Raw genomic sequence first — 107,119 nt, 5'->3', positions numbered from 1 at the left:
ATGTTTCCGACGAAGGAGAACATCGATACCTCGCCGATGGCGATCATGGCGGCGAGGACCGCGTTCGCGATCAGATGAGGGCGTGCTGCCTTTGAATAGTGCAGGCAGAAGGCTATCAGCGTCCTGGGCGGCTCCTGCGGCTCCTCGGCCGGAAAGGGCTCCAAGCGTCTTTCAAACCAGTTGAACATGGTTCGTCCTCGAAATCCCAGCACTCAGCGGTGCCCTTTGCGCGGCGTCAGCGGCGCGGCAGATGTGATGTTCCTGATCCGCGGCGCACCCGGCTCTTGAGCCGGTGCTCTCTTCCCGGGACCATCCAAGGGGGCCTTTCCCCCGGGATGGCCCAATTGCGGCTTGGCGCCAAGCGCGGCGGCAAAAGCTCCTGACAGTGTAGTGGCGGGAGCCTTGCCGGTCGCGGGCGGCGGAACTGCTGTATCGGCCGAAATGGCCGGATCGGCGGGGGCATGGGGCCCCTTGGTGAAATTGGCAGGCATGGAGCGAATCCTTGAGAGCTTCCGGAGTGGGGTCCGGCGGATTCGCTCGTGCGTCTAGGAAATCGGGAGAAGCTTCGGAACGAAAACCGCCGTCAGGCCGCGCGCCCGATCCAGGGGCGCGGGGAGACCAGGGAAACCAACATCCGGCTATCCATGTCTGCCTCCAGCGGTGTACGTTAAGCGAAGCGGCCTTATATCCATGTTTGCCGCGGCTGGCCAGTGGCCGTGTAGGCGGAAGCCCGCCTTCCACGGCGACTGTGGCCTCCGCGCGACACTGAAGGACGGCATGAAGCAGAAGGGCATCCGCATCGCGCTTTTCGAACCGGACATTCCGGGCAATACCGGAGCCATCCTGCGCCTTTCTGCCTGCCTCGGCGTTACCGTCGACCTCATCGAGCCGGCTGGCTTCAACCTTTCCGACCGTGCGCTCAAGCGGGCCGGCATGGACTATCTGGAGCTTGCCGCGCTCCAGCGCCACCCTTCCTGGGAGGCGTTCGAGGACTGGCGGGGCAAGGAGCAGCGCCGGCTGATCCTCTTCTCCACCGCCGGCGCGGTACCCTACAGCGCCTTCTCCTTCCGCGACGGCGACGTCCTCCTGTTCGGTCGTGAATCGGCCGGCGTCCCCGAGCATGTCCATCGCGCCGCCGATTACCGCCTCCTCATCCCCATGAAAGAGGGCGCGCGCAGCCTGAACGTCGCCATGGCCGCGGCGATGGCGTGCGGCGAAGCGATCCGGCAGATGCGATAGGGCCCCGGGGTAGGGCGAAGTCGTGGCTTCCTTCATGAGGAAGGCCGCTACGGCCTCAAGCTAGGTTGAGGTCAATAGTGCTGGGTGTCCCGCGGATCTCGTGGGGCTATGTCTGCCTTCGCTAGTCTGCGCTCGGCAGGCGGCGCATCGTGAACTCGATCATGTCGCCGGGGCGCTCGGCCCAGCTCTCGATCTCGGTCCAGTAAGCCTGCTTGGGCCAGCGCTCCAGCCATTCGCGCGCCTTGGCGCGCGCTTCCTGCCGCGGCAGGGAGAAGGTCTCGCGCAGAAAACCGTCGCGCGGCAGGCGCTCGCCCTTGGCGCGCTTTTTCTCGAGGCTGCGCTTCAGCCCCTCCAGCGGCGGTTTGGCGGGTACACGCACGAAAGAACTCCTTGACCCGACAGACTAGGAGATTAGGGATCGAGGGGAAAAAATGCGAGTCATTTGTGTCTGCTGTTCGCCGTCCAGGGGCGCGGAAGGAATTTGATGGAACGGCCTGATATTCCCGTCGGCCTGCCGGACTGCATCGAAGAGAAGAAACAGGCGGCGAAGACCTGGTTCGAGACGTTGCGCGACCGCATCTGCGCGGCCTTCGAGGCACTCGAGGACGAGCTTTCCGGGCCACTTTCCGACTACGCGCCGGGCAGGTTCGAGCGCACGCCGTGGCAGCGCGAGGAGGGCGCGGGCGGCGGCGGGATCATGTCCATTCTGCATGGGCGGGTTTTCGAGAAAGTGGGCGTGCACACCTCCACGGTCCATGGCGAGTTCTCGCCCGATTTCCGCAAGCAGATCCCGGGCGCGGAGGAGGATCCGCGCTTCTGGGCCTCGGGAATCTCGCTCATCGCCCACCCGCAGAACCCACATGTTCCCGCCGTCCACATGAACACCCGGATGGTGGTCACCAGCCGCCAGTGGTTCGGGGGAGGGGCCGACCTCACTCCCGTGCTCGAGCGCCGGCGCAGCCAGGAAGACCCTGACTCGGTCGCCTTTCACAAGGCGATGCGCTTCGTTTGCGAGCGGCATTCCGCCGTGGCCGACTACGAGACGCTGAAGCGCTGGTGCGACGAGTATTTCTTCCTGCCGCACCGCAACGAACCGCGCGGCATTGGCGGCATTTTCTATGACTGGCTCAGAAGCCCCGAGGAAAAGGGCGGTTGGGACGCCGATTTCGCCTTCACGCAGGATCTCGGCCGCGCGTTCCTGGTGGTCTACCAGCATATAGTGCGGAGGAATTTCAACACGAACTGGACCGAAGCCGACCGCGAGGAGCAGCTCGTGCGCCGCGGACGCTATGTCGAGTTCAACCTGCTCTACGACCGCGGCACAATCTTCGGCCTCAAGACGGGCGGCAATGTGAACTCCATCCTCTCCAGCCTTCCCCCGGTTGTTAAATGGCCGTGAGGCGCTTGCCGGGCATTCCCGTCGCCACCTTGCGCAACTGGGAGCAAAGACGCACCGAGCCCGACGCCGTGGCGAAAACGCTGATCGACCTGATCTTCCAGGATCCCCAGGGTATGCGCGAGCGGCTGGGGCGGCGCAACGCAGCCTAGGGTCTCAGCGTCGCAAGCTTCAGGCCGAAGCCCACGAAGACCGCGCCGGTCGCCGCTTTCAGCCAGCGCTGCAGGCGCGGGTTCTGGCCGAGCCCCTTGAGCGAGGAGAAGAGCAGCACCAGGCTGCCGAACCAGAGGATATTGATCGCGGCATGCACGGTGACGAGCAGAAATCCCCATTTGGCCGCGTCAGTGCTGACAGGGATGAACTGGGGGAAGGCGGCGAGATAGAACATCGACACCTTCGGGTTGAGCGCATTGGTGAGAAAGCCTTCTCCCACAGCTCGCAAAAGCGTGCGGCGTCGTTTTGCCGGCGCCACCTCGGCCCGCGCGGTGACACCTTTCCAGGCCTGCCAGAGGGCCTTGATGCCGATATAGCAGAGATAGGCCGCGCCCAGCATCTTGACGATGAAGAAGAGCTCGGCCGACTGCACCAGGATGATGGAAATGCCGAGGATTGACAGCGTCCCGTGGAGATAGAAGGAGGCGAAGAAGCCTGCGATATTTGCAAATCCGGCCGCCTTCCCCGAAGTCGGCACCGTCTTGGCGATCAGCACGCCGTTCGGTCCCGGCGAAATGACGAGCAGCGCGGCAACGAGGGCGAAGGCGGCTATTTCCAGAAGCGTCATCGGGTTCGTTCCTCGCGAGTGGTCCTATTCCAGCCAATCGGTGATGAAGGTCTCGCTGGCATGGATGTCGGTCGTCTCCAGCCGGCCAGGCCCCAGGTTTTCGAATCGGTGCGGCGTGCCGGGCGGCACGACGAGAATCTGGCCTGGTTGCGCCTCGACCGTTTCCTGCCCTACCGTGAAGCGGGCGCGGCCCTGCCGCACGACGAAAGTCTCCGCATAGGGATGGGTGTGAAGGCGTGGGCCGCCGCCGAGCCTGTCGCTCGAGAAGAAAATGATGGAAATGCCCGCTCCGGCGGCGCGGCCTTCCCACTCGCCGTGCCAAAGATCGGACGCATCTGCCCAAGCATCCCGGTTGATGACATATGCCATGGCGTGCACCATATGTCGGCTTCGCATTTGCTGTCGAGATGAGTGAAAGGACGATACGATGCTGCGTCCCCCGGGGTCGGGCCATGCCCGCCTGCCGCAAACCGGAATCAGCGCCCTCGACTACGAGCTTGCCGGCGAGATGGCCGCCGCGCTCGGCTATGCGGGCCAGCGTGCGGAGGAGAGCCTCGCCCGCCTTGCGGCTCACGAGGGAGGCGAGGCGGAGCGCGGGAACCTGCTGCGCGAGGCTGCGGATGCCGTTTATGCCTATTTCATCCAGCGCGAGCTCTGCGGATTGAAGCGTCATGACGAGGTGGTACGCCAACTCGCCATACCGCGCGCCGTGCTGGCGCGGCTCGGCGCCCGTTAGCCGCCGACTTCGCCCGCCTTCCCGCCTAACGTGGCGATAATCCTCTTTAGGCTGGCGATATACGCCTCCCGCTGAGCTTGGCCGAGCTCGGAGAGTGCCTCCTCGTTGACGCTCGAGATTGCCTCCATCACGCCGGAAAGTTTCTCGCGGCCGGCTGCACTCAAGGTAACAAGGCTCGCTCGCCGGTCCCTCGGGTCCGGCCGCCGCTCGATCAGACCGTCGCGCTCCATGCGCGCGAGAGTCGCCGCCATTGTCGGCTGCTCGATCGAGGCGATCTGGGCCAACCGCTTCTGGGTCATCGCCTCACCTGCCGCCAGCGCGAAGAACACCGGCAACTGACCGGAGGAAAGGCCTAGCCGCCTCAATCTCTGATCGATGGCGCGCGCAAAGAGCCTGGCGGCCCAATTGGTTAGATACCCTGCGGATTCCTGGCGATCGAGTGGCATTATATAGCTTGCTATCTAATTACATTGCATGCTATGTATCTCACCATACGCAGCCATCCGCAAGCAGGGAGAATTTCATGCCGGCCCGTTCAACAGCGTCGCGCGCACATGCCGCGGCGGGCGTCCTAGCATTCCTCATCATCTCCATGTTCTTGATCGCCTCCGCCGCCGCTGAACTCAGCGGGGACGAGGCCCTGATCGCCGCGGTGAAGCGGGCGATCGCCTGGGCGCTTCTCCTCCTCATTCCGGCCCTGATTGCGACGGGCGCGAGCGGCTTTGCCATGGTCGGCGGCCGCCCTGCAGGCTTGGCGGGAGCAAAGCTTCGACGCATGCGCTTCATCGCCGGAAACGGCGTACTGATCCTCGTCCCCACCGCGCTCTATCTCGCCTGGAAAGCGCGGCAGGGCGCAATCGATTCCAACTTCCTGGCCGTGCAGGCGATAGAGTTTCTCGCCGGCGCCACGAACCTGTTTTTGATGGGGCTCAACATACGTGACGGGCTGGCCATGACAAAGCGCCGCCGCACCGCTTCCGCGGCCCGCGCGAGATAGCCGGCTGCCTCCGAGGCGCGCGCCCGCGACAATCTGCCCTGCCGCAATAAGGGCGTCTGGACAAGTCCTGGCCGCGAGCATAGAAACCAACGCCAATTGCCGGGGGAACGGGCCCGCTCGTCGTCGATCCGACCGGGAGGCGCGGCTCCTCCGCTCCGCCGGCAGGCATGAGGTGAAAGGATCGCAGCCCCGTGAGCGCAACCGATTCGACCGAGCATCATCCGACCGGGCACACGCGTCGTGATTTCCTCTATGTGGCCACGGGCGTGGCCGGCGCCGTCGGCGCAGCGGCCGCCGTGTGGCCCTTCATCGATCAGATGCGCCCCGACGCCTCCACCCGCGCGCTCGCCTCGATACAGGTAGATGTTTCCGCGGTCGAGCCCGGCATGTCGCTGACCGTCAAGTGGCGCGGCCGCCCAGTCTTCATCCGCAACCGGACGGAGCAGGAGATCGCCGCCGCGAACGAGGTTCCGCTCGACCAACTCAAGGACCCGATCGCCCGCAACGAGAACCTGCCCGCCGACGAGCCCGCGACCGACCTTGCCCGCTCAGCCGGCGAGGGGCGGGAGAACTGGCTGGTGATGCTCGGCGTCTGCACGCACCTGGGCTGCGTGCCCCTCGGCCAGGCGGGCGATTTCGGCGGCTGGTTCTGCCCCTGCCACGGCTCGCACTACGATACCGCCGGCCGCATCCGCAGGGGTCCTGCGCCGGAGAACATGCTTATTCCGACCTATGCATTCGTTTCCGACACGGTCATCGAGATCGGCTGAGGCGGGGAGAGACATTCGATGAGCGGTGGACATTCGACCTACACACCCAAGAGCGGCCTCGGGCGCTGGATGGACGCGCGCCTTCCCCTGCCGCGCCTCCTCTACGATTCCTTCGTCGCCTATCCGGTGCCGCGCAACCTGAACTACGCCTACACATTCGGCGGCATCCTGACCTTGATGCTGGCACTGCAGATCGTGACTGGCGTCGTTCTCGCCATGCATTACGCGCCGAACACCGAACTCGCCTTCGTCTCGGTCGAAAAGATCATGCGCGACGTGAATTCCGGATGGCTGCTGCGTTACCTGCATGCCAACGGCGCCTCCTTCTTCTTCGTCGCGGTCTATGTGCATATCTTCCGCGGCCTTTATTACGGCTCCTACAAGGCGCCCCGCGAATTGCTGTGGATCCTCGGCTGCATCATCTATCTCCTCATGATGGCCACTGCCTTCATGGGCTATGTGCTTCCCTGGGGCCAGATGAGCTTCTGGGGCGCCACGGTGATCACCGGCTTCTTCACGGCGATCCCGCTCGTCGGCGACTGGATCCAGCAACTGCTCCTCGGTGGCTTCGCGGTCGACAATCCGACGCTCAACCGCTTCTTCTCGCTGCACTACCTGCTACCCTTCATGATCGCCGGCGTTGTCGTGCTGCACATCTGGGCGCTGCATGTGACGGGTCAAACCAACCCGACCGGCATCGAGGTGAAGCAGAAGACCGACACCGTCGCGTTCACGCCCTATGCGACCATCAAGGACGGGTTCGCGATGATCCTGTTCCTGCTGGTCTTCGCCTACTTCGTCTTCTATATCCCCGGGTTCCTCGGCCATGCCGACAACTCGATCGAGGCGAACCCGCTGAAGACACCGGCCCATATCGTGCCGGAGTGGTATTTCCTGCCTTTCTACGCGATCCTGCGCGCCATCACCTTCAATATCGGCCCGATCGATTCCAAGCTCGGCGGCGTCCTCGCCATGTTCGGCTCCATCGCCGTGCTGTTCGTCGTTCCCTGGCTCGACACCTCCAAGGTGCGCTCTGCCGCCTACCGGCCCTGGTACAAGCTGTTCTTCTGGCTCTTCGTGGCGAATGCGATCTTCCTCGGCTGGCTCGGCTCGCGTCCGGCAGAAGGCGTGTATGTGGCGCTGGCGCAGGCCTCCACCTTCTATTACTTCGCCTTCTTCCTGATCCTCATGCCGCTGCTCGGCCTAATCGAGACGCCGCGGCGGCTGCCCAACTCGATTACCGAGGCGGTGCTGGAGAAGAACAAGGCCGGAGCGCCCGCCCTGGCCCAGCCGGCCGGCGAACGCTGAGCGATGCGCAAGGGGATTTTGGCAATGAAGATGGTTCTCCGTGCCCTGACGGCGTTCGGCCTCGGCCTGTCCCTGGCTGGATCGGCTGCGGCCCAGGAACATGAAGAAGGCGGCACGCCGCATTATCCGCTCAAGAAGCCGGTCGAGCAGAACTGGACCTTCGACGGTCCCCTCGGAACCTTCGACCGGGGCCAGCTGCAGCGCGGCTTCAAGGTCTATCGCGAGGTCTGCTCCTCCTGCCACTCGCTCGACCTGATCGCCTTCCGCAATCTGCAGGACCTCGGCTATTCGGAAGAGCAGGTGCGGGCGATTGCCGCCGAATACGAGGTGCAGGACGGCCCGAACGAGGCGGGCGACATGTTCACCCGCCCGGCCACGCCGTCGGACTACTTCCCGGCGCCATTCGCCAATCCGGAGCAGGCGGCCGCCTCCAACAATGGCGCCGCGCCCCCGGATCTGTCGCTGATGGCCAAGGCCCGTGCCGTGGAGCGCGGCTTCCCGACCTTCGTCTTCGACGTCTTCACGCAATATGCCGAGGGCGGAGTGGACTATGTCTATTCGCTGCTGACCGGCTATGGCGAGGAGCCTCCGCACGGTGTCGAGATCCCCGAAGGCACCTATTACAACCCCTATTTCATCAGCGGGCCGGCGCTCGCCATGGCGCCGCCTCTGTCGGACGGGCAGGTGACCTATGACGATGGCGCGCCGCAGACCGTCGACCAGTATGCCCGCGACGTCTCTGCTTTCCTGGCTTGGGCTGCCGAGCCTCATATGGAAGCGCGCAAGCAGACCGGCTTCACGGTGATGATCTTCCTGGTGCTGTTCGGCGGCCTGGTCTATCTCACCAAGCGCAAGATCTGGGCCGAGCTGCACTAGGCGGTCCAACGATCAAGTAATTTCAAGGGCGCCTCGGGCGCCCTTTTCATTGGCGCGGTGGCGGGGCAAAAGGAAGGGGAACAGGGCTTTTGCCGATGAAACAATCCGTCGAAGAAACTTTGATTGCCGCGATCCGCACAATCCCGGACTACCCCAAATCCGGCATCCTCTTTCGCGACATAACCACGCTTCTTGGCGATGCTCGCGCCTTCCGCCGTGCGGTGGACGAGCTTGTCCATCCCTATGCCGGCTCAAAGATCGACAAGATCGCCGGCATTGAAGCGCGCGGCTTCATCCTGGGCGGCGCCATCGCGCATCAGCTCTCCTCAGGATTCATTCCCATCCGCAAGAAGGGGAAGCTGCCGCATCAGACCGTGCGCGTGGCCTATAGCCTCGAATACGGGCTCGACGAGATGGAGATGCATATCGACGCTGTCGCGCCAGGCGAGAAGGTGATCCTCGTGGACGACCTCATCGCCACGGGCGGCACAGCCGAAGCGGCGGTGCGGCTCCTCAAGCAGATGGGCGCCGAGATCGTCGCCGCCTGCTTCGTGATCGACCTGCCCGATCTCGGCGGCCGGGCAAGGCTGGAGGCGCTCGGGGTTGACGTGCGCACGCTCGTGGCCTTCGAAGGGCACTGAGCTACTCCACCTTCAGCAGTACCGTGTTCTCGAATTCCAGAACGGCGTCCCCAGCACCGTTCGACGCTCCTCCCATGAGGGACAAAAGCCGCCAGCCGGGCCGCGAGGAAAGGGGGCGGTGCGAAAGCGCCCGGCGCGTGAAAGTGATGGTATCGCCGGCATAGACCGGCTTCAGCCATTTGAGGTTGGAGAAGCCGGGGGAGGGGCCGAATTGCGGCCGCGGCCCTGGTCCCTCCCAGGCAGCTTCCTTCGTGCGCGCCATGCTTTGGAGATTATACCGCATCCACATGGCGCAGGTATGCCAGCCCGAAGCGCACAGACCGCCGAAGATGCTCCGGCGCGCCGCCTCCTCGTCGAGATGAAAGGGCTGCGGGTCGTACCTTTCGGCAAAGCGCTTGATCTCATCGGCAGAAAATGTGTGGCTGCCCAGCGTGACCGTTTCGCCGATCCGCAGGAATTCATCCAGGCTCATTGCGACCCCTCCGGCTCGCGCAGGCGGAAGAAGATCGGGTTCTCGGCATCGAGCACCGTCTCTCCGCGGTCATTGGCCACGACATGGCGGAACGTGACGAGCCCCACATCGGGCTTGGATTTCAGCCGCCGCTTCGAAAGCACCGTGGAATGCCCGGACAGCGTGTCGCCTGCCAGGACTGGACGCCTCCAGCGCAGCTCGTTCAGGCCCGGCGAGCCCTGGGAGGTGGAGTCGCGCAGAAAGCCGTCGAACATCATGCGCATGAACACGGCGCAGGTGTGCCATCCGGAAGCCGCCAGTCCGCCGAGGAGGCTCGCGCGCCCGGCTTCTTCGTCCATGTGCATGGGCTGGGCGTCGAACTCGCTGGCGAATTCGATGATCTCATCGGCAGGGACGTGCCGCCTCGGCAGTTGGAAAACCTGCCCCTCCTGAAAATCTTCGAAGGCCCATCTCTTTTCCGCCATCGCCGCTCGCCTCAGACGTTGAACTTGAACAGCATGATGTCGCCGTCCTGAACGACATAGTCCTTGCCTTCGTCGCGCGCCTTGCCGGCTTCCCGTGCTGGCGTCTCGCCGCCAAGCCCGACATAGTCATCATAGGCTATGGTCTGCGCGCGGATGAAGCCGCGCTCGAAATCCGTATGGATGACGCCCGCGGCCTGCGGCGCCTTGGCACCCTTCTGCACGGTCCAGGCACGCGTCTCCTTAGGGCCGGCGGTGAAGAAGGTGATGAGCTCGAGGAGCTCGTAGCCGGCGCGGATCAGCCTGTCGAGACCGGGTTCATGCAGCCCCATCGCCTCCAGATATTCCTTGGCCTCCTCGTCCGGAAGCTGCGCCACCTCCGCCTCGATCGCAGCCGAGATGACAACGGTCTTCGCACCCTGCGTCCCCGCCATTTTCTCCACTGCTGCCGTGTGCTCATTGCCTGCCGCCGCATCGCCTTCGGCAACATTGCAGACATAGAGCACGGGTTTTGAGGTCAGCAGGTTCAGCGAGCGCAGGATGCGGTTGCCCTCCGCGTCAAGTTCGGCGGAGAGCAGCCGCACGGGCTTTCCCTCCTGCAGCAGCTGCAAGGCGCCCTCCATGACGGGAAGCGCAGCAACTGCCTCTTTGTCCTTCCCCGTGGCGCGCTTGCGCATCTGCAGGATGCGCCGCTCCAGGCTGTCGAGATCGGCCAGCATCAGCTCTGTCTCGACTGTCTCGGCATCTGCCACCGGGTCGATGCGGCCCTCGACATGGGTAATGTCCTCATCCTCGAAGCAGCGCAGCACATGCACGATCGCATCTACCTCGCGGATATTGGCCAGGAATTGGTTGCCCAGCCCTTCGCCTTTAGAGGCCCCGCGCACGAGCCCGGCTATGTCCACGAAGGAGATGCGCGTCGGGATGATCTCCTTCGACTGCGCGATGTCCGCGATCTTCCTCAGTCGCGGGTCGGGCACGGCCACCTCGCCGGTGTTCGGCTCGATGGTGCAGAAGGGGTAGTTCGCGGCCTGCGCCGCCGCCGTCCTCGTCAGCGCATTGAAGAGCGTCGACTTGCCGACATTGGGCAGGCCGACGATGCCGCATTTGAAACCCATCGATGGTATCCTGTAGAGCCGTTCAGAGGATGTTGGCAGGGCTATGGGCGAAGGGGTTGACGATCGTCAAGCCCGAACGTGCCTATCACTTGCGCCGGACGGTATAACGCGAATGCACGGCCCCGTTCTTCAGCGCCTTGGCGAAGGCGAGATCACACCAGCGGTCCGGCTGCTTGCCGCCAAAGGCGGGAATGCCGCTGCCAAGGATCACCGGGATGGTGCCGATCTCGATCGTGTCGAGGAGCCCTGCATCCATGAACTGCCGCGCGATCTCGCCGCCTCCCAGGATCCAGATGCGCCCTTTCGCGCCCCGGCGGCGCAGATTGTCCAGCATCTCCTGCGGCGATCCGGCCACGACTTCCGTATCTGCCGGCAGGTCGTCGGTCGGCCGGCGCGTCGCCACCACGCATGGATATTTCGCGTAGGGCCATTCCGCATGGCGCCTCACTATGTCGTAGGTCCCGCGTCCCATGACCACGCCGGTCACCGACGCCATGAAGGCGTCGAAATCGAAATCGGCATTTGGCGGAAACTCGTCAAGCCAGTCGATGCCGCCGTCCTCGCGCGCGATAAAGCCGTCGAGGCTCATGGCGAACATATAGATCACATCGTCCTTGCCGATCTCTGCCATCCGGAATCACTCCTTGCTGCCAAAGAGCTTTTTTAGCATGGCAGCCATAGGCCCGCTGTCAGGAAGCTTGGCAGGAGCGTGGGGCCGCGCCTGGCGGATATGGCTTTGGCCCTTCTGCGTCGGCTTCGGCGCCGCCGCGTCGCCGTCCGGTTCCTTGCCTTTCACTGCAAGGCTCACGCGGTTCATGAAGCCGGCCTGGTCACCCTCGACCAGCATTCCGATATTCTCCGCCAGCGCCTCGAGCAGCGGGTCGAGCCACTCGTTGTCAGTTTTTGCGAAATCCCCGAGCACATAGCCGGTCACGCGCGCCTTATCGCCCGGATGCCCGATACCGATGCGCACGCGGCGGTAGTCCTGCCCGCAATGGGCGTCGATAGATTTGATGCCGTTGTGGCCGCCCGATCCGCCACCGGTCTTCACGCGCACCTTGCCCGGCGCCAGATCCAGCTCGTCATAAAGCACGAGGAGGTCGGCGGGCGAGAGCTTATAGAAGCGCATGGCCTCGCCGACCGCCTGGCCGGAGAGGTTCATGAAAGTCTGCGGCTTGATCAGAAGCACCTTTTCGGTGCCGAGCCGTCCCTCCGCCACCAGGGCGCTGAACTTCTTCGACCAGGGCGAAAAGGAATGGCGGCGGTGAACAGCATCCGCCGCCATGAAGCCGACATTGTGCCGGTGATTGGCATATTGCGGGCCCGGATTGCCGAGCCCAGCGATGAGAAGCATCTCTTGCCTCCCGGGAGGAGGGGAGGATTACTCCTCGCTCCCTTCCGCCTGTGGCGCCTCAGCTTCGCCGCCCTCGGCCTCCTCGGACCTCAGCCCCGCCGGCGCGGCGATGGTGGCAACGGTGAAATCGCGGTCGGTGATGGTGGGCTTCACGCCTTCCGGCAGCTTCACGGCCGAAATATGCAGGGAGTCGCCGATATCCAGCCCCGTCAGATCGACTTCGATGAAGTCGGGGATCGCGTCGGCCGGGCAGGTGAACTCGACCTCGTGGCGCACCACGTTGAGCACGCCGCCGCGCTTGATGCCGGGCGCCTTGTCGTCGTTGACGAAATGGACCGGCACGTTCACGGTCACGACCGTGTTGCGACCGACGCGCAGGAAGTCCACATGCATGGCGAAGCCACGCACCGGATCGAGCTGGTAGTCCTTGGGCAGGACCTGGATCTTCTCGCCGGCCACATCAATGGTGGCGATGGTGGTCCTGAAACCGCCGGCATGGATGCGCTGAAACACTTCCTTGTAGGGAAGCGTGATCGACAGGGGGGGCTTCTTGTCGCCGTAGATCACGGCGGGAATCTTGCCGCTGCGCCGAAGTGCCCGGGCGGACCCCTTACCGACCCGTTCGCGCGCCTCGGCCGTCAGCTCGTAAGACTGCTGGCTCATGGCATTTCCTTTTCAAGTTTCGGAGCGTTTCCGGCGGCCGATGCCGGCCCCGAAAACGAGAAAGCCGCCGCAAGCGCCCGTGGCGCCCGGCCGGCCTCCATCCGCATTGCCTCCAAGGGTGTCTATGCGGACCGCGGGTCTATAGCCCAAGCTTCCGCGCGGCGCAAGGCGGGCGGCCCGGCCTCTATCCGGATGGAAAGGCTGAGAGCACCGAAAGGACGGCCATAATGGCGAGCAGGGAGGAAGCCGTGCGACAGATCGGTTTGTAGCGGCGCATCGCTAGGGCGCGAGCAGCCGGATGTGACAAGGCCGCTGCCACGAGTGCATACCAGCCAGCGCCGAAGACCGCGGCGATCACGGCCACCGTCAGCGCCTCGTCGATCTCCCGGATCGGCAGCATCATTCCGGTGAAGGCGACGGCAAAGAACGAGGCGCTTTGAGGCGCCAGAAAACTGATCAGGAAACCGCCCGCGAACAATCCGGCCTGCAATTTTCGTGGCTGCACGACGTCCTCGCTCGCCGGCGGTGCCGCCGTGGCGAGGCGCCATGCCAGCCACAGCAGCACCGCGGCCCCCGCCACCTTTGCTGCAGAAGAGGAAAAGACTTCAGCAAAATGCACAGCGCCGATCGCCACAAATGCGGCCAGAACCGCCGTCCCCGTCGCGATGCCGGCAATGAGCGGGATCGTCCGGCCAAATCCCTGCACGGAAGCGAGGCTGCCGGTCGTAAGCGCGATGTGGCCCGGCGTCACCACCACGATCATATAGGCCGCCAGGAACTGGAGCAGCGCTGATGGTTGCAGGAGCGAGGTGGACATGGTTTGTCTCTGGAGCACCCGGATGCGCGGCAGAACCGCTCCGCGTTGACATCCTGCAGCTTTCTATGACCTTCTATTTCCGCGCATCCTTCATTTGCAGGAGACACGGCAGGAGGAAGCCGTCCGCTTTTGCAGGCGAGGAGGCTTTTTCGATGCGCATTTGAGCCCTGGAATGGAGCACCATGGGGATGCTGCCAGCGCCCGCTCTCTCGAAGCTCATCGGCTCGATTTACGACTGCACGCTCGATCCGTCGCTATGGGAGCGGACGCTCGCCGAGATTGGCGACGCTCTGCGTGCGAAGTCGCTGATATTGTCCCTTAACGACCTGCGTGAGAATCGGCTGTTGATCAACAAGGCTGTCGGCTGGGAGAGCCCATGGCTGGAGGAGCGGGCGAAGCACCTGCCGGAGATCCATGCGGTGCTGGCCGGATGGCTTTCGTCCTGCATCTCGCTCGACGAACCCTTTGTTGCCTCGCGCGAGCTCGCGGACAGCCGCTTTAAAGCGTCGCGCTATGTAAAGGATTGCCTGACGCCCCAGGGTATTGTCGACGTCAGCCATTTCTTTCTCATGTACACGCGCGCGCATTTTTCGGAGATCGTCGTGACGCGGCATGAGCGAGACGGCGTGATGAGCGACCGAGAAATCGAGCTCGGCAAGTGTCTTCTGCCGCATCTGAGGCGTGCGGTGACGATCAGCAACGTGCTCGATGCTCGTGCCATCGAGCGGGCGCGGATGGCGGAGGCGCTGGATGCGCTGCGCTGCGGCGTTGTCTTCACCGATGATCGCGGCACCATCCTGCATCCGAACCGGTCAGCGGAGCGCATGCTGCGCGATCGTGCTGTGATTCAGGAAAGGCGCGGGATTCTCGAGGCAAAGACACCCTCCGCCGCCAAGGAGCTGCATGCGGCGATCCAGCAGGCTGCGCGGGATGAGACGGGCATGGGCAAGACCGGCCTTGCTATCCGTCTTACCGACTTTGACGCGCCGCCGCTCTTTGCTCATGTGCTACCGATGGCGGGCGGCGATCTGCGCACGAATATGCAGCCTTCGGCGGTGGCGGCCGTCTTCATCGGCAGCGATCCGGACGAACAGGGCGAGGCGGAAACCGCAGCACGCGCGTTTGGGCTCACCCCAGCCGAGACGCGTGTCTTGACGTCGCTGCTTGCGGGACAGACATTGGCGGAAACGGCGAGTGCGCTGGGCATCGCAACGACAACCGCACGCAGCCATCTCAACAAGATATTCGCGAAGACCGGCATCAGCCGCCAGGCCGATCTCATGCGGCTGGCAAAAAGGGTGATACCGCCGGTAAGTTTGGGGACGAAGGGTTCTTCAGAGTAGCGCTCGACCGTTTCGACAAGCTGCGGCCGTGTTGTATGGCCTGCCTTCACGCGGAGTTCGATCATGACCATACGCATCGTCCGCCTCGGCGCGCCTCGCCTCCCGAACGAAGGCTTGCGCATTGGCACTGTCCGCCGTCCGCCGCGGGGCGTGCGCAAGGAGCGGTATGCGGCCGAGAATTGGTACGATGTCTGGTACCCGGAACTCTCGCCCAGCCCCCAGCTCGTCACGCGCGCCCAGTCAGCCGCGACGGAAGGGGAGTGGAAAGCGTTCGTGCGCGCATTCCGCACCGAGATGAACGAGCCTGCGGCGCGCCATTCGCTGGATCTCCTAGCAGCGCTCTCGCGTCACGCCGACTTCTCCATCGGATGCTATTGCGAGGACGAAGGCCGCTGCCATCGCTCGGTGTTGCGCGAACTCCTTTCGGAGAGGGGAGCGGCCATCAGATGACCGCCAGGCGAGCCTAGTTGAACAGGCTCGAGACCGATTCTTCCGAGGCCGTGCGGGAGATCGCCTCACCGATCAGATCGGCGATGGTGATCACACGGATATTGCGCGCAGCCTCGACGGCCGAGCTCGGCTGAATGGAGTCGGTAATGACCAGCTCCTTGAGCTTTGAGGCGGTGATGCGCGCCACTGCCCCGCCGGTGAGCACGCCATGGGTGATATAGGCCGTGACGCTCGTCGCGCCATTGGCAAGCAGCGCCTCGGCGGCATTGCAGAGCGTGCCGCCGGAATCGACGATATCGTCGATCAGCAGGCAGTCGCGGCCATGCACCTCGCCGATCACATTCATCACCTCGGATTCGCCAGGCCGGTCGCGGCGCTTGTCGACGATCGCCAGCGGCGCGTCGATGCGCTTGGCGAGCGAGCGCGCCCGTACCACGCCGCCGACATCGGGCGACACGACCATGACATTGGAAAGGTTGTAGCGCGCCTTCACGTCGCGGGCCATCACAGGCACGGCGAAGAGATTGTCGGTAGGGATGTCGAAGAAGCCCTGGATCTGTCCGGCATGCAGGTCGAGCGTCAGAACGCGGTCGGCGCCGGCCCGCGTGATAAGATTGGCCACCAGCTTTGCCGAAATCGGCGTGCGGCCCGAGGTGCGGCGATCCTGCCGCGCATACCCGAAATAGGGCAGGACGGCCGTTATGCGCCGCGCCGAGGAGCGGCGGAAGGCGTCGATCATGATGAGCAGTTCCATCAGGTGATCGTTGGCCGGGTAGGATGTGGACTGCAGGACGAAGACATCCTCGCCGCGGACATTCTCCTGAATCTCCACGAAGATCTCCTGGTCCGCGAACCGGCGGACCATCGCCTTTCCGAGCGAGATGTTCAGGTAGCGGGAGACGGCCTCCGCCAGCACCCGGTTGGAATTGCCCGCAAAGAGCTTCATGGAGTGTTCCCGGCCACGCCTCGACTATAGCGGGCTTTTAGCGGTGTTGCCCGTGATTGCAAGTGCGTGTGGCCAAACCCTTGCCGCCGCGGATGTCCCGCCGGCTAGCCGCGCGATTGACTGCCCTGCAGCCAGGCCGCCAACTCTTCGATCGTGCGGTCGGCGATGGTCTCCATGGTGGCGCCGGTGACGGCGGACCAGCCCTCAGCCCCGGCGGCGGCCTTTTCCTGCCCCTGGATGCGGTGCAGGCGGTTTCCGGCGGGGTCGAGCACATCCCAGACATAGACGACTGTCGTGCCTTTCTCGTCCGTCATGGTGGAGAAATAGCCCTTGATGATATGCGTCGCTCCGTCGGAGCCGCCCGCAAGGGTGAGGCCGCGCTGACCGGCGCGCGCGGAAAGCCGGCTGGAGAGCGGCTGCGTCGCTTCGGCTGCCGCGCCGATTACCGGGGCAAACTGGAGGCGCGCGTCCTGCGTTGCCGCGGCGGTGGCCGCGCTCCCCTGCGCGCCCACCGTCGTCTGCTCTGTAAGCGTGGTGGAAGCAGTGTTCTCACCGGAAGGCGTTGCCGTATCGATGGATGCCGACGGCGACAGGTCGAGCGCGTCCGTTCCACTGCAGCCGGCAATGCCCGAGACCAGGCCGAGAAGGCAGGCGAAGCTCTTGAAGCGCGTCATTGGTTCTCCCCGGGATGAACGCCCCTTCTGTTGCCCCTTCGTTGCTATCTTACGATCAAATCGAGCCCGTGGCGAGAAAGCGATTCGGGCGCCGAGTCCGTGGTCAGATAGGTGCGGCCGAGGCACATGGCGCAGCCGGATTCGGAGTCCATGATGATCATGTGGGCGAACAGCGTCATGTCCGGCGCGATCGGCTCCGGATTGCCGGCATAGAACATATGCGGCTCCATCCAGGACGGCGAGAAGCGGGCGCCCAGCGAATAGCCGCAGGCGTTCAGGCGGTGCTTTGTCAGCCCATGCGCCTCCATCACCTTAGCATGAGCGTCAAAAACATCGCCGAAGGTGTTGCCGGGGACCATAGCCTTCTCACAGGCGAGGAGCGCGGCCCGGGCGGCCTCGAACAACTCCTGATGCCGCTTCGAAGCCCTTCCGGTCAGCACCGTCTGCATCATGGCTACGTGATAGTGGTGGAAGACGCCTGCCCATTCCAGCGTCAGCTGGTCGTTCCTGCCAAGTTTCCGCCGGCCGGCCTTGTAGCGGCACAAAAGCGCGTCCTCGCCCGAGCCGATGATGAACTCGTTCGCGGGATAGTCGCCGCCGCCGGCGAAGATCGCGCCCTGCATGGCCGCAAGGATTGCCGCCTCGTCGCCGCCATTCCTGATCAGGGGCAGGGCGGCGTCGAGCGAGGCATCGGCGAGCGCCGCCGCCTTCCTCACCTTCTCGATCTCCGCCGGGCTCTTGAGGAGGCGAAGCCGCGCCACGAGATCGGAGGCATCCTCCACCTTGGCGAAGGTCTGCAACTGCTCGTCAAGCAGCCTGCCGTTCTTCGCGGTCAGGCCGTGCGTGTCATATTCGACGCCGATGCGCATGCCCAGCAGGTCGAGGTCGTTCAGAAGGTTGCGCAGGTCAAGCGCCGGATTGGCGCCATGGCGGTCGTTCCAGAGCACGATATTGTCGATGGTGGAGGTGTGCCGCGCCTGGCGCAGATCCGCCGAGCGCGTGAGCAGCACCATCGACCCGTCCGCCTTGACCACAAGGCACTGGAAAAAGCAGAAGCCGAACGTGTCGTAGCCCGTCAGCCAGTACATGCTCTCCTGCGCGAACAGCAGCATGGCGTCGAGCTTGCGGGCGGACATCTCTATCACCAGCCGGTCGCGCCGTGCGTCGAATTCGGCCCGTTCGAAATGCAGCGCCATCAAATTTCCTCCAGGCAAATTGCTGAGATCTGGCGTCCATAGTCCGGCTCGCCACGATGCGTCGTGCGCCGGTAAGAGAAAAAGCTATCCTCCTCCGCATAGGTGCAGCGGCAGAGCCCCTCGGCTGTCACGCCTGCGCGGATCAGCCGGTCGACCGTATAGCGGTTGAGGTCGAACAACGCATGCCCCGATCGTTCTGAGGGGCTGAAATAGCTGGAATTGGCGGCTTCGGCTGCGCAAAAGCGTTCGACGAATTCAGGCCCGACCTCGTAATTTTCCTGGCTGATCGAGGGGCCGAGCGCCGCCACGATCCGCCCGCGCCTGGCGCCCAGCCCTTCCATCGCCGAAATCGTGTTCTCGACGACGCCCGTGAGCGCGCCCTTCCAGCCGGCATGGGCGGCGCCGATCACGCGGGCCTCCGGGTCGGCGAAGAGCACCGGCCCGCAATCGGCCGCCAGCACCCCGAGCGCCAGACCCGGCTGCCGCGTCACGATGGCATCGGCATTGGGACGGGCATCTTGGGGAATGGGTCCGTCCACGACCACTACATCCGGCGAATGGCACTGGTGCACGGTCACGAGATGCTCGACCGGCACGTCCATCGAAGCGGCGACCCGCCGCCGGTTCTCGCGTACCGCGTCAGGCAAATCGCTCGAGCCAAGGCCGACATTGAGGCTTTCGAAAATGCCGGCGGAAACACCTCCTCTGCGGGTGAAGAAGCCATGCTTTATGCCGCTTGCGCGGGTGCGGTCGAGTAGGAGCGACCGGAGAGGCTCCGGCCTTGTCTTGTCCAGCATGCGCTGCCTTCTGTCCTGATTATGGGCGGCGGATCGTGCGGCAGGGGAGGTTCCAAGTCAATCCGGGGCCTCTTGCCGGCCCGCTGCCGGTGAACTAAGTTCAATGGACTAAGGGAGACCCAGATGCGCACGGTCAATATCCACGAGGCAAAAACTCACTTGTCCCGGTTGGTAGAGCGGGCCGCCAAGGGAGAGCCCTTCATCATCGCGAAAGCGGGCAGGCCGCTGGTGAAGGTGACACCGCTCCAACTGAGTACTGACCGCAAACCCAGCAGGCTGGGATTTTTGGGCGGCCGTTTCAAGATTCCCGACGATTTCGACCGCATGGGGGAAGAGGAAATCGCTGAAGCCTTTGATGGGAAGCCGTGAAGTTTCTTCTCGACACGCAGTTGCTGCTTTGGGCGGCCGACCGGCCCGACCGCCTATCAAAAGCGGCGACGGACCTGCTGGAACTGCCGTTTATCGAGCTGTTCTTCAGCCCCGCAAGCCTCTGGGAGATTGTGGTTAAAACCAGCCTTGGCCGTCCGGACTTCCAGGTGGATGCGTCGGTGCTGCGCCGCGCGCTGATTGACAGCGATTATGTGGAACTGCCGATCACAAGCGCTCATGCACTTGCCGTCGGCACTTTGCCGCCTATTCACAAGGATCCGTTCGACCGGATTCTGATCGCTCAAGCTATGATCGAAGGCATCACGCTGCTGACGGCCGACTCGCGCCTGGTTCAGTATCCGGGGCCCGTGCAGCGCGTCTAGCTATCGCTTCTAAAAGGCGGCACGGAAACGCCTCGCGGCAGCAACGCTAGTACCTTGAAAAGTTCGCCCATCGCGTCCGGTCCCGCGAGGCGTTCGACCTCGCCGCGAATGCGCTCTTGTTCTTCCGCGCTTCTGCCTGCGCCCAGGCGTCCGGCACGTTCGAGCAGTCCTAGGCCCAGCAGGAATTCGCCCTGCGGCATCAGGCGGGCAGCCAAGCCATGCGCCTCGGCCGTCCGCGCGAGGGCGGAAAAATCCACATGGGCGGTCAGGTCCGCCTCGCCGGGATGGGCGAGCACGTCGTCATAGGCGTGGCGGCGGAGCGCCTGCACCGTGTCGCCGAAAGCCGGCCCTTGATAGCCATAGTCGATGAAAAGTCCCGCGCCGCCGGTCTGTGCCAGCCTCTCGGCGATGATATCAATCAGCGCCTCGCGGGCCGGGGCTGTCTCAAACACCGCACCCGCCGCAGCCTGGTCAGCCTGCGGAGGCAGGAGCGACGGGTCAGGCGCGCCCGGACCGGTTATGAAAGCGAGCGCGCCGTCTTCGGTGGCCCCCACCACGCGCTCGCGCCAGCCGGCCGGCGTCTTGATATACTGCCGTATCGGAACGGCGTCAAAAAGCTCATTGCCGATGATGAATAGCGGATTACCGGGCAGGTCCTCGACCCGAAAATACCAATCCGTCCGAGCCGGCGCGCCCGCCAGCGTTTCCCGCTGCACGGCTGCAAGGCGCGGACTCGTCTCGACCATCGCAAAGCGGTGTTTTGTCACCAGGCCTGGATCAAGCCGCGACAGGGTGCGCAGCATGTCCTTCATCAGCGTGCCGCGGCCGGGGCCTATCTCGGCAAAGAGAGCGCCCTCCGGCGCGCCGCAGGCTTTCCAGGCGGAATAGAGCCAGATGGCGAGGATCTCGCCGAACATCTGGCTTATCTCCGGCGCCGTGGTGAAGTCTCCGGCAACGCCGAAGGGCTCGCGCGTCGTGTAATATCCGTACTCGGGATCGAACAGGCACAGCGCCATGTAGTCGGCGACACTCATCGGGCCGGCCGCCTCGATGAGACGGATGATCTTTTCCTTCAGCGCGCTCATGTCTCCTGGCGGGCGGCCGCCGGCGCCCGCGCTGTCAGCATGGCCCAGAGCCCAGCGGCCACCATCGGCAGCGACAGCACCATGCCCATGGTCAGCCAGCCGCCAGCAAGATAGCCGATATGGGCGTCCGGCTCACGGAAGAACTCAACGAAGATGCGCGACAGCCCATAGCCGCACACGAATGCCCCGCCGACGAAGCCTGGCGTCTTCAGCCTCAGTCTACTGTGGGTGAGGAAGCGCAGCACGAGGAAGAGCACGAGCCCTTCGAGCGCTGCCTCATAGAGCTGGCTTGGATGGCGTGGCAGCGGCCCGCCATTGGGGAAGACCATGCCCCACGGCATGTCGGTCGGACGGCCCCAGAGCTCGGAATTGATGAAGTTCGCCAGCCGTACGAGCCCGAGGCCAACGGGCGTGCCGGCCGCCACAGCGTCGAGCATGCTCCACGGGTTGATGCCGCGCGAGAGCGCAAACAGGACCATGGCGAGGATCGTGCCCAGCATGCCGCCGTGGAAGGACATGCCGCCCTGCCATATGGCGAGGATGTCGAGCGGATCTTCCAGATAGCGCGGCAGGTCATAGAAGAGCACATAGCCCAACCGGCCGCCGAGCACGACTCCCGCTGCCGCCCAGACAACGAAATCGTCGAGGACTTCGGGCTTCATCGGCGGGGTGCCGTTCGCCCACAGATGCGTCGTGCGAACCAGCCGCTTGGCGTACCACCACGCAAAGAGAATGCCGACCACATAGCCAAGGCCGTACCAGTGGACCGCAAGCGGACCAACCTGGACGATCACCGGGTCGATATTGGGGAAGGGCAGGGCGGAAAGGGGCAGGAGAAGATAATCGGTCAAGCATGCCTCCTCGGGCGCGGCCGAGCTATGCGAAAGCTTTTCCGCGCGGTCAAGCCCGGGCAGGATCGCGGCTTGCATTCGCCGCCTCCCCGCCTTACGTCATGGATAAAGGAGTGGCAGCGAGATGACCAACGGCCCCAACCGTATCCTCGACGAGTTCGCGAAGATGGTGACCGACGCAGCCGGCGCCGCCCAGGGCGTGCGGCGCGAGTTCGAGAATCTCTTCCGCGCCCAGACAGAGCGCCTGCTCAACTCCATGGACCTCGTCCAGCGCGAGGACTTCGAGGCGGTGCGCGAGATGGCCATCAAGGCGCGCGAGGAGAACGCGGCGCTTCTCGCCCGCATCGAACTTCTCGAAGCAAGGCTCGCCTCCGCCAGCACCTTGGGCGAAAATCCGGCGAATTCCACAATCAGCGAAGAATAAATTCGCCGCCTCAGCAAGCTGTGCGCAACCCCAAAAAGCACTGGTGCGAGAGTCGCTTAGTGGGCACTGTGCGCGGGCGCTGGATGCCGGCTATCCACATCGCTCCGCCAGAGGGCGAAAAAAGGACTGGTCAGTCGTCCCGCTATCAATAGACTGAATTTGCTGCATGATTCGAAACCACATGCAGCCGGGCAAGGGGCAGGCCTGGATGTTTTAGCGTGTTTCACCTTCGCTCCGCTCAGTGTGTCGTATTTCGGTCGCGTGCAATGAAACGCATGTGCCAACCGCGAGCGCCTGCCGGCGTTCCAACAACGGGAAAGCAGTTGATGAGCCTTCTTGAACTTGACATGACGCGTGCCGCCCACCCGGTGGACGTCATCGAACATGTCGCGCATTCCAACGACTGGAGCTTCGAGCGGAACGGCGACGACGAGATTGCAATCTCCGTCGCCGGCACCTGGACGGACTACCACGTATCCTTCTCCTGGATGGAGGAGTTCGAGGCGCTGCATGTGGCCTGCGCCTTCGACCTGAAGGTGCCGGAAAGCCGCACGCTCGAGATCATGCGCCTCATCTCGCTCATCAACGAGCAGATGCTGTTCGGGCACTTCGACCTCTGGGAGCGCGAGGGCGTGATCATGTTCCGCCAGTCGCTCGTGCTGGCGGGCGGGCTGGAGCCCACCGGGCAGCAGGTCGAGGTGATGCTGAACAGTGCGCTTGAAGCCTGCGAGTGCTACTACCAGGCGTTCCAATATGTGATCTGGTCGGGCAGCAGCGCACAGGAAGCGCTCAACAGCGTGCTGTTCGAGACTTTCGGTTCCGCCTGAGGAACCCAATGGAGTCGGCGCCGCAGATCGCCTATGGCGACTTCGAGAAGGTCGATATCAGGGTGGGCACAGTCGTCGAGGCCGAGCCGTTTCCCGAGGCGCGCAAGCCGGCGATCAAGCTGAAGATCGATTTCGGGCCCGGGATCGGCGTGAAGAAGTCGTCGGCCCAGATCACCGTTCACTACACGCCGGAGCAGCTTGTCGGCAGGCAGGTGATGGCGGTGGTCAATTTCCCGCCGCGCCAGATCGGCAAGTTCATGTCCGAGGTGCTCACCCTCGGCTTCTCCGACGAGGGCGGCGCCGTGGTGCTCGCCGCGGCGGACAAGCCGGTGCCGAACGGCAGCCGCCTGCACTGAAACCGACATTCCAGGTCATTCAGACCGCCTGCGGCTTCTCCTCCGCCGCCGGGCCTTGGCGCATCAGCAGCCGCTGGTAGATCAGGCCGATGCCGATCAGGACGGCGCCGAGGCCGATGAAGGAGAGGGCGCGCCACGCGCCGTCCAGCCCCGCCATATCGAAGAGAAACACTTTCGCGACCGCAGCCAGAACGAAAATCCCGGAAGCGAGCCTGATCATCCTCGACTGCCAGCGGAACCCCACCACGAGAAGCGCCAGGCCGAACAGGAGCCAGGCCGCCGAATAGGTGTAGAGCTCGGCGGCTGAGGTAGCGAAGACGTCGAGATTCGGCCGGTGGAAGAACGCCCTGACCTCCAGCGAAATCCAGGCAAACATCATCGCGCCGGCAAGCCATCCGGCCAGTTGCCGGTACCAGTCCGGGCGCGAGGGGCCGGCCCAGCGCGCGATCGCAGCCAACAGCACCGCAGGCAGCAGATAGGCAACGAAGAGGAGGTTGAAGAGAATACCGCCGCCCACCGGCTCGCCGCTAAACAGGGGGTTAAGCGAGAAGAGATGCAGCCCCGCCGCGCTTAGGAAGCCGAGGACGCCAAAAGCAAGGCTGCCCTTGGCCAGGACCGGGCTGCCGGAAATTCCGTCCAGCCTCTGCGCCGCAAGGCTCCCCGAAAGCAGGACGAGCGTGTGCAAGCTCCACTCGCCTAGCGTATCGGCCGGGGCATAGAAGGCGCCCCCATTCATGGCGTGGTGGATCAGGACGGCCAGGGTCACAAGGGCGGAGAACATGGCGAGTGCCTCGAAGGCCTGCTGAGGCACGCCCCGCGCGTCTCGCAACTGCCACGCGCAGTAGGCGAAGGCCAGCGTCGGCACGCCATAACCATACAGCAGCGCGTTAAAGACCGGCGTCCTGCCCAGCCGGTCGGCGCCGACGATCGTCGGGTCATAGGCGATTACCAGGCAGGTCAGCACCGCCACGCCGAGCGCCACCCAGGAGAGGGCGGGAAGCGGCCATTTCTGCCGCACCCAGACCGTGCCGGCGGCGAGCAGGGCGAGTCCGACGGGCAGCCACCCGTCCTGCAGAAGGATGCTCATCCCCATCGCAATGGCGCCGACGGTTCCCACGGTATAGGCGGCGAGGGCAGCCTCGCGGCCGCTTGCGCCATCCGGCAGGCGGCGATCCAGGAAGGCGAGGGCGGCGAGGAAAGCCGCCGCCAGCACCAGCGCCAGGGCGCCGAAGAACATACTTGTTTCGAAGGGCGCCACCCGGAAATAGGCAATGCCGAGCAACGCCAGGGGCGTGGCGACACCCGCCGCCGCCAGCGCCGGGCGTCCGGTGGATCGGAGCGTGCCCCACAGGCCGATGCCGCCGCTCAGAAGGGCGAAGGCGACCCCCACCGTCGGAAAAGCCTCCGCCGAGGGATTGGAGAAGGCCAGGGAGACCCTGTCCCTCGCCGAGACGAAGGGCGCAAGGTCGGTGGGCGACAGCGGCACTTCCCAGGACAGGTAGCCGAGGATCATCAGAGCGGACCCGCCAACGGCTGCCGAGGCCACGACGGGCCACTCGGAAGCGACCACCATCAGGGTCACGGCGATGATCGCCAGCACGGCGACGGACAAGGTCCCGAATTCGCCCACCTGCAGCAGATAGTAGGCGAGCAAAGCATGCAGGAAGAGAACGAGGGCGGCAGGCCAGTCCTGCCGGTCCGCGCCTGCGCCGGGATCCCTCGGATAAAGGCTCGTCACGAAGACGAATGCGGCCATCGCGAAGATCGCCAGGTTATAGAAGGCGAGCGCTCCCGCATCCCACGGGCCGCTGCTCGCATAGGCAAGCACATGGCCCCAGAAGAAGGCGCCGCCCGCCGCCGCCAGCGCCAGCCAGCGCCACAGGCGCAGCCGCGCGACGCCATACGCCGCGAGGCTGACGAAGAGCCCGTAAATCGCCAGCGGCCAGAGCGCCGGCTGGTCGGAACTGACCAGGAAGGGAATCACATAGCTGGCAAGCAGCCCATAGGAAGCCACCGCCGGTCCGTGCAGGACGGAGGCCGCCAGTGTCAGCAGCGCCACGGCCGCAAGCAGCAGGAAGGCGAGTCCTGGCCCGACCAGGCCATAAAGCGCGTGCGCCACGAACACGGTTGCGAAGGCCGTGGTGGTGCCGGCGAGCGTCAGCACGCCGGGAATATAGGCCGGGCCGCCGGTCTCGCCGGGCATGTGCTTGCGCCGCAGCCATTCGCCGCCGCCGACAAGGGCGATGGCAAGGAGGGCTCCCGAAATCACCCGCGCCGCAGGCGTCATCAGTCCCGCCTCGATCGAATAACGCACGAGGAACACGCCGCCCAGGACGAGGGCGAGGCCGCCGACCCACACGGCCCAGCGCGTGCCGATCCGTTCCTCTAAGGAGGCGCGGGGCCGGCCCGGGACGGCCGGCGGCATCTGCGGCGCCTTCCCGCCCACCGGCTCCGGAATGGCTTGTCCGCTGTCCGCGGTTGCCGTTTCTTTTGGCGGCTCCTGCTCGTCTGCGGCCTGCTCGTCCGATTCAGCCGTGCCCCACGGCCCCTGAACGCCCCGTTCCGACGCGGCCCCGTCGGAAGGTGCAGCGCGGACCTCCGCTCTGAAGGCATTTAGATCCTGTTCCAACCTATCCAATCGCGCCTGGAGATCGCGCGCCCGCAAAAAGCCGCCAATGCCCATCGCCGCCCCAGCGAAGAGGAAGCAGAGGGCTAGAATGACCAGAAGAACCATGGGGATGAGGAGGAAAAGGCAGCGGGGAAATTATCTTGCTGGAGCTTATCTGCGCGGTCGAGGAAATCAAGCTGTTGGGGATCGGACGTCAAGGCGGGGAGGGCAGCGCGTGCTGGGCCGTGACTTGCAGGAGCCAGGAATACCAGTCGTTAGGTGAACGCCCTGCACCGGTGCATGAAGCTCCAGCGTGCTGCAGCGTCAGGGTTGCTTCTCTCGACTATGCCGCCCTTGAGGCCTCAAGCCGGCACGCGGATGACAACCCGCAGACCCCCCAGCGGACTATCCTCCAGCGTGATGTCGCCGCCATGGCCGCGCGCTATGTCGCGGGCGATGGAAAGCCCCAGCCCGGTGCCGCTTTCGTCCTGGTTGCGCGCCTCGTCGAGTCGCACGAAAGGCTTGAACACCTCCTCCCGCTTGTCCGGAGGGATACCGGGTCCGTCGTCGTCGACGGTCACAAGCAGCGTGCCGCCGCCGTGCCTTGCCTGCACCTCGACCTTCGAGGAGTAGCGGAAGGCATTGCCGATCACATTGTTGAGCAGGCGCGAAAAGGCGTTCGGCCGCACATGCACATGCGGGTCCCCGGTCAACGCGGCGGAGAAGGAACATCCGTGCAGCTTCGCCTCCTCCTCGATCTTGCCCAGCAGGGCCGCCAGATCGAGTTTGCCCGCGACCTCCTCCGCTTCCCCACGGGCGAAGGCAAGATAGCCCTCCAGCATCAGCCGCATATCCTCGATGTCCTGGTCGAGCGCCTTGATATCGGGTTTGGTGTAGGCCAGCGCCAGCTGCAGCTTGAAGCGGGTGAGGATGGTGCGCAGGTCGTGGCTGACGCCGGTCAGCATCGCCGTGCGCTGTTCGATCTGCCGCTCGATGCGCTCGCGCATCTGCAGGAAGGCCGTGCCGGCACGGCGCACCTCCTCGGCGCCGCGTGGCTGGAAGTCGGGCGTCGGCCGCCCCTTGCCGAAGCTTTCCGCCGCTTCCGCCAGCTGCAGGATCGGCCGGATCTGGTTGCGCAGGAAGGCGACGGCGATGGTCAGCAGCACGAGTGAGGTGCCCAGCATCCACAGGAGGAAGATATGCGTGTTGGACGCGTAGGCCTGGCTGCGGCGGGCAAAGACGCGCAGCACCTTGTCTTCCAGCCGTATGCGGATCTCCACCATGTTCGAATTCCCCACCGTGTCCAGCCAGAACGGATATTCGGGGATCTGCCGGGTTATCTCCTCGCTCAGCGTCCGGTCGAGCAGCGAGAAGAAGGGTTTTGGCGCCGGCGGGGGCAGCGGCTCCAGCGGTTCGATGCTGATGCGCAGTGCCAGCCGCTCCTGGGCGATGCGGATGATGTTCGCGTAGCCATCCTCGTGCGGATAGGTCTCCAGGATGTCGATGATGGCGGCGATGTCGCGCGTGACGGCCTGGGAGAGACGCTGTGTCACCGTCTGCCAGTGCCGCTCCATGAAGACGAAAGCGATTACCGACTGCAGCAGGATCACCGGAGCGATGACGATGATCAGGGAGCGCGCATAGAGCCGCTTGGGCATGTAGCGGGAGACAACACGCCAGAAGCGCCGCCATGCCCGGCGCGCGCCGAGTCCGGCACGCATGCCGCTCTTCTCCGCCCAAGACTGGTCCAACCCTGCCATCGCTCTTCCATCTTTCGCCAAGGCCGACCCTTAAGCGCCGACCCGCGGCCACTCTATCCGGCTTTGCCGACAGCGTCACGGACGCGCAAGAACCGTGGACGGCCGTGCGGGCTGCTCATCGCACCGGCCATGCCGGCTTGGCGCTGTCGCGGTGCGCCTTACCTTTGCCCGCTCAGGCAGATTTGGCTGCAGCCGGCCCAGCCAAGGCAGCTCCGGAACGGCTCGCGGCAGGCATTCGTGCCTGCCGCGCGTCTCGGAAGCTCAGCCGGTGTCCTCACCGTCCCAATAATTCCTGACGCTGGCCATGTCGAAGATCGGGTTCCGCGTACGCAGGCCGTTGACGGCGATCTTGTTGGAGTCGGGATAGACGCAGACGTCGTTCGGGTTGTTCTCGCCGATCATCAGATAGCTGCACGGCCCCGTGCCGCTGTTCATGAAGGAATGGGCGAGCTTCCGGCCGGCGGGGAAGCAGACATAGTCGCCTGGCTTCATCTCATGCCGCTCCTCCCCGAGGAGCAGCGTCACCGTGCCTTCGAGGATCAAAGCATGCTCTTCCTCGAGCATATGATAGTGGCTGGGCGCCAGGCGCTTCCCCGGTGCGGGCGATTCGATCAGCATTCCGACATGGTAGTTCGGTCCGACGGCGGCAGCATCGGTCAGATGCTTGGAGCGGCCGCCGAAACGCGTGCTTGCCGACGGACCGTCCTGGCGCCATTCCAACCCGCCGGAGGAGATGGGCGGACGCCCGGCCATGTCTTCTGGCGTGTCGAGAGCGGCGTCGGAGGGCGCGGCTATGCCCTCCGGCAGGCCGGTGTCCTCTCCGTCCCAGTAGCCGCGCAGCGCCGCCAGATCCAAGATCGCGCGCCGCCCGAGGGCGCGCACCAGGACCTTCCGCGAGTCGGTATAGACGACGACCTCGTTCGGGTTGCTCTCGCCTACGATCACATAGCGGCACGGCGCTTTGCTGTCGTTCACAAGGCAATGGCCCGCTCTCTGCCCGGCGGGGAAGCAGATATAGTCCCCCGCTGACATCCTGTGGGTCTCGTGTCCCAGGCGCACCGTGAGCGAACCCTCGAGGATAAAGACATGCTCTTCCTCGAGGAAGTGGTAGTGCGCCGGTGCGCTCTGCCGGCCCGGCTCCAGCTCCTCGATCGCCACGCCCACACGATAATCCTCGCCCATTGCCGCACGGCTCAGATGCCGATAGCGGACGCCGATGCGCGGCACCTGCGACCATTCCGTCCAAGGGACGTCCTGCGAGGAGATCGGCCGGGGCGAGGGAGTTTCCGTGGTCATTGGCGGCAAGCTCCGTTGCTGTCTGCCGGATGTTCCGGCAAATCCTGGATGCGGTCAACGCGGTCCTTCACTCCACGCGTGACCCTTCCCGGAAGATCTCCGGGCGGCCCTCAAACGGCGGCCCTGTGTCTCGAATTAGAATTTGCATTTTAGAACGTTATCTCTATAATCCACTTATGGGTCGAAAACGCGCCTTCGATACAGACGCCGTGCTCGCCGCCGCCGCAAATGCGTTCCGCCGGCACGGCTACAAGGATATCTCCGTAGCGGAGCTCGAGAAGGCCACAGGACTCGTCTCTGGCAGCATCTACAACGCGTTCGGCGACAAGGCGGGCCTCTTCAAGGCCGCTCTCCGCCACTACGTCCACGGATTCGTCGGACAGCGTATCGCCGCCCATGCCGGCGAGGATGCAACGCTGGAGGACTTGGAAGGGCTTTTTCTCTCCGTCTTCGAACCGCCGCTGGCCGATGGCTACGGATGTCTCGTCACCAACTCAATTGTCGAGTTCGGCAAGTCCGACGGGATCGCCTCGGCCGACATAAGCGATGCCCTGGCCATGCTTCGGCGGGCCATAGACGGCGTCTTGAGCCGCGAATTGGGCTGCCGGGCGGGCGACACTGCAACGCTGCGTCTCCTGGCCCTTTACCACGGTGTGCTCGCCCTTTCCCGAAGTCCCATAGCGCTTGATGCGATGGCTGAGATGGTCAGGGCCGAGTTCCGACGTCTGAAGGATTTGCGGGAAGCAGCAGGATCACCGCACCCGCCGTCCCGCCAACCTGGAGACCTGTCATGCTTACCATGATCAATCCCGCCGGCTATCCAGTCTCGCCGTTCTACAGCCAGGCTGTCGAGGCGAAAGCGCCGCGGCGGATGCTGTTTGTCTCGGGGCAAGTCGGGGTAGACGCTACGGGATACGTCGGAGCGGACATCGGGGAGCAGGCAAGGATCGCCGTCGCGAACTTGAATGCCGTCCTGGCAGAAGCAGGAATGGACAAGCAAAATCTGGCGAAAGTCACGATTTACCTCACGGACGAAAGCCTGTTGCCGGACTTCATGCAAGCGGCCGGCGAATCCTTGCCGTCGCCTCCGCCGGCGACAACACTGCTGGTCGTCAAGGCGCTCGCGGCGCCGTCGCTCCTGATCGAAATCGAAGCGATCGCCGTGGCCTGAATGGGCATCGGCCCAATGTGAGCATGCGATGAATGTCGGCCACCGGATGGAAGGCCAGCTGCAAGTGCCCCGCCTCATTCCACGCTGAGCTTGTAGCCGATGCCGCGGACGGTCTGCAGCCAAACCGGGTTGGCCGGGTCGCGCTCGATCTTGCGGCGCGTGCGGTTGATCTGCACGTCGATTGTGTGCTCGCCTAGCCCGGATCCTCGCCCACCGGCTCGCAACGGGAAATGGTCTCGTCGACGCGCTGCGCAAAGACAGCCATGATGTCGCGCTCGCGCTCGGTCAGCGATGGCGGCAACTGGGCTGTTTTTTTGACGGTCCATTGCTAGTCCACAGCTTGAAAAGCGGAGCTTCTGGCGCCCAACGTCTCCGAGTGTGCCAAATGAGTGAAAACGTGCGGTGGACCGGCTAGCCTCACTAGGCGATGGCGCCTTCGAATTCCTCTGCCCCTGTGCCGGGGAGTGCCGCGGCAGCCTCGTGGGCATAGCGTGCAGGCGACACGCCCACGTCGCGCGTGAACGCCACGCTGAAGGCGCTGGCGGAACGGTACCCCACCCGCCGGGCGATTTCGCCCACGCTCGCCTCCCGCTTGCGCAACAGGTCCTTGGCCAATGCCAGCCGCCACGCCGTCAGATATTCCATCGGGGCCATGCCCACCGCGCTTGAGAACCGCTCATGGAAACCCGATCGCGACATTGCCGACGCCCGCGCCAGTTCGGCGACAGTCCAGCCGTGGTCGGGTCTTGCATGGATGCTCCTTATCGCCACCGCCAGCCGCTCGTCCGAGAGGCCGCGCAACAATCCCGGAGAGCTGCCCGGTTCGGAGGTTGTCCGCAGCGCCTCGATCAGCAGTACTTCAAGGAGATGCTGCAACACCACCTCTCGCGCCGGCTTACTTTCCCTCACCTCCTCGCCCAGCAGCTGCATCAGCATGGCCAGGCGGTGCTCGCCCCGCACGACCACCAATTTGGGCAGCAGCGAGGACAGCAAGGTCGCATCCTCGGACTGGAAAATGCAGTAGCCGACCAGCGCCCGCATATCGACCGGACCATCCACGCTGCCGACGCGATATACGCCTCCCGGCAGGATGACGGGATTGACCACCATGTCGGTGTCTTTGCTGGGCGCCTCGCTCCACATCATGAAATCCTGAGCTGATGGAATGAGGATGAAATCGCCTGCATTGACGATGACCTCGCCGTTTTGGTGATCCCGGTAACGCAGGCTCCCCTCGAGCACGGCGACATAATAGGGGTTGGGCGACTGCGTCCGCCTGACCCGCCATGGTCCCGAGCCGGTGACGCTTTTGGAAAACGGCGCCCCCGGTTGCAGCAATCCGACAATCTGGGCGAGGGGATCAGCCATTTCTGGACTCACTCGAAATTTTTTTGGATTTTTGAATATAGAACGTCCAATTGCCCGTGACCATCTCCTGTTCGGTCAAACCAGAACAGGATTGTGCCATGACCGAAAACCCACGCATCGCACTCGTGACCGGCGCCAATCAGGGCATCGGGCTGCAGATCGCGACCGACCTCGCCGCCGGCGGGCTCACGGTGCTCCTCGCCTCCCGCAATCTCGACCGCGGCAAGGCAGCCGCCCAAACCATCGAAGGGGATGTTCATCCCATCCAGCTCGATGTCACGGATCAGGCTTCGATCCGCGCCGCCGTCGCGCAGGTCGAGCAACAGTTTGGTCGCTTGCATATTCTCATCAACAATGCCGCCATTTCCCGCGCCAATGGTCAGGAAAGCGAGACCCTGCGTGACTACATCCAGCGCTCGCGCGCGACGCTGATTTCGCTCGATGAAGTTCGCACCATATGGGAAACCAATGTCTTCGGCGTCCTCGCGGTCACCCAGGCTTTCGTTCCCCTGCTGCGCAAATCGGAGGCCGCACGCATCGTCAACGTTTCCAGCAGCCTCGGCTCGCTCACCATCAATTCCACACCCCATCCCTATCGGGCGACATTCAACCCCGGTTACGGCGCTTCCAAAACCGCGCTCAACGCCATCACGCTGGCCTTCGCCATCGATCTCGAAGCCGAAGGCATAAAGGTCAATGCGGTGACTCCGGGCTTTACCCGCACTGCGCTGAACAATTACGAAGGCACCGAGTCCGTGCAGCAGGGGGCTGCCGAAGCCGTTCGTGTCGCCCTCAGCAGCGAACAGCCAACGGGCACCTTCACGGCTTCGGTCAACGAACCCTGCCCCTGGTAGTTGAGCCAGGGCCCGCCGGCACAATGCCGGTGGGCCACGCCCTGGTGCCTGCGTTCAGATAAAGTGGACGCACAGCGTTATGCAACCACCCGGCGGATCGAGGGCCGCGAGGCGAGCGACCCAACTGGTTGGAACGGACGTTAGGTGCTTGCCGCGAAGCCCAGCAGAAAAAGCACCGTGGACGCCGCGCCCAGCGCGCTCCTCACGTTGTGTAGTCTTCCCCACTGGATGAGCATCGCACGACTTTCCGCACCAGCTTCACGCCCCTGCATTGCCATCAGGCGCTTGTTGACCGGCGCGATTGCTAACAACGTGAAGGGCCAGTTCGCCAACATCACGGCGCCCCCAGCAAGCCACCGCCAATCCCAAGAGACATACCAAGCCACGAGGCCTGCCAGCCCAGCAACGATCGCGAGGCCAGATTGTATAGGGAGTGCCCGCTTGTAGCTTGGCTGCCACTGAGCGAGCAATGCAGCATTGTCGAGATGCATGCGGGCAGGATGCTCAACCAGAGTGATGTAAAGCGCCGCTCCGGTAAAAAGGGTGGCAGCAACGAGCGCGACAAGCTGAAGCGACATCACGGCGAAATTTTCACAGATCTAGCTGAAAAGGATTGGAGGTAAGCCTACGCGCGCGCCGTCGACTTATGTCGGCTTGGTGCACGATGTCCGCAATGGGGTCGAGACCAGACGCATGAGTCTGTTCCGCGAGCCGGGCCATCGCCTTACTCCACGCTGAGCTTGTAGCCGATGCCGCGGACGGTCTGCAGCCAAACCGGGTTAGCCGGGTCGCGCTCGATCTTGCGGCGCAGGCGGTTGATCTGCACGTCAATCGTGCGCTCGCCCACCTCCGACTCTTCGCCCACCAGCTCGTGGCGCGGGATGGTCTCGCCGGCGCGCTGGGCAAAGACAGCCATGATGTCGCGTTCGCGCTCCGTCAGCTTCAGCACCTCGCCCGCGCGCTTCAGCTCACGCTTGGTGATCTGGAAGGTGTAGGGGCCGAACACCACCTGCTCCACCTTCGGAGCGGCCGGCTGGCCGCTGCGCCGCAGGATGTTGTTGACCCTCAGCACCAGTTCGCGCGGATCGAAGGGCTTTGCCAGATAGTCGTCGGCACCCGCCTCCAGCCCCGTCACACGGCTCTCAGTTTCCGAAAGCGCGGTCAGCATCAGGATCGGCACGTTGCGTTCGCCGCGCAGGCTGCGCGTGAGCGCCACGCCGTCCTCGCCGGGCATCATCACGTCGAGGACAATGAGGTCGAAGTCGAGTCCTGAAAGCTTGCGCCGTGCCTCGGCGGCGTTGCCGGCGATGCTCACGCGAAAGCCCTGCTCGCGCAGATAGCGGTGCAGGAGGGTGCGAATGCGCGTATCGTCGTCCACTATAAGCAGATGCGGCGCGTCGTCCGCCGGCGCGGCCGCAGCTTCAGCCTCCTCGCTGATCATCACGTCCCTCCTTCACGCGCCGGGCCACCTTCGGCCGGCCGCCTGTCGAGTTGCTCGCGGAGCTCGGGATCGACCATCGCCCGCAGGAACCGCTCCAGGACGGCGCGGTCCTCGACCCCCGCCTCATTCAGTGCCGAATGGATACGGCGCGACTGTGGCAGGGCCAAAGCCAGCGCCAGCGCATGCCCTTTCTTGGTCACGTAGAGCTCGCGTTGGCGCCGGTCGCGCGGCCCCTGCACCTGCACGATATACCCCATGTCGATGAGCTGCTTCAAAACCCGCGCAAGGCTCTGCTTGGTTATGCGCAAAACATCCAGGAGCTCGGCCACCGTCAGCCCGGGCCGGCGGTTGACGAAATGCAGCACCCGGTGATGCGCCCGGCCGAAACCGTAGCGCGAAAGGATTGCGTCGGGGTCGGAGGTGAAGTCCCGATAGGCGAAGAAGAGAAGCTCGATGAGCGCGAAGTCGATCTCGTCTTCGGCGGCCTGGACCTGCTCTTTCTCGGTCGGCTTCATCGGGCTCTTCATGTACTCGTTCCCCTTGGCGCAAAAATTACGTCAGCTATGTTGACATATTTTTGACGCGCTGATAATTTTCGCCAAGCTTTTCGCCTTATAGCGAACAAAATGGGCGTGTTGAGGTGGATTTTTCGGAGTTTCCGTAAACCCTCCCGCAACACGCGGTGTTCCGGTACGGTCGCGTTTTCCGCCCGCGTGCAGAGGGCGTTTTCAGGGCAATGGGCCCGGAGGAGAGATTGACATGGCGTCGGTTCCTTTCGACCAGCTTGATGGCTTTATCTGGTTCAACGGCGAATTCGTCAAATGGGCCGACGCCAAGATCCACGTACTCACTCACGGGCTCCACTATGCCAGCGCCGTCTTCGAGGGCGAGCGCGCCTATGGCGGGCAAATCTTCAAGCTGACCGAGCACACCGAGCGGCTCCACGAATCGGCCCGCTTGCTGGGATTCCGCATTCCCTATTCCGTGGCGGAGATCGACGAGGCCTGCCGGCAGTTGCTGGCCAAGCAGGGGCTACAGGACGCCTATGTCCGTCCCATCGCCTGGCGCGGCAGCGAGATGATGGGCGTGTCGGCCCAGAACAACCGCATCAATCTCGCCATCGCGATCTGGGAGTGGCCGAGCTATTTCAACCCGGAGCAGCGGATGAAGGGCATCCGCCTCGACATGGCCGAGTACCGCCGCCCGGATCCGCGCACCGCGCCCTCCAAGTCCAAGGCCGCCGGCCTCTATATGATCTGCACGCTCTCCAAACATGCGGCGGAGGCCAAGGGCTACCACGACGCCATGATGCTCGACTGGCGCGGCCAGGTCGCGGAGGCGACCGGCGCCAACATCTTCTTCGTCAAGGAGGGCAGGGTGCACACGCCCGCTCCGGACTGTTTCCTCGATGGAATCACTCGGCGCACGGTGATCGATCTGGCGCGCCGGCGCGGCATCGAAGTCGTCGAAAGGGCGATCATGCCGGAGGAACTAACAGGTTTCGAGCAGTGCTTCCTCACGGGCAGTGCCGCCGAGGTCACGCCGGTGGCCGAGATCGGGCCCTACACGTTCCAAGTTGGTGAAATTACTCGCCTTTTGATGAACGACTACAGCGAGGAAGTGCGCCCGCGCCAGCGTCTGGCGGCCGAATAGGGCAGCCTTCCGGAGCCGCGCCGCCCGAAGCCGGATTCCCCCTCGTTTGACTTTGGCCGAATTCGGCGTTTCATGGTGGCGCCGGCCACTTAGGTCGGCGTCTCGAGGAGAGGGAAGATGGAAGCTTTAGTTCCCATCATTGTGCAGGCCATCGCGGGCATTGTCGCCGGCGAGGCCGTGGGTGCGGCGTTCAAGAAGGCGGCCATGGGCCACCTGCCGGTGATCATCAGCGGCATTGTCGGCGGGGTCGGGGGTGGCGCGCTGCTTTCGAGCATGGGAGGCGACACTGGGGCGTTGAGCGGCATCCTTGGCCATGTGGTCGGTGGTGGCGTCGGCGGCGCCGTGCTCACCGGCATTGTCGGCGCGGTGATGAACTCCACGAAGAAAGCCTGAGCGCTTTCGCTGCGAAATCCGGGCGGGCGGCGCATGCCGCCCGTTCTGTTTTTTGAGGGCAGTTGGGTAACGCGGTAAGGCATTCGCGGCTGATCCCTCACTCGACATCCCGACGGTTCCTATTGCCCTACGGCATTACTGCCCTATTCCCTTACTCCCCTAAACAGCAGAGGTCTGACGATCATGACCACGCTTCGGGCCGGCATTGTCCCTGTCACCCCCTTCCAGCAGAATTGCACGATCCTCTTTGACGAGGAGGAGAAGCGGGGCGTGGTCGTCGACCCAGGCGGCGAGGTGGAACGCATCCAGGAGGCGATCGGGCGCGCGGGGATTACAATAGAGGCGATCTGGCTCACCCACGGCCATATCGACCATGCCGGCGGAGCCATGGACCTGAAGGATGCGCTGGGAGTGCAGATCCTCGGGCCCCATGAAGCGGATCGCGAGATGCTCCTCAATCTGGAGACCCAGGCGCGCATGTTCGGGCTTGGCGACCCGGTGCGCAATGTCACGTCGGACCGCTTCCTCAATGAAGGAGACACGGTCTCTTTCGCCGGCCATTCATTCTCGGTGCTTCATTGTCCCGGCCATGCGCCGGGCCATGTGGTCTTCTACAACGCGGCGGCGAAATTCGCTCACGTGGGTGACGTGCTCTTCAGCGGCTCGATCGGCCGCACGGATCTGCCGGGCGGCGATCATGCCACGCTGATCCGTTCCATAAAGGAGAAGCTGTTGCCGCTCGGCGATGATGTCGGCTTTCTCTGCGGCCACGGGCCCGGCGGCCGGTTCGGCGAGGAGCGGCGGACCAATCCGTTCCTGGTGTAGGGCACTAGGCGATAGGGCAGTAAGGCTGTAGGAGAAGGGAGTAGGAGAGTAAGAGATCGAGGCTGAGGCCGAAGAATCTGGTAGGCGCTCCCGCCAAGCTCTGCGCTCTATTCCTTTACTCCCTTTATTCCCCTACTCCCTTACATCTCACCCAATATTGCAGAAATGCCGCCGGCCGTCATAGCCGAGGAACGTGCCCGACTGCGGATCGAAGCTGCGGTAGCGGGCGCTGCAGGCGCGGTACCATTCGCGCGACCAGGGCTCCACCCCGTACTGATAGGTCACCGGGCCGCGATAGACGGGCGCGGGCGCGTAGTGGTAGCGCGGCGCAGGCCGATAGTAGGTCGGCGGGTCGATATAGACCCGGTCGTGGTAGCGCGGCTGCGACAGCGCGCTGCCGACAATGGCGCCGATCGCAAGTCCGGCAAGACCGGCGGCCAACTCGTCGCCGCGGTCGTGGTGGCGGTGATGATAGCGCCGCCAGCGGTGATCGTCGGCCTGGGCGGCGGGAAGGGCGGAAAGCGTCGTCGCCGCGACGGCGACACCAAGAATGGCACTCTTGAGGATCCGGTTCATCGAGGTCTCTCCTGTCTCGCGCGATCGCCTGATCGGCGCGCTGATGCCGAATGCTATGATCCCGTAGCTGAACGGTATCTGAATGGTTAAACGCGGCAAGATCGCGGCCGGTTGCCTCGGCCGCATCAAATGTGCCGCAGACCAGCCCAAAGCTCGTCTGGCAGGCAGCACGCACAAGACAAAACGCCGGCCAGAGGCCGGCGTTCCGCAATTCGAAGGGCGCTTGCGCTATCAGCCCACCGAGAGATTGACCGCCTTGGGGCCCTTGCCGCGCTTGTCCGGCTCGGTGTCGAAGGTCACCTTCTGGCCATCCTCGAGGCCCGGCAGGCCGGAAGCCTGCACGGCGGAGATGTGCACGAACACGTCCTTCTGGCCGTCATCCGGCGTGATGAAGCCGAAGCCTTTGGCGTGGTTGAAGAACTTAACGGTACCGCTCTGGGGCATGGGAAGGGGTCCTTTCTCCCGTAGTCATGGTCTGCGGGCCATGGCCTCAGCCATTGGGCCCAGGTGTCCTCGGTCGTTTACTGGGGGAGAAGAAACAGTCAGCGAACGCGTGCTCCTGCCGGATTCTTTGCACGCGCCTTCCCGGAGCCTTTCTCGGTGCCGGGGCATGCTATTCCAGTCTCCGGGCCGGCAAATGCCCGAACGGCGAAAAGTGTCCCTCATTTTCGCAAATCCGGCAAGCGAAAGTTTTGTGTCAAATGAGCGGCCGGAGGAGGGCGACGTATGCAAGGGGAGAGTTGCGGCCGTGGCCGAATCCGCTGCAAAAGAAAAGGCGTGCAAAAGAAAAGGCGCGACGGTTGCCCGCCGCGCCTCTTCAAAACCAATGCCGCCTGCGCGGCAAGCAGCTTATGCCGCCGAAAGGTTGACCGCCTTCGGGCCTTTGCCCATGCGGTCCGGCTCGACGTCGAAGGAAACCTTCTGGCCGTCAACGAGCGAACGCATGCCGGAGCTCTCGACCGCGGAGATATGGACGAATACGTCCTTCTGGCCGTTGTCGGGCGTGATGAAGCCGAAGCCTTTGGAGGCGTTGAAGAATTTTACGGTGCCGGTCTGGGCCATTTGGGAAACTCCTTTTCCCTTGCAAAAAAAGGCGTCTGTGCGACGTGCACAGGTTCGCCGTCGCCACGAGTCATGATTTCGGGAAAAGGTCGTCCAAGAAGCGTCCAGTTCTCCGGGTCTGCAATCCCGGGCGTCCTCCCTTGTGCCATGAAAACATGTTGGAAGCAAGGCGGGTCTGTCCGCAGGAATCAAGAAACTTGGTCTCAACAGGGACCTGCCGCTTGCCTCCGCGCGCCCGCCGAACGACGCGGACGGCTCTACTGGGTGCGCCGGAACCAGAACGCCTCGGTCAGGCGCTCCATCCCGACGCGTTCGTAGAAGCCGACCGCCTCCGGCACGGAGACGAGGAAAACCGCGACCTTCGGGCCCAGTACCCGCCGCGCCTCGTCGAGCAGCCCCTTGCCTATGCCGAGGCCCTGGGCGGAGGAGGAGACGGCGAGCTCCGAGATGTAGCAGCACCAGGAGGAGTCCGTGACGCCGCGGGCGACGCCCACCAGCCGGCCGCCGGGCTCGCCGAGCCGCGCCGTGACGATCAGGCCGGCCTCAGCAAGCATGGTCTGCAGCCGGGGCTCGTCATCCACCGGGCGCATCGTGCCGAGACCGGACTCGACCAGAACGCGGCGGAATTCCGCCGCGTCCAGCGTCTGTTCCCGTGCATAGATCACTTGAGGCCGCTCACTCATGGGGCAACAATGCCTCATCCCCCGGCGAAACCGAAGCGGTTTCTGAGATCTGCCGGCTCGCGCAAATGGCCCGCGCCGTGGCCTGAGCCTCACCGCAGCAGGGATCTGCCCGTCGGGGAGAGGCGGTTTATGGTGAGCGGGGCGTTGGCATGTCCGCCGAAGCCGTCGCCCATCGCGTCGCGCCAGGCCGGCGACTGCCGGAGCGTTCGGGCGAATGCCTGCTGCGCCGCTTCATCCGCAAAGCGCGCAATCCAGACGAAAACCCGTTCCTTCTCCCGCACCGGCAGGCGCGGGAAGGTGTTCGGGCTTTCCTCCGTCACCAGGCTGGCACCCGCCGGAGCTCCGGCGGCGGCCAGGGCGGGAAGCAGGCTGCGCGAGAAATAGGCGGGGAAGGCGTCCGCACGCCCGTGGTCCAGCGGAAAGACGAAGACAGTGAAGACGGCAGCGCTTTCCTCGGGCGCCTCCGCTGGCGGCCGCTTCTCTCCTTCCAGCGCAAATCCCGCGCCGTCTCCCGCGGGCCTGAGAAGCAGCACGTCGTCGAAGCGGTCCATGGTCGCGTTGGCAGCGTCCCTGTGCTTGGCCCAAACCGGGCCGCCATAGAACGCACCCAGCGCCTCTTTTCGGCTTTCCATATCGGCAAACCCCCGCAGCCACACGAAGTCGTCCGGCCGATCGAGATCGCGGAACTCGCCGAGCACAGTCATCCCGCAATCCTCCTGGCTTTCCACCAGATGCCGGTCGAACACGGCGATCAGGTCCTCCCGCCGACCTGGATGCAGCAGGTAGCGCCGCAACTCGAGAATGTTCTGCAGCGGTGCTGCCATCATCGCGGAAGTCCTTCTCCGGTTTCGTCCCGTGATAGCAGCGACCTCGTGCCAGCATAGTGTCAGCAGGGAAGCCGTGCGCCGCCAGGCGGGGTCGGCTATCGAGCGGCTCCGAACGCGCTATGCCTTTGTAAATGCCGGCGCAGCAAGCCGCTCGACATAGGCCTTCAAATCCTTGGGCCATTCCGCGATGCAATGCAGAAAGCGTTCCTTGTCGGCTGCATAGAGCGCCCGGGCAGCTTCCTCGTAGCCTGGGTGGTCGCCCAGCATCGCCATCATAAAGCGGTCGGCCGCCTCCTGCGCGTTCCTGATCCTGTCTGTCGGATCATCCGCCTTGCGTGCCGCATCGACCAGCCGGCGCAGCGTCGCCGAAGCGCCGCCCGGCTGCCGGTTCAGCCATTCCCAATGCCGCGGCAGAAGCGTCACCTCGCGAGCCACCACGCCGAGTTTTGGCCGGCCAAGTGGACGAGGCGAGACGGTGATCACCAGCCGCCTCGCGATCTGCTCGGGCGTGCCCGAAAGGTCGAAGTCGATCTGGCGCCCGGTCGAGTCGTCGAAGACCAGCACATTGTCCCGGCCATCGCGCTTCAGGTGCAGCGCCACCTCCAGCCGCGAGCCCGAGGCGACCCGCCGGTGTCCCTCGAAGGCGGTACATGTTTGGGCATCAGTCATTGTCGTCTCCTGTTTCGGCCGTCTTATCATCCGGGTAAAAAGTCAGTCAATAAGCCCGGATAAAAACTAGCTGCTGCGATCCGCTGCCGCCTGTGCTAGGAGCGGCCGTCCACCATTGGAGACGGGTGTGAAAGAGCTTCTTCTCCTGCGCCATGCCAAGTCCAGCTGGGATGATCCGTCGCTCGATGATTTCGACCGCCCGCTGGCGCCGCGCGGAAAAAAGGCGGCCCAACGGATGGGGCGGGAGATGGCTGCGGCCGGCTGGATTCCGGAGAGGGTCCTTGCCTCCCCGGCCATGCGCACGCGCCTCACCTGGCTGCGCGTGATGGCTGAACTGGGCGAAAGCGCGCCGATCGCCGACTACGACTATTCCCTCTACATGGCCTCTGCCGAGACGATCCTGACTGTGATCCGCACCGTTCCGGAGGAGGTGAGCCGCCTCCTCGTCCTCGGCCACAATCCGGGACTGCAGGAGGCGGCGCTCGGCCTTGCCGGGCCGGGGTCGAAGAAGGAGCCCTTGGGCCGCCTGCGCGCGAAATTTCCCACGGCGGCGGTGGCCCGTTTTACGGTGGATGGGCTGTGGTCGGAACTGGGCTTCGGCGCCGCCCGGCTCACCCATTTCGTGCGGCCGAGCGATCTCGGCCAAGGCTAGCCTGTCGGTTCCTGACAGCCTCGTGTCAGCAGCGGGTCGGCGCGCCGCCGCTGTTGCCACTCCGCCCTTTCCATTTGCCGCCCAAACCTCCATATTCGGCATCATGGCCAATTCGACGAGAAAACACCCGCGCGGCTTCGAAGAGCCGCCGCAGCCGCCGCTGTCCGGCACTCCCCTGTCCGGCTCGATCTCCGACTGGGCGGTGGAGATCACACGCGAGGCGGAGAAGCCGGCAAAGCCTAAGAAGCGCATTCCCGAGCGCTCCTCCGCCCCGAGCAGAACCGGGCGCGGAACCTCCATGGGCGGCGCCGCATCGGCAAAGGAGCGCGCTGCCGCCGGCCTGATGCCGGTTGCCGGCCTCGACGTCACGCTTGAGGAGGCCGAGGGTCTGGCTCCCGGCGGCGTGACGGCCACGGTTGCCGCGCTCTCCCGCCTCATCGAGGGCGGCGATCCCAATCTGCGCAATTCCTGGGTGCCGCACCGTCCGCCGCGGCCGGAGAAATCCGAGGGCGGCATTCCCTTCCGCATGGTCTCCGATTTCCAGCCAGCGGGCGACCAGCCGACCGCCATCCGCGACCTCGTCGAGGGCGCGCGACAGAACGAGCGCACCCAGGTCCTGCTCGGTGTCACCGGCTCCGGCAAGACATTCACCATGGCCAAGGTGATCGAGGAGACGCAGCGCCCGGCCATCGTGCTCGCCCCCAACAAGACGCTGGCGGCCCAGCTCTACGGCGAGTTCAAGAGCTTCTTCCCGGACAATGCGGTCGAGTATTTCGTCTCCTACTACGACTACTACCAGCCGGAGGCTTACGTCCCGCGCTCGGACACCTATATCGAGAAGGAATCCTCCATCAACGAGCAGATCGACCGCATGCGCCATTCGGCGACGCGCGCCCTGCTCGAACGCGACGACGTCATCATCGTCGCCTCCGTCTCCTGCATCTACGGTATCGGCTCGGTCGAGACCTATACCGCCATGACCTTCCAGATGGCGGTGGGCGACAAGCTCGACCAGCGCCAGCTCCTGGCCGACCTGGTGGAGCAGCAATACAAGCGCCGGGACGCAGACTTCACACGCGGCTCGTTCCGAGTGCGCGGTGATACGATCGAGATATTTCCGGCGCACCTTGAGGACCGCGCCTGGCGGATCTCGCTGTTCGGCGACGAGATCGAATCGATCACCGAATTCGACCCGCTCACCGGCAAGAAGACCGACGATCTGAAATCGGTGAAGATCTACGCCAACTCGCACTATGTCACCCCGCGTCCCACGCTTAACCAGGCGATCAAGGGCATAAAGGAGGAGCTGAAGCTCCGCCTGGTCGAACTCGAGCGCGCCGGCCGCCTGCTCGAGGCGCAGCGGCTGGAGCAGCGCACCCGCTTCGACCTCGAAATGCTGGAGGCCACCGGCTCCTGCGCCGGCATCGAGAACTATTCGCGTTACCTCACCGGCCGCGCCCCCGGCGAGCCGCCGCCGACCCTGTTCGAATACATCCCCGACAACGCGCTGGTCTTTGTCGACGAAAGCCACGTCACCATCCCGCAGATCGGCGCGATGTATCGCGGCGACTTCCGCCGCAAGGCAACGCTCGCCGAATACGGTTTCCGCCTGCCGTCCTGCATGGACAACCGGCCGCTGCGCTTCGAGGAGTGGGACGCGATGCGCCCCGCCACCATAGCCGTCTCCGCCACCCCGAGCCGCTGGGAGATGGAGCAGGCGGGCGGCGTCTTTGCCGAGCAGGTCATCCGCCCGACCGGCCTCATCGATCCGCCGGTGGAGGTGCGCCCTGCGAAGACCCAGGTCGACGACGTGCTCGGCGAAATCCGCGAGGCCACGAAGGCCGGCTACCGCACGCTCGTCACGGTGCTCACCAAGCGCATGGCCGAGGATTTGACCGAATACCTGCACGAGCAGGGCATTCGCGTGCGCTACATGCACTCCGACATCGACACGCTGGAGCGCATCGAGATCATCCGCGACCTCAGGCTCGGCGCCTTCGACGTGCTGATAGGCATCAACCTCCTGCGCGAGGGGCTGGACATTCCCGAATGTGGCCTCGTCGCCATCCTCGACGCGGACAAGGAAGGTTTCCTCCGCTCCGAGACTTCCCTCATCCAGACGATTGGCCGCGCGGCGCGCAATGTCGACGGCCGCGTCATCCTCTATGCCGACCAGATCACCGGCTCCATGGAGCGGGCGATGGCGGAGACAAACCGCCGCCGCGAGAAGCAGCGCGCCTATAACGAGGCCAACGGCATCACGCCGGAATCGATCAAGAAGAATATCGGCGACATCCTCAACTCCGTCTATGAGCGCGACCACGTGCGCGCGGATATCGGCGGCGCCAAGGGCGACGATCTCAACAACCTCGTCGGCAACAACCTCCAGGCCCATCTGGAATATCTGGAAAAGGCAATGCGCGACGCGGCCGCCGATCTCGATTTCGAGGAGGCCGCGCGTCTGCGCGACGAGATCAAGCGCCTGCGCGAGACGGAACTTGCGATCCTCGACGACCCGCTCTCGCGCGACGCCGGCGTGGAGAACACACAGTCGGCCCGGCGCCAGGCCGCGAAGGGCAGGGGTTCTAGCGGCCGACCGCCTGCAGGCGGCCGCGCGACGGGTGGCGCGGAAGAATCCCTCTTCCGCAAGCCGCATCTCGATGAGATGGGCACCTCCGGCGCCCACGCGGTTCCGGCCGGCGGCGAAAGATCGCTGTTCCGCAAGAACTCGCTCGACGAAATGACCGTCCGCCGCACGGAAAAGCCGCTTGGAAAGGCGCCGTCCCTGGCCGGGGACAGCGACGCCGAGCCAATCAGGCGGGGGAAGGTGGGCACCGGCTCCTACGAGGATCCGGCCGAAGAGCGCCGTCGCAAGCGCCGTCCGTCCAAGACCGGCAGACCCGGACGGTAGCGCCGTTCGGCCCTCGGTTGCCGGCCGGGCGGAGATGGCGGCCAGGCACGGCTGCATTACCCGTTTGCGGGCTTAAACCCGCGCATCCTCCACATTGATGCGCCGGTAGACTGCCTCGGTGAAGGAATAGAGCGCGAAGGCGATCAGCCCGAGTCCCACTGCAGTCAGGAGCAGCCATCCGAGCGGCAGGCCCTGGATGAATTCCAGCGCCGCCTTTGAGCTTGCCTGCTCGCCGCCTCGCACCGAACGCGTGGCCAGCAGGAAGGCCAGTACCAGGAATACCGCGCCGCGCGCGATCAGGCCCGTCTTGGCCACCGGGTGGATGACCCGCATCGCCTGCGGCCCGGCCTGAAGATAGCGCGCATATCGCTCGCGGAGGGCCTTTGCGACATGGGCGATGCCGGCGCCGGCGAGCGCCAGCGCCAATGCCGCCGCCACCCAGCGGGCGCCGACGAATCCCGCCAGCATTTCCGCCCAGCCGCCGCCACCGCCTCCGCCGCCGCCCGCCCCGCGCGAAAGCGACCAGGCATAGGAGGCCAGCGTCGCGTAGACCGCGGCGCTCACAAGAAGCCCGCCGCGGATGGCCACCCCCTTGGCATCCCTGCCATGCCCGTCCGTGTCGAAGCCCGCCTGGATCAGCCGCCATAGCGCGTAGAACACCAATCCGGCGATCAGCGCATAGGCGAGCGCGCTGCCGGCCCCGCTCGACAAAAGCACCGTGAGGGCGTCGCGCGAGCTCATCGCCTCGCCGCCTCCGACCGCCGCAAGCGCCGCGAAAAACCCGATCACGACATAGATGATGCCGCGCGCCGCATAGCCGGCACGGGCCAGCGGCCGGAACCATTTCTTCTCGGATTCGAGCATGTGCGGACCTTTGCTGAACGAGCGTCGCGGGGGAATGCGCGAGGGCAGGGGTGCGTTCCGGCCGATCTGGCGGCAGTTCCGTTGTGCCCCGCAATCGAGGCTTTGGCCGAGACGCTGAAGCGCGGTGAGACCTTCTAGCCGCGGTGGCCGCATGGCCCCGGGGAGTCTCCCCGCCCTCGGCAACCCCGCAAAGAAAAGGGCGGCTATCGCCGCCCTCTCAACCCGATCTGCCGCCGGGACTAGTCGCGGCGCTCCTGGCGAAGGTGCCTGCGTGCGTCGCGCAGCTCGCGGCGTTCTTCCCGCAGGTCGCGGCGCGCGTCGCGAACGTCGCCGCCGGTCCGCCGTTCTTCGATCACGTCCCGGCGCGCCCGGTCACGCTCCCGGCGTTCCTCGCGCACATCCTGCCTGGCGTCGCGGCGCTCCCAGCGGTCCCGATCGCGGTAGAAGGAGCGGCCCCTGTAATGGTTATCCCAGTAGCTGCCGAACGAGAAGGTGACGACGGGAGCGCGGATCGCCGAGATGGCCCTCGTGCCCGTATAGCGCTGGCCCCCATCGACAAAGGCGATATAGTTGGACGACATCCAGCCACGCTGGCCGCCATAGCTCACATCGCACCAGGACCTGGTGCTCAGGCACCCATGGACACGTACCCCGTGCCCGGCCGCCACCACATTGACCGGCGGAAACTCGGTCGACGGGCCGGCGCGAAGATTGACATTGGTGGTCGCTACAGCCGTCGACGCGGCCATGGCCGCGCCGGGGACGCAGATGCCTGCGAGAAGAGCGAGTGCACCAAGAGTTTTGTACGACATACGAACCTCGTCTGTTGTGGAGCCGGCGGGTGCTGGCCCGATAGAGCTTGTTGTAGAGCGCGGAACATGAGCCAGGCATGAACGGCGCCGTTAACTCATGCTCATGAACAGCCACGGCCCTGTGGGGTTCCCTTCTTCATCCCAGGCGAATGCTCCACGTGCGCGGCATGGCGCCCTTGACACCCGCCGTGGAGCCGCGAATAAAGACGCTATGCACGAATACGATACGCATATCGTTGCCCGGGTCGCCTGCATCCCAACAGGCGGGATGCAGGGGCCTCGATCACGCTAGCAACGGACGTATCGGAGACCCGCAGCCTCGCCGCATCAGGGCGGGGCTTTTTTATGTTGCATGTGCCCCGTCCGTCGGCATCCGATGGAGAGACAAATGGCACAGAACATCTACGACAATCCCGAATTCTTCGCTGGCTACAGCCAGCTTCCGCGCTCGATTCACGGCCTTGACGGCGCGCCGGAATGGCCGGCGGTCCGCGCCATGCTGCCCCGGCTTGCCCGCAAGCGCATTGTGGATCTCGGCTGCGGCTTCGGCTGGTTCGCCCGCTGGGCGCGAAGACAAGGCGCCGCCTCCGTGCTCGGGCTCGATATTTCCGAAAACATGATCGCCCGCGCGAAGGCGGAGACGAGCGATGCCGCCATCGAATACAGGATCTCGGATCTCGAACTGCTCGAGCTTCCCCCTGCATCATTCGATCTGGCCTATAGCGCGCTGGCCTTCCACTATATCGCCGATTTCCGGCGGCTGGCGGGGATGGTGCATCGCTCCTTGCGCCCTGGCGCCCACCTGGTCTTCACGATCGAGCACCCGATCTACATGGCCGCTGCCCATCCGCGCTGGTGGACCGACGAGGACGGCCGCAAGACCTGGCCGGTCAACCGCTATTCCGTCGAGGGAGAGCGCAGGACGGACTGGCTCGCCAACGGCGTGGTCAAATATCACCGGACGATCGGAAAGACGCTGAACACGCTGATCGGCGCCGGATTCGCGATCCGCCATGTGGAGGAATTCGCCCCCACAGAGGCGCAGATCGCCGACAATCCCGGCCTGGAGGAGGAAGTGGAAAGGCCCATGATGCTGCTGGTCTCAGCGCAGGCCTGATTGCGCAAGGGGAGGGGCGCCTAGATCAGACTCTGACCGCCGTCGATGCGAAGCGTCTCGCCCGTCGTGAACTCGCTCTCCATGAGGTAGATATAAGCGGGGGCCACGTCGGCGACCGTGGCAATCCTCCCCGCCGGCAAGCGGGCGGCCATGTCCGCGAAGAAGCCGGCCTTGGCTTCTCCGACGATATCCCACATCGGCGTGTCCACCCATCCGGGCGACACGATGTTCACGCGGGTCGGTGCCAGTTCCAGCGCCAGAGCGCGGGCGAAATAGCTGAACGAGCCGGCAATGGCGGCCACGACCGCGCCGCCCGGGACCGGCGGCCGATCCTTGTTGATCCCTGAGGTGAAGGTCATGGATCCTCCCGCCGTCAGGGCGCGCATCGCATGTTTGGCAAGCATGACGGCGCCGATCAGCTTGTTGTCGACGAAGGACCGCACGACCTCCATCTCGGCCCGGTCGATGGGCTCGTCCGGCGGCAGCAGTCCGGCGGTCGACACGAGGTGATCGAGCGCGCCGACCTCCTCGAACATCCGGGCAATGTCCCTTTCCTTTGTCATGTCGGCGGCAAGGCTTCTGGCACGGCCATCGGTGGCGAGCGCCCGTTCCGCGGCCGCCAGCTTCTCCGGCGACCGGCCGACGATCACCACTTCCGCCCCTCCTTCGAGAGCGGCTCGCGCGACGCCGAGACCGACGCCGGAGCTGCCTCCAACGACGACGACTTTCCTGCCCATAAGCGTGGCCATAAGGTTCTCCTGTGCTTTGGCTGGGTTTGAGAGCGCTAGCCGCAGACATCGCCGCGATAGGCGCGCTCGAGATCCGCGATGATGATTTTCTTCATCTTGTACATTGCCTGCAGCACCCGGCCGGCCTTTTCCCGGTCCGGATCGGCTTCCATTTGCAGCAGGATGGCCGGAATCACCTGCCAGTAGACGCCGAACTTGTCCGTCAGCCATCCGCAGGGCTGCTCCTTGCCGCCCCCGGCGGTCAGCGCGTTCCAGTAGTAGTCTGTCTCGGCCTGGTCGACGGTCTCCACCAGGAAGGAGAACGCCTCGTTGTAGGGCGTGTGCGAATGGGCGTTGAGGGCGACGATCGGCAGGCCGGCCAGTTCGAACCGGACGACCGACAACTCGGGGTCGGGCAGGTCCGTTCGTCCGAGAATCCGGGAGTCCTTGAAGACGGACATGTAGAATTCCATGGCCTCCTCGGCCTGCGATTCGAACCAGAGATGCGGATAGATTTTCATATTGTTTGTCCTTTTCGGGAAAACCGGGGCGCCCGGCTAGCGCTGCCTGCGGAGGATTGACCCGTCCCAATCGCGCTCGAAGCCGATGTCCTGCAGGCGATGATCCGAAAAGCGTGCAATGTGCTGCATCGACCGGCGATGCCGGAATCCGGCGAACACGCAGGCGGCTCGTCGCAAGACCGCGGCGCGTAGTGGTGCGATTGTGGGGATTGGCAGGCCTGCAGATGCTGGTCCCGGCCGATCCAAGCCATCGTGATAGGCATGAATGTTGCTCACAGTGATCTCCATTCGGGATGCGCCGTATCGACGAGAGCGGCTTCATTGCCCAAGGATTGCGCTGCCCGCCGCTGGACGACAACCGAATGTTTGTGCATCATATGTGACTGTCACTCACAGGTGAGCTATGCCGCGCCGCCTTCCTCCATTGACTCATCTCCCGGCCTTCGACGCAGCGGCTCGCCATCTGAGCTTCACTAAAGCGGCGGCCGAACTGAACCTGACGCACGGAGCGATCAGCCGCGCCATCCGAACCCTGGAGGAAAGACTGGGCACCCGGCTTTTCGAGCGAGGCACCCGCTTCGTGCGCCTCACGCCCGAAGGCGCCGCCTATGCGGCGGAAATCGGCGCGGCCCTCGACCGGATTGCGGCCAGTACGCTCATCGCCACGGCGCCCAGGTCGGCAGGCGTGCTCAATGTCAGCACGTCGGATGGTTTTGCCGGCCGGTGGCTCGTGCCGCGGCTCCATCGGTTCCATCGTGCGAATCCGCAGATCGATGTGCGTCTGTCCACGTCGGGCGTGCACGCGGATTTCATCAGGGACGGGATCGACATCGCGATCCGCTACGGCGCGGGCGGCTACGAGGGGGTGGTGTCGGAACTCCTGGCGGAGGAGGAAGTCTCTCCCGTCTGCAGTCCGGAACTGCTGAAAGGTAAGCATCCCCTCCGGTCGCCAGGAGACCTGAGATACCACCGGCTCATCCACGACAACTTCCGGATCGACTGGGCCATGTGGCTGCAGCATGCGGGCCTCGACGATATCGATCCCGGTAGCGGCCTGAAGTTCGACGCCGCCGCCTACGCCGTCGAGGCGGCCGTGCAGGGGGAAGGGGTGCTTTTGGGCAGGAGCGCGCTCGTCTCCGCCGATCTGGCGGCGGGGCGGCTGGTGCGTCCCTTCGAGCTGGCGCTGAAATCGAGGTGGAAATACTACGTCGTCTACCCAGATGGCGCCCTGCGGCAGAGGAAGGTGAGGGCATTCCGCGATTGGCTGTTCAGCGAAATGGCGGCCGGCTAGAACGAGGCCGGGACGTAAGCTGGCCCATGTGCAGGGCGCGGCGCTCCGGCGGGCTCGAAAAAATGTCAGCCTTTCTGTCGGAGTTCGGGAAGCTCTTTCGTCCTAGGCGCAAATCGGCAGAACGCATCAGACGAAGGAGAGAGACGATGTTCCGCACCGCCCTTGTTACCGCAGCCCTGCTCGTGGCCGGCCCCGTACTTGCCGAGTCCGAGCCTGTGGGCCAGCGCGTCGAGGTCAACGGCATGCAGATGTATTACGAGGTCTCCGGTGAGGGAGACCCGCTGATCGTGCTGCATGGCGCCTATATGAACATCCCGACCATGGGCGAAATCATCCCGAGGCTCGCCGAGAACCACAAGGTCTACGCGCTCGAACTCCAGGGGCACGGCCGCACCACCGATATCGACCGGCCCATCACCTATCCGAACCTGGCGGACGACGTCGCCGTCTTCATGGACAAGGTCGGCCTCGAGAAGGCGGACGTGTTCGGCTATTCCATGGGCGCGGCCGCCGGGCTGCAGCTCGCCATCCGCCATCCGGAAAAGGTGAACAAGCTGGTCGCTGCCTCCGTCGCCTATGACGTCGAGGGCTGGCAGCCGGATTTCAAGGCCTTCATCCCGCAGATGAATGTGGAGATGTTCCTCAACATGCCCTTCGCCGAGGACTACAAGAAGCTCGCGCCCGATCCGGACGGCTTTCCGGCCCTCGTCGAGAAGCTCATCCAGCTTGAGAAGGAGCCGATGGCCTGGGGCGAGGACGTGAAGGCGCTGAAGACGCCGGTCCTGATCATCGCCGGGGATGCCGACGTCGCGACGCTGGAGCACAATGTGGCGATGTTCCGCCTGCTCGGCGGCGGCGGAATGGGAGACATGGGCAAGCCGCTGCCCGCCTCGCGCCTTGCCGTCCTGCCGGCCACCTCGCATACGGCCGTGATCGGCCAGACCGATCTGCTCGTCGGGCTGATCGAGCCGTTCCTCAAGGGCGAGACGCCGAAGGGCATGTTCCAGTAGCCCCGCGCACAAATCCGGCCGGCGCAGCCTCCGTATCGGGAGCCGCCGGCCGGAGCGCGCATCCAGAGCGTCCGCGCTCTGCCTCAGACGCTACCAGTCGTCCCTGCCGCGGCGCCTCAGCAGCGCGACGGCCACCGCGGAGACGGCGGCCACGATGGCAACCTTGCGGACGAGGCCCAGCTTGTTGTGCCGCCACTCGGCGCGCGCCCCCATCTCGGCAGGTATGTTGGGGATGCGCCCGCGGGCGAGATCCTCGAAAATCCCCTCCACGACATTGATCCGGTCCGCGCCGAGCAGCATCAGCCAGTGCCGCCAGTCGGACTCGCTGTACCGGAAGGCGGCCCGGCGGATCATGCCACTCAGGCCCTTCGGCGGGGTGGAGGTGCCGACGACCGCCGGCAGGCGGCTATGCTCGATCGAGCGCAGCACCTCGACGCGCGGCTCCTGCAGCGGCGGGCGCTGCCAGGCCATGCCCGGGCCGTCCTCGCGCGAGCGGTCCCGAAAGGGATAGGTCGGATCGTTGCGCGGGTCGGCGTCGACGCCCCAGCCATTCACCGTGTTCGGGTCCACCGCCCGCGGCAGCCTCGTTGTGGATGTTGCCATATGCGGTCTCCCCGTCCTACTGGCCGCCATTCGGGTAGAGCACCGGCTTGATGCAGCCGTCGAGCTTGGCGGAGAAGATGTGATAGCCGTCCGATACGTCCTCAAGCGACATACGGTGGGTGATGAGCGCCTTGGGGTCGATGCGCCCGGCCTGCACATGCTCGATGAGGCGCGGCAGGAGGCGCTTCACGGAAGCCTGGTTGGCGCGGATCGTTATCCCCTTGTTCAAAACATTGCCGATGGGGATCATGTTGCCGGTCGGGCCGTAGACGCCGACGATGGAGACGATCCCGCCCTTCTTCACCGAGTTGATGGCCCAGTGGAGCGCGATCGCCGAGCCGGCCTCGAGCTTCATCGCCTTGCCGAAAAGTGTGTGCAGGGCGCTGCCGGCAGCGTCGCCGCCCACCGCGTCGATGCAGACATCGGCGCCGAGCGAATCCGTCTGCTTCTTTACGAAGACTGCCATGTCCTCGATCTCGCGGAAGTCATAGACCTCCGCCGGGCAGTAGCGCCGCGCGAAATCCAGCCGGTAGTGCAGGTGGTCGATGACGATGACGCGGCCGGCGCCGAAGAGCCAGGCGCAGCGCGCCGCCATGATGCCCACGGGACCGGCGCCGAACACCACCACCGTGTCGCCCTTCTGGATGCCGCCCATCTCTGCGGCCTGGTAGCCGGTCGGCACCACGTCGGTCAGCATCACCGCGTCGTCAAGGTCCATCCAGTCGGGGATGACGGTCGGGCCGACATCGGCATAGGGAACACGCGCATATTCCGCCTGCCCGCCATCATAGCCGCCAGCCGTGTGCGAATAGCCGAAGATGCCGCCGACGGCAGTCGCCTCGGCATTGGCCTCGTGGCAGTTGCCGAACAGTCCCTGCTTGCAGAAATGGCACTGGCCGCAGGCGATGTTGAAGGGCACCAGCACATGGTCGCCGGGCTTCAGCTTCTCCACCTCGGGCCCGACCTCCTCCACGATGCCGCAGAACTCATGGCCGAAGACCATGCCCACCCGCGTATCGGGCACCATTCCGCGATAAAGATGCAGGTCGGAACCGCAGATGCAGGAGCGCGTTACGCGCACCAGCGCGTCGCGCGGATGCTCGATCCGCGGCATTCTCTTCCGGCCCGCCCGCATCCGGTAGGGCCCTCTGTATTCGGCTGCCAGCATCGGCTCCCTCCGCTTTGTGCGAGCAGAACCGTGCAGCGGGGGACTTGTTCCACCGGCCAGCCGTAGGCTCGGGCGGCCGACATCATATCTCCAGGAGAAGCGGCCTGTGGTCGGACACTTCCGGCTCTTCGACCACGTCGAAGCCGAGCACGTCGACCGCGGCCCCGACGAGCATATAGTCGGCGAACCGTCCGGCTTTCTTGTAGTGGGAGGTGCGGGTACCCGTGAAATTGCCTGCCGTGACGAGCTCCTTGAGCCCGGCTACTCCCAGCACCTCGAAGGTTCTGCTGTCCGGCTCGACATTGAAGTCCCCGCAGGCGACAATCTGATCGCGCTCTTCGGCCGCGCCTTTGATCAGGCCGGCGAATCTGTGCGCCTGGGCCAGCCGCTCGGGCGTATCCATCTTGCCCTTCAGGTCGCGCAGGCCGTGCATATGGGCGATCAGCACCGTCCGGTTCTTCTCGAAATCAAAGATGCGCAGGATATGGGCGTTGCGCGGCCGGGGGTGATCCCCGTAGCCATCCGGCGAAAAGGTTTTGTGCACGAAAGCCTGGACTTGCCCGATGATCGGAAACCCAACGCGGACAAATGTCGCAAGCCCCCATTGCGAAGGCACGGGCTCCTCGCCGTCCCACAGGACGCCCTGCGCTGCCGGGCAGAAGGTCGCGACATGGTCGGGCAAGGCGGCCGCGACCTCGCGGAAGAAGTCGGCGCGCTGCGGCAGCACGTGGTCGCCGTCCCGATAGGTCAGCCATTCCCGGGAAGCGGCGGGCGTGTGGACCACTTCCTGAAGGCACAGGACGTCCGGGGAGGCAGCCTCGAGATAGGGGATCAGGCGGTCATGCAATCTGCCGCCCCAGCCGTTCAGACACATGATCCGCATCTCGGCGCCTCCCGCTTCCGGGCTCCCGCATATACCGACTGCTGGCGCCAAGACCAGCCCGCCCTAGTGCAGGTGCCTCAGCTTGTCGGGATTGCGCACCACATAGATCGCCGAGCCGGCCGAACGAGCGGCCCGGCACGGGCCGCTCGCCGCTGGGGATCACGAAGCCTGCCTGCCGCGAAGGCGAAGCCGCAGCAGCGCCGCGAGCGTGATCGCCGCCATGCCGGCCGAGTAGGCGATCAAGGGCCAGGCGGTGTCGCCATTCAGCGTGAGCACGCAGCCGGTGCCGACGACGCCGACGATGAGGCTCTGGATGCAGAAATGCAGGGCGACGGCGCTGCCCGCGATGTCCCCGAACTCCTGCAATGCCCCGTTGGCCGTGACGGAGACGGTGACCACGATCCCCACGGCCATCAGCCACATCGGCAGGACGAAGGACCAGAAGGACGGCGCCAGCAGGACCTCGCCGGACAGGAGCGCACAGGCGCCCAAGATCAGGAGCGCCATGCCGCGCGCCGCGCTTCCGACAATTCCCCACCGCTCCACGGCGAGCTTGGCGAACCGGGTGGTGGCGATCATGACGCAGGCGACCGTCGCAAAGGCCATGCTGAAGCTGAGTTCAGAGAACCCGGCGCCCTCCATCAGGACGCGCGGCGCCGTGGAGAAGAACACGAAGAACGTGCCCATGGCCGCCCCGAAGGCCAGTGTGTAGGTCCAGAATGCGGGGCTCTTCAATACCGGGCCGAACGGCGCCTTGCGCGGCATGTCCCTGACAGGCCGCGTCTCATGCCATGCGGGCAAGGCCCAGACGAGCATCATCAGCGCGGGAAGCCCCAGAGCGGCGAAGATGGCGCGCCAGCCCAGTGAGCCGGCGATGAGCGCTCCCGCGATGGGGCCGAGTGCCGGCACAAAGGCCAGCATCGCGTTCATGAGGCTGTAGACGACGGTGCTCTCCGGCCTTTCCGCATAGACGTCGCGTATGGTGGCGAACAGCGCGACCAGCGTCGCCGACGCCCCGACCGCCTGCAAAAGCCGCAGCATCAGGAACGGATATGCGGAGGAGGTCGCGGCGAGCGCGAAGGAAGCCAGTGCGAAAAGCAGCGCGCCGCCGATAAGGACCGGACGGCGGCCGATCCGGTCCGACAGCGGCCCGAAGACGATCTGCCCCAGTCCGAGCATGATCATGTAGAGGGTGAGGGTCAGCTGGACCACGGCCGGCGTGGTCCCCAGGACTTCCGGCATGGCGGGGACCACCGGCAGGTAGATGTCCATGCCGAGCGAGGCGAGAATGTTGAAGGGGGCCAGAAGCATCAAGGCGACCGGCAGGCTGTAGGTCCACAGCGGGGGATTCTGAGTAGGCATGACGAAGCATCCGCTCAAATGAGTGGCATTTGGCGGCGGTCTGCGCTGTCATGATTGAGATGGAGCCGGGCAGACTGCCGCAACAACGAGGCAACGGTTGTTGCGGCCTATCGGTCTGATTGCTTCGGTTCCATGGGTTCAAGCCCGGGCAACATGCGGTGAAAAGAGAGGGATCGTCCTTATCAGGCACGAACCGGCCTGGCAATCAGCCGTCCTTCCCTGAACGGATCGCTGCTCGGCCCTGGCAATGCTGCCTATAACCTCTTATCTCTCTGCAAGCGGTTACTGATGCCGTTGCTGCGCGGTTCTTGCCCATGCTTCTTGCCGAAACCCGGCATGCCGTTCCCCCATGGGAAGAGGGGCACTTCATCGGCGGCCATCCCGCGCTCGACCTGACCAACACCCTCTTCAATCGGGCCGAACCGGCGCCCGACAACGAGCTTCTCAAGACCGGCGCGGATGTGGCCGCCTGGTGCCAGTCGGTTGGCCTGGTCTCGCCCGTGCAGGCAGCCGGGCTCGCGGCCGGCGGCGAGCGCCTCGCCGCTGCCGTCCGCCGGGTCCGCGAAGATTCCTGGGCGGTGTTCAATGCCGTGGCCGAAGGCGCGGCCTTGCCGAAGAAAGCCCTTGCAGATCTCCTGCGGTCCGCCGCTGCCGGCGCGTTGGAGCACGGCCTGTCCTTCGAAGACGGCGTCCTCGAACTGTCCCCGGAGGGCCTTGGCAAGCCCGGCGCGATCCCAACCGCGCTCTCCTTGCTCGCCCTCGAGGCGCTTTTCGTCCTGCCCAAAGAGCGCATCCGGGCCTGCCCGCGCTGCGGCTGGCTGTTCGTCGACGGATCCAAGGGCGGCCGGCGCCGCTGGTGCAGCATGAGCACCTGCGGCAACCGCGAGAAGGCCCGCAGGCATCGGGCCGGTTGAGACCTCACGGGGCCTCGCGCCGGCGCGTTTCCCTGTCGGCGATGAACTCCCTCATCAGCGCGGCACATTCCGGCGCATGCGTCTCCAGCAGGAAATGTCCGCCGTCGAAGACATGCGTCTCCACGGTTTCCAGCACCCGATTATAGGCCATCACTTCCTGCAGCTCGAAGTAAGGGTCGTGCCGGCCCCAGAGGATGAGGCAGGGCGGCTGATATCGGCGATGGTACGCCCTTATCTCGGGAAAGCGCGCCACATGGTTCCTGAAGTCGCGGAAAAGTTCGAAATGGATGTCGGTCACATTCGGCCGCGAGGACCGTCCCCAGTCCAGGTGCCAGCATTCCGGCGGGACAAGCGGCGTCAGCCTGTCGGGCAGTCCGCCGACATATTCGTGGCGCGTTCCCTCGAAATTCAGCCAGTCGGGCAGCTTGGCCCTGTTCTCCGCCGAAGGCTCCGCCCAATAGGCCTTCGCGCTGTCCCATCCGGAGCCCAGACCTTCCTCATGGGCGCTTCCGTTCTGCACGATCAGGCCAAGGATCCTGTCCGGAGAGCGGGTCGCAAGATGATAGCCGACCGCCACGCCCCAATCCTGCACATAGAGGTAGCACCGCCCGACCCCCAATTCGTCAAGCAATCCCTCGGTCGTGCGCGAGATGTTCTCGAAGGTGTATTCGTATTCCTTCGCGGAGGGCACGGCGGAAAAGCCGAACGCCGGCATGTCCGGCGCCACCATATGAGCGGCATCGGAGAGCAGCGGGATGACGTTCCTGAACATATGGGATGAGCTCGGAAAACCGTGCAGGAGCACGAGCGCCGGTTTCTCGCGCGAGCCCGACTCGCGATAGGCGATATCGACGCCGCCGACGGTCTTGCGATTGTGCCTGGTCTTCTGAACGGTCAGCATTTTGAAATCTCCGCTGGGTTCGCGTCCGAGGATGCTACGGTCAAGAATAACCTGTATAACTCTTTTACCGGTTATTTGTTGCGCAATCCCGCACCCGGGGCGACCGCCGTCTGGCGCTTCTGCCGGTCGCGGCGTTTGGGGATTGCCGGACCGGAACGCGACAACGCGCCAGGGGTAACGCGTCAGCAACCAGCCCGAATGGTGTGGATCGAATCGGCCTCTCCGCCCGGATGCGCAAAAATAATCTGCAGCAAAAACAAGTGCCTGTGCGATTTTCGCATTTTTTCGCCTGAGATTTTTATCCCCACCCCCGGCAGCCCTTCTTACAATCCGTCCCATCGCTCTTGCGGGAACCGGATGCGCACCGGGTGTTCGGGAGAGCGGCGGCAACCTCCCCCTCCAGGGATCGGTACCTGGAGGCATGCTGAGGGCCCGCGACAGGCCGGCGGTGCCGGGGTGCTGGGTGACAGACAGCACTTCGGAAAAACGGATGCTGGGTGAGAGCCGGCATCGCGGAACCGCGGAGAAGCCGCTAGGGCTTTTCCTTCGGCCCGGCTAAGACCACCCCTTCATTGGGTGCAGCCGGGCAGGAGAAAAACCCGAGTGACCGGCCAATGACGGGACAGCGGCCGGCGGGGCGCGTGGAACGCGCCACGTAAACTAACAGAGAGGCACGGATCACGCGCCCCGCTTCCCACTTCCCCCGACAAGGGGAAGGTTCTTTGAAAAGGCCAGACGGCAAACGCCGGGCGTGGCAGCGATGAAACGCGCCCTTACAGGGCAGGGTGGGCCCAAGTCCCGGCCGGTCACTCCTCCGGCTCGGTGGTGAACATCAGCGGAAAGCCCATTTTCCGACCGGCGTCGGTCGCCCGTACTGCCTTCGTCTCCGCCACGTCCTTCGGGTAGATGGCAACCACGCACACGCCGCGACGGTGCGCCGTCATCATGATGCGATAGGCCTGGTCCTGGTTCACGCCGAACTCCGCCTTCAGTACCATCACGACGAATTCGCGCGGCGTGAAATCGTCGTTGAGGAGCATGACCTTGTAGAGCTTCGGCCGCTCGACCTTCGGCTTCGTCCTTGTGCGCGGTTTGAGGCCTATCTCGCTCATCTTGCGCGGTCTTCCTGTCGCTGCCGGGATGGTTTGAATCTGCCATGCCGCGGCGCGCCCGTCCATTCCGGGGAAGGAGCGGCCGCCGGTGGCGGGAATTGCCGCTCACCCAGCCCGATGGACCCGCTGGGGGCAGCCGTCACTTCAGTTTGGTGTGGCGATACCGGTCGCGGATGTGTTCGTTGAAATATCCCCCGGCGGATTCGGCCCATTTGAAGCCGTCGAACTCGTCCTGGGGCACCTCGTGGTAAAGATAAGTGCGGCCGCTCGTGAAGCGCACCTCGAGCTCCCGGCGCGGCGCAAAATAGCGGATGGCGCTCACCACCTCCGAATCCGGGAAGCGGGTTTTCTCGACGACTGCCATGGCTGCCTCGATCCGTTGCATCCCCGTCAGGAACCGCCGGACGCGGGCGAGGGTTCCCGCACCGGGTGCGTGCCGGAGCGGTCGCCGCTGGGCGGCGTTGCGGGGCAATCTGCCTTGTTGCGGCTCAGGCCGCGCCGTCGAGGCCTGCCTGCACCAGGCCGAGGGGCGTGCGGCGGCCGAGAGACCAGGAGCGCATCACGTGGCTTGCCACGCGCTCGCGGCTCACCAGGTCCGCGCGGTCGATGCCAAGCTCGGAGCAAACGGCCTCCACAGCATCGCTGATCACGGCAATTTCCTTGGCGTCGTAGACGCCCTGATCGATCGTTCCGGACGGAAGCATTTCCGTCTCCTTCCCTGTCTGGCGCGGCTTCGCCCCTTCCGCCGGCCCTTGCCGGTCCTTGCGATGCGCGCCTCGTCCCGCTCACGGGATCTCATCCAGCACAGGATGATGCATGATTGTGGCGGTCGGATGAGTTTCGATTCGCGCCGGGACCCCGTCAAGCGAAAAAAGAGCATCCCTGTGTCACTCTGCCGGATCAAATATGCTGTCGGCCGTTTTTAATCTGCGGTCTATCCGTGAACAAAGGACCTCCCGCTTTCATTTCCACGTCCCCCCGGCATAGAATTGTCGTCACAAATGAGGGATAAGCCTCTCGCCACTCGCAGAAGGGATCGATTCCATGAAGATTGCTGTTCTCGGCGGCGACGGTTTTGTCGGCTGGCCCACCTCCCTCCACCTTTCCGCGCGCGGTCACGAGATCCACATCCTCGACAATCTCTCGCGCCGCTGGATCGACACGGAGCTGGGCGTCCAGTCGCTGACGCCAATGGATTCCATCCAGGAGCGCACGCGCATCTGGCACCAGGGGACCGGCCGGCGCATCCATTTTCACCTGATCGATCTTGCCCGCGACTACGAGATCCTGAAGCGGTGGCTGTCGGAGCACAGGCCCGACGCCGTCATCCATTTCGCCGAACAGCGCGCCGCGCCCTATTCCATGAAGAGCGACCGGCACAAGAACTACACCGTCAACAACAACGTCAACGCCACGCACAACCTCTTGAATGCGCTGGTCGAGATCGAGCTTGACGCGCATCTGGTGCATCTCGGCACGATGGGCGTCTACGGCTATTCCAATGTGGGCGCGGCCATTCCCGAGGGCTATCTGCCCGTCGGCGTCGAAACGCTCGCGGGCGAGACGGTGAGCCAGGAGATCCTGTATCCGGCCAATCCAGGCTCCATCTACCACATGACAAAATGCCTGGATCAGCTGCTCTTCCAGTTCTATGCCAAGAACGACGGGCTTCGCATCACCGACCTGCACCAGGGCATCGTCTGGGGCACGCATACGCCGGAAACGAAACTCCATCCGCAGCTCGTCAACCGCTTCGACTATGACGGCGACTACGGCACGGTCCTCAACCGCTTCCTCATCCAGGCGGCGATCGGCTATCCGCTCACCGTCCACGGCACGGGCGGGCAGACGCGCGCCTTCATCCATATCCAGGACTCCGTCCGCTGCATCGAGCTGGCGCTGAAGAGCGCGCCCAAGCGGGGCGAGCGCGTAAAAATCTTCAATCAGATGACGGAGACCCACCGCGTGCGCGATCTGGCCGAGCTCGTCGCGCGCATGACCGGCGCGAAGGTCGCCTATCTGCCCAACCCGCGCAAGGAAGCGCCGGAGAACGAGCTGGTCGTCAGGAATGAGCAGTTCCTGCAGCTCGGCCTCAACCCCACCACGCTCGAAGAGGGTCTTTTGGCCGAAGTGGTCGATGTAGCGAAGAAATTCGCCTACCGGGTCGACCGCAGCCGCATTCCGTCGGTTTCCGCATGGACCAAGGACATCGCCCCCACAATCGAGCGCGATCCGGAAGGCAAGCGGCTGAAGAGCGTGGGGTGAGGAAGGCAGCGTAGAACTTGGCGTTGCTGGTTTCGCGATGACCCGGACGCGCAACGCCTACGTGACCCTCGTCACCAATGCCGACTACGCCATGGGCGCGCTGGCGCTGGTGCGCTCGCTCAAGCTCACGGGCACGCCGGCCGATATCCTCGTCATGCACACGGGCGGCGTGGATGCATCCGCGTTGGCGCCGCTGGAGCAACTCGGGGCAAAGCTTGCGAAAGCCGAACTCCTGCCCACCTCCGCCGCCTTCAACGAGCGGCACCAGCGGGCGAAGCTGCATGCGGACGCGCCCTTCACCAAGGGCAACAAGCCCACTTTCCACACGCCGCTCGACAATTTCGCCAAGCTGCGCCTGTGGCAGCTCACGCAGTACGAGCGCGTCGTCTTCATCGACGCCGATGCCATCGTGCTGCGCAATATCGACCGGCTCTTCGCCTATCCGGAATTTTCCGCCGCGCCCAATGTCTATGAAAGCCTAGCCGATTTTCACCGCATGAATTCCGGCGTCTTCGTCGCCCGGCCGTCGGAGGACACATTCCGGCGCATGCTCGCGGCCCTCGACAGGCCGGATGCCTTCTGGCGCCGCACGGACCAGACTTTCCTGCAGAGCTTCTTCCCGGACTGGCACGGCCTGCCGGTCTTCTTCAACATGCTGCAATATGTCTGGTTCAACCTGCCGGAACTGTGGGATTGGACGTCGATTTCCGTGCTGCACTACCAGTACGAAAAACCCTGGGAGGAAGATCATCCCAAAGCGGAGAGGCTGAAGCCGCTGATCGATCTCTGGCACGCCTATCATACCGGCAAAGCCATTCCCGATCCGAACAGCTTGCAGAACCCGCCAGGCAAATGAGCGCGCGGCGCAGCTTCGTGTCCGGCGGAACGGGCTTTGTGGGACGTTTCATCGTCGAGGATCTCCTGGCGGCCGGCCATGAAGTCACGGTGATGGCACGCAGCACGCCGCCGGAAGGGTTTTTCTCCGGCTCCGTGCGCTTCGTTCCCCTCGCGCTCGATGCGGAGGATGTTTCGCCCGCCATCTTCGAAAGGGCCGATTTCTTCGTACACGCGGCCTTCGATCACGTGCCGGGAAAATACCGGGGCGGGGAGGGGGATGATCCCGAAAGCTTCAGGTGGCGCAACCTTGCCGGTAGCGTCGCTCTCTTCGAGGCGGCAAGGCGCGGTGGGGTGCGGCGGCTCGTCTTCCTGTCGAGCCGCGCGGTCTACGGGACGCGTCCCCCGGGGGCATGGCTCGACGAGAAGGACGAGCCATCCCCCGATACGCTTTACGGGGAGGTGAAGCTTGCGGCCGAGCGCGCCCTTCGCCGCCTCGGCGCGGCTCGCTTCCACGGCACCAGCCTGCGCGTCACCGGCGTCTATGGACCGGCGGGGCAGGGGCGGGCGCACAAATGGACGGGCCTTTTCGCCGATTATCTCGCCGGAAAAATCATCGAGCCGCGTGTCGCGAGCGAGGTGCATGGAGAGGACGTGGCGGCGGCGGTGCGGCTGGTGCTGGAACGGGCCGAGCCGGTCGATCCTGTCCTCAACGTCTCGGACCTGCTTGTCGACCGCAGCAACATCCTGTCCATCGTCAAGCGCGAGAGCGGCTCTCCCCACGCCCTTCCGCCGGCGGCGGATGAGCGTTTGGTCAATGCCATGCGGACCGATCGGCTGAGGGCATTAGGCTGGTCCCCAGGCGGCAGGCCGTTGCTGGAGAAAACGGTCGTGGAGCTCCTCAGATCCACACAGCGGTTGGGCGGCGCTGCGAGCTCCAACACTTGAGAAACCGATTCAGGTGCTTCACACAACGATTCAGCTTCGTGACAATCCGAGTCCGCCTGCCTGCGCAAACTCCTGAAGATCATGCATTTTGAGGTGCCCGAATGCCGAACTCTCCGACTGCGCCGCAAGGCGATCTCACCCTCCGTACCCAGGCCATGCCGGGGGACGCCAATGCGGCCGGCGACATCTTCGGCGGCTGGGTTATGGCGCAGATGGATCTTGCTAGCGGCATCCGCGCCGCCGAGCGGGCGCGCGGCCGGGTGGTGACCGCAGCCGTGAAGGAAATGGCCTTCGAGAAGCCGGTCAAGATCGGCGACACGCTCTGCGTCTATACGCGGGTGGCAAGCGTGGGACGCACCTCCATGGTCCTGAAGGTGGAAGCCTGGGCGCAGCGCTACCTGTCTTCCGATGTGATGGAAATGGTGACCAGCGCTGACTTCGTCATGGTGGCCCTCGATGGCACCGGCCGGCCGACGCCTGTCCCACCGGAACAGTAAGTTCAGACCTGCTGGCCGTCGAACCGCGCCCGCGCCTCGTCGATGCGGTGGCGGTTCTCGCTCACCCATTCGGCAAGCGCCTTGATTGGCCCCAGCAGCTCGTACCCAAGATCAGTAAGGCGGTAATCGACGCGTGGCGGAATGGTCGGGTAGATCGTGCGCGTCACGAAACCGTCCCGCTCCAGATTGCGCAGGGTCGTGGTCAGCATCTTCTGCGAGATTCCCTCGATCGCGCGCCGGAGCTCGTTGAACCGCATCGTGCCGTTGCCGAGGTGCTTCACCACCTGCATCGTCCATTTGTCGCCGACGAGGCTCAGGAGCTCGTGGATCGGGCGGCAGGCATCGTTCTGCGGCCCGAAACGGGGCGGGGCTTCCACCGCTGAGACGGTCGACCCCAGGTGACCAGGTTTCAAAAAAGTGCCTCCTTGCCTGCGCTTTCCAGTTTCCAATATAGCGTAGGTATCGATTCGATACCAGACGAGGACTGATCAATGGCAAAGCTGAAAATCGGCATCATCATCGGCTCAACCCGGGAGGGTCGCTTCGCGGATTATCCCGCGGAGTGGATCATCGAGCTCGCAAGCCAGCGCAGCGAGTTCGAAGTCGAGCGGCTCGACCTGCGCGACTATCCCATGCCCTTTTTCAACGAAGCCACCTCGCCGGCATACGGCCCCAGCTCGAACGAGGTCGCACTGGCCTGGCAAAAGAAGATCGCCTCTCTGGACGGCTACATCATCACTGCTGCCGAATACAACCACGGTCCCACAGCCGTGCTGAAGAACGCGCTCGATTACGCCTACAGGGAATGGAACAACAAGCCGGTCGCATTCGTCGGCTACGGCGGCACCGGCGGCGTGCGTTCCGTAGAGCAGCTGCGGCTGCATGCTATCGAGGTGCAGATGGCGCCCATCCGCGCCGCCGTTCACATCCAGCTTCCGGACTACCTAGCGGTGACGAACGGCGAGAAAACACTTTCGCAGCTGGAGCACCTCAACACCGGCGCGGCCGCGATGCTCGACCAATTCACCTGGTGGGCAAAGGCGCTGAAAGCGGCGCGCGATGCGACCGCCGCGGAAGCAAGCGGCGCCTGACACGCGGCCGCCGGTCAATCCCAGCCGAGTTGCTCGATGCCGATCGAACGATCGGTCTTGGTGGCCAGCACGCGATCGATGCGCCGTCCGTCCATATCGACGATCTCGAAGCGCCAGCCCATTGCGTCGACGACCTTGCCGGTCGTCGGCAGCTCCTGTGTGTAGGAGAGGAGGAAGCCGGCGAGCGTGCTGTAGCCGCGTTCCTCCGGCAGCTTCAGCCCCAGCCGGTCGGCCATCTCGTCGGCCGGCATGAGCCCGGGAAGCAGCCAGGAGCCGTCCTCGCGCTGGACCACGTCAACCTCGCCCTCCTCGATGTCGGCGCGGAACACGCCGGCAATGGCGCCCAGTATGTCGGCGGGCGTTATGATACCCTCGAAACTGCCATACTCGTCGTGAACCAGAGCCATCGGCACCTCGGCCTGGCGGAGCGTCGCGAGCACGTCGAGCGCGTCGGCGAAATCGTGCACGATGGGAGCCGTCCGGACGAAAGCGCGCGGGTCGATGGTTTCCTGGGTGAGGTAAGCCGCGAGCATCTCCCGCGTGTTGACGACGCCTACCAGACTGTCCACCGACCCTTCCGCCGCCGGCAGCCGGGTATGCGGCGTCTCGCGCAGGTTCTTGGCGATCGCTTCGGGCGGGGCGGCAAGGTTCAGCCAGTCCACCTCGCCGCGCGGCGTCATGATGGCCCGGGCGTTGCGGTCGGCAAGCCGCATGACGCCGGCGATCATGTGCCGCTCTTCGGTTTCGATCGTGCCCGTATGCTCAGCCTCGGCGATCAGCGTGCGGATCTCCTCGTCGGTGACGCGGTTCGCATCATCCGGGCTGCGGCCGAGCAGCGCCAGCACCGCGCGCCCGGAGATGTCGAGCAGCCAGACGAGCGGCAGGGCGATCCTGGCCAGCATGGCCATGAACGGCGCTATCCGCGCGGCAATCGCTTCGGCGTTGCGCAACGCCACCTGCTTCGGCACGAGCTCGCCGATCACGAGCGAAACATAGGTTATCAGCGCTACGACAATGGCGACGCCGAGTGGATTGGCCAGGCGCTCGGAAAAGCCGAGAGCCGCGAGCCATTCCGACAGCCGGACTCCGATGGTGGCGCCGGAGAAGGCGCCCGACAGGACGCCCACCAGCGTGATGCCGATCTGAACGGTGGAGAGAAACCTGCCTGGATCGGCCGACAGTTCGAGCGCGCGGGTGGCGCCCCGGTCACCCTGGTCGCTGCGCGCCTTCAGCCGCGCGGCCCTGGCCGAGACCACGGCAAGCTCAGACATGGCCATGAAACCGTTGAAGAGGATGAGGATCAGCAGGATCGCGATTTCGACGAAGAGCATGATGCGGTCTGGTCAAGGGGTGGCGGCCGGCGCGGGACGTTACGCGCCGCAAGATAGGGCATCGGCAGCAGTCCTGCTACCGGCAGGCGCGGTAGCCGTTGCGCCGGGCCTTTATGTCGAAATGGAAATGGTCCTTGTGGTCCGCGTCGTAGCCGGGGCCGAGCACCGTGGTGAAATATTCGCAGCCCTCGGAGCGGACCGTGTTGAGCAGACCGCGCTGGCGGAAGGCGAAAAATCCGGGACGGCGGACGTCGATCTTTCGCCCATTCTCCAGCGTGATGCTCATGATGTCGAGCGCGTTGCCCTTGGAATGTTCGGAAGCGACGCTGGTGCCGCGGATGCGGCGGCAGGAATAGCTGGAGCCCTGACGGATGGTGTGGATGCCCGAAAAGTAGCGCCTGCGCGCAGCCGGGCCGAGCTCGTTCCTCGTCCAGAGCGCGACGGTGGCGGCCATGCGGCAGGTGAGCGTGGCGGCGGGCTTCATCACGATGCCGCCGGAAAAGCCGCTCACTTCCACGGGGTGGTCGATGCGGCATTCGCCCCCGTCGTCGATGGGCGCCAGATCGCGATACGTGACGCCCAGCCGCTTGAGCTGCCGCCGGCAATCCAACTCATCCTGCGGCATGAGTGTGGCTGAAGGGGCGTCGGGAAGCCTGACGAGCGGATAGCTCATCATCATCGGGTTCGAGGGCACGAGGTTCTGCAGCCCGCCTCCCGCCACGGCAGCCGTTTGCACGCCGAGATCGATCTCCGGCCGCAGTACGGTATCCACGGAGCAGGCTGAAGCGGCAGCGAGCGTGACGAGCGCAAGGGCGCCCCGCGCGGCCCGGGGCAGGCGGAAGAGCCGCGAAAACGGCCACTTGCACTCGTACACGCTACGCATCCACAAAAGGCTCGTCCCCACTAACGGCAAGAGCATAGACGCGATCGGTAAACGAAAGCTCAGCGGGCGCGTTGACGCTTTTGGCGAAAATGCGGCGCCGGAGCCGCTAGCGACAGTAAGGGGCGCGCCGTTTCTTGGTGTCGAAGTGAAAATGGTCGGCATGTGCGGCGTCCGTGCCGGGGCCGAGCACGGTCGAGAACGGGCCGCAAGCCGCCTCTCGGATGTCGCGCAGGAACTTCGCTTCCGGGCCTTGGCCTCGCCCGTGCTGCTGGACGGCGATCTGCCGTCCGTCCGACAGCGTGAAGCCGGAGATGTCGAGCGCCCTGCCGAAGGCGTGCTCGGAAAGGTTCCTTCCGCCGCCGATGGGCCGGCACACATAGCCGGAGGCATTGTGCACCGTCTTTATGGCCGCCCGGAAATGCTTCGGCGCGATCCTGTCCGTGCCGAAGAAGCGGGCGACGACGAGGGCCGTCTGGCAGTCGAGGACCGCCGGCGGTTCGATGCGGATATGGCGCGATGCGAAAGAAAGTTCGACCGGGTGCTGGAGCGCGCAGCCGCCCTTCTTTTCGACCGGAGCCGCCTCGGCGAAGCTGGCCTGGAGATCGCGCAAGGCAGCGCGGCAAGTCTGCTCGGCGGCCGGCAGGAGTTGTTTTGCAGCCGGCTTTCCGGGCGGGCGGGGCGACCGCCGAAGCGCCTCTTCGCGCGCTTGGGGTATGGGCGCCTGAGCGGGAAGCTCGACATCCGCTGCAAAGGCCTGGCAAGCGGCTAGAGATAGCGCGCAGGCGGTCAGGAGCGGTCGGAGAAGGCATGTCAAGTTCAGCAATGACGAGGCGCCGGTCGCTCGGGGGCCGTCAGATCCATGATCACCCCGTTCCTGTCGCCCGCCTCTCCCGATGCTACACGATCCCGATCGATGACGCATCCCGCCACAGAGAAGAGAGTGCTCAGGAGGCGGTACGCCGGCCGCGTAGCGCCGGCACGATCTCGACAAGAAGAATCGCCGAAAGGATGAGGGCGCAGCCGACCAGGCCGGCCGGAGGCAGACGCTCGCCCAGGAACATTGCGCCGAAAAGGGCAGCAAAAACAGCCTCCGTGGACAGGAAGATCGCGGCCTGCGGCGCGGTGGTGTAGCGCTGGCCGATGACCTGCAAGGTGAAGGCGATGCCGCCGGAGAAGATGCCGGCATAAAGGATTTCCGGCAGCGCGGCGCGAATGGCAGAAAGATTGATGGGTTCGACGGCAAGCGCAATCATAAGCCCGAGCAGGCCTGTGACGGCGAATTGCGCGACGGCAAGCGTGATGGGGCGGCCCGTACGTGCCGCGGCGCGGGCGATGAAGATCACCTGGAACGCCCAGCAAAGGGCGCAGAGGATGGTCAGCCAATCACCGATGCGCAGAGCCACCGCATCGCCCCCGGAAAGGAGCCAGATGCCGGCGAGTGCGCAGAGGGTGGCGGGCCACACGATGATGTGTGGCCACTGGCGGAAAAGGAGGACGCTGAGGAACGGCACCATCACCACATAGAGGCCGGTGAGAAAGCCGGAATTGGTCACGGTTGTCGTCAAAAGGCCGACCTGCTGGGCCGCCATGCCGAGAAACAGGACAATGCCGACCAGCCCGAAGGCGCGCCAGTCGGCGGCGGCGAGGGGCGTGGCGGCGCGTGCCCCCTCGCGCAGAGCGAAGGGCAGCACCGACAATCCGGCAATGGCAAAACGCAGGCCGATGAAGAGGAACGGGCCTATGGCCTCCATGGCCGTCGACTGGGCCACGAAGCCCATGCCCCACATGGCGCCGGCTATGAGCAGGAGACTGTTGGCCTGGAAACGGGTCATGCGGCGCGCCTGTCGTTGTCCTCAGGCGTCCTCATACCAGCCGGGCCCGCCGGCGCAAGCGGGGCAGAAGCGAAGAGGGCTGGGCCAGCACCGGACCGGCGTGCATTCATTCGGCGCGCGAGATGCGGATGATCTGGCCATTGCCCTCGTCGGTCAGCAGCCACACGGACCCGTCCGGCGCCACCTCGACATCGCGGATCCTGCCGAAGGCGCCTTCGAACAGGCGCTCCTCGCCGGTGATCTCCCCGGCGCTGTCACGCTCGAGCCGCGAGACGAGTTCAAAGCTCAGAGCACCGACCAGGAAGTCGCCCTCCCATTCCGGGAACATGGACCCTTGGTACACCGCCATGCCCGAGGGGGCGATGGAGGGGTCCCAGTAGTATTCCGGCTGCTCGTAACCGGGCGCTTCGGTGCCCCGTCCGATGCGCTGGCCGGAATAGTGGCGGCCATAGCCGATCACCGGCCAGCCGTAGTTCTTGCCGGCTTCCGGCCGGTTCACCTCGTCGCCGCCGCGGGCGCCGTGCTCCACCGTCCAGAGCGCGCCGGTCACAGGATCCCAGACGGCGCTCTGCGGATTGCGGTGGCCTATCGACCAAATCTGCGGCGCCGCATCTTCCCGTCCGGCGAACGGATTGTCCTGGGGTACGCTGCCGTCGGGGTTTATGCGCAGAATGGAGCCGGCGGGGTCGGAGATGTCCTGCGCGCGCTCGCTTTGCCCGCGGTCGCCAATGGTGAAGAACAAGGTGCCGTCCGGGGCCTCCACGATGCGCGAGCCGAAGTGCTGGCCACGGCCGGTCTTCGGCTCAAGCGAAAAAAGGGTGCGGACATCCTCTAGCCTTGGCGCTCCGTCCTCGCGCACGAGCCTTGCACGGGCGATGGCGGTGCCGGCTCCCCCCTCGCCGGGCTCGGCATAGGAAAAGAAGACCGTGCCGGACTGTTCGAAATCGCGGGCGGCGACGACGTCGAGGAGTCCGCCCTGGCCCATTGCGGCCACTTCGGGGACTCCCTCCAGGGGCTCGGAAAGCTCGCCATCGGCGAAGATGCGCATGCGGCCGGGCCGTTCCGTCACGATCGCTGCTCCATCGGGCAGGAAATCGATGCCCCATGGATGTTCGAGCCCGTCCGTCAGCGATTCCGCCTCGAGCCGGATCCCTTCCGCCTCGAAGGTCTGAGCCTGAGCCTGCGCTGCGAGGAGGGTTGCGAAAAGGGCGGCGACAGCAAGCCTGGGCATCTGCATCTCCGTCGATAGGGAACCTTCCTTCGCAAATAGGGTTGCCCGCCGCCTGCGCCAAGCCGGGTCGCGAGGAGCGCGCTCCATGCCGAGCATTCCGGGATTCCGCGGCAAAAAAATTCGCGTGAAAAAGCTGAGGACGTTGCTATATTTTGCCGGAGTCGAACGAACGGTTCCGTGGCCCTGGCTTTCGGACCGTTTTCTTTTTGTGTGCCGCCGCATCCCAAGACGGGGCGCATGAGTCAGGAAGGTGGTGTGAAAATGAACAAGGTCCCGATGACCCTGGCTGGATACGAGTCGCTGAAGGAAGAGCTGCGCTGGCGCCAGCAGGAAGAGCGGCCGCGCATCATCGAAGCGATCGCCGAGGCCCGCTCACATGGAGACCTTTCGGAAAACGCGGAATATCACGCGGCCAAGGAGGCCCAGAGCCTCAATGAGGGCCGCATCGGCGAGCTCGAAGACTTCATCGCGCGCGCCGAGGTGATCGACGTGAAGAAGCTCTCCGGCGATACCGTCAAGTTCGGCGCTACCGTCGTTCTCGTCGACGAGGATACGGAAGAAGAGAAAACCTACCAGATCGTCGGCGACCAGGAGGCCGACGTGAAGTCCGGCCGCATCTCCATTTCCTCGCCGATTGCCCGCGCCCTGATCGGCAAGGGCGTGGGGGACTCCATCGAGGTCAACGCGCCTGGTGGCGCGCGCGGCTATGAGGTGGTGCGCGTCCAGTACGGCTGATCGCCTGCCATGACGGCCGAAGCCGCCCCGGCCCTCGCGGCAGCCCCCCTCGATATGGCCCGGGTGGAGGTGGTGGCGCCCAATTTCAAGCGCCGCCTCTCCGGCGTCACAAGCACGATCGTCCAGCTCGTGCCGCTGCAGGCGCGAGAGCTTTCGATTGTGACGCTCGGGCCGGGCCTGCCTTCCACCCTGCCGCAAATGCGCTGGTGGCAGGTGCCTGGGCTGCTTCGGCGCCCGGCGGCAAAGCCGTTCCGCATCTGGCATGCCCGCCGCAATATTGAGATGCTCCCGGGCATCCTGCTGCGCGATGTCTTCCGGGCCCCGCTGCGCCTGGTCTTCACCTCGGCGGCGCAGCGCCATCACAAGGCTTTCACGCGCTGGCTGATCCGGCGCATGGATGCGGTGGTGGCGACAAGCGTGCGCTCGGGCTCCTTCCTGGACGTGCCGCATCGGGTCATCATGCATGGCGTCGATCCCGAGCTCTTCCACCCGCGGCGCGACCCGGAGGACGAATGGGCGGCGACGGGCTTGCCCGGCCGCTACGGGATCGGCTGCTTCGGACGCATCCGGCACCAGAAGGGCACAGACCTCTTCGTTGATGCCATGATCAAGCTTCTGCCGCGCTATCCGGACTGGACGGCGGTCGTGCTCGGCCGCACGACGGCGCAGCACCGTGTTTTCACGGACGATCTCCAGCGCCGGGTGAAGGAGGCCGGGCTCGCGGAGCGCGTTCTCTTCCTCGGCGAAGTGCCGGACGTGCGCCCCTGGTACCGGCGCATCACCGTCTATGTGGCGCCCTCGCGCAATGAAGGTTTTGGGCTGACGCCGCTCGAGGCCATGGCATCGGGCACGGCCGTGGTCGCAAGCGATGCGGGCGCCTATTCCGAGCAGATCATGCAGGGCGAAACAGGCAGGGTGGTGCCGGCCGGAGACGGCGCGGCGCTGGCGAAAGCGATCGAGCCCTATCTGGCCGATCCGGCGATGGCCGAACGGGAAGGTCGGGCGGGGAGGGCGCATGTCTGCACCCGCTTCGCGCTTGCCGGCGAGGCCGCAGCCCTGCGCGCCGTCTATGAAAGCCTCTGGGAGCGCGGCGCATGAAGGTGGAGGCGTTCATCATTCATCTTGCGCGGGCGCATGGCCGCGCGCCGCAGGTGGAGCGGTTGCGCGAAGCGCTGCTGCCGATGCCGGTCACCGTCATCGACGCTATCGACGCCGAGAGGCTTTCGGAGGACGAGATCGCGCGGGTCTACCGGCCGGGACTCCACCGGCCGCGCTACCCCTTTCCCCTGCGCAGGGCCGAGATCGCCTGCTTCCTCTCCCACCGCACGGCCTGGCAGACGATCATCGATCGGAACCTCGATGCGGGGCTGGTGGTGGAGGACGACGTGGAGCTTTTGCCGAATTTCCGCGACGTGCTGGAGCTGGCGCTCGCCAATGCCCGGCCGGGAGACTATGTGCGCTTTCCAAAGCAGGCGCGGGAAAGCGACAGCCAGGTGGTTGCTGAAGCCGGCGCAAGCCGCCTTTTCCTGCCCAAGGTTCTTGGGCTCGGGATGCAGGCGCAGCTTGTCGGGCGCGAGGCCGCAAGCGAGTTGCTCGCCTTTACACGCAAATTCGACCGGCCCGTCGACACCACCATTCAGATGCGCTGGCTGCATGGCGTGCGGGTACTCAGTTCCGCGCCCGTGGCTATCCGCGAGGTTGCAGCGAAGCTGGGCGGGACCACCGTGCAGGGCAAGGGAAAGCCCTTCGGCGAAATCTTATCACGGGAGGTGAGCCGGGCGGGTTATCGGTTTGCCGTGGCCATGCGCGATGTTCTAAACAGCCGCACGGCAAAAGATCGGGGGAATTGAAGGGTGGCAAGAAAAAAGGCGTTCATCGTCGGCAACGGCCCCATCCTCTTTGACATGTCATCGCATGTCGATGCATGCGACCATGTGGTGCGTTTCAACGAACCAAAGACCTCGTTCGGGATGAGCGGCACGAAGACCAACTGGCTCTTCGTCTGCAACACGGGCAAGCCGATGGAGCGGCGCCTGAAGAATCGGGACTATCCGACGTCCCCGATCGTGCAGGCCGCGGAACTCGTGTTCCTGGTCAATCATCCTCTCTCGGTGGAGAAATATGGGCTCAAGCCGAAGCTCCTGTCGCGCATCAAGGGTCGGCGGGCGGAATGGACCTGGCCGGCGCTGATGATGTATGGCAAAGCCGGTAGAACCGTCGCCATTCTTTCTCCCAGCTTTTATGAGGAGAGTTGCCGAGATCTCGGCCTCGAGCCAGAAGAGACCCTGGAGAAGCGAGTATTTCCCAGCACGGGTTATCTTGGCATTCGCTATACGTTGGAGAAACTTCCCCCTGAAGAGTGGGACGTCGAGATTGCGGGCTTTAGCTGGCAGGGCTGGCAGCGGCACACGTGGGACTATGAGAGGGCCTGGATCGAACGAAAGCTCGCGGGGCGCGCAATCCACATATGGCCTTCGGCGGATGATACACGGCGCCGGGATAAGCTGAAAAAGTAGAAGGAGTGGATATGGACAACAAGCTCGACATTTACATCGGCTGGGATTCCCGCGAGCCGATTGCCTATGATGTGGCGAAGAAAACCTTGGTCGAACGGGCCAGTATTCCGGTCGAGGTGCACCCTATCAAGCTTTCGGATCTGGTAGAAAAGGGCGCATATACGCGCGAGATCGATCCCCTCGCATCGACCGAGTTCACCTATTCCCGCTTCTTTACGCCCTGGCTCGCCGGGTACAAGGGCTGGGCGCTCTTCTGCGACTGCGACTTCCTTTTCCTGGACGACGTAGCGAAGCTCCTTTCCTACCAGGATCAGACCAAAGCGGTGCTTTGCGTGAAGCACGACTACACGCCGAAGGCGACGGTCAAGATGGACGGCAAGGTGCAGACCAATTATCCGCGCAAGAACTGGTCCTCCTTCATGCTGTTTAATTGCGAGCATCCCTCCACGAAGACGCTGACGCCGGAGGTGATTAACCGCGAGAGCGGCGCGTACTTGCACCGCATGCAGTGGGCGAAGGACGAGGAGATTGGCGGCCTGCCCGAAAGTTGGAACTGGCTCGAGGGCTGGAGCGAGAAGCCGGAGAGCGGCACGCCGAGCGCCGTCCACTTCACCAATGGCGGCCCCTGGTTCAAGGCCTGGCAAAACGTCGATTATGGCGATCTGTGGCGCGCCGAGGCCTCCAAGGTCGACCCGAACTGGATGCCGATCTGAGTTGGGGGGCCAGCGCGACTTAGCGCGAATGAAGCTGTTCGTTATCAATTTGGACCGCCAGCCTGAGCGCCTGCGGCGGATGGCGCGCATGCTTGAGGGCATGGGCCTGTCCTTTAGCCGCGTCAGCGCGGTGGACGGGGCGCAATTGTCGGAAGAAGCGATAGGGCGCTGGTGCGGCCACGCTTCGTTTGGCGCAATGCGGCCAGGAGCGGTCGCCTGCTTTCTAAGCCATAGGGAATGCTGGCGGCGGGTGGTGGACGAGGGACTGCCGCTCGCTGCGGTTTTCGAGGATGACCTGCATATGGCGGATGATGCGGCCTCACTTCTTGCAAACGGCGATTGGGTGCCCGAGGAGACGGATATCGTCAAACTGGAAACAATGCGGCAACCGACGCGCGTTGATAAATCGCCTTTCGCCGTGGTTGGCGCGCGCCGGCTCCACCGGCTGGCGGGCAAGCATGTGGGGGCGGGCGGCTATATCGTCACGCGAAAGGGGGCGGAAAAGCTTCTTGCGATGAGCCAGACGTTCAACTGTCCGGTCGATCACTTCATATTCAATCCGGAGCAGCCCTCCGCGTCCTCGCTCGAGACCCTTCAGCTTTGCCCGGCCATCTGCATACAGGATTTCTTCCTGAAGGACCCGGCAGCCGTCATAGGCCTCGGCAGTGATCTGCACGAAGAAAGATCTCAGGACAGGCCGCGTGGCTTGATGAAGCTGTGGCGAGAGGCAAAGCGTCCGTCCGTCCAACTCGCGAATTTGGTACAGCGGATGGCCTCGACATGGCTGACCGACAAGAAGTGGATCGTGGTGGATTTCCGGTAGTTCCCGGCTGCCCCTCCGGAAGGTCTTGGCTGCCGCGGATGAGGGTACTCAGTCGGGAGTGAACTCTATCCTGCGCCTCTCTCGATGCCCGAACGCCTCGAGGAGTTTCCCCCAAAGCCGCACGACCTTCCGGGTCAGATAGTGGGCGGTGTTTCTATAGCGTTTGTTGGCCAGTTTCGCATTTCTGTCATTGCTGCTTTTCAGGTACTCGTGATCCTGGTCCATCTCCAGCAACATGCCTTGGATACAAGGCGCCGGATCTACCTGATAAAGCGTGAGAGGCGGAAAAAGCATCGACTGCGCGTTGAACAAGACTTCGTCGACGGGGTCAGCGGGCGTTTCCGTCAGCGGGAGCAAACGCGCTGCCGTCTGGCGCGAGATGACATAGGCGCAGGCGCCCAGATGCCTGCCATAAAGGCGCAGCACCTTTCGTTGCATATAAGTGGTCGCCGGCGTGGTGCTCACCGTGGCCTTCACGAGGAAGGTTTCGAGCTTGGCCACATCGCAGCCGCCAGGAAGCCAGTCGGTACTGGACAGGAAGGCGGGCAGCGCCTGCGAGCAGACGACATCATCCTCGAAGACGGCTCCATACTCGTCGCCTGAATCGACGATCAGCCGCCAGACCTTGCGATGGCTTTCGAAGCAGGCGATGGCGCCCGCCGACATGATAAAGCCGAGCGCTCCCGGCCGCGCGCCCGCCGCCCGCTGGGCAATGGCCTCTTCGAGCTTGTCGACCGCTACCACGCGGGTCCAAGCGATGCCCAACTGCTGGCCCTGACGCTCCACATGAGCCCAGCGCTCGCGGTCGCGGTCGAGATTGATGACGTAGGCTTTGATCATGCGGTGAGCCATAGGTCTCCACGACAGGCGGTGCAAGGCGGGTCTGACGGGCGTGCGTTCAGGCTCCCAAAACGGCCTTTGCCTCACCCAATCGATACCAGCCCCTCGTCCTTCACCTGCCGGATGGTCAGCGCGGTGCGCACCGTATCGACATTGGGCGCGGAGGTCAGTTCCTCGATGACGAAGGTCTGAAACGTGCTGAGATCGGTGGCCACGCAGTGGAGCAGAAAGTCCGAATCGCCCGACACCATCCATGCCCGCCGCACGATCGGCCAGTTGCGCGCGCGCTCGGCGAAGGTCCGAAGCTCCGCCTCGGATTGATGATGCAAGCCGACGAGGCAGAAGGCGACGACGTCGAAGCCGAGCACCGGGCTATTGAGAAGGGCGCGATAGCCTTTGATGATGCCGCTTTCCTCTAGCCGCCGCACCCGGCGCAGGCACGGCGGCGCGGAGATGCCGACGCGCCGGGACAATTCGACGTTGGTGATGCGGCCGTCCTTCTGCAATTCGCGCAGGATTTTCCAGTCAATGGCGTCCAGATCGGCCTTCAACGGCATCGGCACTCTCCCTCTATCCGGCCATTCAGCACGAATCTGTCGCGGCTGCGCAATAAATGTACGCGACGGAAGGAAGTGGCAAGCAGTTGTGCGCAGCGCGCGGTTTTGCCTTTCGCCCGGCATTGGGTAATAGAGGGCCGGCAGGCGGGCAAACTGTTGGAAATTCCTTCTTAGCCTTGCGCCGTCGTATATGGAATACTTAGATCGGGAACCGGCCGGCGAGCGTCTCCGCGCCATCTCAACTTGTCGGAAAGGAAGAGTAGATGACCACCCGCCACGCGCCTGTTCTGATCATCGGGTCGGGACCGGCCGGATACACCGCTGCCATCTATGCTGCGCGTGCGATGCTGAAGCCGGTGCTCGTATCCGGGCTGGAGCAGGGCGGGCAGCTCATGATCACCACCGACGTGGAAAACTATCCGGGCTTCGCCGAGCCGATCCAGGGCCCCTGGCTGATGGAGCAGATGAGGCTGCAGGCCGAGCATGTGGGCGCGGAGATCGTCAACGACCTGATCGTGGAAGCGGATATCCGCACGCGGCCCTTCCGGCTCACCGGAGATTCCGGCGCGGTCTATACCTGCGACGCGCTGATCGTCGCCACGGGCGCCAAGGCCAAATGGCTGGGCCTGCCCTCGGAAAATGCCTTCATGGGGTTCGGCGTCTCGGCTTGCGCCACCTGCGACGGCTTCTTCTACCGCGGCAAGGATGTGGTGGTGATCGGCGGCGGCAACACCGCCGTCGAGGAGGCGCTCTACCTTTCCAATCTGGCGAGGCACGTCACCGTGATCCATCGGCGCGGCGAGTTCCGCGCCGAGCGCATCCTGCGCGAGCGGCTCGTGCAGAAGCCCAATGTCGAGGTGATGTGGGACACGGTGGTGGACGAGATCCTCGGCGAGAGGCCGAAGCCGCCGCTGCCGCCCTCGGTGACCGGTATCCGGGTGCAGAACGTGAAGACAGGCCAAGTCCGGGACCTTCCCGTCGACGGCGTCTTCGTGGCGATCGGCCACGCGCCCGCGGTCGAGCTCTTCGAAGGCAAGCTGAAGCAGAAGCCGAACGGCTATCTGTGGACCGAGCCGGGCTCGACGCGCACCGACGTGCCGGGCGTCTTCGCCGCCGGCGACGTGGCCGACGATGTCTACAGGCAGGCAGTGACCGCTGCCGGCCTTGGCTGCATGGCCGCGCTGGAAGCTGAAAAATACCTGGCGGAACTGGAGATGCATCGCGAAGCGGCAGAATAGCCGCCGTAAATTAGCCGCCAAAAAAGAGGGGAATGCGGCGTTGGACTGGGACAAGCTACGCGTTTTCCACGCGGCGGCGGCCGCAGGCTCGTTCACACATGCGGCCGAGACGCTGCATCTTTCGCAATCGGCCATCTCCCGGCAGGTGAGCGCGCTGGAGCAGGAGCTGGGCGTCACGCTTTTCCACCGGCATGCGCGCGGGCTGGTGCTGACCGAACAGGGCGAACTGCTCTATCGCACGGCCCACGACGTCCTGATGAAGCTGGAGACGGTGAAGGTGCGTCTTTCGGAGACGAAGGACCGGCCTTCAGGGGTGCTGCGCGTGTCGACCACGGTCGGCCTCGGCACCGGCTGGCTCACCGAGCGACTGCCCGAATTCGGCGAGCTCTATCCCGACATCCAGCTGCAGCTCATCCTCGACAATGAGGAGCTTGACCTCACCATGCGGCAGGCGGACTGCGCCATCCGCATGCGCCAGCCGCAGCAGCCGGACCTCATCCAGCGCAAGCTGTTCACGGTGCATTTCCACCTTTACGCGTCGCCCGCCTATATCAACCGGTACGGCAAGCCGTCATCGGTGGTCGACCTCGACCGGCATCGGATCGTCACCTTCGGCGAGACGGTCCCGCAGCATCTGAGCGACATGAACTGGCTGGAGACGGCCGGGCGGCCGGAGGGCGCCAAGCGGATTACAGCCTTGCAAATCAACAATATCCTGTCGATCAAGATCGCCGTGCAGCGCGGGGCGGGCATCGCCATGCTGCCGGATTATGTTGTGGGTAACGACAGCGGCCTGGTCCAGCTCCTGCCCGAGACAGCGGTGCCGTCCTTCGACACCTATTTCTGCTACCCCGACGCCATGAAAAACCAGGCGAAGCTGCAGGTTTTCCGCGATTTCCTCATCTCGAAATCGCGCAGCTGGACCTATTGATCGGCGCTCCTTTCATCCAGCTATGCGAAATGTGCATGGCTGGAATGCAAAATCCTGTGGTTGTTATTTGGGCATGGAGTGCTCATATCGTGGTCACTCCCGGGGCGCGTTCTCCTCCCATTAGCCCCCGCGAGTGTTCCCCTCTGGAGGTTTCGCCTTAATTGGCACTTCCATAATTGAGCCGGATCTCTGATCCGGCTCTTTTTTTGTCTGCGGCGAGGGGCTGGGACCCACAGATCAGCGTCCGCCCAGGACCACTAGCCTCAAGCGGCCTTGCCCCGTGCCGTCAGGGCATCGTCGGCGAGGCGCCCGGTAAGCTCGGCCATATGGTCGAAGCTGGCGCGGTAGCTTGCCGCTCCCGCCGTCGCGGAGCGCAGCTCGATGATAAGATTTCCCATTTCCGCTTCGGGCAGCATGGCTTCCACCACGTCCCATCCGGGCCAGCCTTCACGCGTGTCGAAGCCGAGGATCTGGCCGCGCCGCTGAGAGAGGATGGCGGTCACGCGCGCGGTCGCATCGGATGGGGTGACCACCTCCACCTTGAGGATCGGCTCCAGCAGCACCGGGCTGGCGGCCGCCAAACCCTCCTTCATTGCCAGGCGAGCGGCGAGCTGGAAGGCCATGTCCGAGGAATCGACCGTATGATAGGATCCGTCGGCGAGGTTGACGGCAATATCGACCACCGGAAAGCCGAGCGGCCCGGTCTTGAGCGAGTCCCGCACTCCAGCCTCGACCGAGGGCACATACTGCCGCGGCACCACGCCTCCGGTGATGGTCTCGGTGAATTCGAAGCCGCTGCCGCGGGGCAGGGGTTTTATGTTCAGCACCACGTCGCCGAACTGGCCATGCCCGCCCGACTGCTTCTTGTGGCGGCCGCGCTGCGTGACCGGCTTTCTGATGGTCTCCCGATAGGGAATGGTGGGCGGGCGCATCTCGACTGCCACCTGATACTTTCCCTCGAGCCGCTCGCGGGCGATGCGCAGATGCATCTCGCCCTGGCCGCCAAGGATCGTCTCGGCCGTATCCTGGCTCTGCTCCAGGACGAGCGAAGGGTCTTCCTGCAGCAGCTTCTGCAGCGCCGTCGAGAGCTTGACTTCATCCTTGCGGTCGCGCGGGCTCACCGTCACCGCAAAGACGGGGCGCGGCGGCGCAATTCTGGCGAGCTGCTGGACGCCCTTGGCCGTCGAAAGCGTATCGCCAGTATTTGCGTCCTCCAGTTTTCCGAGCGCCACGGTGTCGCCTTCGCCTACGGAAGGTAATTTCGTCTGCTCGCGGCCGACGAGCCTGTAGATACCGGAAACACGGCCGGCGCCCGGAAGCTCCGTTCCGTCGGAGATGCTGCCGGAAAGCACGCGAGCGACGGAAATCTTCCCGCCATGGCCGGTATGGATCGACTTCATCACCTGCAGCGTCGCGCCGCCGCTTTCTTCCAGGCCGAGGCGGCGCCGTGTCTGCGTCACGTCGGGGACGTCGTGCCGGATCGCCTTCAGCACGCGGAGCACGCCATTGCCATGGTCAGCCGAACCGATGAGCACGGGCGTCACCGCGCCGGCGCGAAGATCCGCCGCCAGATCATCGAAAATGGCGTCGCGAGGCGGCTCTTTTTCTTCGAGAAGCTGCTCCATCAGCTGGTCGTCATGGTCGGCCAATGTCTCCAGCATGGAGAAGCGAGCCTCGAGCTCTCGCGCCTTCTCGTCGTCCGGGATCGGAGCGATCTCGCTCTCGGCGTGATCGCGATAGATATAGGCCCGCTCCAGGGCGAGATCGATCGAGCCGACGAGGGCGCCGTTCTTGCGGAGCGGGATGTGCCGCAGGAGCAGCGGCACGCTGCTTGCCGGCTGCAGCCCCTTCAGCAGTTCGCGTACCCCAGCCTCGCACTTGTCCATTTTGTTGAGGAAGAGCATGCGCGGCACGCCGGCATCATCGAGCCGCCGCAGGATGAGCTGCAGCATGGGCAGTTTGCTGTCGTCCGCATCCACCACGACGATGGCGGCATCCGCCGCGACCAGCACCGGCTCCGCTTCGTGGGCGAATTCCACCGAGCCGGGGCAGTCCACCAAAGTGATGGTCTCGCCCATGAAGCTGGTGGTCGCAAAACTCGCCTCCACGCTCATATTGTGGGCGCGCGCCTCGCCGGCGCCCTGCGCACCGCCCGATTTGTTGGTGGTACCGGTCCGCTCCAAAATGGCTTCGAAAAGCGTTGTCTTGCCGCTGGCGAGGGGACCAAGAATGGCAATGCATTTTGGTCCCTTGTGCCTTTCTCCGGCGCGATTACCCATGCCGACCTCCTCTCACGCGTCCTCGGTGAGCGGCGGCCGGCCCCCTTTCCGGCCGCCGCACTGAAGTGCCTGTCGCAGCACCCGCGACCTATCGTCACACGCGCAGAGCCGACGGGCAAGAGGAAAGGCGGCCTATGATCCTCCTTCAAGGGGAGCTGCCGGTCAGAGGTCGAGATTCCAGGTCTGCCCCACCAGGTCCTTGCCGAAGGAGCGGTGCCGCTCCTCCTTCACCAGCTTGAATCCCGCCGCCTGGTAGATGCGGCGAGCAGAGACGAGAACATCGTTGGTCCAGAGGGTGAGGACGCGATAGTTCTTCGCCCGGGCGAAGGCGATGCACTCATCCACCAGCCGCCGGCCGATGCCAAGGCCCCGCGCAGCCGGCTCCACATAGAGGAGGCGGAGTCTTGCGATCGCCTCGGTTTCCCTGACGAGGAACACGGAGCCGACCACTTCGCCCTCGCGCTCGGCCACCCAAGAGGCCTCGCTTCGGGGATCGAACCTGTTCACGAACTCGGCCAGGATCTGCGTCACCAGCGCCTCGTAGGTCTCGTCCCAGCCATATTCCTGGTTGTAGAGCAGCCCTTGGCGATGAGCGATCCAGCCAAGATCGCCCACCCGCAGGGGGCGCAGGACGTAAGGCACTTTTGGCTCCGGCGGACTCCCCAGCAGGCGCTCCACAGTCGCCATGGCGCTGACCAGCTTCTCGCGCTCGGTCGAAGCCAGAGGCGTGAGCAGGCGCGCGACCTGGTCTCTGGAGGCCCGGTTGAGCGGCTCGAAAGCGCGCCGCCCCACCTCCGTCAGGACAAGGCGGGACTGGCGCGCGTCCTGCGCCAATGGGCGGCGCTTCAAAAATCCGCGCTGCTCGAACCTTTTCAGCATCCTGCTGAGATAGCCTGCGTCCAGACCAAGCTCGCGGCCGAGATCGGTGGCGGTCAGTGTCTCGCGATGGGCGAGCTCGAAAAGGACGCGCGCTTCGCTCAGCGAGAATTCGCTGTCCAGCAGACCTTCAGCCAGCAGTCCGAGCTGGCGCGTGTAGAAACGGTTGAAGCGCCTGACATTGGCGATCTGCTCCTCCGACGGCGAATGATTAACCTGGTCCATTACGGGTGTCCTCCCGTTGGACAACGTCAACCGAATACTTGACGAAGTCAAGTATGTAGGCTTTGCAGAGAAAAGGCCGCTTGGGAGCGGCCTTTAATCAGGCAGGCTTGAGATTTACCGGAGATTGCCGGTGAAGCGCTGGATGCGGCTGCAGGCCTCCTCCAGGAGCGCTTCCGACGTCGCGTAGGAGATGCGGAAATTGGGACCCAGACCGAAAGCCGAACCGTGCACCACGGCGACGCCTTCGGCTTCGAGGAGTTCGGAGACGAAATCCTCGTCATTTTCAATGACCTTGCCGGACGGGGCTTTCTTGCCGATCGCGCCGGCGCAGGAGGGATAGACGTAGAACGCTCCCTCCGGCACCGGGCAGTCAATCCCGTTCGCCTGGTTCAGCATGGAGACCACCAGGTCGCGCCGCGCCTCAAAAATCTTCTTGTTGCGCGCGACGAAGTCCTGGGGTCCGGTAAGCGCTTCGACGGCGGCCCACTGCGCCATCGTGGCGGCGCCAGAGGTCTGCTGCCCCTGGATCATGTCCATGGCCCTGATGAGTTCCATCGGGCCAGCCGCATAGCCGATGCGCCATCCGGTCATCGCGTAAGCCTTCGACACGCCGTTCATGGTAAGCGTGCGCTCGTAAAGGCGTGGCTCCACCTCGGCGATCGTACGGAAGGTGAAATCCCCATAGGTCAGGTGCTCGTACATGTCATCCGTCAGCACCCATACATGCGGGTGCTTCAGCAGCACCTCCGCCACCGCCTTCAGCTCCTCGCCCGTATAGGCGGCGCCTGAGGGATTGGACGGCGAGTTCATGACCAGCCATTTGGTGCGTGGCGAGATCGCCCTGTCCAGTGCATCCGGCCTGAGCTTGAAATTGTCCTCGATCCTGGTCTGCGCATAGACCGGCGTGCCGCCGCACAGCGCCACCATCTCGGGATAGCTCACCCAGTATGGCGTCGGGATCACCACCTCGTCGCCTGGATTGAGCGTTGCCATGAAGGCGTTGAACAGGATCTGCTTGCCGCCGGTGCCGACGATCGTCTGCTTCCAGTCGTAATCGAGATTGTTCTCCCGCTTGAACTTGACGGCGATCGCCTCGCGCAGGGGCTGGATGCCGCAAACCGGGGGATACTTCGTCTCGCCGCGGTTGATCGCCTCGATAGCCGCGCGCTTGATATTTTCCGGCGTGTCGAAATCGGGCTCGCCAGCGCCAAGCCCGATGACGTCGCGTCCCTGGGCTTTCAACTCCCTGGCCTTCTGGGTAACAGCGATCGTGGCTGAAGGCTTCACGCGTGAAAGGGCGTCGGCAAGAAATGCCATTTTAGGGTCTCCAAGGGATTGGCCTGTGCCGGCTCGGCCAGACACGCTTTATTGTCCGATCGCGGGGCAAATCGCAAGGGTGGCAGGCTTTCGCGCCGGGCGCAAAAAATCCGCCGCATTTTCTTAACGGGGGTTCAATCCTTCGGTGCAAGTTTCCGCGGCCTGTTGAGAGGTTCAGGGCGGATGCTGGCGCGCAGCTTTCACATGGCACGTTCGGTGGAGACGGCCGCGGGGCACGCCGCCGGCCAGCGCACCGCCGGAGGCGAGGCCAAAGAATGACCGAGGCAGCAACGCTCGCGCAGCGCATCGACCAGGCGATCCTGGTCGACGAGGTCGGCATTGAGACCGGCCGGTACGGCCCCTATCACCTGAAGACGCTCTACCAGCCGATCTATCGCAACACACGGGAAGGGCTGAAACCCTGCGGCGTGGAAGGCCTGGCCGGTCCTCAGCGGGAGGGGCAGCCCGTCGCCACGCGTGCCTTCTTCGCCGATGTGGCCGCGACCGAGGACAGGCTCTTCGTCGAAAATCTCTGCCAGACGCTGCATGTACGCAATTATCCGAACACCGGCGTGGACGGGCTGATGCTCTTCATCAAGCATTACGCCAATGCCGATCTGGGGCTGGACGCCGCACTCGCCCATGTGGACGAGATGGTGAAGTTCCTCGCAGATGTCTCCGTCGACCCCGCGCTGCTGGTCTGCGAGATCGCCGAGACGGCAGATGAAGGCCTGATGACGGAGCTCGCGGCCGAGTTGCGCAAGCACCGCATCCGCATCGCTGTCGATGATTTCGGCGTCGGGCGCTCCACCCTGTCGCGCGTGCGGCTGCTGAATCCTGAAGTGGTGAAGGTTGACGGCGGATGGTTTCGCCGGATCGCCGAGGTCGCCATGGCAGCCAAGCTCCTCAACTCACTGGTGGATGCGCTGCAGCGGGAGGGCCGGGAGGTCCTGATCCAGGGCATCGAGACGGCGGCCCAGCTGCGCGTGGCGATGGGCACCGGCGCGGACTTTCTCCAGGGCTATCTGCTCGGCCGGCCTAAGCTCGCCGGGTCCCTGTTCGATATCCGTCCCGTGCATATCGAGGGGCTCTTCGCTTCCGGCGAGAGGGTGGTGCCGCTCTCGGCCAGCCGCGGACGCCCGCGCTGACCGGCCTTCGTCAATCCCGCTGATCCTTCCGGCCAAAAGTTTTCATTCGTTGCGGACGCGGCGCTGCGTTATCCAGGCTCCGGGAAATGGGAGCGCGCGCAATGAAACTCTACGGTATGTCCGACAGCGGGAATTCCTATAAGCCGAGGCTGCTCATGGCAAAGCTCGGCATTCCCTTCGAGCATGTGGAGACCAGTTCGCGCGACGGGACGACCCGCAAGCCTGAATTCCTCGCCAGGAATCCCAATGGCAGGGTGCCGGTTCTGGAGCTCGATGACGGGCGGTTCATCTGGGAATCGAACGCCATCCTGCTCTATCTCGCCGAAGGCACGCGCTTCCTGCCGACGGACCGGTATCAGCGCGCCTTGGTGCATCAATGGCTTTTCTTCGAGCAGTACAGCCACGAACCCTATGTCGCCGTAAGGCGCGCGATCCTGCGCTATCCGGAGAGGGCGGCCCAGAGGACTCCCGAAAGGATGGCCGCCACGCTCGAAGGCGGCAACAAAGCGCTTGGCGTGATGGAGCGGCAGCTCGCCGAAACGCCCTTCCTGGTGGGGAGTGCCCTCACGGTCGCCGACATTTCGCTTTACGCCTACACCCACGATGCACATAATGGCGGCTTCGACCTTGGCGCATTTCCAGCAGTGTCTGCATGGCTCGCGCGTGTTGAGGGCGATGCCGGCCATGTGCCGATGTTGCCTGGGTGAGCTTAGCGTCAAGCTGCTGTCATCTGCGCGTAACAAAGGCCGGACAATAAGCGCTGGCAAAAGGCGCGCAGCTAGGGAGAGCAGCGGATGAACATGCGTAAATTCATGGCGGTAGCGGCGGTCGCTACCGCTCTCGTTCCGGCGATGGGTGCGGTGGCAGAGGCCCAGACCCAGATCCAATGGTGGCACGGATTTACCGGCCGCCTGGCCGAGATCCTCGACCGGCAGGTGAGCGAATTCAATTCCAGCCAGAACGAGTATCAGGTGGTCGCGACGCCGAAGGGGACCTACTCGGAAACGCTGAATGCCGGCATCGCCGCCTTCCGCGCGGGCGAGCAGCCGCATATCCTTCAGGTCTATGAGGTCGGCACCGCAACCATGATGGCTGCCAAGGGGGCGATCAAGCCGGTGCATCAGCTGATGGCGGAGGCGAAGGAGCCTTTCGATCCCGCCAACTATCTGGCAGCCGTCACCGGCTACTACACCACCGCCGACGGCGAGATGCTTTCGCTGCCCTACAACTCCTCCACGCCGGTCCTTTACATCAACAAGCAGGCGCTCGAGCAGGCGGGCCTCGACCCTGAGACGACGCCCAAGACCTGGCCGGAGGTCGAGGAAGTTCTCACCAAGCTCAAGGAAGCCGGCAACGAGTGCCCGCTCACCACCACCTGGCAATCCTGGGTCCATCTCGAGAATCTCAGCGCCTATCACAACAAGCCCTTCGCCACCCAGCAGAACGGCTTTGCCGGCACGGATGTGGAACTCGTTTTCAACGGCGATCTGCAGGTGCGGCACATCGAGAAGATGTCGGAATGGGCTAAGAACGGCCTCTTCGTCTATGGCGGACGGACCGGCGAGGGCGCCGCGCGCTTCCGCGCCGGCGAGTGTGGCATGATGACCGAATCCTCCGCCGGCTATGCGGGCGTCAAGGCGGAAGCCAAGTTCCCGTTTGCCGTCTCCAGCCTGCCTTACTGGCCGGACGAGGAGGGCGCACCGTTCAACACCATCATTGGCGGCGCTTCGCTCTGGGTCATGAGCGGCCATGAGGACGACGAGTATGTCGGCGTCGCCAAGTTCCTCTCCTATCTCTCGAGCCCCGAGGTCCAGGCCCGCTGGCACCAGGAAACCGGGTACCTGCCCATCACGCAGGCGGCTTACGAGCTGACCAAGAGCCAGGGCTTCTACGAGCAGAATCCCGGCACGGATGTCGCCATTCAGCAGATGACCGGCAAGGAGCCGACCGAGAACTCCAAGGGCCTGCGCCTCGGCAATTTCGACCAGATCCGAACCATCATAGACGAGGAGCTCGAGGCGGTCTGGCAGGGCAACAAGGAGCCCAAGGCAGCGCTCGACGAGGCGGTGGAGCGCGGAAACCAGCTCCTGCGCCGCTTCGAGCAGGCCGCTCGGTAACAAGGTCGCGGCGCGGCCGGCTGAGGCCGGTCGCGCCCACGCCTTACCATGGAAAAGCGCGTCAGCTTCAACCACCGCCTGCTGCCCTATCTGCTGTTGCTTCCGCAGCTGGCCGTCACTGCCGTCTTCTTCTTTTGGCCGGCGGCTCAGGCGCTCTACCAGTCGGTTCTTCAGCCGGACCCGTTCGGCTTCGACAACCGCTTCGTCGGGCTCTCGAACTTTCAATATATCCTGTCCGACCGCTACTATCTCGAGGCGTTCGGCACCACCGCCATCTTCTCCAGCCTGGTGACCTTCATCTCCATGGCCACGGCCCTGTTCCTGGCCGTCGCCGCCGACCAGGTCATCAGAGGCGCCAATGCCTACAAGACGCTCATTATATGGCCCTATGCCGTGGCACCGGCGGTCGCGGGCGTCATGTGGATTTTCATGATGCAGCCCTCCATCGGCGTCATCGCCTACTACATGAAGGTGGCAGGCTTCCGGTGGAATCCGACGCTCGACGGGACCCACGCTATGGCGCTGGTGGTGCTCGCCTCGGCCTGGAAACAGATAAGCTACAATTTCCTCTTCTTTCTCGCCGGTCTGCAGGCTATCCCGCGCAGCCTCATCGAGGCGGCGGCGATCGACGGCGCCGGGCGGTGGCTTCGCTTCCGCACAATCATCTTTCCGCTCCTGTCGCCAACGACCTTTTTCCTGCTTGTCGTCAACATCGCCTACGCCTTCTTCGAGACGTTCGGCGTCATCCACACGATGACGTCCGGCGGGCCGGGGCGGTCCACCACGACGCTGGTCTACAAGGTCTATGCCGACGGGTTTGTCGGCCAGGATCTCGGTTCGTCGGCGGCCCAGTCGGTCATCCTCATGGCTGTGGTGAGCCTGCTGACCATTGTCCAGTTTCGCTACATCGAGCGGCGCGTGCATTATTGAGGCGAGGCAATGGTCGAACGACGCGGCATCGGAACAATCCTGACGCACCTCGCCCTGATCCTCGGCGTGGCGGTGCTGTGCTTTCCCATCTATCTCGCCTTCGTGGGGTCGACGCTCTCGCACGATGAGATATTGAGCGTCCCGATGCCGCTCTGGCCGGGCGGCCAGATGGTCGAGAACTACAGTCAGGCGCTTGCCGCGGGCACGCAGGTCCCTGTCGCCCGCATGCTGTTCAACTCCATGGTGATGGCGATCGGCATCGCCGCCGGCAAGATCATCATCTCCATCCTGTCGGCCTATGCGATCGTCTATTTCCGCTTTCCCTTTCGCATGCTCGCCTTCTGGGCGATCTTCATGACGCTCATGCTGCCGGTGGAGGTTCGTATCGTGCCCACCTACGAGGTCGCCGCCTCGCTCGGCATGCTCAATTCCTATTCCGGGCTCATACTGCCGCTGATCGCTTCGGCCACCGCGACCTTCCTCTACAGGCAGTTCTTCCTCACCGTTCCGGAGGAGCTGGCGGAGGCTGCGCGCGTGGACGGGGCGGGTCCAGTACGCTTCTTCAAGGACATCCTGCTGCCGCTCTCGCGCACGAACACGGCAGCCCTCTTCGTCATCCTCTTCATCTATGGCTGGAACCAGTATCTGTGGCCGCTTCTCGTCACCACGAGGCCGGAAATGAACACGGTCGTCATCGGGCTGCAGCAGATGATGCCCTCCGCCGACGACTATGGGAACTGGCCGGTCACGATGGCCGCGGCAATCCTGGCGATCCTGCCGCCGGTCGCCGTCGTCGTCTTCATGCAGCGCCTCTTCATCAAGGGCCTGATCGAGAGCGAGAAGTAGCAATGAGCGCCATCGCGATCCGCAATGTGAAGAAGTCCTATGGCGGTACTCAGGTCATCCATGGGGTCAACCTCGATGTGGCCCATGGCGAGTTCATCGTCATTGTCGGCCCGTCGGGCTGCGGGAAGTCGACACTTTTGCGCATGGTGGCGGGACTGGAGACGATCACCGAAGGAGAGATCGAAATCGGCGGCCGGGTGGTCAACAGGCTGGAGCCGCGCGAGCGCAACATCGCCATGGTGTTCCAGAACTACGCGCTCTATCCGCACATGACCGTTTTCGACAACATGGCCTATGGGCTGAAGATCGCGGGCCTCTCCAAAGAGGATATCCGCGCGCGGGTGCACAAGACCGCCGAGATGCTCCAGCTCACGCCCTATCTGGAACGCAAGCCGCGCGCGCTCTCCGGCGGACAGCGCCAGCGCGTCGCCATGGGGCGGGCGCTGGTGCGCGACCCGGCCGCCTTCCTGCTCGACGAGCCGCTCTCCAACCTCGATGCCAAGCTCAGGGTGCAGATGCGGCTGGAGATCAAGCAGCTGCAGCGCTCGGTCGGGACCACCGCGCTCTATGTCACGCATGACCAGGTGGAGGCGATGACGCTGGCGGACCGGCTGGTGGTCATGCATGACGGCGTGGCCGAGCAGATCGACACGCCCCTTGCCGTCTATTCGCGCCCGGCCACCACTTTCGTGGCGGGCTTCATCGGCTCGCCTGCCATGAACATGCTTCCGGCGGAAGCGGCTGGGGACGGCCGCCTGACGCTGGCGACGGGGGCCAGCATCGCTCTGCGCGGCGTGCGCTTGCCGGACCAGGGCCGGAAGGTGATCCTCGGCATCCGTCCGGAACATCTGGCGCAGGTCCCCGCCGGCGAGGCGGATCTGGAACTGGAGGTGATCGCCGTGGAGACGCTTGGCGCCGACACGCTCGCCCATGGGAGGCTCGGCGGCGGCGACTTCGTGGTGCGGCTGCCGGGCAGCTCGATGGTGCAGCCGGGCGACCGGCTGCCGATGGCGATCGAGCCGGGGATGGCGCATCTTTTCGATGCCGAGACTGGAAAGAGGCTGCCCGACGATGCCCCGGCCGCGGCGCCATCAAGGCAGGCCGCGGAAGCCTGAGCCTCGGCGTCAGGCGACGGCCTGGTAAGGCTCGCCGCGATCCTCGCCGCTGTCGCGGCGCGCGGCGCGGACCATCTGCAGGACGAAGTTGAGCTCGTCCATGTCGACATAGAAGGCGCGGGCGAGGCGGGCCGGGATCAGCTCCTCCGGAACGCCATGAGCGATCAGCTTCTGGACGGCGAGCAGAAGCTGGTCGCGGTCGGTGAGGCGGGTCTTGATATTGTCTTCCCGGCGCATTTGTCCCCCGATGTCTTCCCCGGCTGCCTTGGGCGGGCGGCCCTTCTACGACGACACGCAACGCGGATGCTGACAGAGGCGCCCGGCGGCAACGGCCGGGCGAATCACTGAACCTGATTATGCCGCACGAGAATCGGCCCGCAAGTGCAATCGCAGGGAGAAGGGAGGGTCAGAAGGCGAAGGAGGCCTGCGCCGGCTCGGCATTGGGAGAGGCGGCGTTTTCGAGCGCCAGCATCCGCTGCTTGGTTGCCGTGCCGCCGGGAGCGGAGAAGCCGCCGAGCTTGCCGCCGGCGGCGAGGATGCGGTGGCAGGGGATGATGAGAGGCACCGGATTGCGGCCGAGCGCCACGCCTGTCTCGCGCGCCGCCTGGGGGAAGCCGGCATCGGCGGCGAGCCCGCCATAGGTGGTGGTCTCGCCATAGGAGAGGCGGCGGGCGGCGGCATAGATGGCGCGGCGGAAGGGATCGACGCCGTCAAGATCGACGGGGAAGGCGGAGAAATCGACCCGCTCGCCGGAAAAATATCGCCGCGCGGCGGCGACGGCTTCGGCGATGATGCCCGCCGGCTCGGCCGCGCGGGAGCCCTCAAGAGGCCGGAGCATCCTCTCCTCCACCGGCTCGGGCCTGCCCATGGGCAGCATGAAGCGGCAGATGCCCCGCTCGTTCCAGGCGATGCCGGAGAAACCGAGATCCGTCTCGAAGAGGTGGTGGAAGGACATGGAAGGCGATTCCGCTACGATCCGGCGGCAAGTCTACCCTCCGCTCCAGTACAAATCAAGAACGGGCAAGCTCCCTCCAGCGCAGGCGAAACGCAATTGAAGAAGAGCCGCAGATCGGCTATGCCGTTTGCGGGCGCGAGGCAAAGCGAAACGGGGAGCTTGCAGGACATTGCCAGCCACTATCCGAGCCATCGGCCTTTGCGCGTTCCTTTCCATTCCACTTCTTGCCGGATGCAGCGCCGCGGGTGACAGCACCGCGACCCTTGCGCTCACCGATGCGGGGACGCCGGGGCAATCCGCTGCGGGCGAGGGGGATCCGGAGATCGTCGGCAAGAGCCTTGCGGCCGAGCAGGACGCCGAGATTTCCGGCGTGACCGCCCTTGCCACGCCCACGCCACGCCCTCAGCGGGAGGCGGTGGCGGCGGTCGAGGCGATCGCCGAGGGCAAGAGCGAAGCCGCTCCCGCGCCGAAGGCAGCGGCGGCGCTGCCCGGCGTGAAGGAGGGCGAGGAGCCGGTGGCCGCCGTCGCCTATGCCGATCCGGGCAGGAAGGGCAGGCTTGCCGCCGTCTCCGCCCTCGAGCAGAGCGGCAAGCCCCGCCCCGTGGCGGCGCGCAGCCCCGAGCTCGACGCGCTGATCGCCCGGTATGCCGCCCATTACGGGGTGCCGGAAAGGCTGGTGCGCCGGGTGGTGAAGCGCGAGAGCAATTTCAATCCGGCCGCGCGCAACCGCATCTATTGGGGCCTCATGCAGATCCGCCACGACACGGCGCAGACCATGGGCTATCGGGGGCCGGCGCATGGGCTGCTCGATGCGGAGACCAATCTCAAATACGCGGTGAAGTATCTGCGCGGCGCCTATATCACCGCCGGCGGCAACGAGGACCGGGCGGTGCGCTTCTACGCCGCCGGCTATTATTACGACGCCAAGCGCAAGGGCCTGCTGAAGGAGACCGGGCTGAGGAACTGACGCCGCGCCAAGCCGCGTCACCGCCCGCCTCGCGAACTCTATTCGGGGCGCGCTCACAGGCGGGCGGCCGCAGCGCGGCTCGACCACCTCTCCCCCGAGCGACGGGGGGAGAGGAACGCCCTGCTTCTCGCTCTGCCCCCCACCCCGGACCTTCGGTCCGACCCTCCCCCACGTGGGGGAGGGTGGCGCGCCGTGGTCATGGCCGGTCATTGCGGGCGGGCGGCTCCGCCGGCTCGGTCTTGGTTTCGACATAGGGCGCGAAAAGCATGTCCATCCTCTGCTCGACGCGGCCGATCTCCGCCATCCAGCCGAGCACGAGGCCCAGCGTGGCGCCCTGGAGCATGAGCAGGTCATCTTCGCCCCAGAGCAGCATGCACCCTTCGCCCTCCTTCCCCTGGAGTGTCCCCATGCAGCGGCCGGTCCTGGCGCAGCGCCGGTCGGGGCAGCGCTGCGGAAATCCACAATCGGCGGCGAGCAGGCGGAACATCAGATTCATCTCCGCGCGCGGCCAGGGCGGCAGGTCGAACGGGTCCTCCAGCTTTTGCGCGGGCATGGCCGCATAGGCCTCGTCAAGCTTGACCAGCAATGCAGCGAAGTGAGGGTCGATCTCGTTCATCTCGTATCCTTTCGGGGTGGTAAGGGTAAGGGCGCGTTTCTGCCCTCCGCTATGGCTCCGGGCGTTCGTCGTTGGAAAAGCCAAATCGTTGGCTTTTCCTGGCCTTCGGCCAGCACTCCTCACCGCCACGCCCGGCTTTCGCCGTCTGGCCATTGAAGAAGGTGGGAAGCGGGGCGCGTGATCCGAGCCTCTCTGTTAGTTAATCGTGGCGCGTCTCACGCGCCCCGCCGGCCGCTGTCCCGACATTGGCCGGTCACTCGGGCTTCTTCTCCGTCCCGGCTGCACCCAATGAAGGGGGTGGTCTCTGCCGGGCCGAAGGAAAAGCCCTAGCGGCTTCTCCGCGGTTTCCGCGATGCTGTCTGGAACCCAGCATCCGTTTTTCCGAAGCGCCGTCTGTCACCCAGCGCCCCGGCACCGCCGGCCTGTCGCGGGCCCTCATCATGCCTCCAGGTACCGATCCCTGGAGGGGGAGGTTGCCGCCGCTCTCCCGAACACCCGGTGCGCATCCGGTTCCCGCAAGAGCGATGGGACGGATTGTAAGAGGGCTGCAGGGGGTGGGGATAAAAAAACCGAAAAATCTTCTGGCCGAGTGCCGGTGCTAGCGAAAACAGGCACTTAGCTGCCAAAAAAATTCTCGGCCGGCAGAATCCATCCACACCCCGCGCCTCCTGCTCGGACCCGCAGTGGCATGATCTTCCGAGAACGGGGGCGCATCGCCCCAAAGAAGGTGACCTGCCCGCGCCGGCGTGAGATTGTCAGAGCGAAGGCGAAGAATGGAGACTCACATGCGCGACTGGAAACTCCCACGGGAAGGCGGGTGCCGCTGCGGCGCGGTTCGGGTGAGGGTGAGCGCCGCGCCGCTCGTCACCATGGCCTGCCACTGCACCGGCTGCCAGCGCATGAGCTCGTCGGCCTTCTCGCTCTCCGCCGCCATCCCCGCGCAAGGGTTTGAAGTTATCGAGGGCGAGCCCGTGCTGGGCGGGCGGCGCGGGCCTGAGGCGCATCACTATTTCTGCCCGCACTGCATGACCTGGATGTTCACGCGGCCGGAGGGCATGGACTGGTTCGTCAACCTGCGGCCCACCATGCTGGACGGGGCGGAAGACTTCGCGCCGTTCATCGAGACCTGGACCTCCGAGAAGCTGGCCTTTGCGCAGACGGGGGCGGTGCATTCCTACGAGGCGCTGCCGCCGCTGGATGCCTATGAGGGGCTGATGAAGGAATTTGCGGCGTGGGAGGGGTGAGGTTCCTGCTGGCCATCGGAGTTTGTCCGCTGCGAGTGGCTCTGCTGCGCGGACGAAGAGGAACCCCTCACTTGCGATTTCTAACACTTAGCCTCCGCCGCCTCTCGCGGTTTCGACCCCGCGCCCGTCCGCAATGCCTGCACCGCGAGAGGGCGTCTCCGGCTAAGATGTTGAAATCGCTTTTGAGCCGGGTCCCCGCTGCTTCGCAGCGTCCCGGCGTTCGCTGGCCTTTCATCGTGCCACTGGCACGATGAATTCGCCTTCGGCGAACCGGCGGCTCACCCCGCGAGGGGAGAGACAGGGCGCTCTGCATCGGCCTCGCCGCCAAATCGCAGAGGTTGGCGAATTGCGGAAGCATTGATGCGGGCGGTATCTCCCCCCTTGCGGGCGAGAAGGCAAATTCTTGGACTTGGGCGGCTTTTCCGCCGAAGCCCATAGGGCGGAGGCGGCGCCCATGTCCTTAGAGTTTGCAAGAGAGGGGGTAATGCTACCTCCCAATCCCACCTTTCGCCTCATGCAGGATCGTGAGGCAGACGCCATCGAGGTTCTTCACCACCTCGTCGTTCCAGAAGCGCAGTGTCTTGAAACCCTGCGCTTCAAAATGCCTGTCGCGGACGAGGTCGCGGATGGATTCCGAATGCTGGCCGCCGTCCAGTTCGACGATCAGCCGCGCCTCGAAGCAGACAAAATCGAGGATGTAGCCGTCGATCGGCACCTGCCGCTTGAACTTCAGGCCTTCGAGTTTCCTGTTGCGCAGCGCCTGCCAGAGAAGGTTTTCGGGCTTGGTCGCGTCGGCCCGCATGGTGCGGGCGAAGCTGCGGTGCGGCGGCGGGACAGACTGGTGCGGCATGGTGCAGAGATACCCCTCATTAGAACCCCTCACTTGCGATTTCTAACACTTAGCCTCCGCTTCGCTCCAGCTAAGATGTTGAAATCGCTTTCTCTCCCGCAAGGGGAGAGATATCGCCGGCATCGGCCTTGCCGCCAATCGCAGAGGTTGGCGATTTGCTGAAGCGAATGCGCCGCCTCTATCTCCCCCCTTGCGGGGAGAAAGCAAATTCTTGGGTTTGGCGAAGCCAAGCCCTTAGAATGTGCAAGAGAGGGGTGGTTCTGCTGCGTTGACGAGGGATACCCCTCACTTGCGATTTCTAACACTTAGCCTCCGCTTCGCTCCAGCTAAGATGTTGAAATCGCTTTCTCCCCCGCAAGGGGGAGATATCGCCGGCATCGCCCCCGGCGCGGTCGTTCCGCTACACTGCGTTGACAATAAGCGCGGGCTTATTTGTTTAACAGGTCCTGAATAGATTCAGCGGCTTCTGCTCCCAGGGTCACTCCAGACCTAAGTTCAGTGATTAATCTGTCGAGTGTCTCGACAACTCGACGTTTTGCTTTATTAATATCTCCTGTCATTCTCGGCAAACTAGCGGCAGCCTCTCTAAAGCCGCCGATGCTTTTCAAGGTTTCACTGATCGAGTCGTTCATTTCGTTTATTGTTGCTAGCGCAGTCCGGAGGTCCGATTTGTATGTTTCGCCTTGCGCAAAGTCCGCTCCAAGGTGAATTGATTTGAGCAGTGCGTTTAATCCGTTGCTCATGCGTCGTTGGAATAGCGGAATTTCTGTATCGGTTCGCTCGGAGAATTGTACAAGATCCAATGAAAGGCGCGCCATCAACTTTTTCGCCTCTTGTCGCACGGTTCTGGGGTCGTGCTCTATACGGGGCAATACTCCAATCTCGGATGTTGCGTCGTTTATCTTTTTTGTTAATTCATCCATATATATATGCATCCTATTTGTTATTTCGGCTAAGGCCTGAAATTCTTCTTCCATTATGTCGGTAAGATCAATTATACCAAAGTCTTCGTCTATGGGCTCTGTAGCGCAGCCGTCATCTTTTGAAGGTTCGTTGGCCTTTGCATAGGTAGCCCCCCGCGATTGTTCCGCCGGCTTCCATTTTTGGGTAATTCGCGACAGATGTATTCGAAGTAGTTTTTCGAAATCATTTACGTCTTTGTAAGGCCAATAAAGTGCGCCCTTCTCACCAAGGCTCTGCCGGAACTCTTGAACACTTAACAGTTCTCTTGCATCGATTTGCGATATCGACAGAGGGGGGCTATCTCTGAAGTAAAACATTACATCGACAGAATTAGGGAGCTCCTGTACTCTCTGCCGAGCGCGTTCAAACTCCTCAACTGTCCCGGACCCGTACCTACCCGTGGGGGTACCGAACCGGTGCCACATTATGCCGATGAAAATATCGTAGTCGTCTGGAATCTGGGTATTCACCACGTCTTGCGGATCAGTTCCTATACCTGGATACGCATGGGTCTCCCATTTGACCAAGTCCAACCTCAGGCCAAGCTGGCGACTCCAGGTGATATTGAGTTCTCGGACAATCTCTTCGAGTTTATTGCGTTCTTCAGCTACGTCGTTTGGTGAAGCAGCAAAGACGGTTAGGATATGCTCTTTTCTGGCCATATAGAGCACCTGTCGACTAGCGAATTGATTCTGGCAAATATCGCTTTTGTCGACTTTGGTTTCAATTCTTCTTTCAAAAATACCCCTGCAGCGGCCGGACCTCCAAACTCCCCGCCTTGAGCGCCGCGATCGCTTCCACCACCGCATCCGCGCCGGCCATGGTGGTGTAATACGGCACCTTCTGCATCAGCGTCGCGCGGCGGAGGGACTTTGAGTCCGAGACCGCCTTCTGGCCGTCGGTCGTGTTGAAGACGAGCTGGACCTGGCGGTTGCGGATCGCGTCCTCGATGTGCGGGCGGCCTTCCAGCACCTTGTTGATCTTTTCAGCTTCGACGCCGTTCTCGCGCAGGAAGCGCGCCGTGCCGCCGGTCGCAAGAATCTTGAAGCCGAGGTCGGCAAGGCGGCGGACCGCGGGCAGCACGCGGGGTTTGTCTTCGTCACGGACCGAGACGAAGAGCGTGCCGGAGCGGGGAAGGTCCACGCCGGCGCCGAGCTGGGCCTTGGCGAAGGCAAGGGCGTAGTCGCGGTCGAGGCCCATGACCTCGCCGGTCGATTTCATCTCCGGGCCAAGCAGGATGTCGACGCCGGGGAAGCGGGCGAAGGGGAAGACGGCTTCCTTGACCGCGATGTGGCCGAGATCGCCGATGGCGGGCAGGGTGCCGTAGGTGGCGAAGGCCTCCTGCAGCGTCTCGCCGGCCATGACGCGCGCGGCGATTTTTGCGATGGGCCGGCCGATGGTTTTCGCCACGAAGGGGACGGTGCGGGAGGCGCGCGGGTTGACTTCGAGGACAAAAACCTCGCCGTCCTTGACGGCATATTGCACATTCATCAGGCCGCCGACATGCAGCGCCTTGGCAAGCGCCGTGGTCTGGCGCTCGAGCTCGGCCACGATTTCGGGCGGGAGCGAGTGGACGGGGAGGGAGCAGGCGCTATCGCCCGAGTGGATGCCCGCCTCCTCGATGTGCTCCATGATGCCGCAGACAAAGACTTCGCGGCCGTCGGCGAGGCAGTCGACGTCGACCTCGATCGCTTCGGTGAGATAGGTGTCGAAGAGGAGGGGGTTCTTGGACAGAAGCGTGTTGATCTGGCCGGTCTTGTCGGCCGGGTATTTCTGGCGGATCTCTTCGGGCACGAGGCCGGGAACCGTGTCGAGCAGGTAGGACTGCAGGCGCGTGTCGTCCCAGATGATCTGCATGGCGCGGCCGCCGAGCACATAGGACGGGCGCACGACCAGCGGGAAGCCGAGCTCGGCGGCGATGACGCGGGCCTGCTCGACCGAATAGGCGATGCCGTTCTTCGGCTGCTTGAGGCCAAGCTTCTGCAGGAGTTTCTGGAAGCGGTCGCGGTCTTCGGCAAGGTCGATGGCGTCGGGCGAGGTGCCGAGGATCGGGATGCCGGCGCGCTCCAGGGCGTCGGCGAGTTTGAGCGGCGTCTGGCCGCCGAACTGGACGATGACGCCAACGAGCTCGCCCTTCTGCTGCTCGACGCGGAGGATTTCGAGCACGTCCTCGGGGGTCAAGGGCTCGAAATAAAGGCGGTCGGACGTGTCGTAGTCGGTCGAGACGGTTTCCGGGTTGCAGTTGACCATGATCGACTCGAAGCCGGCCTCGGCCAGCGCGAAGCAGGCGTGGCAGCAGCAATAGTCGAACTCGATGCCCTGGCCGATGCGGTTCGGCCCGCCGCCGAGGATGACCACCTTGCGGCGGTCGGAAACGCGGGACTCGTCGGCCGGCTGGCCGGCGAAGGGCGTCTCATAGGTGGAATACATATAGGCGGTGGGGGCGGCGAACTCGGCCGCGCAGGTGTCGATGCGCTTGTAGACCGGGTGGACGCCGAGGGAATGGCGAATCCTGCGAACCTCTTCGGCGTCTTTCTTCACAAGCGAGGCGAGGCGGGAATCGGAAAAGCCCATGGCCTTCAGCATGCGGAAATTGGCGGCGTCGGCGGGCAGGCCATGCTCGCGGATGCGCTCCTCCATGGCGACGATGGAGGCGATCTGCTCCAGGAACCAGGGATCGATGTGGCACATGGCGTGGACGTCCTCGATGGACGTGCCCATGCGGATCGCCTGCGCCACCATGCGCAGCCGGTCGGGCGTGGGGGTGCCGAGCGCGGCGCGGATGGCGTTCCTGTCGTCCGGGCCGTTGTCGCCCAGGCCGGGGATCTCGATCTCGTCGAGGCCGGTGAGGCCGGTTTCAAGGCCGCGCAGGGCCTTCTGCAGGCTCTCGGCGAATGTGCGGCCGATCGCCATGACCTCGCCGACGGATTTCATGGCGGTGGTGAGGACCGGCTCGGCGCCGGGGAATTTTTCAAACGCGAAGCGCGGGATCTTTGTGACAACGTAGTCGATGGAGGGCTCGAAGGAGGCGGGCGTGGCGCCGCCGGTGATGTCGTTTTCGAGCTCGTCCAGCGTGTAGCCGACGGCGAGCTTTGCGGCGACCTTGGCGATAGGGAAGCCGGTGGCCTTGGAGGCAAGCGCGGAGGAGCGCGAGACGCGCGGGTTCATCTCGATGACGACCATGCGGCCGTCGGCGGGGTTGATGGCGAACTGCACGTTGGAGCCGCCGGTCTCCACGCCGATCTCGCGCAGGACGCGAATGGAGGCGTTGCGCATGCGCTGGTATTCCTTGTCGGTCAAGGTCAGCGCCGGGGCGACGGTGATGGAATCGCCGGTGTGGACGCCCATCGGGTCGAGATTCTCGATGGAGCAGACGATGATGCAATTGTCCGCCTTGTCGCGGACGACCTCCATCTCGAACTCCTTCCAGCCGAGCACCGATTCCTCGATCAGGACTTCCGTGGTGGGCGAGGCGTCGAGGCCGGAGGAGACGATGTCGAAGAATTCCTGCCGGTTGTAGGCGATGCCGCCGCCCGTGCCGCCCAAAGTGAAGGAGGGGCGGATGATGGCGGGAAGGCCCACCACGTCGAGCGCCTGGGCAGCCACGGCCATGGCGTGGCTCATATAACGCTGCTTGCGGTCGCCCTCGCCGCGCTGCCATTCGGCTTCAAGCGCATCCAAGGCCGCGTCGAGCTCGGCGCCCGAATATTTGGCGCGGATCTCGGCGCGCTGCGCCTCGTGCGTCTTGCGGTCCGCCTCTTTGACTTCGGTCGCGTTGGCGAGCATGGATTTGGGCGTCTCCAGCCCGATCTTGCGCATCGCCTCGCGGAAGAGGGCGCGGTCCTCGGCCTTGTCGATGGCCTCGGCATTGGCGCCGATCATCTCGACATTGTAGCGCTCGAGCACGCCCATGCGGCGGAGAGAGAGGGCAGTGTTGAGCGCGGTCTGGCCGCCCATGGTGGGGAGCAGCGCGTCCGGCCGCTCCTTGGCGATGATCTTTGCCACCACCTCCGGTGTGATCGGCTCGACATAGGTGGCGTCGGCCAGCTCCGGGTCGGTCATGATGGTGGCGGGGTTCGAGTTGACCAGGATGACGCGGTAGCCCTCGCCCTTGAGCGCTTTCACCGCCTGGGTGCCGGAATAGTCGAACTCGCTGGCCTGGCCGATGACGATGGGGCCGGCCCCGATGATCAGGATCGACTTAATGTCGGTGCGCTTGGGCATGAAGAGGTCCCGTGTCTTGTTCGCGCGAAAGCCGGGACGGGCAGGGCCGGCCGGCGCGCGGAGAAATTCTGCTGTCAGGCTAGGCGGGCCTTATAGGCAAGACTTGGGCGCCAGGGAACCCCAAAAGCGCGGGTGCCGGCGACATAAGGCCTTGGCGACACGGAAAACGACATGCCCCTTCGCGCCCCCCTCTGCCCTGCCGGGCATCTCCCCACAAGGGGGAGATCGGGCGGCCGCATGGCCGCGCTATGCCGGTCGGCGAAGGCCGCTTCTTACGGAAGCGAGAAGTCGAAGCGGTAGGTGGCTGAAAGGCCGAAGCTGAGCTGGTTGGCCGAGCCGCGCTCCTCCACCAGGCTCGAGTCGGCGGCCGGACCCATCAGCCGCTCATATTCGGCAAAGATGCTGGTGGTGATCTTCTCGGTCGTTTGCCAGGTGAGCGCGCCGCCCGCGCCCACCGACTTGATGCCGCCGCCGGGATCGTATCGAGACAGGCCGGACTCGACGGCATCTTCCGCGTCGACCCCGTAATGGGCGTCGAAATATTCCTGGCTGGCGAAGGAGATGCGCGGGCCGCCGGAAAGGCGCAGCGTCGGCGTCAGGTCGGTAAAGGCATCGGCGGCGACATCGGCGACGATGCCCTCGTGGGAGCGGAAGCCGCGGCGCACCTCGCCGCGGATGCGCAGCCAGTCCGTCGGGTAGACCTCGGCGAAACCGCCCACCTCCACGCCGAAGCGCACGGGGTCAAGGCCTTCGAGCTCGTCGGCGGTGTCGCCGTCGCGCCGGAAGACGAGCTTGCCGGCAATGCCTGCCCTGAAAGTCTGGGTGTCGATGAAGGCAAGGGAGATATTGTCGTTGCGCGAGGAGAAGGGAACCGAGGAGCCCTGCCGGCCAAGGGAGATGATCGGCTGGATGGTGAAGGCCCGGCGCTCGGCCCCTTCGAATTTCGGCGCGACGAGGCCGACGGCCCCGACAGTCAAATACCAGTCGCCGGACCAGGGGTAGCGCGGGCGCTCCTGCGCCCCGGCTAGAGGTATGCCGACAATCATGGCGAGGAGCAGGGAGCCTGGAAGGACGGGCAACAGGCGCTTGGACACGGTCGACTCCACAGGATGGCTTGAAGATGCCGGGAACCTAGGCGCCCGTCCGTAAAAATTGATTAAAACTGTAAAGTTGCGGCGGTCAATCACTGAATTAACTCCCCGCCAGGCTGCCGGTCACGGCGGGGGCGCCGGCGGAACCTACCGGCTCAACCCTCTTCCTCCAGCACCGGGCGCTTCTCGGGCGGAGGCAGGTTTATCGCCGTGGCGATGATCGAATCGAGGAGGCCGGGAAAGCGCGCGTCGAGGTCGGCGCGGCGCAGGGTGATGAGCCGCGAGGTGCCGCGCGGCTCCACCCGCACGATGCCGGCCTCGCGCATTTTTGCCACGTGGTAGGTCAGATTGGATTTCGAGGTGAGGTCGGAAAAATGCGAGCAGGTGAGGGCCCGGCCTTCCTGCCGCGCTAGGTCGCCCAGAATGGCAAGGCGCGTGGAATCGCCGAGAACGGCGAGAACCGTGGCAAGATCGATCTGGTCGGGGGGCGGATGCGGCAGCATGATGTGAAATTAGTCAATCCTGCCGGCGGCGCAAGCGGGGGTGCATTGAAGCGAGCCGCCGCCTGCGAGCTGCGTTCCGCAGATCCTCTCCGGGCGGCGGGAGGGAAGTCGTGACGGCCACGAGCTAGAAGCGCGAGAAACCCACGAATGGCTTCGTGATACGCACCCGGTCTCCGAGGAAGCGCGCCAGACCGGCGGCGACCTCTTCACTGGGGTTCCCGTACACCTCGAAGCTCTCGACCGTACAATGCTCTGACACGGCTTGAATGTACGGATCCGAAAGCTCCCAGTGACGCAACACGTCGTCGGAGTTCCTGTAAAGCTGGAAACTGACCGCGCGCATGTGGTCCTCATCGATGTAGGTTCGGACCATCAGCTGCGGAGCATGCTGTTCAACGAATTCGACAGCCCGCCGCACCGCGTCGCGAAAGGGTTCCAAGCTGCCGGGGGTGATCTGCATGACGTTTCGGAAAAGTATCTGGTCGGACATCCAAAAGCTCCTTTTGCTGACCGGAGCGATAGATGGAATGTCAACCCAAGTTGAGGTCAAGGGACCCGGACCGACCTTCCTGAGTGAAGGCCGGCCCTGAACAGCTTCAATGCCGCCGCTCTTGATGCAGCGCCTTCTCGACGCTGTTCTGTTCCCCGCCGTCATCAGGACGGTTCAGCGTAATCGTGCAGCGGATGAGGCTATTCCAGTCCGGGCCGTGCTCGATGATGAGATGCAGGTCCGAAATTTCTTCGAAATAGTGCTCGACACTCTCCGGCCCCTCGACGGTCGAGTATTCGACGACGGCTTTCCAGCGCTTATCGCCGTGCAGCGTGACTATGTTGCTCATTCGGCGCTTCCCGCAGACGGTCGAACCGCTGCTGCAACGGAAGACCTATCGGCATGTGGCGGCTGGCATGCCGGCAAGGCCGAGATCGTCCGGTCCGGCTGAAGCCGCTCTCGGTGGCTTTCGGAGCCAATCAACTATCGCCCTTCCGGCGCGGCGTGACGGCCTTCGCGGCAAGCTTGATCTGGTTTCCGAACGAATTTTCAACCTTCGGCGGGGCCTTCACCTGTTTCGGCTTCCGCTGTTCCCGGCTGCTGCGCTTCTGTCCCTTTGCCATTGTCATTGTTCCTTTCGTCGGGGCGTATGTGTCCCATGTCCACCGGTGCGCTGACCAGCTCGAGGTTGCTTTCGGCCGCCACCCGCTCGTGGCGTTCCTCCTCGCTGCGGATCCGGTATTGCAGGGAGTTGTCCCGTGCCGGCATTGTAGCGGTGACGCGATAGAACTCGGCAGCGTTCGGAGGCAGCCCTACCTGACCCCTCAGGCGGACCATCTGTCCGACACTAAACAGGTGAGTCTCGCTCTGCCCAGAGCCTCTGCGCATACGGGTCTCGCGGGTTGAAGCGGTCATGCCCGATCCTTCGCGATAGCGGCTTCAAGCTCGTCCGGGTCTATCGATACCATCTGTCGTGTCAGGCTCGGCACCGCTATCGCCGGCAGGTGGATGTATGTTGCCACCCGCCGATAGGCGGTGATCGAGGCTTCGAGCAGCTCCTCATCCTGCTCCACTTCGTACTCACCGGCGGGTTGAGCAGCGTCGAGGCCGGAGAGCACAAACTCCGATGAGAAGCGAACGATGGATCTGGTGGTGCGGATTGGCATGGCCGTGGTCTCCGAAAGTATCCGGACGGGCTTAACCCGCCGCGGAAGCGAGCGCCCGAGCCTCTGCGCCGACTGCGCAACCTTGGCCGCGAACACCGACCAGGCTAGGCCGCATGTCGGTGACACCTGCGCGGGGCGAAGTTGAAGATCAGAAGGATGATGGAGGCTCGTGTCTGACACCGCAGATGAGCCAGCCCCGGCCAATCAACGGATCAAGTCATAGACGACAATTGCGTTCCAATTACGGCCCCTGCTTATTACCGTGGCGAGACTATTTTTAACAAAGACTTGTATTCTGTAGCACTCTTACCCATCTGTAAACTATCGATCTTGTTTCTGAACTTTGGGCGGCTGGGCTTCTGTCCAGCCATTTTTTTGCCAGCCGTCGGAGGAGGTCACGTCATGACCCAGACCATCACCAAGGATACCCTGTTCCAGCCTGCACCAACGAGAGCGCAGAGCAAGGCGGATCTGACAAACAGCACCGCGCGTGCGATCATCAAGGCGGAAACAGATGCACGCGAGGCCAAGACTCTGAGGCTGAAGCAGGCGCGTCTGGAAATGGAGGCGCGGCGACCCGCGCCCGTACCGGCGAAAGCCGCAAAATCGCGCGCGCCGAAGGCTGCAGCAAAGAAAAACCGCCGGCCGGCAGGCCGCCGCGCTGCCTGAGCGCGCATTGCGCCGTCCGTTGTCAACTGCGCCCCTACAGGGGCCCACACTTTCTGGAAGCCCTGTGAAAACCGACCTTGCCGCCGCCACCCATAAACAAAGTGACGGGCGATCCTGGACCAAGATCCTTGCCCAGTACCGCGAACCCAACCCAGTCCGCAGCACGGCCGAGATAGCTGTCACCGCGCTGCCCTTCATTGCGCTATGGGCGTTGGCGGCGGTGGCCGTCGTTCACGGCCAGTGGTGGGGGCTCCTGCTGACCATCCCCGCTGCGGGCTTCCTGGTTCGCCTCTTCATCCTGCAGCACGACTGCGGCCACGGCACCTTGTTCTCGCGCCGCGGCCTCAACGACTGGACAGGACGCGTCATCGGTGTGTTCACCCTGACGCCCTACGACTACTGGCGCCGCACCCATGCCGTCCATCATGCATCGGCCGGCAATCTCGACAAAAGGGGTATCGGCGATGTCAGCACCCTCACGGTGCGGGAGTATCGCGCACTGCCCTGGTGGGGCCGTCTGCGCTATCGGCTCTATCGCCATCCGTTGGTGATGTTCGGTCTCGGACCGGCCTGGCTGTTCGTCTGCCAATACCGGCTGCCCTTCGGCCTCATGCGCGCAGGGGTACAGCCCTGGACGTCCACGATCGCCACCAATCTGGGAATTGCCCTTCCGGTCGCCGGCCTCATCTGGCTCATCGGGATAGGACCCTTCCTGATGGTGCAGGTGCCGATCACCTTGATGGCCGCCACCGCCGGTGTCTGGCTGTTCTACGTCCAGCACCAGTTCGAGGAGACGCACTGGGCCGAGGGCGAGGATTGGCAGTTCCAGCACGCGGCACTGCACGGCAGCTCGCATTACGACCTGCCATGGCTCTTGCGCTGGTTTTCCGGAAATATCGGCATCCACCACGTACACCACCTGTCGGCAAAGGTGCCGTTCTATCGGTTGCCGGAGGTGCTGCGGGACCACCCGGACCTGCGCGACATCGGCCGCCTCACGATCATGGAGAGCCTGCGCTGCGTCAAACTGGTGCTATGGGACGAAAGCGGCAAGCGCCTCGTCTCCTTCCGTGAAGCACAAGCGGCAGGTTGATTCCAAACCGTCGATCTTCTTCTCGCCTTCCTGCCGCAATGCGTCTCCAGTACCGAGCCAGACGCGCGCTGCAGCGCAGGCCGAGCTTTCTTGCGTGTGCTGGGCGCTGTCGGAGCGGTAGGCGCCCCCTGGCGAGCGTAGCAAGCGGTTAATCGGTGCCGCGCTAGAATGCGCGGCATGTATGAACGCGCTAGCCAGAAGCCGATCTCGCGAACGGCCTTTTTGGGACGCATGGCCCGCCATTTCAGTGCGGTGCTTGCCGCCCTTCTCGGCTCGATCGGCATTGGCATGGCGGGCTATATGGCGCTCGAGGGGCTCGACCCGCTCAACGCCTTCCTCCACTCGGCTTCTATCCTCGGCGGGCTGGGCCTCGTGGAGGTGCCGCGCAGCACCGCGGGCAAGCTGTTCGCCAGCTTCTATGCCCTCTATGCGGGCCTCTTCTTCTTCGCCGCCTTCGGCATCATCATCGCGCCCGTGCTGCACAGGATCGTGCACAAGTTCCATTGGGAGAGCGATCAGAGCGGGGGCGGCTGAGCCCCGTCAGGCGCCTTTCGTCTTCACCCCCTTCATCTCCGCCACCGCGTCCGAGAGCATGGGCACATAGTCCTGGCCGCGGCCGGCGCCAACGGCGAGCGCGAAGGAGTTGCGCACCGCAGCGCCGACGGGATTGGCCATGCCGACGGAATTGGCGAAGGCGGCGAGATAGGACGTGTCCTTCAGCGCGTTGGCCAGCGTGAACTTGTGCGCATCGCGGTCGCGCTCGAGCACGTATTTGAAGAAGGTCTGGTAGAAGCCGCAGTCCATGCGGCCGCCCCGCACGACGCTGTCGAAGACCTGCGGCGTGATGCCCGCCTTGGCCCCGAGCGCCAGGGCTTCGGCATAGATGGCGGCATATCCCATGGAGAGGAAATTGTTGAGGAGCTTCATCGTGTGGCCGGTGCCGAGCGGACCGGTCGGGATGATGCGGCCGGAAAAGGCTTCCAGCACCGGACGGGCACGCTCGACCGCCTCAGGGTCGCCGCCCACCATCACGTCGAGCGTGCCTTCCTCCGCATCCATCGGCGTGCGGGCGAGCGGCGCGTCGATGAGCGTGATGCCCTTGGGGCCGAGCTCGGCCGCAAGCTTCAGGGTGGAGGAGGGGTCGGAGGTCGAGCAGTCGCAGATAAGGAGCGGGCGGCCGGCGGAGGCAAGCCCGTCCGGCCCGTTCATCACCGCCTCCACCTGCGGACTGCCGGTGACGCAGAGGATAACGATGTCGCTCGCTTCGGCGAGTTCGCGCGGGCTTGCCGCCTCGGCCGCGCCGCGCGACTTGAGATCGTCCACCGGCGCGCGGTTGCGGTGGGCAAGCACCGTCAGCGGCCAGCCCTTCTGCAAGATGTTCTTGGCCATGCCGTGGCCCATCAGGCCGACGCCGACGAAACCGATCCGTTCGTTGCCCATATCTTTCCTCCTGGATGTGGCGCGGCAGGTTAGTCGGATTTGTCCGGCACGTCACCGCCGGGCGATGGCGGCGCGCCCATTCGCCTGTCTGCGTGCGCTCTGCCGCGTCAACGCTTCCTTTCCAAGGCCGTCAGCAGTTTCGCATATGTAGGCGCGAGGGCCCTCAGGGCGGCCGCGGCCTTGGCCTTGTCGCCGACGGTGAGCGGATGCTGGAGCGCGCTGATCAGACGCGCCTGTTCGGCAAAAATGGCGGCCGATTCGGCATAGTTGACGCGCGCCAGGCAGGTCGCCGCGTCCGCCGCCCGCCGAGCCCCAACCCGCACGGCGAAATGGACGAGATGCGCGCGAAGATCGTCGTCGAGCCGCGTTTCGATCAGCGAGGCAAGCGCCTCGGCAGCCTCGCCATTTCCCAGGCTATGCGGCGGCATCTTGTGATCGGCAGCGATCGACAGCCAGCGGATGCCCGCCGGAATCGAGGCTCGGATCCCTTCTTCCTCCGTCACGTCCGCCAGCCGGGAAAAGCCGGTGCGCATGGTGAAGGGCGTTCCATAGCTCAGCGTCTCGGTGCGCCAAGCCGCCATGAAATCAGCGAGCGGCAGGGACACGTATGGATATGCCTGAGGATCGTGCATGAGCACCTGCTCCTCATCAACCGCGAGCACGACGACGTAATGATCGGCGCCAAGCGGGCCTTTCATTTCCGGCTGGTGGCGGAAGTGACCCATTTCGACCGGGCCGACCCATACCGGCCCGTCCTCAAGCGCCGCCTTCAGGCGGGCGAGCGCCTCTTCTGCGCTGCCGCCCTTGCTGATGGAGCTTGTCCAGCCGAGAGCCGAGAGAGCGTCGTCGAACCCGGCTTCGGGAGTCCAGCCATACGGATCGAAAAAGGGGAGGGCGCCGCCTAAAAGTTGCATGCCGAAGGGGCTGCCAGTGGCGAACTCGATGACAGCGGGCGACGGCGATCCGGCGCCGAACATCATCGCGAAGGAGTTTGCGTAGCAATAGGGGCCAGACCCCACGTAAGGGAAATGTTTCATGGTGCGTCTCCAACAGGACGGGAGACGCGACAAGGGCCGCAAATTCCCAAAAATTGTCAAGGCGTCAGATGAGAGCGCCTGATGGAGGGCGGCGCCAGACGCGAGACGTCATCTCTCGCGTTCCGCGGATCCGGCCGGGAGTGGGGAACGCGTTCAACTCCAGGCGCTGCTCAATGCTCGGCGAAGTCCAGTTACCAACGTGATCGCGCGGAACGGCCCAGCTGACAAGATGTTGGCAGGAGGGTCGTGCGAGGACAATTGACGGGACGGGCTATTTTGTCCATTAGTTCAATAATTATTGAACAATGAGAAGTCCCATGGACAGACGCCTTTTCCTCCTGGCGCTCGGCGCTTTTGCGACCAGCACCGTCGCCTTCGTCTTCGCCGGACTACTGCCGCTGATCGCCGAGGACATCGGAATTTCCGTCGCCGAAGCGGGCTATCTCGTCTCGGCCTTCTCGCTCGCCTATGCAGTCGGCACGCCGGTGCTTTCGGCGCTGACGGGAGCTTTCGATCGGCGGCGGGTGATCGGGCTTGCGCTCATCTGCTTCATCGCCGGGAACCTCGCGGCCGGAGCAAGCGCGAGCATGCTGCCATTGTTCCTGGCGCAGGTCGTGATGGGCATGTCGGCCGGCCTCTTCGCCGCCACGGCGCAGGCAGCGGCGGTGATGCTCGCCGGGCCGGAGCGGCGCGCCGCGGCGATCTCGGCCGTCGTAGGCGGGACCACATTCGCGGTGGCGCTGGGAGCGCCGGCGGGCTCGCTCTTCGCGCAATTCGTCGGCTGGCGCGGGGAGTTTTTCGCGCTCGCCGTCATCGGCACCTTCTGCCTCACGGCGCTATGGCTGCGCCTGCCACGCGACCTTCTGGCAACGAGCTCCACGCTGGCCGAGCGCGTGATGGTGATCCGCCGGCCGGGCGTTTTCCCGGCGATCGTCATCACCTTCCTCTACCTTGCCGGCGGGTTCACCCTGATCGCCTATCTGGGGCCGGTGGCCATCGAGGGGGCAGGGCTCTCGCGGGCCGTCCTGCCGGCGGTTTTGCTTGCCTATGGTATTGGCGCCATCATCGGCAACTATGCCAGTGGCCGCCTGGCCGACCGGCTGGGCCCCACCAGGGTCATCGTCTTCGCGATGATTGCGACGGCTTCTTTCGCGCTGCTGATCTCAGCGGTCCTGCGATGGGCTCCGGAGGCGGCGGCGGGGCCGCTCCTGGTCGCGCTCGTGGTACCGTGGGGCGTTGTCGGCTGGACCTTCGTGCCGGCCCAGGCGAGTCGCATTGTCGGCGCGGCGCCGGCGGTGGCGCATCTGACGCTGGCGCTCAATGCCTCGGCCATCTATCTCGGCATCGGCTTCGGCTCGCTGGTCGGTGGGCGGGTGCTGGAGACGGCGGGGGTCGAGAGCCTGGGCGTTGTGGCGGCGGTGTTTCCGACGGCAGCGCTTCTGCTCCTTGCGGCGGGACGGGCCCGCAAGGCGCGCGTGGCGGCGGCGGGAATCTGACGCGGAGGGCAGCACCGTACCTCTGGCCAGCGCAGGCAGGTTAACGCCGCATTCGCCATAGACCATTCGCGCGGTGGCGTTATATCTGCGATGCCGCCACAAATCGGTCGGCGAAAGAGCGGGTGAGAGACATGCGCTGGAGGGGGCGCCGCCAAAGCGGCAATATCGAAGACCGCCGCGGGGGAGGGGGAATCTTCTCCGGCGGCATGCGGCGCGGCGCGCCGATACGCATTCCCATGGGACGCGGCGGCCGGGCCGGCGGCGGCGGAATAGGGTCCATCATCATCCTCGTCATCCTTTTCTTCGGCCTCAGGGCGATGGGCATCGACCCGCTGGAGATGCTCGCCGGCGCGCCGACGGGGGAGCAGAGCGTTCAGACGGGCGGCGCAAACGACGAGGCGCGGCAGTTCGTCGCCGTCGTGCTGGCGGATACGGAGGATGTCTGGAGCGGGATCTTCCAGGCCCAGGGCGCCGACTACCCGGAGCCGAGGCTCGTGCTCTTCTCCGGGCAGGTGGACTCGGCCTGCGGCTTTGCCTCGGCGGCGAGCGGCCCGTTCTACTGTCCGGGCGACCGGCAGGTCTATCTCGACCTGAGCTTCTTCAACGAACTCGCGACGCGCTTCGGCGCCGCCGGCGATTTCGCGCAGGCCTATGTCATCGCGCATGAGGTAGGCCATCATGTGCAGAACCTCACGGGCGTCCTGCCACGCGTCAACCAGATGCGGGCGCGCCTCAGCGAGGGCGAGGCCAATTCCATGTCCGTGCGCGTGGAGCTGCAGGCCGACTGCTACGCGGGCGTGTGGGCGTACCACACAAACCAGGAGGGCTTGCT

At 64.5% G+C, this 107,119-nt stretch carries 122 protein-coding genes and 1 pseudogene (2 of these 123 only partly in view); 54 read left to right on the top strand and 69 right to left on the bottom strand.

Annotation, left to right across the window (positions count from 1 at the left end; genetic code table 11):
• Window positions 1-188, bottom strand: partial view of an ABC transporter ATP-binding protein gene (locus RIN79_RS03600; protein WP_309083251.1) — the 5' end (the start) only. Its footprint begins 1,660 nt before the window's first position; 188 of the gene's 1,848 nt are visible here — the first part of the coding sequence; the start codon lies at window positions 186-188; its stop codon lies beyond the left edge, outside the window.
• Between the two features lie 589 nt (window positions 189-777).
• Between RIN79_RS03600 and RIN79_RS03595 the strand changes: the two genes are divergently transcribed.
• Window positions 778-1,239: a tRNA (cytidine(34)-2'-O)-methyltransferase gene (locus RIN79_RS03595; RefSeq protein WP_309083250.1), complete on the top strand. Its 462-nt coding sequence runs from the start codon at window positions 778-780 to the stop codon at window positions 1,237-1,239.
• Between the two features lie 121 nt (window positions 1,240-1,360).
• Here the strand turns inward: RIN79_RS03595 and RIN79_RS03590 are convergent, their stop codons facing one another.
• Window positions 1,361-1,618: a hypothetical protein gene (locus RIN79_RS03590; protein WP_309083249.1), complete on the bottom strand. Its 258-nt coding sequence runs from the start codon at window positions 1,616-1,618 to the stop codon at window positions 1,361-1,363.
• Window positions 1,619-1,723: 105 nt separating this feature from the next.
• On the opposite strand from RIN79_RS03590, the gene hemF reads away from it, so the two are divergent.
• Both hemF and RIN79_RS03580 read left to right on the top strand, forming a co-directional pair.
• Window positions 1,724-2,638 carry an oxygen-dependent coproporphyrinogen oxidase gene (gene hemF, locus RIN79_RS03585; protein WP_309083248.1) on the top strand — a complete coding sequence of 305 codons (915 nt, stop codon included), beginning with the start codon at window positions 1,724-1,726 and terminating at the stop codon, window positions 2,636-2,638.
• Window positions 2,629-2,787 carry a hypothetical protein gene (locus RIN79_RS03580; RefSeq protein WP_309083247.1) on the top strand — a complete coding sequence of 53 codons (159 nt, stop codon included), beginning with the start codon at window positions 2,629-2,631 and terminating at the stop codon, window positions 2,785-2,787. The genes hemF and RIN79_RS03580 overlap by 10 nt, the downstream gene beginning before the upstream one ends.
• Here the strand turns inward: RIN79_RS03580 and RIN79_RS03575 are convergent.
• Both RIN79_RS03575 and RIN79_RS03570 read right to left on the bottom strand, forming a co-directional pair.
• Entirely contained in the window at window positions 2,784-3,416 is a 633-nt protein-coding gene (locus RIN79_RS03575) for a LysE family translocator (RefSeq protein WP_309083246.1), read from the bottom strand. The genes RIN79_RS03580 and RIN79_RS03575 overlap by 4 nt on opposite strands.
• A 24-nt stretch (window positions 3,417-3,440) precedes the next feature.
• Entirely contained in the window at window positions 3,441-3,785 is a 345-nt protein-coding gene (locus RIN79_RS03570) for a cupin domain-containing protein (protein ID WP_309083245.1), read from the bottom strand.
• A gap of 58 nt (window positions 3,786-3,843) precedes the next feature.
• Here RIN79_RS03570 and RIN79_RS03565 point away from each other — a divergent pair, with 58 nt between their 5' ends.
• Complete coding sequence (locus RIN79_RS03565; RefSeq protein WP_309083244.1) at window positions 3,844-4,152, top strand: DUF6665 family protein; 309 nt, start codon at window positions 3,844-3,846, stop codon at window positions 4,150-4,152.
• On the opposite strand, the gene RIN79_RS03560 is transcribed toward RIN79_RS03565, so the two are convergent.
• Complete coding sequence (locus RIN79_RS03560) at window positions 4,149-4,598, bottom strand: MarR family winged helix-turn-helix transcriptional regulator (RefSeq protein ID WP_309083243.1); 450 nt, start codon at window positions 4,596-4,598, stop codon at window positions 4,149-4,151. The genes RIN79_RS03565 and RIN79_RS03560 overlap by 4 nt on opposite strands.
• Window positions 4,599-4,675: 77 nt before the next feature.
• Between RIN79_RS03560 and RIN79_RS03555 the strand changes: the two genes are divergently transcribed.
• The 5 genes from RIN79_RS03555 to RIN79_RS03535 all read left to right on the top strand — a co-directional run bounded on the left by RIN79_RS03555 (window position 4,676) and on the right by RIN79_RS03535 (window position 8,744).
• Complete coding sequence (locus RIN79_RS03555; RefSeq protein ID WP_309083242.1) at window positions 4,676-5,149, top strand: hypothetical protein; 474 nt, start codon at window positions 4,676-4,678, stop codon at window positions 5,147-5,149.
• Between the two features lie 191 nt (window positions 5,150-5,340).
• Window positions 5,341-5,919, top strand: a complete 579-nt coding sequence (gene petA, locus RIN79_RS03550) for a ubiquinol-cytochrome c reductase iron-sulfur subunit (protein WP_309083241.1) — start codon at window positions 5,341-5,343, stop codon at window positions 5,917-5,919.
• A gap of 18 nt (window positions 5,920-5,937) precedes the next feature.
• Entirely contained in the window at window positions 5,938-7,227 is a 1,290-nt protein-coding gene (locus RIN79_RS03545; protein WP_309083240.1) for a cytochrome b N-terminal domain-containing protein, read from the top strand.
• Between the two features lie 24 nt (window positions 7,228-7,251).
• Window positions 7,252-8,103 (top strand): cytochrome c1, encoded by an 852-nt coding sequence (locus RIN79_RS03540; RefSeq protein WP_309083239.1) that lies wholly within the window; start codon window positions 7,252-7,254, stop codon window positions 8,101-8,103.
• Window positions 8,104-8,198: 95 nt separating this feature from the next.
• Window positions 8,199-8,744: an adenine phosphoribosyltransferase gene (locus tag RIN79_RS03535; protein ID WP_309083238.1), complete on the top strand. Its 546-nt coding sequence runs from the start codon at window positions 8,199-8,201 to the stop codon at window positions 8,742-8,744.
• A gap of 1 nt (window position 8,745) precedes the next feature.
• Here the strand turns inward: RIN79_RS03535 and RIN79_RS03530 are convergent, their stop codons facing one another.
• From RIN79_RS03530 to RIN79_RS03500, 7 genes are all read right to left on the bottom strand, one after another.
• Window positions 8,746-9,216: a MaoC family dehydratase gene (locus RIN79_RS03530; protein WP_309083237.1), complete on the bottom strand. Its 471-nt coding sequence runs from the start codon at window positions 9,214-9,216 to the stop codon at window positions 8,746-8,748.
• On the bottom strand, window positions 9,213-9,680 hold the full coding sequence (locus tag RIN79_RS03525) for a MaoC family dehydratase (protein ID WP_309083236.1): 468 nt from the start codon (window positions 9,678-9,680) through the stop codon (window positions 9,213-9,215). Before RIN79_RS03525 ends, RIN79_RS03530 begins: the two co-directional genes overlap by 4 nt.
• 11 nt (window positions 9,681-9,691) lie before the next feature.
• Complete coding sequence (gene ychF / locus RIN79_RS03520) at window positions 9,692-10,795, bottom strand: redox-regulated ATPase YchF (protein WP_309083235.1); 1,104 nt, start codon at window positions 10,793-10,795, stop codon at window positions 9,692-9,694.
• 85 nt (window positions 10,796-10,880) lie between these two features.
• Window positions 10,881-11,426, bottom strand: a complete 546-nt coding sequence (locus RIN79_RS03515; RefSeq protein ID WP_309083234.1) for a dihydrofolate reductase family protein — start codon at window positions 11,424-11,426, stop codon at window positions 10,881-10,883.
• Window positions 11,427-11,432: 6 nt separating this feature from the next.
• Complete coding sequence (gene pth / locus RIN79_RS03510) at window positions 11,433-12,149, bottom strand: aminoacyl-tRNA hydrolase (protein WP_309083233.1); 717 nt, start codon at window positions 12,147-12,149, stop codon at window positions 11,433-11,435.
• A gap of 27 nt (window positions 12,150-12,176) precedes the next feature.
• The gene (locus RIN79_RS03505; RefSeq protein ID WP_309083232.1) at window positions 12,177-12,812 is read right to left on the bottom strand and encodes a 50S ribosomal protein L25/general stress protein Ctc; all 636 of its coding nucleotides are present in this window, start codon (window positions 12,810-12,812) and stop codon (window positions 12,177-12,179) included.
• A 184-nt stretch (window positions 12,813-12,996) separates the two neighbouring features.
• Window positions 12,997-13,575, bottom strand: coding sequence for a LysE family transporter (locus tag RIN79_RS03500; RefSeq protein ID WP_309083231.1), 579 nt, complete (start codon window positions 13,573-13,575; stop codon window positions 12,997-12,999).
• A 242-nt stretch (window positions 13,576-13,817) separates the two neighbouring features.
• Here RIN79_RS03500 and RIN79_RS03495 point away from each other — a divergent pair, with 242 nt between their 5' ends.
• Both RIN79_RS03495 and RIN79_RS03490 read left to right on the top strand, forming a co-directional pair.
• Window positions 13,818-14,972, top strand: coding sequence for a helix-turn-helix transcriptional regulator (locus tag RIN79_RS03495; RefSeq protein ID WP_309083230.1), 1,155 nt, complete (start codon window positions 13,818-13,820; stop codon window positions 14,970-14,972).
• Between the two features lie 63 nt (window positions 14,973-15,035).
• A complete protein-coding gene (locus RIN79_RS03490; RefSeq protein ID WP_309083229.1) occupies window positions 15,036-15,422 on the top strand; it encodes a DUF488 family protein in 387 nt (128 codons plus the stop codon).
• A gap of 13 nt (window positions 15,423-15,435) precedes the next feature.
• Here RIN79_RS03490 and RIN79_RS03485 read toward each other — a convergent pair whose 3' ends face one another.
• From RIN79_RS03485 to pgeF, 4 genes are all read right to left on the bottom strand, one after another.
• Window positions 15,436-16,368, bottom strand: a complete 933-nt coding sequence (locus RIN79_RS03485; RefSeq protein ID WP_309083228.1) for a ribose-phosphate pyrophosphokinase — start codon at window positions 16,366-16,368, stop codon at window positions 15,436-15,438.
• A 104-nt stretch (window positions 16,369-16,472) separates the two neighbouring features.
• Window positions 16,473-17,042: a hypothetical protein gene (locus RIN79_RS03480; RefSeq protein ID WP_309083227.1), complete on the bottom strand. Its 570-nt coding sequence runs from the start codon at window positions 17,040-17,042 to the stop codon at window positions 16,473-16,475.
• A gap of 44 nt (window positions 17,043-17,086) precedes the next feature.
• Complete coding sequence (locus tag RIN79_RS03475; protein ID WP_309083226.1) at window positions 17,087-18,238, bottom strand: Xaa-Pro peptidase family protein; 1,152 nt, start codon at window positions 18,236-18,238, stop codon at window positions 17,087-17,089.
• Window positions 18,238-19,035, bottom strand: a complete 798-nt coding sequence (gene pgeF / locus RIN79_RS03470; RefSeq protein WP_309083225.1) for a peptidoglycan editing factor PgeF — start codon at window positions 19,033-19,035, stop codon at window positions 18,238-18,240. Before pgeF ends, RIN79_RS03475 begins: the two co-directional genes overlap by 1 nt.
• A 123-nt stretch (window positions 19,036-19,158) precedes the next feature.
• Here pgeF and RIN79_RS03465 point away from each other — a divergent pair, with 123 nt between their 5' ends.
• Window positions 19,159-19,404 carry a type II toxin-antitoxin system prevent-host-death family antitoxin gene (locus RIN79_RS03465; protein WP_309083224.1) on the top strand — a complete coding sequence of 82 codons (246 nt, stop codon included), beginning with the start codon at window positions 19,159-19,161 and terminating at the stop codon, window positions 19,402-19,404.
• Window positions 19,401-19,787, top strand: coding sequence for a type II toxin-antitoxin system VapC family toxin (locus RIN79_RS03460; protein WP_309083223.1), 387 nt, complete (start codon window positions 19,401-19,403; stop codon window positions 19,785-19,787). The genes RIN79_RS03465 and RIN79_RS03460 overlap by 4 nt, the downstream gene beginning before the upstream one ends.
• On the opposite strand, the gene RIN79_RS03455 is transcribed toward RIN79_RS03460, so the two are convergent.
• On the bottom strand, window positions 19,784-20,872 hold the full coding sequence (locus RIN79_RS03455) for a class I SAM-dependent methyltransferase (RefSeq protein ID WP_309083222.1): 1,089 nt from the start codon (window positions 20,870-20,872) through the stop codon (window positions 19,784-19,786). The genes RIN79_RS03460 and RIN79_RS03455 overlap by 4 nt on opposite strands.
• Window positions 20,869-21,723 carry a prolipoprotein diacylglyceryl transferase gene (gene lgt, locus RIN79_RS03450; RefSeq protein ID WP_309083328.1) on the bottom strand — a complete coding sequence of 285 codons (855 nt, stop codon included), beginning with the start codon at window positions 21,721-21,723 and terminating at the stop codon, window positions 20,869-20,871. The genes RIN79_RS03455 and lgt overlap by 4 nt, the downstream gene beginning before the upstream one ends.
• A gap of 124 nt (window positions 21,724-21,847) precedes the next feature.
• Here lgt and RIN79_RS03445 point away from each other — a divergent pair, with 124 nt between their 5' ends.
• The 3 genes from RIN79_RS03445 to RIN79_RS03435 all read left to right on the top strand — a co-directional run bounded on the left by RIN79_RS03445 (window position 21,848) and on the right by RIN79_RS03435 (window position 23,330).
• A complete protein-coding gene (locus tag RIN79_RS03445) occupies window positions 21,848-22,147 on the top strand; it encodes an accessory factor UbiK family protein (protein WP_309083221.1) in 300 nt (99 codons plus the stop codon).
• Window positions 22,148-22,473: 326 nt separating this feature from the next.
• The gene (locus RIN79_RS03440) at window positions 22,474-22,974 is read left to right on the top strand and encodes a YbjN domain-containing protein (RefSeq protein ID WP_309083220.1); all 501 of its coding nucleotides are present in this window, start codon (window positions 22,474-22,476) and stop codon (window positions 22,972-22,974) included.
• Between the two features lie 8 nt (window positions 22,975-22,982).
• Window positions 22,983-23,330, top strand: coding sequence for a tRNA-binding protein (locus RIN79_RS03435; protein WP_309083219.1), 348 nt, complete (start codon window positions 22,983-22,985; stop codon window positions 23,328-23,330).
• Between the two features lie 19 nt (window positions 23,331-23,349).
• Here RIN79_RS03435 and RIN79_RS03430 read toward each other — a convergent pair whose 3' ends face one another.
• The 3 genes from RIN79_RS03430 to RIN79_RS03420 all read right to left on the bottom strand — a co-directional run bounded on the left by RIN79_RS03430 (window position 23,350) and on the right by RIN79_RS03420 (window position 28,994).
• A complete protein-coding gene (locus RIN79_RS03430) occupies window positions 23,350-25,755 on the bottom strand; it encodes a DUF2339 domain-containing protein (RefSeq protein ID WP_309083218.1) in 2,406 nt (801 codons plus the stop codon).
• A 545-nt stretch (window positions 25,756-26,300) separates the two neighbouring features.
• A complete protein-coding gene (locus tag RIN79_RS03425) occupies window positions 26,301-27,698 on the bottom strand; it encodes an ATP-binding protein (protein WP_375165869.1) in 1,398 nt (465 codons plus the stop codon).
• Window positions 27,699-27,959: 261 nt separating this feature from the next.
• A complete protein-coding gene (locus tag RIN79_RS03420; protein ID WP_309083217.1) occupies window positions 27,960-28,994 on the bottom strand; it encodes a cupin domain-containing protein in 1,035 nt (344 codons plus the stop codon).
• 176 nt (window positions 28,995-29,170) lie between these two features.
• Here RIN79_RS03420 and RIN79_RS03415 point away from each other — a divergent pair, with 176 nt between their 5' ends.
• Both RIN79_RS03415 and RIN79_RS03410 read left to right on the top strand, forming a co-directional pair.
• Window positions 29,171-29,797, top strand: coding sequence for a TetR/AcrR family transcriptional regulator (locus RIN79_RS03415; RefSeq protein ID WP_309083216.1), 627 nt, complete (start codon window positions 29,171-29,173; stop codon window positions 29,795-29,797).
• Window positions 29,785-30,165 (top strand): RidA family protein, encoded by a 381-nt coding sequence (locus RIN79_RS03410; protein ID WP_309083215.1) that lies wholly within the window; start codon window positions 29,785-29,787, stop codon window positions 30,163-30,165. Before RIN79_RS03415 ends, RIN79_RS03410 begins: the two co-directional genes overlap by 13 nt.
• 74 nt (window positions 30,166-30,239) lie before the next feature.
• Here the strand turns inward: RIN79_RS03410 and RIN79_RS03405 are convergent.
• Both RIN79_RS03405 and RIN79_RS03400 read right to left on the bottom strand, forming a co-directional pair.
• Window positions 30,240-30,454: pseudogene (locus RIN79_RS03405) on the bottom strand (helix-turn-helix domain-containing protein); the annotation flags it as partial.
• A 131-nt stretch (window positions 30,455-30,585) separates the two neighbouring features.
• Window positions 30,586-31,533, bottom strand: coding sequence for an AraC family transcriptional regulator (locus RIN79_RS03400; protein WP_309083214.1), 948 nt, complete (start codon window positions 31,531-31,533; stop codon window positions 30,586-30,588).
• 98 nt (window positions 31,534-31,631) lie between these two features.
• On the opposite strand from RIN79_RS03400, the gene RIN79_RS03395 reads away from it, so the two are divergent.
• Complete coding sequence (locus RIN79_RS03395; RefSeq protein WP_309083213.1) at window positions 31,632-32,387, top strand: SDR family NAD(P)-dependent oxidoreductase; 756 nt, start codon at window positions 31,632-31,634, stop codon at window positions 32,385-32,387.
• 140 nt (window positions 32,388-32,527) lie between these two features.
• On the opposite strand, the gene RIN79_RS03390 is transcribed toward RIN79_RS03395, so the two are convergent.
• The 3 genes from RIN79_RS03390 to RIN79_RS03380 form a co-directional block, all read right to left on the bottom strand.
• Window positions 32,528-32,965: a DUF1772 domain-containing protein gene (locus RIN79_RS03390; RefSeq protein ID WP_309083212.1), complete on the bottom strand. Its 438-nt coding sequence runs from the start codon at window positions 32,963-32,965 to the stop codon at window positions 32,528-32,530.
• A 146-nt stretch (window positions 32,966-33,111) separates the two neighbouring features.
• Window positions 33,112-33,828: a response regulator gene (locus tag RIN79_RS03385; protein WP_309083211.1), complete on the bottom strand. Its 717-nt coding sequence runs from the start codon at window positions 33,826-33,828 to the stop codon at window positions 33,112-33,114.
• Window positions 33,828-34,355 carry a MarR family transcriptional regulator gene (locus RIN79_RS03380; protein WP_309083210.1) on the bottom strand — a complete coding sequence of 176 codons (528 nt, stop codon included), beginning with the start codon at window positions 34,353-34,355 and terminating at the stop codon, window positions 33,828-33,830. Before RIN79_RS03380 ends, RIN79_RS03385 begins: the two co-directional genes overlap by 1 nt.
• A gap of 232 nt (window positions 34,356-34,587) precedes the next feature.
• Here RIN79_RS03380 and RIN79_RS03375 point away from each other — a divergent pair, with 232 nt between their 5' ends.
• From RIN79_RS03375 to RIN79_RS03365, 3 genes are all read left to right on the top strand, one after another.
• On the top strand, window positions 34,588-35,481 hold the full coding sequence (locus RIN79_RS03375) for a branched-chain amino acid aminotransferase (protein ID WP_309083209.1): 894 nt from the start codon (window positions 34,588-34,590) through the stop codon (window positions 35,479-35,481).
• A 117-nt stretch (window positions 35,482-35,598) separates the two neighbouring features.
• Entirely contained in the window at window positions 35,599-35,874 is a 276-nt protein-coding gene (locus RIN79_RS03370) for a hypothetical protein (protein ID WP_309083208.1), read from the top strand.
• 183 nt (window positions 35,875-36,057) lie between these two features.
• Window positions 36,058-36,699, top strand: coding sequence for an MBL fold metallo-hydrolase (locus RIN79_RS03365; RefSeq protein WP_309083207.1), 642 nt, complete (start codon window positions 36,058-36,060; stop codon window positions 36,697-36,699).
• Between the two features lie 147 nt (window positions 36,700-36,846).
• Here the strand turns inward: RIN79_RS03365 and RIN79_RS03360 are convergent, their stop codons facing one another.
• From RIN79_RS03360 to RIN79_RS03335, 6 genes are all read right to left on the bottom strand, one after another.
• Window positions 36,847-37,275, bottom strand: a complete 429-nt coding sequence (locus RIN79_RS03360) for a BA14K family protein (protein ID WP_309083206.1) — start codon at window positions 37,273-37,275, stop codon at window positions 36,847-36,849.
• A gap of 231 nt (window positions 37,276-37,506) precedes the next feature.
• On the bottom strand, window positions 37,507-37,719 hold the full coding sequence (locus RIN79_RS03355) for a cold-shock protein (protein WP_309083205.1): 213 nt from the start codon (window positions 37,717-37,719) through the stop codon (window positions 37,507-37,509).
• Between the two features lie 405 nt (window positions 37,720-38,124).
• Window positions 38,125-38,337, bottom strand: a complete 213-nt coding sequence (locus RIN79_RS03350; protein WP_309083204.1) for a cold-shock protein — start codon at window positions 38,335-38,337, stop codon at window positions 38,125-38,127.
• 257 nt (window positions 38,338-38,594) lie between these two features.
• Window positions 38,595-39,020: a GNAT family N-acetyltransferase gene (locus RIN79_RS03345; RefSeq protein ID WP_309083203.1), complete on the bottom strand. Its 426-nt coding sequence runs from the start codon at window positions 39,018-39,020 to the stop codon at window positions 38,595-38,597.
• Window positions 39,021-39,109: 89 nt separating this feature from the next.
• Window positions 39,110-39,847: an NIPSNAP family protein gene (locus RIN79_RS03340; protein ID WP_309083202.1), complete on the bottom strand. Its 738-nt coding sequence runs from the start codon at window positions 39,845-39,847 to the stop codon at window positions 39,110-39,112.
• A 117-nt stretch (window positions 39,848-39,964) separates the two neighbouring features.
• Window positions 39,965-40,516 carry a DUF2239 family protein gene (locus RIN79_RS03335; RefSeq protein ID WP_309083201.1) on the bottom strand — a complete coding sequence of 184 codons (552 nt, stop codon included), beginning with the start codon at window positions 40,514-40,516 and terminating at the stop codon, window positions 39,965-39,967.
• A 127-nt stretch (window positions 40,517-40,643) separates the two neighbouring features.
• Between RIN79_RS03335 and RIN79_RS03330 the strand changes: the two genes are divergently transcribed.
• Together RIN79_RS03330 and uvrB are read left to right on the top strand one after the other, a co-directional pair.
• Window positions 40,644-41,168 (top strand): histidine phosphatase family protein, encoded by a 525-nt coding sequence (locus RIN79_RS03330; protein WP_309083200.1) that lies wholly within the window; start codon window positions 40,644-40,646, stop codon window positions 41,166-41,168.
• Window positions 41,169-41,271: 103 nt separating this feature from the next.
• Entirely contained in the window at window positions 41,272-44,079 is a 2,808-nt protein-coding gene (uvrB, locus tag RIN79_RS03325) for an excinuclease ABC subunit UvrB (protein WP_309083199.1), read from the top strand.
• Window positions 44,080-44,151: 72 nt separating this feature from the next.
• On the opposite strand, the gene RIN79_RS03320 is transcribed toward uvrB, so the two are convergent.
• The gene (locus RIN79_RS03320) at window positions 44,152-44,943 is read right to left on the bottom strand and encodes a DUF1206 domain-containing protein (RefSeq protein WP_309083198.1); all 792 of its coding nucleotides are present in this window, start codon (window positions 44,941-44,943) and stop codon (window positions 44,152-44,154) included.
• Window positions 44,944-45,182: 239 nt separating this feature from the next.
• Complete coding sequence (locus RIN79_RS03315) at window positions 45,183-45,755, bottom strand: SH3 domain-containing protein (RefSeq protein WP_309083197.1); 573 nt, start codon at window positions 45,753-45,755, stop codon at window positions 45,183-45,185.
• 388 nt (window positions 45,756-46,143) lie between these two features.
• Here RIN79_RS03315 and RIN79_RS03310 point away from each other — a divergent pair, with 388 nt between their 5' ends.
• Entirely contained in the window at window positions 46,144-46,872 is a 729-nt protein-coding gene (locus RIN79_RS03310) for a class I SAM-dependent methyltransferase (RefSeq protein WP_309083196.1), read from the top strand.
• A gap of 20 nt (window positions 46,873-46,892) precedes the next feature.
• Here the strand turns inward: RIN79_RS03310 and RIN79_RS03305 are convergent, their stop codons facing one another.
• Window positions 46,893-47,621 carry an SDR family oxidoreductase gene (locus RIN79_RS03305; RefSeq protein WP_309083195.1) on the bottom strand — a complete coding sequence of 243 codons (729 nt, stop codon included), beginning with the start codon at window positions 47,619-47,621 and terminating at the stop codon, window positions 46,893-46,895.
• 35 nt (window positions 47,622-47,656) lie between these two features.
• Entirely contained in the window at window positions 47,657-48,121 is a 465-nt protein-coding gene (locus RIN79_RS03300) for a VOC family protein (RefSeq protein ID WP_309083194.1), read from the bottom strand.
• Between the two features lie 403 nt (window positions 48,122-48,524).
• Between RIN79_RS03300 and gcvA the strand changes: the two genes are divergently transcribed.
• Together gcvA and RIN79_RS03290 are read left to right on the top strand one after the other, a co-directional pair.
• Window positions 48,525-49,412 (top strand): transcriptional regulator GcvA, encoded by an 888-nt coding sequence (gcvA, locus tag RIN79_RS03295; RefSeq protein WP_309083193.1) that lies wholly within the window; start codon window positions 48,525-48,527, stop codon window positions 49,410-49,412.
• Between the two features lie 146 nt (window positions 49,413-49,558).
• The gene (locus RIN79_RS03290; protein WP_309083192.1) at window positions 49,559-50,422 is read left to right on the top strand and encodes an alpha/beta hydrolase; all 864 of its coding nucleotides are present in this window, start codon (window positions 49,559-49,561) and stop codon (window positions 50,420-50,422) included.
• Between the two features lie 90 nt (window positions 50,423-50,512).
• On the opposite strand, the gene RIN79_RS03285 is transcribed toward RIN79_RS03290, so the two are convergent.
• From RIN79_RS03285 to cml, 4 genes are all read right to left on the bottom strand, one after another.
• Window positions 50,513-51,025 carry a hypothetical protein gene (locus RIN79_RS03285; protein WP_309083191.1) on the bottom strand — a complete coding sequence of 171 codons (513 nt, stop codon included), beginning with the start codon at window positions 51,023-51,025 and terminating at the stop codon, window positions 50,513-50,515.
• Window positions 51,026-51,041: 16 nt separating this feature from the next.
• Complete coding sequence (locus tag RIN79_RS03280) at window positions 51,042-52,139, bottom strand: zinc-dependent alcohol dehydrogenase (protein ID WP_309083190.1); 1,098 nt, start codon at window positions 52,137-52,139, stop codon at window positions 51,042-51,044.
• 136 nt (window positions 52,140-52,275) lie between these two features.
• Entirely contained in the window at window positions 52,276-53,076 is an 801-nt protein-coding gene (locus RIN79_RS03275) for an endonuclease/exonuclease/phosphatase family protein (RefSeq protein ID WP_309083189.1), read from the bottom strand.
• A 159-nt stretch (window positions 53,077-53,235) separates the two neighbouring features.
• Complete coding sequence (cml, locus tag RIN79_RS03270; RefSeq protein ID WP_309083188.1) at window positions 53,236-54,438, bottom strand: CmlA/FloR family chloramphenicol efflux MFS transporter; 1,203 nt, start codon at window positions 54,436-54,438, stop codon at window positions 53,236-53,238.
• 314 nt (window positions 54,439-54,752) lie between these two features.
• On the opposite strand from cml, the gene RIN79_RS03265 reads away from it, so the two are divergent.
• Entirely contained in the window at window positions 54,753-55,352 is a 600-nt protein-coding gene (locus tag RIN79_RS03265) for a CGNR zinc finger domain-containing protein (RefSeq protein ID WP_309083187.1), read from the top strand.
• A 4-nt stretch (window positions 55,353-55,356) separates the two neighbouring features.
• Here RIN79_RS03265 and RIN79_RS03260 read toward each other — a convergent pair whose 3' ends face one another.
• From RIN79_RS03260 to RIN79_RS03245, 4 genes are all read right to left on the bottom strand, one after another.
• Window positions 55,357-56,253, bottom strand: a complete 897-nt coding sequence (locus RIN79_RS03260) for an alpha/beta hydrolase (RefSeq protein WP_309083186.1) — start codon at window positions 56,251-56,253, stop codon at window positions 55,357-55,359.
• Window positions 56,254-57,059: 806 nt separating this feature from the next.
• Window positions 57,060-57,365, bottom strand: a complete 306-nt coding sequence (gene clpS, locus RIN79_RS03255; RefSeq protein ID WP_309083185.1) for an ATP-dependent Clp protease adapter ClpS — start codon at window positions 57,363-57,365, stop codon at window positions 57,060-57,062.
• 139 nt (window positions 57,366-57,504) lie between these two features.
• Complete coding sequence (locus RIN79_RS03250; RefSeq protein WP_309083184.1) at window positions 57,505-57,729, bottom strand: KTSC domain-containing protein; 225 nt, start codon at window positions 57,727-57,729, stop codon at window positions 57,505-57,507.
• Between the two features lie 124 nt (window positions 57,730-57,853).
• Window positions 57,854-58,069, bottom strand: coding sequence for a hypothetical protein (locus RIN79_RS03245; protein WP_309083183.1), 216 nt, complete (start codon window positions 58,067-58,069; stop codon window positions 57,854-57,856).
• Between the two features lie 340 nt (window positions 58,070-58,409).
• Here RIN79_RS03245 and RIN79_RS03240 point away from each other — a divergent pair, with 340 nt between their 5' ends.
• The 4 genes from RIN79_RS03240 (at window position 58,410) to RIN79_RS03225 (ending at window position 61,909) form a co-directional block, all read left to right on the top strand.
• Window positions 58,410-59,630, top strand: coding sequence for an NAD-dependent epimerase/dehydratase family protein (locus RIN79_RS03240; protein WP_309083182.1), 1,221 nt, complete (start codon window positions 58,410-58,412; stop codon window positions 59,628-59,630).
• A 37-nt stretch (window positions 59,631-59,667) separates the two neighbouring features.
• Window positions 59,668-60,486: a glycosyltransferase gene (locus RIN79_RS03235; protein WP_309083181.1), complete on the top strand. Its 819-nt coding sequence runs from the start codon at window positions 59,668-59,670 to the stop codon at window positions 60,484-60,486.
• A complete protein-coding gene (locus tag RIN79_RS03230; protein ID WP_309083180.1) occupies window positions 60,483-61,412 on the top strand; it encodes an NAD(P)-dependent oxidoreductase in 930 nt (309 codons plus the stop codon). Before RIN79_RS03235 ends, RIN79_RS03230 begins: the two co-directional genes overlap by 4 nt.
• Before the next feature lie 101 nt (window positions 61,413-61,513).
• Complete coding sequence (locus RIN79_RS03225) at window positions 61,514-61,909, top strand: acyl-CoA thioesterase (protein ID WP_309083179.1); 396 nt, start codon at window positions 61,514-61,516, stop codon at window positions 61,907-61,909.
• 2 nt (window positions 61,910-61,911) lie between these two features.
• On the opposite strand, the gene RIN79_RS03220 is transcribed toward RIN79_RS03225, so the two are convergent.
• Window positions 61,912-62,322: a winged helix-turn-helix transcriptional regulator gene (locus RIN79_RS03220; protein ID WP_375165868.1), complete on the bottom strand. Its 411-nt coding sequence runs from the start codon at window positions 62,320-62,322 to the stop codon at window positions 61,912-61,914.
• A gap of 78 nt (window positions 62,323-62,400) precedes the next feature.
• Between RIN79_RS03220 and RIN79_RS03215 the strand changes: the two genes are divergently transcribed.
• Window positions 62,401-63,000 (top strand): NAD(P)H-dependent oxidoreductase, encoded by a 600-nt coding sequence (locus RIN79_RS03215; protein ID WP_309083178.1) that lies wholly within the window; start codon window positions 62,401-62,403, stop codon window positions 62,998-63,000.
• 14 nt (window positions 63,001-63,014) lie between these two features.
• Here RIN79_RS03215 and RIN79_RS03210 read toward each other — a convergent pair whose 3' ends face one another.
• The 5 genes from RIN79_RS03210 to RIN79_RS03190 all read right to left on the bottom strand — a co-directional run bounded on the left by RIN79_RS03210 (window position 63,015) and on the right by RIN79_RS03190 (window position 68,277).
• A complete protein-coding gene (locus RIN79_RS03210; RefSeq protein ID WP_309083177.1) occupies window positions 63,015-64,331 on the bottom strand; it encodes a hemolysin family protein in 1,317 nt (438 codons plus the stop codon).
• Window positions 64,332-64,407: 76 nt separating this feature from the next.
• A complete protein-coding gene (locus RIN79_RS03205) occupies window positions 64,408-65,214 on the bottom strand; it encodes an extensin family protein (RefSeq protein ID WP_309083176.1) in 807 nt (268 codons plus the stop codon).
• A 106-nt stretch (window positions 65,215-65,320) separates the two neighbouring features.
• A complete protein-coding gene (locus RIN79_RS03200) occupies window positions 65,321-66,136 on the bottom strand; it encodes an extensin family protein (RefSeq protein WP_309083175.1) in 816 nt (271 codons plus the stop codon).
• 22 nt (window positions 66,137-66,158) lie between these two features.
• Window positions 66,159-67,046, bottom strand: coding sequence for a DMT family transporter (locus RIN79_RS03195; protein ID WP_309083174.1), 888 nt, complete (start codon window positions 67,044-67,046; stop codon window positions 66,159-66,161).
• Between the two features lie 106 nt (window positions 67,047-67,152).
• Window positions 67,153-68,277 (bottom strand): PQQ-dependent sugar dehydrogenase, encoded by a 1,125-nt coding sequence (locus tag RIN79_RS03190; protein ID WP_375165867.1) that lies wholly within the window; start codon window positions 68,275-68,277, stop codon window positions 67,153-67,155.
• A gap of 261 nt (window positions 68,278-68,538) precedes the next feature.
• On the opposite strand from RIN79_RS03190, the gene greA reads away from it, so the two are divergent.
• Genes greA through RIN79_RS03160 form a run of 6 tightly spaced genes read left to right on the top strand, consistent with a single transcriptional unit; the run spans window position 68,539 to window position 73,064 of the window.
• Window positions 68,539-69,012 (top strand): transcription elongation factor GreA, encoded by a 474-nt coding sequence (gene greA / locus RIN79_RS03185; protein WP_309083173.1) that lies wholly within the window; start codon window positions 68,539-68,541, stop codon window positions 69,010-69,012.
• 54 nt (window positions 69,013-69,066) lie between these two features.
• Entirely contained in the window at window positions 69,067-70,110 is a 1,044-nt protein-coding gene (locus RIN79_RS03180) for a glycosyltransferase family 4 protein (RefSeq protein ID WP_309083324.1), read from the top strand.
• On the top strand, window positions 70,107-70,862 hold the full coding sequence (locus tag RIN79_RS03175; protein ID WP_309083172.1) for a glycosyltransferase family 25 protein: 756 nt from the start codon (window positions 70,107-70,109) through the stop codon (window positions 70,860-70,862). The genes RIN79_RS03180 and RIN79_RS03175 overlap by 4 nt, the downstream gene beginning before the upstream one ends.
• Before the next feature lie 3 nt (window positions 70,863-70,865).
• The gene (locus RIN79_RS03170) at window positions 70,866-71,528 is read left to right on the top strand and encodes a glycosyltransferase family 29 protein (protein WP_309083171.1); all 663 of its coding nucleotides are present in this window, start codon (window positions 70,866-70,868) and stop codon (window positions 71,526-71,528) included.
• 11 nt (window positions 71,529-71,539) lie between these two features.
• Window positions 71,540-72,241 carry a glycosyltransferase gene (locus RIN79_RS03165; RefSeq protein WP_309083170.1) on the top strand — a complete coding sequence of 234 codons (702 nt, stop codon included), beginning with the start codon at window positions 71,540-71,542 and terminating at the stop codon, window positions 72,239-72,241.
• A 28-nt stretch (window positions 72,242-72,269) separates the two neighbouring features.
• Window positions 72,270-73,064, top strand: a complete 795-nt coding sequence (locus tag RIN79_RS03160; RefSeq protein WP_309083169.1) for a glycosyltransferase family 25 protein — start codon at window positions 72,270-72,272, stop codon at window positions 73,062-73,064.
• Window positions 73,065-73,112: 48 nt separating this feature from the next.
• Here the strand turns inward: RIN79_RS03160 and RIN79_RS03155 are convergent, their stop codons facing one another.
• Together RIN79_RS03155 and RIN79_RS03150 are read right to left on the bottom strand one after the other, a co-directional pair.
• A complete protein-coding gene (locus RIN79_RS03155) occupies window positions 73,113-73,904 on the bottom strand; it encodes a glycosyltransferase family 25 protein (protein WP_309083168.1) in 792 nt (263 codons plus the stop codon).
• A gap of 83 nt (window positions 73,905-73,987) precedes the next feature.
• The gene (locus RIN79_RS03150) at window positions 73,988-74,461 is read right to left on the bottom strand and encodes an Lrp/AsnC family transcriptional regulator (RefSeq protein ID WP_309083167.1); all 474 of its coding nucleotides are present in this window, start codon (window positions 74,459-74,461) and stop codon (window positions 73,988-73,990) included.
• Window positions 74,462-74,724: 263 nt separating this feature from the next.
• On the opposite strand from RIN79_RS03150, the gene trxB reads away from it, so the two are divergent.
• Together trxB and RIN79_RS03140 are read left to right on the top strand one after the other, a co-directional pair.
• Entirely contained in the window at window positions 74,725-75,699 is a 975-nt protein-coding gene (gene trxB, locus RIN79_RS03145) for a thioredoxin-disulfide reductase (protein WP_309083166.1), read from the top strand.
• 40 nt (window positions 75,700-75,739) lie between these two features.
• Window positions 75,740-76,630: a LysR family transcriptional regulator gene (locus tag RIN79_RS03140; RefSeq protein ID WP_309083165.1), complete on the top strand. Its 891-nt coding sequence runs from the start codon at window positions 75,740-75,742 to the stop codon at window positions 76,628-76,630.
• A gap of 263 nt (window positions 76,631-76,893) precedes the next feature.
• Here RIN79_RS03140 and RIN79_RS03135 read toward each other — a convergent pair whose 3' ends face one another.
• From RIN79_RS03135 to RIN79_RS03125, 3 genes are all read right to left on the bottom strand, one after another.
• Window positions 76,894-78,909 carry an elongation factor G gene (locus RIN79_RS03135; RefSeq protein WP_309083164.1) on the bottom strand — a complete coding sequence of 672 codons (2,016 nt, stop codon included), beginning with the start codon at window positions 78,907-78,909 and terminating at the stop codon, window positions 76,894-76,896.
• A gap of 162 nt (window positions 78,910-79,071) precedes the next feature.
• Complete coding sequence (locus RIN79_RS03130) at window positions 79,072-80,010, bottom strand: helix-turn-helix domain-containing GNAT family N-acetyltransferase (protein WP_309083163.1); 939 nt, start codon at window positions 80,008-80,010, stop codon at window positions 79,072-79,074.
• Window positions 80,011-80,124: 114 nt separating this feature from the next.
• A complete protein-coding gene (locus RIN79_RS03125) occupies window positions 80,125-81,327 on the bottom strand; it encodes a pyridoxal phosphate-dependent aminotransferase (protein ID WP_309083162.1) in 1,203 nt (400 codons plus the stop codon).
• A gap of 275 nt (window positions 81,328-81,602) precedes the next feature.
• On the opposite strand from RIN79_RS03125, the gene RIN79_RS03120 reads away from it, so the two are divergent.
• The 6 genes from RIN79_RS03120 to RIN79_RS03095 all read left to right on the top strand — a co-directional run bounded on the left by RIN79_RS03120 (window position 81,603) and on the right by RIN79_RS03095 (window position 87,483).
• Window positions 81,603-82,475 carry an EAL domain-containing protein gene (locus RIN79_RS03120; RefSeq protein WP_309083161.1) on the top strand — a complete coding sequence of 291 codons (873 nt, stop codon included), beginning with the start codon at window positions 81,603-81,605 and terminating at the stop codon, window positions 82,473-82,475.
• Between the two features lie 101 nt (window positions 82,476-82,576).
• Entirely contained in the window at window positions 82,577-83,182 is a 606-nt protein-coding gene (locus RIN79_RS03115; RefSeq protein WP_309083160.1) for a glutathione S-transferase family protein, read from the top strand.
• A gap of 87 nt (window positions 83,183-83,269) precedes the next feature.
• Window positions 83,270-84,592 (top strand): sn-glycerol-3-phosphate ABC transporter substrate-binding protein UgpB, encoded by a 1,323-nt coding sequence (gene ugpB / locus RIN79_RS03110; RefSeq protein ID WP_375165866.1) that lies wholly within the window; start codon window positions 83,270-83,272, stop codon window positions 84,590-84,592.
• Window positions 84,593-84,640: 48 nt separating this feature from the next.
• Window positions 84,641-85,522: a sn-glycerol-3-phosphate ABC transporter permease UgpA gene (gene ugpA / locus RIN79_RS03105; protein ID WP_309083159.1), complete on the top strand. Its 882-nt coding sequence runs from the start codon at window positions 84,641-84,643 to the stop codon at window positions 85,520-85,522.
• A 9-nt stretch (window positions 85,523-85,531) separates the two neighbouring features.
• Window positions 85,532-86,368 (top strand): sn-glycerol-3-phosphate ABC transporter permease UgpE, encoded by an 837-nt coding sequence (gene ugpE / locus RIN79_RS03100; protein ID WP_309083158.1) that lies wholly within the window; start codon window positions 85,532-85,534, stop codon window positions 86,366-86,368.
• A 2-nt stretch (window positions 86,369-86,370) separates the two neighbouring features.
• Window positions 86,371-87,483, top strand: coding sequence for a sn-glycerol-3-phosphate import ATP-binding protein UgpC (locus RIN79_RS03095; protein WP_309083157.1), 1,113 nt, complete (start codon window positions 86,371-86,373; stop codon window positions 87,481-87,483).
• A gap of 9 nt (window positions 87,484-87,492) precedes the next feature.
• On the opposite strand, the gene RIN79_RS03090 is transcribed toward RIN79_RS03095, so the two are convergent.
• Complete coding sequence (locus RIN79_RS03090) at window positions 87,493-87,720, bottom strand: hypothetical protein (protein ID WP_309083156.1); 228 nt, start codon at window positions 87,718-87,720, stop codon at window positions 87,493-87,495.
• Between the two features lie 169 nt (window positions 87,721-87,889).
• The gene (locus RIN79_RS03085; protein WP_309083155.1) at window positions 87,890-88,438 is read right to left on the bottom strand and encodes a methylated-DNA--[protein]-cysteine S-methyltransferase; all 549 of its coding nucleotides are present in this window, start codon (window positions 88,436-88,438) and stop codon (window positions 87,890-87,892) included.
• Window positions 88,439-88,607: 169 nt separating this feature from the next.
• Here RIN79_RS03085 and RIN79_RS03080 point away from each other — a divergent pair, with 169 nt between their 5' ends.
• Complete coding sequence (locus RIN79_RS03080) at window positions 88,608-89,405, top strand: lytic transglycosylase domain-containing protein (RefSeq protein ID WP_309083154.1); 798 nt, start codon at window positions 88,608-88,610, stop codon at window positions 89,403-89,405.
• A 196-nt stretch (window positions 89,406-89,601) separates the two neighbouring features.
• Here RIN79_RS03080 and RIN79_RS03075 read toward each other — a convergent pair whose 3' ends face one another.
• Window positions 89,602-90,021, bottom strand: coding sequence for a hypothetical protein (locus RIN79_RS03075; RefSeq protein WP_309083153.1), 420 nt, complete (start codon window positions 90,019-90,021; stop codon window positions 89,602-89,604).
• 785 nt (window positions 90,022-90,806) lie between these two features.
• Between RIN79_RS03075 and RIN79_RS03070 the strand changes: the two genes are divergently transcribed.
• Window positions 90,807-91,265: a GFA family protein gene (locus tag RIN79_RS03070; RefSeq protein ID WP_309083152.1), complete on the top strand. Its 459-nt coding sequence runs from the start codon at window positions 90,807-90,809 to the stop codon at window positions 91,263-91,265.
• Window positions 91,266-91,752: 487 nt separating this feature from the next.
• Here RIN79_RS03070 and RIN79_RS03065 read toward each other — a convergent pair whose 3' ends face one another.
• From RIN79_RS03065 to RIN79_RS03025, 9 genes are all read right to left on the bottom strand, one after another.
• The gene (locus RIN79_RS03065) at window positions 91,753-92,148 is read right to left on the bottom strand and encodes an endonuclease domain-containing protein (protein ID WP_375165865.1); all 396 of its coding nucleotides are present in this window, start codon (window positions 92,146-92,148) and stop codon (window positions 91,753-91,755) included.
• 395 nt (window positions 92,149-92,543) lie between these two features.
• Complete coding sequence (locus tag RIN79_RS03060) at window positions 92,544-93,740, bottom strand: DUF4062 domain-containing protein (RefSeq protein WP_309083151.1); 1,197 nt, start codon at window positions 93,738-93,740, stop codon at window positions 92,544-92,546.
• 73 nt (window positions 93,741-93,813) lie between these two features.
• Window positions 93,814-97,302 (bottom strand): carbamoyl-phosphate synthase large subunit, encoded by a 3,489-nt coding sequence (gene carB, locus RIN79_RS03055; RefSeq protein ID WP_309083150.1) that lies wholly within the window; start codon window positions 97,300-97,302, stop codon window positions 93,814-93,816.
• Between the two features lie 272 nt (window positions 97,303-97,574).
• Window positions 97,575-98,396 (bottom strand): MipA/OmpV family protein, encoded by an 822-nt coding sequence (locus RIN79_RS03050; RefSeq protein ID WP_375165864.1) that lies wholly within the window; start codon window positions 98,394-98,396, stop codon window positions 97,575-97,577.
• Window positions 98,397-98,548: 152 nt separating this feature from the next.
• Window positions 98,549-98,899: a helix-turn-helix transcriptional regulator gene (locus RIN79_RS03045; RefSeq protein WP_309083320.1), complete on the bottom strand. Its 351-nt coding sequence runs from the start codon at window positions 98,897-98,899 to the stop codon at window positions 98,549-98,551.
• A gap of 121 nt (window positions 98,900-99,020) precedes the next feature.
• The gene (locus RIN79_RS03040) at window positions 99,021-99,386 is read right to left on the bottom strand and encodes a hypothetical protein (RefSeq protein WP_309083149.1); all 366 of its coding nucleotides are present in this window, start codon (window positions 99,384-99,386) and stop codon (window positions 99,021-99,023) included.
• A gap of 106 nt (window positions 99,387-99,492) precedes the next feature.
• Window positions 99,493-99,735, bottom strand: a complete 243-nt coding sequence (locus tag RIN79_RS03035; RefSeq protein WP_309083148.1) for a hypothetical protein — start codon at window positions 99,733-99,735, stop codon at window positions 99,493-99,495.
• A 200-nt stretch (window positions 99,736-99,935) separates the two neighbouring features.
• Window positions 99,936-100,301: a hypothetical protein gene (locus RIN79_RS03030; RefSeq protein WP_309083147.1), complete on the bottom strand. Its 366-nt coding sequence runs from the start codon at window positions 100,299-100,301 to the stop codon at window positions 99,936-99,938.
• Entirely contained in the window at window positions 100,298-100,552 is a 255-nt protein-coding gene (locus tag RIN79_RS03025) for a hypothetical protein (protein WP_309083146.1), read from the bottom strand. Before RIN79_RS03025 ends, RIN79_RS03030 begins: the two co-directional genes overlap by 4 nt.
• Window positions 100,553-100,954: 402 nt before the next feature.
• On the opposite strand from RIN79_RS03025, the gene RIN79_RS03020 reads away from it, so the two are divergent.
• The 3 genes from RIN79_RS03020 (at window position 100,955) to RIN79_RS03010 (ending at window position 102,848) form a co-directional block, all read left to right on the top strand.
• On the top strand, window positions 100,955-101,221 hold the full coding sequence (locus tag RIN79_RS03020; protein WP_309083145.1) for a hypothetical protein: 267 nt from the start codon (window positions 100,955-100,957) through the stop codon (window positions 101,219-101,221).
• Between the two features lie 64 nt (window positions 101,222-101,285).
• Complete coding sequence (locus RIN79_RS03015; protein WP_309083144.1) at window positions 101,286-102,314, top strand: fatty acid desaturase; 1,029 nt, start codon at window positions 101,286-101,288, stop codon at window positions 102,312-102,314.
• A gap of 177 nt (window positions 102,315-102,491) precedes the next feature.
• Complete coding sequence (locus RIN79_RS03010) at window positions 102,492-102,848, top strand: hypothetical protein (protein WP_309083143.1); 357 nt, start codon at window positions 102,492-102,494, stop codon at window positions 102,846-102,848.
• 6 nt (window positions 102,849-102,854) lie between these two features.
• Here RIN79_RS03010 and RIN79_RS03005 read toward each other — a convergent pair whose 3' ends face one another.
• Both RIN79_RS03005 and RIN79_RS03000 read right to left on the bottom strand, forming a co-directional pair.
• Window positions 102,855-103,754 (bottom strand): NAD(P)-dependent oxidoreductase, encoded by a 900-nt coding sequence (locus RIN79_RS03005; protein WP_309083142.1) that lies wholly within the window; start codon window positions 103,752-103,754, stop codon window positions 102,855-102,857.
• A gap of 107 nt (window positions 103,755-103,861) precedes the next feature.
• Complete coding sequence (locus RIN79_RS03000) at window positions 103,862-104,791, bottom strand: hypothetical protein (RefSeq protein ID WP_309083141.1); 930 nt, start codon at window positions 104,789-104,791, stop codon at window positions 103,862-103,864.
• Between the two features lie 317 nt (window positions 104,792-105,108).
• On the opposite strand from RIN79_RS03000, the gene RIN79_RS02995 reads away from it, so the two are divergent.
• Both RIN79_RS02995 and RIN79_RS02990 read left to right on the top strand, forming a co-directional pair.
• Window positions 105,109-106,287 carry an MFS transporter gene (locus RIN79_RS02995; protein ID WP_309083140.1) on the top strand — a complete coding sequence of 393 codons (1,179 nt, stop codon included), beginning with the start codon at window positions 105,109-105,111 and terminating at the stop codon, window positions 106,285-106,287.
• A 131-nt stretch (window positions 106,288-106,418) separates the two neighbouring features.
• Window positions 106,419-107,119, top strand: partial view of a neutral zinc metallopeptidase gene (locus RIN79_RS02990; protein ID WP_309083139.1) — the 5' portion only. 196 nt of this gene lie beyond the right edge of the window; only the first 701 of its 897 coding nucleotides appear in the window; it begins with the start codon at window positions 106,419-106,421; its stop codon lies off the right edge, out of view.

This window comes from Chelativorans sp., assembly GCF_031180965.1.
Classification (GTDB): Bacteria; Pseudomonadota; Alphaproteobacteria; order Rhizobiales; family Rhizobiaceae; genus Chelativorans.
The sequence above is the reverse complement of the archived record's forward strand: the minus strand, read 5'-3'. Positions and strand labels throughout refer to the sequence as shown.

What these genes read in the sequence shown, in the direction of transcription:
- RIN79_RS03345 (WP_309083203.1), bottom strand. Translation starts at nt 39,020, where the DNA reads ATGAGTGAGCGGCCTCAAGTGATCTATGCACGGGAACAGACGCTGGAC.
- cml (WP_309083188.1), bottom strand. Translation starts at nt 54,438, where the DNA reads ATGCCTACTCAGAATCCCCCGCTGTGGACCTACAGCCTGCCGGTCGCC.
- RIN79_RS03150 (WP_309083167.1), bottom strand. Translation starts at nt 74,461, where the DNA reads ATGCCGTTGAAGGCCGATCTGGACGCCATTGACTGGAAAATCCTGCGC.
- RIN79_RS03070 (WP_309083152.1), top strand. Translation starts at nt 90,807, where the DNA reads ATGCGCGACTGGAAACTCCCACGGGAAGGCGGGTGCCGCTGCGGCGCG.
- RIN79_RS03280 (WP_309083190.1), bottom strand. Translation starts at nt 52,139, where the DNA reads ATGCCGCGGATCGAGCATCCGCGCGACGCGCTGGTGCGCGTAACGCGC.
- RIN79_RS03120 (WP_309083161.1), top strand. Translation starts at nt 81,603, where the DNA reads ATGACCGAGGCAGCAACGCTCGCGCAGCGCATCGACCAGGCGATCCTG.
- RIN79_RS03480 (WP_309083227.1), bottom strand. Translation starts at nt 17,042, where the DNA reads ATGACGCGCTTCAAGAGCTTCGCCTGCCTTCTCGGCCTGGTCTCGGGC.
- RIN79_RS03505 (WP_309083232.1), bottom strand. Translation starts at nt 12,812, where the DNA reads ATGAGCCAGCAGTCTTACGAGCTGACGGCCGAGGCGCGCGAACGGGTC.
- RIN79_RS03440 (WP_309083220.1), top strand. Translation starts at nt 22,474, where the DNA reads ATGAGCCTTCTTGAACTTGACATGACGCGTGCCGCCCACCCGGTGGAC.
- ugpB (WP_375165866.1), top strand. Translation starts at nt 83,270, where the DNA reads ATGAACATGCGTAAATTCATGGCGGTAGCGGCGGTCGCTACCGCTCTC.
- RIN79_RS03315 (WP_309083197.1), bottom strand. Translation starts at nt 45,755, where the DNA reads ATGTCGTACAAAACTCTTGGTGCACTCGCTCTTCTCGCAGGCATCTGC.
- RIN79_RS03395 (WP_309083213.1), top strand. Translation starts at nt 31,632, where the DNA reads ATGACCGAAAACCCACGCATCGCACTCGTGACCGGCGCCAATCAGGGC.
- RIN79_RS03370 (WP_309083208.1), top strand. Translation starts at nt 35,599, where the DNA reads ATGGAAGCTTTAGTTCCCATCATTGTGCAGGCCATCGCGGGCATTGTC.
- RIN79_RS03025 (WP_309083146.1), bottom strand. Translation starts at nt 100,552, where the DNA reads ATGCCAATCCGCACCACCAGATCCATCGTTCGCTTCTCATCGGAGTTT.
- pgeF (WP_309083225.1), bottom strand. Translation starts at nt 19,035, where the DNA reads ATGCTGGACAAGACAAGGCCGGAGCCTCTCCGGTCGCTCCTACTCGAC.
- RIN79_RS03225 (WP_309083179.1), top strand. Translation starts at nt 61,514, where the DNA reads ATGCCGAACTCTCCGACTGCGCCGCAAGGCGATCTCACCCTCCGTACC.
- greA (WP_309083173.1), top strand. Translation starts at nt 68,539, where the DNA reads ATGAACAAGGTCCCGATGACCCTGGCTGGATACGAGTCGCTGAAGGAA.
- RIN79_RS03515 (WP_309083234.1), bottom strand. Translation starts at nt 11,426, where the DNA reads ATGGCAGAGATCGGCAAGGACGATGTGATCTATATGTTCGCCATGAGC.
- RIN79_RS03385 (WP_309083211.1), bottom strand. Translation starts at nt 33,828, where the DNA reads ATGATCAGCGAGGAGGCTGAAGCTGCGGCCGCGCCGGCGGACGACGCG.
- RIN79_RS03205 (WP_309083176.1), bottom strand. Translation starts at nt 65,214, where the DNA reads ATGCGTAGCGTGTACGAGTGCAAGTGGCCGTTTTCGCGGCTCTTCCGC.
- RIN79_RS03445 (WP_309083221.1), top strand. Translation starts at nt 21,848, where the DNA reads ATGACCAACGGCCCCAACCGTATCCTCGACGAGTTCGCGAAGATGGTG.
- RIN79_RS03235 (WP_309083181.1), top strand. Translation starts at nt 59,668, where the DNA reads ATGACCCGGACGCGCAACGCCTACGTGACCCTCGTCACCAATGCCGAC.
- RIN79_RS03035 (WP_309083148.1), bottom strand. Translation starts at nt 99,735, where the DNA reads ATGAGCAACATAGTCACGCTGCACGGCGATAAGCGCTGGAAAGCCGTC.
- RIN79_RS03060 (WP_309083151.1), bottom strand. Translation starts at nt 93,740, where the DNA reads ATGGCCAGAAAAGAGCATATCCTAACCGTCTTTGCTGCTTCACCAAAC.
- clpS (WP_309083185.1), bottom strand. Translation starts at nt 57,365, where the DNA reads ATGAGCGAGATAGGCCTCAAACCGCGCACAAGGACGAAGCCGAAGGTC.
- RIN79_RS03135 (WP_309083164.1), bottom strand. Translation starts at nt 78,909, where the DNA reads ATGGGTAATCGCGCCGGAGAAAGGCACAAGGGACCAAAATGCATTGCC.
- RIN79_RS03215 (WP_309083178.1), top strand. Translation starts at nt 62,401, where the DNA reads ATGGCAAAGCTGAAAATCGGCATCATCATCGGCTCAACCCGGGAGGGT.
- RIN79_RS03095 (WP_309083157.1), top strand. Translation starts at nt 86,371, where the DNA reads ATGAGCGCCATCGCGATCCGCAATGTGAAGAAGTCCTATGGCGGTACT.
- RIN79_RS03175 (WP_309083172.1), top strand. Translation starts at nt 70,107, where the DNA reads ATGAAGGTGGAGGCGTTCATCATTCATCTTGCGCGGGCGCATGGCCGC.
- RIN79_RS03250 (WP_309083184.1), bottom strand. Translation starts at nt 57,729, where the DNA reads ATGGCAGTCGTCGAGAAAACCCGCTTCCCGGATTCGGAGGTGGTGAGC.
- RIN79_RS03430 (WP_309083218.1), bottom strand. Translation starts at nt 25,755, where the DNA reads ATGCCGCCGGCCGTCCCGGGCCGGCCCCGCGCCTCCTTAGAGGAACGG.
- RIN79_RS03275 (WP_309083189.1), bottom strand. Translation starts at nt 53,076, where the DNA reads ATGCGGATCATGTGTCTGAACGGCTGGGGCGGCAGATTGCATGACCGC.
- RIN79_RS03085 (WP_309083155.1), bottom strand. Translation starts at nt 88,438, where the DNA reads ATGTCCTTCCACCACCTCTTCGAGACGGATCTCGGTTTCTCCGGCATC.
- RIN79_RS03360 (WP_309083206.1), bottom strand. Translation starts at nt 37,275, where the DNA reads ATGAACCGGATCCTCAAGAGTGCCATTCTTGGTGTCGCCGTCGCGGCG.
- RIN79_RS03490 (WP_309083229.1), top strand. Translation starts at nt 15,036, where the DNA reads ATGACCATACGCATCGTCCGCCTCGGCGCGCCTCGCCTCCCGAACGAA.
- RIN79_RS03525 (WP_309083236.1), bottom strand. Translation starts at nt 9,680, where the DNA reads ATGGCGGAAAAGAGATGGGCCTTCGAAGATTTTCAGGAGGGGCAGGTT.
- RIN79_RS03485 (WP_309083228.1), bottom strand. Translation starts at nt 16,368, where the DNA reads ATGAAGCTCTTTGCGGGCAATTCCAACCGGGTGCTGGCGGAGGCCGTC.
- RIN79_RS03390 (WP_309083212.1), bottom strand. Translation starts at nt 32,965, where the DNA reads ATGTCGCTTCAGCTTGTCGCGCTCGTTGCTGCCACCCTTTTTACCGGA.
- RIN79_RS03075 (WP_309083153.1), bottom strand. Translation starts at nt 90,021, where the DNA reads ATGAACGAGATCGACCCTCACTTCGCTGCATTGCTGGTCAAGCTTGAC.
- RIN79_RS03560 (WP_309083243.1), bottom strand. Translation starts at nt 4,598, where the DNA reads ATGCCACTCGATCGCCAGGAATCCGCAGGGTATCTAACCAATTGGGCC.
- RIN79_RS03305 (WP_309083195.1), bottom strand. Translation starts at nt 47,621, where the DNA reads ATGGCCACGCTTATGGGCAGGAAAGTCGTCGTCGTTGGAGGCAGCTCC.
- RIN79_RS03290 (WP_309083192.1), top strand. Translation starts at nt 49,559, where the DNA reads ATGTTCCGCACCGCCCTTGTTACCGCAGCCCTGCTCGTGGCCGGCCCC.
- pth (WP_309083233.1), bottom strand. Translation starts at nt 12,149, where the DNA reads ATGCTTCTCATCGCTGGGCTCGGCAATCCGGGCCCGCAATATGCCAAT.
- RIN79_RS03020 (WP_309083145.1), top strand. Translation starts at nt 100,955, where the DNA reads ATGACCCAGACCATCACCAAGGATACCCTGTTCCAGCCTGCACCAACG.
- ychF (WP_309083235.1), bottom strand. Translation starts at nt 10,795, where the DNA reads ATGGGTTTCAAATGCGGCATCGTCGGCCTGCCCAATGTCGGCAAGTCG.
- RIN79_RS03540 (WP_309083239.1), top strand. Translation starts at nt 7,252, where the DNA reads ATGAAGATGGTTCTCCGTGCCCTGACGGCGTTCGGCCTCGGCCTGTCC.
- RIN79_RS03005 (WP_309083142.1), bottom strand. Translation starts at nt 103,754, where the DNA reads ATGGGCAACGAACGGATCGGTTTCGTCGGCGTCGGCCTGATGGGCCAC.
- RIN79_RS03260 (WP_309083186.1), bottom strand. Translation starts at nt 56,253, where the DNA reads ATGCTGACCGTTCAGAAGACCAGGCACAATCGCAAGACCGTCGGCGGC.
- uvrB (WP_309083199.1), top strand. Translation starts at nt 41,272, where the DNA reads ATGGCCAATTCGACGAGAAAACACCCGCGCGGCTTCGAAGAGCCGCCG.
- RIN79_RS03245 (WP_309083183.1), bottom strand. Translation starts at nt 58,069, where the DNA reads ATGCTTCCGTCCGGAACGATCGATCAGGGCGTCTACGACGCCAAGGAA.
- RIN79_RS03155 (WP_309083168.1), bottom strand. Translation starts at nt 73,904, where the DNA reads ATGATCAAAGCCTACGTCATCAATCTCGACCGCGACCGCGAGCGCTGG.
- RIN79_RS03555 (WP_309083242.1), top strand. Translation starts at nt 4,676, where the DNA reads ATGCCGGCCCGTTCAACAGCGTCGCGCGCACATGCCGCGGCGGGCGTC.
- ugpE (WP_309083158.1), top strand. Translation starts at nt 85,532, where the DNA reads ATGGTCGAACGACGCGGCATCGGAACAATCCTGACGCACCTCGCCCTG.
- RIN79_RS03030 (WP_309083147.1), bottom strand. Translation starts at nt 100,301, where the DNA reads ATGACCGCTTCAACCCGCGAGACCCGTATGCGCAGAGGCTCTGGGCAG.
- RIN79_RS03350 (WP_309083204.1), bottom strand. Translation starts at nt 38,337, where the DNA reads ATGGCCCAGACCGGCACCGTAAAATTCTTCAACGCCTCCAAAGGCTTC.
- RIN79_RS03425 (WP_375165869.1), bottom strand. Translation starts at nt 27,698, where the DNA reads ATGGCAGGGTTGGACCAGTCTTGGGCGGAGAAGAGCGGCATGCGTGCC.
- hemF (WP_309083248.1), top strand. Translation starts at nt 1,724, where the DNA reads ATGGAACGGCCTGATATTCCCGTCGGCCTGCCGGACTGCATCGAAGAG.
- RIN79_RS03310 (WP_309083196.1), top strand. Translation starts at nt 46,144, where the DNA reads ATGGCACAGAACATCTACGACAATCCCGAATTCTTCGCTGGCTACAGC.
- RIN79_RS03210 (WP_309083177.1), bottom strand. Translation starts at nt 64,331, where the DNA reads ATGCTCTTCGTCGAAATCGCGATCCTGCTGATCCTCATCCTCTTCAAC.
- RIN79_RS03565 (WP_309083244.1), top strand. Translation starts at nt 3,844, where the DNA reads ATGCTGCGTCCCCCGGGGTCGGGCCATGCCCGCCTGCCGCAAACCGGA.
- RIN79_RS03365 (WP_309083207.1), top strand. Translation starts at nt 36,058, where the DNA reads ATGACCACGCTTCGGGCCGGCATTGTCCCTGTCACCCCCTTCCAGCAG.
- RIN79_RS03320 (WP_309083198.1), bottom strand. Translation starts at nt 44,943, where the DNA reads ATGCTCGAATCCGAGAAGAAATGGTTCCGGCCGCTGGCCCGTGCCGGC.
- RIN79_RS03285 (WP_309083191.1), bottom strand. Translation starts at nt 51,025, where the DNA reads ATGGCAACATCCACAACGAGGCTGCCGCGGGCGGTGGACCCGAACACG.
- RIN79_RS03465 (WP_309083224.1), top strand. Translation starts at nt 19,159, where the DNA reads ATGCGCACGGTCAATATCCACGAGGCAAAAACTCACTTGTCCCGGTTG.
- RIN79_RS03400 (WP_309083214.1), bottom strand. Translation starts at nt 31,533, where the DNA reads ATGGCTGATCCCCTCGCCCAGATTGTCGGATTGCTGCAACCGGGGGCG.
- RIN79_RS03380 (WP_309083210.1), bottom strand. Translation starts at nt 34,355, where the DNA reads ATGAAGAGCCCGATGAAGCCGACCGAGAAAGAGCAGGTCCAGGCCGCC.
- RIN79_RS03200 (WP_309083175.1), bottom strand. Translation starts at nt 66,136, where the DNA reads ATGCGTCATCGATCGGGATCGTGTAGCATCGGGAGAGGCGGGCGACAG.
- RIN79_RS03125 (WP_309083162.1), bottom strand. Translation starts at nt 81,327, where the DNA reads ATGGCATTTCTTGCCGACGCCCTTTCACGCGTGAAGCCTTCAGCCACG.
- trxB (WP_309083166.1), top strand. Translation starts at nt 74,725, where the DNA reads ATGACCACCCGCCACGCGCCTGTTCTGATCATCGGGTCGGGACCGGCC.
- RIN79_RS03000 (WP_309083141.1), bottom strand. Translation starts at nt 104,791, where the DNA reads ATGAAACATTTCCCTTACGTGGGGTCTGGCCCCTATTGCTACGCAAAC.
- RIN79_RS03040 (WP_309083149.1), bottom strand. Translation starts at nt 99,386, where the DNA reads ATGTCCGACCAGATACTTTTCCGAAACGTCATGCAGATCACCCCCGGC.
- RIN79_RS03190 (WP_375165867.1), bottom strand. Translation starts at nt 68,277, where the DNA reads ATGCCCAGGCTTGCTGTCGCCGCCCTTTTCGCAACCCTCCTCGCAGCG.
- RIN79_RS03300 (WP_309083194.1), bottom strand. Translation starts at nt 48,121, where the DNA reads ATGAAAATCTATCCGCATCTCTGGTTCGAATCGCAGGCCGAGGAGGCC.
- RIN79_RS03500 (WP_309083231.1), bottom strand. Translation starts at nt 13,575, where the DNA reads ATGATCGTGGTGGTGACGCCGGGCCACATCGCGCTTACGACCGGCAGC.
- RIN79_RS03595 (WP_309083250.1), top strand. Translation starts at nt 778, where the DNA reads ATGAAGCAGAAGGGCATCCGCATCGCGCTTTTCGAACCGGACATTCCG.
- RIN79_RS03240 (WP_309083182.1), top strand. Translation starts at nt 58,410, where the DNA reads ATGAAGATTGCTGTTCTCGGCGGCGACGGTTTTGTCGGCTGGCCCACC.
- RIN79_RS03160 (WP_309083169.1), top strand. Translation starts at nt 72,270, where the DNA reads ATGAAGCTGTTCGTTATCAATTTGGACCGCCAGCCTGAGCGCCTGCGG.
- RIN79_RS03495 (WP_309083230.1), top strand. Translation starts at nt 13,818, where the DNA reads ATGCTGCCAGCGCCCGCTCTCTCGAAGCTCATCGGCTCGATTTACGAC.
- RIN79_RS03180 (WP_309083324.1), top strand. Translation starts at nt 69,067, where the DNA reads ATGGCCCGGGTGGAGGTGGTGGCGCCCAATTTCAAGCGCCGCCTCTCC.
- RIN79_RS03545 (WP_309083240.1), top strand. Translation starts at nt 5,938, where the DNA reads ATGAGCGGTGGACATTCGACCTACACACCCAAGAGCGGCCTCGGGCGC.
- RIN79_RS03335 (WP_309083201.1), bottom strand. Translation starts at nt 40,516, where the DNA reads ATGACTGATGCCCAAACATGTACCGCCTTCGAGGGACACCGGCGGGTC.
- RIN79_RS03575 (WP_309083246.1), bottom strand. Translation starts at nt 3,416, where the DNA reads ATGACGCTTCTGGAAATAGCCGCCTTCGCCCTCGTTGCCGCGCTGCTC.
- RIN79_RS03230 (WP_309083180.1), top strand. Translation starts at nt 60,483, where the DNA reads ATGAGCGCGCGGCGCAGCTTCGTGTCCGGCGGAACGGGCTTTGTGGGA.
- RIN79_RS03165 (WP_309083170.1), top strand. Translation starts at nt 71,540, where the DNA reads ATGGACAACAAGCTCGACATTTACATCGGCTGGGATTCCCGCGAGCCG.
- RIN79_RS03580 (WP_309083247.1), top strand. Translation starts at nt 2,629, where the DNA reads ATGGCCGTGAGGCGCTTGCCGGGCATTCCCGTCGCCACCTTGCGCAAC.
- RIN79_RS02995 (WP_309083140.1), top strand. Translation starts at nt 105,109, where the DNA reads ATGGACAGACGCCTTTTCCTCCTGGCGCTCGGCGCTTTTGCGACCAGC.
- RIN79_RS03535 (WP_309083238.1), top strand. Translation starts at nt 8,199, where the DNA reads ATGAAACAATCCGTCGAAGAAACTTTGATTGCCGCGATCCGCACAATC.
- RIN79_RS03375 (WP_309083209.1), top strand. Translation starts at nt 34,588, where the DNA reads ATGGCGTCGGTTCCTTTCGACCAGCTTGATGGCTTTATCTGGTTCAAC.
- RIN79_RS03195 (WP_309083174.1), bottom strand. Translation starts at nt 67,046, where the DNA reads ATGACCCGTTTCCAGGCCAACAGTCTCCTGCTCATAGCCGGCGCCATG.
- RIN79_RS03420 (WP_309083217.1), bottom strand. Translation starts at nt 28,994, where the DNA reads ATGACCACGGAAACTCCCTCGCCCCGGCCGATCTCCTCGCAGGACGTC.
- carB (WP_309083150.1), bottom strand. Translation starts at nt 97,302, where the DNA reads ATGCCCAAGCGCACCGACATTAAGTCGATCCTGATCATCGGGGCCGGC.
- RIN79_RS03340 (WP_309083202.1), bottom strand. Translation starts at nt 39,847, where the DNA reads ATGATGGCAGCACCGCTGCAGAACATTCTCGAGTTGCGGCGCTACCTG.
- RIN79_RS03415 (WP_309083216.1), top strand. Translation starts at nt 29,171, where the DNA reads ATGGGTCGAAAACGCGCCTTCGATACAGACGCCGTGCTCGCCGCCGCC.
- RIN79_RS03570 (WP_309083245.1), bottom strand. Translation starts at nt 3,785, where the DNA reads ATGGCATATGTCATCAACCGGGATGCTTGGGCAGATGCGTCCGATCTT.
- RIN79_RS03010 (WP_309083143.1), top strand. Translation starts at nt 102,492, where the DNA reads ATGTATGAACGCGCTAGCCAGAAGCCGATCTCGCGAACGGCCTTTTTG.
- RIN79_RS03355 (WP_309083205.1), bottom strand. Translation starts at nt 37,719, where the DNA reads ATGCCCCAGAGCGGTACCGTTAAGTTCTTCAACCACGCCAAAGGCTTC.
- RIN79_RS03455 (WP_309083222.1), bottom strand. Translation starts at nt 20,872, where the DNA reads ATGAGCGCGCTGAAGGAAAAGATCATCCGTCTCATCGAGGCGGCCGGC.
- RIN79_RS03530 (WP_309083237.1), bottom strand. Translation starts at nt 9,216, where the DNA reads ATGAGCCTGGATGAATTCCTGCGGATCGGCGAAACGGTCACGCTGGGC.
- RIN79_RS03475 (WP_309083226.1), bottom strand. Translation starts at nt 18,238, where the DNA reads ATGGCGCTGCATTTCGAACGGGCCGAATTCGACGCACGGCGCGACCGG.
- gcvA (WP_309083193.1), top strand. Translation starts at nt 48,525, where the DNA reads ATGCCGCGCCGCCTTCCTCCATTGACTCATCTCCCGGCCTTCGACGCA.
- RIN79_RS03090 (WP_309083156.1), bottom strand. Translation starts at nt 87,720, where the DNA reads ATGCGCCGGGAAGACAATATCAAGACCCGCCTCACCGACCGCGACCAG.
- RIN79_RS03410 (WP_309083215.1), top strand. Translation starts at nt 29,785, where the DNA reads ATGCTTACCATGATCAATCCCGCCGGCTATCCAGTCTCGCCGTTCTAC.
- RIN79_RS03130 (WP_309083163.1), bottom strand. Translation starts at nt 80,010, where the DNA reads ATGGACCAGGTTAATCATTCGCCGTCGGAGGAGCAGATCGCCAATGTC.
- RIN79_RS03265 (WP_309083187.1), top strand. Translation starts at nt 54,753, where the DNA reads ATGCTTCTTGCCGAAACCCGGCATGCCGTTCCCCCATGGGAAGAGGGG.
- RIN79_RS03435 (WP_309083219.1), top strand. Translation starts at nt 22,983, where the DNA reads ATGGAGTCGGCGCCGCAGATCGCCTATGGCGACTTCGAGAAGGTCGAT.
- ugpA (WP_309083159.1), top strand. Translation starts at nt 84,641, where the DNA reads ATGGAAAAGCGCGTCAGCTTCAACCACCGCCTGCTGCCCTATCTGCTG.
- RIN79_RS03115 (WP_309083160.1), top strand. Translation starts at nt 82,577, where the DNA reads ATGAAACTCTACGGTATGTCCGACAGCGGGAATTCCTATAAGCCGAGG.